At 38.9% G+C, this 115,343-nt stretch carries 94 protein-coding genes and 3 pseudogenes (1 of these 97 cut by a window edge); 53 read left to right on the top strand and 44 right to left on the bottom strand.

The features are described 5' to 3' along the window. The 3 genes from HH214_RS19110 to HH214_RS19100 all read left to right on the top strand — a co-directional run. Window positions 1–1,374 carry the 3' portion of an ABC transporter ATP-binding protein gene (locus HH214_RS19110; RefSeq protein WP_169610362.1) on the top strand. It extends 462 nt beyond the left edge of the window, so 1,374 of the gene's 1,836 nt are visible here — the last part of the coding sequence; the start codon falls outside the window, past its left edge; its stop codon occupies window positions 1,372–1,374. A 108-nt stretch (window positions 1,375–1,482) separates the two neighbouring features. Beyond that, window positions 1,483–2,874, top strand: coding sequence for an MBL fold metallo-hydrolase (locus tag HH214_RS19105; RefSeq protein WP_169610360.1), 1,392 nt, complete (start codon window positions 1,483–1,485; stop codon window positions 2,872–2,874). Window positions 2,875–2,942: 68 nt separating this feature from the next. After that, window positions 2,943–3,545, top strand: coding sequence for a hypothetical protein (locus HH214_RS19100; RefSeq protein ID WP_169610358.1), 603 nt, complete (start codon window positions 2,943–2,945; stop codon window positions 3,543–3,545). 87 nt (window positions 3,546–3,632) lie between these two features. On the opposite strand, the gene HH214_RS19095 is transcribed toward HH214_RS19100, so the two are convergent. From HH214_RS19095 to HH214_RS19065, 7 genes are all read right to left on the bottom strand, one after another. Then, window positions 3,633–4,586 (bottom strand): D-2-hydroxyacid dehydrogenase, encoded by a 954-nt coding sequence (locus HH214_RS19095; RefSeq protein ID WP_211166263.1) that lies wholly within the window; start codon window positions 4,584–4,586, stop codon window positions 3,633–3,635. Between the two features lie 126 nt (window positions 4,587–4,712). Further along, the gene (gene serC, locus HH214_RS19090; RefSeq protein WP_169610356.1) at window positions 4,713–5,780 is read right to left on the bottom strand and encodes a 3-phosphoserine/phosphohydroxythreonine transaminase; all 1,068 of its coding nucleotides are present in this window, start codon (window positions 5,778–5,780) and stop codon (window positions 4,713–4,715) included. Window positions 5,781–5,914: 134 nt separating this feature from the next. Beyond that, on the bottom strand, window positions 5,915–6,583 hold the full coding sequence (gene rpe, locus HH214_RS19085; protein WP_169610354.1) for a ribulose-phosphate 3-epimerase: 669 nt from the start codon (window positions 6,581–6,583) through the stop codon (window positions 5,915–5,917). A gap of 69 nt (window positions 6,584–6,652) precedes the next feature. Next, on the bottom strand, window positions 6,653–6,928 hold the full coding sequence (locus HH214_RS19080; RefSeq protein ID WP_169610352.1) for a hypothetical protein: 276 nt from the start codon (window positions 6,926–6,928) through the stop codon (window positions 6,653–6,655). A 162-nt stretch (window positions 6,929–7,090) separates the two neighbouring features. Then, the gene (gene pnp, locus HH214_RS19075; RefSeq protein ID WP_169610350.1) at window positions 7,091–9,244 is read right to left on the bottom strand and encodes a polyribonucleotide nucleotidyltransferase; all 2,154 of its coding nucleotides are present in this window, start codon (window positions 9,242–9,244) and stop codon (window positions 7,091–7,093) included. 123 nt (window positions 9,245–9,367) lie between these two features. Beyond that, entirely contained in the window at window positions 9,368–9,646 is a 279-nt protein-coding gene (rpsO, locus tag HH214_RS19070; protein ID WP_169610348.1) for a 30S ribosomal protein S15, read from the bottom strand. 98 nt (window positions 9,647–9,744) lie between these two features. Beyond that, a complete protein-coding gene (locus tag HH214_RS19065) occupies window positions 9,745–10,701 on the bottom strand; it encodes an adenylyltransferase/cytidyltransferase family protein (RefSeq protein WP_169610346.1) in 957 nt (318 codons plus the stop codon). 84 nt (window positions 10,702–10,785) lie between these two features. Here HH214_RS19065 and HH214_RS19060 point away from each other — a divergent pair, with 84 nt between their 5' ends. Then, window positions 10,786–11,208 carry an acyl-CoA thioesterase gene (locus HH214_RS19060; protein WP_169610344.1) on the top strand — a complete coding sequence of 141 codons (423 nt, stop codon included), beginning with the start codon at window positions 10,786–10,788 and terminating at the stop codon, window positions 11,206–11,208. A gap of 14 nt (window positions 11,209–11,222) precedes the next feature. On the opposite strand, the gene HH214_RS19055 is transcribed toward HH214_RS19060, so the two are convergent. Next, a complete protein-coding gene (locus tag HH214_RS19055) occupies window positions 11,223–12,215 on the bottom strand; it encodes a D-alanine--D-alanine ligase (RefSeq protein ID WP_169610342.1) in 993 nt (330 codons plus the stop codon). Between the two features lie 84 nt (window positions 12,216–12,299). Between HH214_RS19055 and HH214_RS19050 the strand changes: the two genes are divergently transcribed. The 3 genes from HH214_RS19050 (at window position 12,300) to HH214_RS19040 (ending at window position 15,511) form a co-directional block, all read left to right on the top strand. Then, window positions 12,300–12,635 (top strand): MerR family transcriptional regulator, encoded by a 336-nt coding sequence (locus HH214_RS19050; RefSeq protein WP_169610341.1) that lies wholly within the window; start codon window positions 12,300–12,302, stop codon window positions 12,633–12,635. An 86-nt stretch (window positions 12,636–12,721) separates the two neighbouring features. Next, window positions 12,722–14,836, top strand: a complete 2,115-nt coding sequence (locus HH214_RS19045) for a ComEC/Rec2 family competence protein (RefSeq protein WP_169610339.1) — start codon at window positions 12,722–12,724, stop codon at window positions 14,834–14,836. Between the two features lie 33 nt (window positions 14,837–14,869). After that, complete coding sequence (locus tag HH214_RS19040; protein ID WP_169610337.1) at window positions 14,870–15,511, top strand: DUF4412 domain-containing protein; 642 nt, start codon at window positions 14,870–14,872, stop codon at window positions 15,509–15,511. A gap of 80 nt (window positions 15,512–15,591) precedes the next feature. On the opposite strand, the gene HH214_RS19035 is transcribed toward HH214_RS19040, so the two are convergent. The 3 genes from HH214_RS19035 to HH214_RS19025 all read right to left on the bottom strand — a co-directional run bounded on the left by HH214_RS19035 (window position 15,592) and on the right by HH214_RS19025 (window position 17,739). Then, window positions 15,592–16,209 (bottom strand): hypothetical protein, encoded by a 618-nt coding sequence (locus HH214_RS19035; protein ID WP_169610336.1) that lies wholly within the window; start codon window positions 16,207–16,209, stop codon window positions 15,592–15,594. Window positions 16,210–16,327: 118 nt separating this feature from the next. Continuing rightward, window positions 16,328–16,765 carry an NUDIX domain-containing protein gene (locus tag HH214_RS19030; RefSeq protein ID WP_169610334.1) on the bottom strand — a complete coding sequence of 146 codons (438 nt, stop codon included), beginning with the start codon at window positions 16,763–16,765 and terminating at the stop codon, window positions 16,328–16,330. Beyond that, complete coding sequence (locus HH214_RS19025) at window positions 16,765–17,739, bottom strand: cation diffusion facilitator family transporter (RefSeq protein ID WP_169610332.1); 975 nt, start codon at window positions 17,737–17,739, stop codon at window positions 16,765–16,767. The genes HH214_RS19030 and HH214_RS19025 overlap by 1 nt, the downstream gene beginning before the upstream one ends. A 77-nt stretch (window positions 17,740–17,816) precedes the next feature. Here HH214_RS19025 and HH214_RS19020 point away from each other — a divergent pair, with 77 nt between their 5' ends. Continuing rightward, window positions 17,817–19,010: a pyridoxal phosphate-dependent aminotransferase gene (locus tag HH214_RS19020; RefSeq protein WP_211166262.1), complete on the top strand. Its 1,194-nt coding sequence runs from the start codon at window positions 17,817–17,819 to the stop codon at window positions 19,008–19,010. Window positions 19,011–19,056: 46 nt separating this feature from the next. On the opposite strand, the gene HH214_RS19015 is transcribed toward HH214_RS19020, so the two are convergent. Beyond that, window positions 19,057–19,608 carry a hypothetical protein gene (locus tag HH214_RS19015; RefSeq protein ID WP_169610330.1) on the bottom strand — a complete coding sequence of 184 codons (552 nt, stop codon included), beginning with the start codon at window positions 19,606–19,608 and terminating at the stop codon, window positions 19,057–19,059. 271 nt (window positions 19,609–19,879) lie between these two features. Next, window positions 19,880–20,470, bottom strand: coding sequence for a hypothetical protein (locus tag HH214_RS19010; protein WP_169610328.1), 591 nt, complete (start codon window positions 20,468–20,470; stop codon window positions 19,880–19,882). A gap of 496 nt (window positions 20,471–20,966) precedes the next feature. On the opposite strand from HH214_RS19010, the pseudogene HH214_RS19005 reads away from it, so the two are divergent. Then, window positions 20,967–22,493: pseudogene (locus HH214_RS19005) on the top strand (IS1182 family transposase). 149 nt (window positions 22,494–22,642) lie between these two features. Here HH214_RS19005 and HH214_RS19000 read toward each other — a convergent pair. Genes HH214_RS19000 through HH214_RS18990 form a run of 3 tightly spaced genes read right to left on the bottom strand, consistent with a single transcriptional unit; the run spans window position 22,643 to window position 28,541 of the window. Further along, window positions 22,643–25,822, bottom strand: coding sequence for an efflux RND transporter permease subunit (locus HH214_RS19000; RefSeq protein ID WP_169610327.1), 3,180 nt, complete (start codon window positions 25,820–25,822; stop codon window positions 22,643–22,645). 30 nt (window positions 25,823–25,852) lie between these two features. After that, entirely contained in the window at window positions 25,853–27,067 is a 1,215-nt protein-coding gene (locus HH214_RS18995) for an efflux RND transporter periplasmic adaptor subunit (protein WP_169610325.1), read from the bottom strand. Between the two features lie 7 nt (window positions 27,068–27,074). Beyond that, window positions 27,075–28,541: a TolC family protein gene (locus HH214_RS18990; RefSeq protein ID WP_169610323.1), complete on the bottom strand. Its 1,467-nt coding sequence runs from the start codon at window positions 28,539–28,541 to the stop codon at window positions 27,075–27,077. Between the two features lie 349 nt (window positions 28,542–28,890). On the opposite strand from HH214_RS18990, the gene spt reads away from it, so the two are divergent. The 9 genes from spt to HH214_RS18945 all read left to right on the top strand — a co-directional run bounded on the left by spt (window position 28,891) and on the right by HH214_RS18945 (window position 39,221). Next, a complete protein-coding gene (gene spt / locus HH214_RS18985) occupies window positions 28,891–30,096 on the top strand; it encodes a serine palmitoyltransferase (protein ID WP_169610321.1) in 1,206 nt (401 codons plus the stop codon). Continuing rightward, window positions 30,093–31,208 carry a hypothetical protein gene (locus HH214_RS18980; RefSeq protein ID WP_169610319.1) on the top strand — a complete coding sequence of 372 codons (1,116 nt, stop codon included), beginning with the start codon at window positions 30,093–30,095 and terminating at the stop codon, window positions 31,206–31,208. Before spt ends, HH214_RS18980 begins: the two co-directional genes overlap by 4 nt. Before the next feature lie 66 nt (window positions 31,209–31,274). Continuing rightward, entirely contained in the window at window positions 31,275–32,597 is a 1,323-nt protein-coding gene (locus HH214_RS18975; protein ID WP_169610317.1) for an inositol-3-phosphate synthase, read from the top strand. A 307-nt stretch (window positions 32,598–32,904) separates the two neighbouring features. Further along, entirely contained in the window at window positions 32,905–35,460 is a 2,556-nt protein-coding gene (locus tag HH214_RS18970; RefSeq protein ID WP_169610315.1) for a DUF5686 and carboxypeptidase-like regulatory domain-containing protein, read from the top strand. A gap of 43 nt (window positions 35,461–35,503) precedes the next feature. Beyond that, a complete protein-coding gene (locus tag HH214_RS18965) occupies window positions 35,504–36,217 on the top strand; it encodes a CDP-alcohol phosphatidyltransferase family protein (protein ID WP_169610313.1) in 714 nt (237 codons plus the stop codon). 14 nt (window positions 36,218–36,231) lie between these two features. Beyond that, on the top strand, window positions 36,232–36,834 hold the full coding sequence (locus HH214_RS18960) for a DUF4833 domain-containing protein (RefSeq protein ID WP_169610311.1): 603 nt from the start codon (window positions 36,232–36,234) through the stop codon (window positions 36,832–36,834). Between the two features lie 183 nt (window positions 36,835–37,017). Beyond that, the gene (locus HH214_RS18955) at window positions 37,018–37,470 is read left to right on the top strand and encodes a sterol desaturase family protein (protein WP_248282146.1); all 453 of its coding nucleotides are present in this window, start codon (window positions 37,018–37,020) and stop codon (window positions 37,468–37,470) included. Continuing rightward, window positions 37,467–38,402, top strand: a complete 936-nt coding sequence (locus tag HH214_RS18950; RefSeq protein WP_169610307.1) for a phosphatase PAP2 family protein — start codon at window positions 37,467–37,469, stop codon at window positions 38,400–38,402. Before HH214_RS18955 ends, HH214_RS18950 begins: the two co-directional genes overlap by 4 nt. Before the next feature lie 90 nt (window positions 38,403–38,492). After that, window positions 38,493–39,221, top strand: a complete 729-nt coding sequence (locus HH214_RS18945; RefSeq protein ID WP_169610305.1) for a hypothetical protein — start codon at window positions 38,493–38,495, stop codon at window positions 39,219–39,221. 61 nt (window positions 39,222–39,282) lie between these two features. Here HH214_RS18945 and HH214_RS18940 read toward each other — a convergent pair whose 3' ends face one another. Continuing rightward, on the bottom strand, window positions 39,283–40,488 hold the full coding sequence (locus HH214_RS18940) for a metallophosphoesterase (protein WP_248282145.1): 1,206 nt from the start codon (window positions 40,486–40,488) through the stop codon (window positions 39,283–39,285). Window positions 40,489–40,672: 184 nt separating this feature from the next. Between HH214_RS18940 and HH214_RS18935 the strand changes: the two genes are divergently transcribed. The 5 genes from HH214_RS18935 (at window position 40,673) to HH214_RS18915 (ending at window position 45,931) form a co-directional block, all read left to right on the top strand. Further along, window positions 40,673–41,317, top strand: coding sequence for an HAD family hydrolase (locus HH214_RS18935; RefSeq protein WP_169610301.1), 645 nt, complete (start codon window positions 40,673–40,675; stop codon window positions 41,315–41,317). 487 nt (window positions 41,318–41,804) lie between these two features. Beyond that, complete coding sequence (mnmE, locus tag HH214_RS18930) at window positions 41,805–43,178, top strand: tRNA uridine-5-carboxymethylaminomethyl(34) synthesis GTPase MnmE (protein WP_169610299.1); 1,374 nt, start codon at window positions 41,805–41,807, stop codon at window positions 43,176–43,178. A 697-nt stretch (window positions 43,179–43,875) separates the two neighbouring features. Continuing rightward, window positions 43,876–44,532: a hypothetical protein gene (locus HH214_RS18925; protein ID WP_169610298.1), complete on the top strand. Its 657-nt coding sequence runs from the start codon at window positions 43,876–43,878 to the stop codon at window positions 44,530–44,532. Window positions 44,533–44,560: 28 nt separating this feature from the next. Further along, window positions 44,561–44,818, top strand: coding sequence for a hypothetical protein (locus HH214_RS18920; RefSeq protein ID WP_169610296.1), 258 nt, complete (start codon window positions 44,561–44,563; stop codon window positions 44,816–44,818). A 273-nt stretch (window positions 44,819–45,091) separates the two neighbouring features. Then, entirely contained in the window at window positions 45,092–45,931 is an 840-nt protein-coding gene (locus tag HH214_RS18915) for a bacteriorhodopsin (RefSeq protein WP_169610294.1), read from the top strand. Here HH214_RS18915 and HH214_RS18910 read toward each other — a convergent pair. Both HH214_RS18910 and HH214_RS18905 read right to left on the bottom strand, forming a co-directional pair. Beyond that, on the bottom strand, window positions 45,928–46,890 hold the full coding sequence (locus HH214_RS18910) for a Brp/Blh family beta-carotene 15,15'-dioxygenase (RefSeq protein ID WP_169610292.1): 963 nt from the start codon (window positions 46,888–46,890) through the stop codon (window positions 45,928–45,930). The two genes, HH214_RS18915 and HH214_RS18910, sit on opposite strands and share 4 nt — an antisense overlap. After that, entirely contained in the window at window positions 46,877–48,025 is a 1,149-nt protein-coding gene (locus tag HH214_RS18905) for a lycopene cyclase family protein (protein WP_169610290.1), read from the bottom strand. Before HH214_RS18905 ends, HH214_RS18910 begins: the two co-directional genes overlap by 14 nt. A gap of 187 nt (window positions 48,026–48,212) precedes the next feature. Here HH214_RS18905 and HH214_RS18900 point away from each other — a divergent pair, with 187 nt between their 5' ends. The 8 genes from HH214_RS18900 to HH214_RS18865 all read left to right on the top strand — a co-directional run bounded on the left by HH214_RS18900 (window position 48,213) and on the right by HH214_RS18865 (window position 56,831). Further along, window positions 48,213–48,422 (top strand): hypothetical protein, encoded by a 210-nt coding sequence (locus HH214_RS18900; protein ID WP_211166261.1) that lies wholly within the window; start codon window positions 48,213–48,215, stop codon window positions 48,420–48,422. Between the two features lie 650 nt (window positions 48,423–49,072). Then, a complete protein-coding gene (locus tag HH214_RS18895; protein ID WP_169610286.1) occupies window positions 49,073–49,942 on the top strand; it encodes a polysaccharide deacetylase family protein in 870 nt (289 codons plus the stop codon). Window positions 49,943–50,523: 581 nt separating this feature from the next. Then, window positions 50,524–51,066 carry a hypothetical protein gene (locus tag HH214_RS18890; RefSeq protein ID WP_169610284.1) on the top strand — a complete coding sequence of 181 codons (543 nt, stop codon included), beginning with the start codon at window positions 50,524–50,526 and terminating at the stop codon, window positions 51,064–51,066. A 385-nt stretch (window positions 51,067–51,451) separates the two neighbouring features. Then, the gene (locus HH214_RS18885) at window positions 51,452–51,928 is read left to right on the top strand and encodes a hypothetical protein (RefSeq protein ID WP_169610282.1); all 477 of its coding nucleotides are present in this window, start codon (window positions 51,452–51,454) and stop codon (window positions 51,926–51,928) included. Between the two features lie 136 nt (window positions 51,929–52,064). Continuing rightward, entirely contained in the window at window positions 52,065–52,715 is a 651-nt protein-coding gene (locus HH214_RS18880; RefSeq protein ID WP_169610280.1) for a hypothetical protein, read from the top strand. A 170-nt stretch (window positions 52,716–52,885) separates the two neighbouring features. Beyond that, window positions 52,886–53,671 carry a M48 family metallopeptidase gene (locus tag HH214_RS18875; protein ID WP_169610278.1) on the top strand — a complete coding sequence of 262 codons (786 nt, stop codon included), beginning with the start codon at window positions 52,886–52,888 and terminating at the stop codon, window positions 53,669–53,671. A 626-nt stretch (window positions 53,672–54,297) separates the two neighbouring features. Further along, window positions 54,298–54,723 (top strand): hypothetical protein, encoded by a 426-nt coding sequence (locus HH214_RS18870; protein WP_169610276.1) that lies wholly within the window; start codon window positions 54,298–54,300, stop codon window positions 54,721–54,723. A 224-nt stretch (window positions 54,724–54,947) separates the two neighbouring features. Continuing rightward, the gene (locus HH214_RS18865) at window positions 54,948–56,831 is read left to right on the top strand and encodes a DUF4153 domain-containing protein (RefSeq protein ID WP_169610274.1); all 1,884 of its coding nucleotides are present in this window, start codon (window positions 54,948–54,950) and stop codon (window positions 56,829–56,831) included. Between the two features lie 633 nt (window positions 56,832–57,464). On the opposite strand, the gene HH214_RS18860 is transcribed toward HH214_RS18865, so the two are convergent. From HH214_RS18860 to HH214_RS18825, 8 genes are all read right to left on the bottom strand, one after another. Beyond that, entirely contained in the window at window positions 57,465–58,424 is a 960-nt protein-coding gene (locus HH214_RS18860) for an ADP-ribosylglycohydrolase family protein (RefSeq protein ID WP_169610272.1), read from the bottom strand. 24 nt (window positions 58,425–58,448) lie between these two features. Then, window positions 58,449–59,906, bottom strand: a complete 1,458-nt coding sequence (locus tag HH214_RS18855; protein ID WP_169610270.1) for a nicotinate phosphoribosyltransferase — start codon at window positions 59,904–59,906, stop codon at window positions 58,449–58,451. Between the two features lie 26 nt (window positions 59,907–59,932). Next, window positions 59,933–60,772 (bottom strand): ribose-phosphate diphosphokinase, encoded by an 840-nt coding sequence (gene prs / locus HH214_RS18850; RefSeq protein ID WP_169610268.1) that lies wholly within the window; start codon window positions 60,770–60,772, stop codon window positions 59,933–59,935. Window positions 60,773–60,879: 107 nt separating this feature from the next. Then, on the bottom strand, window positions 60,880–61,581 hold the full coding sequence (locus HH214_RS18845) for an NUDIX hydrolase (RefSeq protein ID WP_169610266.1): 702 nt from the start codon (window positions 61,579–61,581) through the stop codon (window positions 60,880–60,882). Between the two features lie 245 nt (window positions 61,582–61,826). Beyond that, window positions 61,827–64,208 (bottom strand): penicillin-binding protein 1C, encoded by a 2,382-nt coding sequence (gene pbpC, locus HH214_RS18840; RefSeq protein ID WP_169610264.1) that lies wholly within the window; start codon window positions 64,206–64,208, stop codon window positions 61,827–61,829. Next, window positions 64,208–69,799 (bottom strand): alpha-2-macroglobulin, encoded by a 5,592-nt coding sequence (locus tag HH214_RS18835; RefSeq protein ID WP_169610262.1) that lies wholly within the window; start codon window positions 69,797–69,799, stop codon window positions 64,208–64,210. The genes pbpC and HH214_RS18835 overlap by 1 nt, the downstream gene beginning before the upstream one ends. A 1,392-nt stretch (window positions 69,800–71,191) precedes the next feature. Beyond that, the gene (locus HH214_RS18830; RefSeq protein ID WP_169610261.1) at window positions 71,192–71,938 is read right to left on the bottom strand and encodes an SDR family NAD(P)-dependent oxidoreductase; all 747 of its coding nucleotides are present in this window, start codon (window positions 71,936–71,938) and stop codon (window positions 71,192–71,194) included. Between the two features lie 22 nt (window positions 71,939–71,960). After that, complete coding sequence (locus HH214_RS18825) at window positions 71,961–72,707, bottom strand: SDR family NAD(P)-dependent oxidoreductase (RefSeq protein WP_315853176.1); 747 nt, start codon at window positions 72,705–72,707, stop codon at window positions 71,961–71,963. A gap of 128 nt (window positions 72,708–72,835) precedes the next feature. On the opposite strand from HH214_RS18825, the gene HH214_RS18820 reads away from it, so the two are divergent. Then, complete coding sequence (locus HH214_RS18820) at window positions 72,836–73,198, top strand: winged helix-turn-helix transcriptional regulator (protein WP_169610257.1); 363 nt, start codon at window positions 72,836–72,838, stop codon at window positions 73,196–73,198. Window positions 73,199–73,782: 584 nt separating this feature from the next. Here the strand turns inward: HH214_RS18820 and HH214_RS18815 are convergent. Next, on the bottom strand, window positions 73,783–73,947 hold the full coding sequence (locus tag HH214_RS18815) for a hypothetical protein (protein WP_169610255.1): 165 nt from the start codon (window positions 73,945–73,947) through the stop codon (window positions 73,783–73,785). Then, a complete protein-coding gene (locus HH214_RS18810; protein WP_169610253.1) occupies window positions 73,944–74,585 on the bottom strand; it encodes a hypothetical protein in 642 nt (213 codons plus the stop codon). The genes HH214_RS18815 and HH214_RS18810 overlap by 4 nt, the downstream gene beginning before the upstream one ends. 409 nt (window positions 74,586–74,994) lie before the next feature. Here HH214_RS18810 and HH214_RS18805 point away from each other — a divergent pair, with 409 nt between their 5' ends. Next, window positions 74,995–75,426, top strand: coding sequence for a hypothetical protein (locus tag HH214_RS18805; RefSeq protein ID WP_169610251.1), 432 nt, complete (start codon window positions 74,995–74,997; stop codon window positions 75,424–75,426). Window positions 75,427–75,591: 165 nt separating this feature from the next. Here HH214_RS18805 and HH214_RS22000 read toward each other — a convergent pair whose 3' ends face one another. Both HH214_RS22000 and HH214_RS22360 read right to left on the bottom strand, forming a co-directional pair. Next, on the bottom strand, window positions 75,592–75,762 hold the full coding sequence (locus HH214_RS22000) for a nitroreductase family protein (RefSeq protein WP_211166260.1): 171 nt from the start codon (window positions 75,760–75,762) through the stop codon (window positions 75,592–75,594). A 176-nt stretch (window positions 75,763–75,938) separates the two neighbouring features. Next, window positions 75,939–76,100 carry a nitroreductase family protein gene (locus HH214_RS22360; protein ID WP_211166259.1) on the bottom strand — a complete coding sequence of 54 codons (162 nt, stop codon included), beginning with the start codon at window positions 76,098–76,100 and terminating at the stop codon, window positions 75,939–75,941. Window positions 76,101–76,376: 276 nt separating this feature from the next. Between HH214_RS22360 and HH214_RS18795 the strand changes: the two genes are divergently transcribed. Further along, window positions 76,377–76,625 (top strand): winged helix-turn-helix transcriptional regulator, encoded by a 249-nt coding sequence (locus tag HH214_RS18795; protein ID WP_248282144.1) that lies wholly within the window; start codon window positions 76,377–76,379, stop codon window positions 76,623–76,625. Between the two features lie 408 nt (window positions 76,626–77,033). On the opposite strand, the gene HH214_RS18790 is transcribed toward HH214_RS18795, so the two are convergent. Together HH214_RS18790 and HH214_RS18785 are read right to left on the bottom strand one after the other, a co-directional pair. Continuing rightward, a complete protein-coding gene (locus tag HH214_RS18790) occupies window positions 77,034–79,313 on the bottom strand; it encodes a FlgD immunoglobulin-like domain containing protein (protein ID WP_211166258.1) in 2,280 nt (759 codons plus the stop codon). 163 nt (window positions 79,314–79,476) lie between these two features. Continuing rightward, window positions 79,477–80,043, bottom strand: coding sequence for a CAP domain-containing protein (locus HH214_RS18785; RefSeq protein WP_169610247.1), 567 nt, complete (start codon window positions 80,041–80,043; stop codon window positions 79,477–79,479). 155 nt (window positions 80,044–80,198) lie between these two features. Here HH214_RS18785 and HH214_RS18780 point away from each other — a divergent pair, with 155 nt between their 5' ends. From HH214_RS18780 to HH214_RS18760, 5 genes are all read left to right on the top strand, one after another. Then, a complete protein-coding gene (locus tag HH214_RS18780; RefSeq protein WP_169610245.1) occupies window positions 80,199–80,501 on the top strand; it encodes a hypothetical protein in 303 nt (100 codons plus the stop codon). A 63-nt stretch (window positions 80,502–80,564) separates the two neighbouring features. Beyond that, window positions 80,565–80,930, top strand: a complete 366-nt coding sequence (locus tag HH214_RS18775; protein ID WP_169610243.1) for a helix-turn-helix domain-containing protein — start codon at window positions 80,565–80,567, stop codon at window positions 80,928–80,930. 61 nt (window positions 80,931–80,991) lie between these two features. Then, a complete protein-coding gene (locus HH214_RS18770; protein ID WP_169610241.1) occupies window positions 80,992–82,047 on the top strand; it encodes a nucleoid-associated protein in 1,056 nt (351 codons plus the stop codon). A gap of 49 nt (window positions 82,048–82,096) precedes the next feature. Next, window positions 82,097–82,948: an alpha/beta fold hydrolase gene (locus HH214_RS18765; protein ID WP_169610239.1), complete on the top strand. Its 852-nt coding sequence runs from the start codon at window positions 82,097–82,099 to the stop codon at window positions 82,946–82,948. Between the two features lie 163 nt (window positions 82,949–83,111). Then, complete coding sequence (locus HH214_RS18760) at window positions 83,112–84,665, top strand: carbohydrate-binding domain-containing protein (RefSeq protein WP_169610238.1); 1,554 nt, start codon at window positions 83,112–83,114, stop codon at window positions 84,663–84,665. Window positions 84,666–84,815: 150 nt separating this feature from the next. On the opposite strand, the gene HH214_RS18755 is transcribed toward HH214_RS18760, so the two are convergent. The 3 genes from HH214_RS18755 to proS form a co-directional block, all read right to left on the bottom strand. Next, complete coding sequence (locus tag HH214_RS18755; protein ID WP_169610235.1) at window positions 84,816–85,592, bottom strand: TIGR02757 family protein; 777 nt, start codon at window positions 85,590–85,592, stop codon at window positions 84,816–84,818. A gap of 77 nt (window positions 85,593–85,669) precedes the next feature. Further along, entirely contained in the window at window positions 85,670–86,809 is a 1,140-nt protein-coding gene (locus HH214_RS18750; protein ID WP_169610233.1) for a cystathionine gamma-synthase, read from the bottom strand. Between the two features lie 76 nt (window positions 86,810–86,885). Further along, a complete protein-coding gene (proS, locus tag HH214_RS18745) occupies window positions 86,886–88,358 on the bottom strand; it encodes a proline--tRNA ligase (RefSeq protein WP_169610231.1) in 1,473 nt (490 codons plus the stop codon). A gap of 103 nt (window positions 88,359–88,461) precedes the next feature. Here proS and HH214_RS18740 point away from each other — a divergent pair, with 103 nt between their 5' ends. After that, window positions 88,462–89,352 carry a hypothetical protein gene (locus HH214_RS18740; protein ID WP_169610229.1) on the top strand — a complete coding sequence of 297 codons (891 nt, stop codon included), beginning with the start codon at window positions 88,462–88,464 and terminating at the stop codon, window positions 89,350–89,352. 32 nt (window positions 89,353–89,384) lie between these two features. Then, a complete protein-coding gene (locus HH214_RS18735) occupies window positions 89,385–90,899 on the top strand; it encodes an OmpP1/FadL family transporter (protein ID WP_169610227.1) in 1,515 nt (504 codons plus the stop codon). Window positions 90,900–90,983: 84 nt separating this feature from the next. Here HH214_RS18735 and HH214_RS18730 read toward each other — a convergent pair whose 3' ends face one another. Continuing rightward, window positions 90,984–91,463, bottom strand: coding sequence for a Dps family protein (locus HH214_RS18730; protein ID WP_169610226.1), 480 nt, complete (start codon window positions 91,461–91,463; stop codon window positions 90,984–90,986). Window positions 91,464–91,569: 106 nt separating this feature from the next. Between HH214_RS18730 and HH214_RS18725 the strand changes: the two genes are divergently transcribed. From HH214_RS18725 to HH214_RS18710, 4 genes are all read left to right on the top strand, one after another. Beyond that, a complete protein-coding gene (locus HH214_RS18725; protein WP_169610224.1) occupies window positions 91,570–92,328 on the top strand; it encodes a DUF4905 domain-containing protein in 759 nt (252 codons plus the stop codon). Between the two features lie 17 nt (window positions 92,329–92,345). Continuing rightward, complete coding sequence (locus HH214_RS18720) at window positions 92,346–93,272, top strand: LysM peptidoglycan-binding domain-containing protein (RefSeq protein ID WP_169610222.1); 927 nt, start codon at window positions 92,346–92,348, stop codon at window positions 93,270–93,272. After that, on the top strand, window positions 93,265–93,900 hold the full coding sequence (locus tag HH214_RS18715) for a uridine kinase family protein (RefSeq protein WP_169610220.1): 636 nt from the start codon (window positions 93,265–93,267) through the stop codon (window positions 93,898–93,900). Before HH214_RS18720 ends, HH214_RS18715 begins: the two co-directional genes overlap by 8 nt. A 190-nt stretch (window positions 93,901–94,090) precedes the next feature. Next, the gene (locus HH214_RS18710; protein WP_169610218.1) at window positions 94,091–94,726 is read left to right on the top strand and encodes a hypothetical protein; all 636 of its coding nucleotides are present in this window, start codon (window positions 94,091–94,093) and stop codon (window positions 94,724–94,726) included. Between the two features lie 150 nt (window positions 94,727–94,876). On the opposite strand, the gene HH214_RS18705 is transcribed toward HH214_RS18710, so the two are convergent. Next, complete coding sequence (locus tag HH214_RS18705) at window positions 94,877–95,962, bottom strand: SGNH/GDSL hydrolase family protein (protein WP_169610216.1); 1,086 nt, start codon at window positions 95,960–95,962, stop codon at window positions 94,877–94,879. 65 nt (window positions 95,963–96,027) lie between these two features. On the opposite strand from HH214_RS18705, the gene HH214_RS18700 reads away from it, so the two are divergent. Further along, window positions 96,028–96,189 (top strand): hypothetical protein, encoded by a 162-nt coding sequence (locus tag HH214_RS18700; RefSeq protein WP_169610214.1) that lies wholly within the window; start codon window positions 96,028–96,030, stop codon window positions 96,187–96,189. A gap of 93 nt (window positions 96,190–96,282) precedes the next feature. On the opposite strand, the gene HH214_RS18695 is transcribed toward HH214_RS18700, so the two are convergent. Both HH214_RS18695 and HH214_RS18690 read right to left on the bottom strand, forming a co-directional pair. Continuing rightward, a complete protein-coding gene (locus HH214_RS18695) occupies window positions 96,283–98,646 on the bottom strand; it encodes an endonuclease MutS2 (protein WP_169610212.1) in 2,364 nt (787 codons plus the stop codon). Next, complete coding sequence (locus tag HH214_RS18690) at window positions 98,627–98,998, bottom strand: DUF4296 domain-containing protein (protein ID WP_169610210.1); 372 nt, start codon at window positions 98,996–98,998, stop codon at window positions 98,627–98,629. The genes HH214_RS18695 and HH214_RS18690 overlap by 20 nt, the downstream gene beginning before the upstream one ends. A gap of 45 nt (window positions 98,999–99,043) precedes the next feature. Here HH214_RS18690 and HH214_RS18685 point away from each other — a divergent pair, with 45 nt between their 5' ends. The 5 genes from HH214_RS18685 to HH214_RS18665 all read left to right on the top strand — a co-directional run bounded on the left by HH214_RS18685 (window position 99,044) and on the right by HH214_RS18665 (window position 105,184). Next, window positions 99,044–99,733 (top strand): YggS family pyridoxal phosphate-dependent enzyme, encoded by a 690-nt coding sequence (locus HH214_RS18685; protein WP_169610208.1) that lies wholly within the window; start codon window positions 99,044–99,046, stop codon window positions 99,731–99,733. Window positions 99,734–99,736: 3 nt separating this feature from the next. After that, complete coding sequence (locus tag HH214_RS18680) at window positions 99,737–100,207, top strand: GNAT family N-acetyltransferase (protein WP_169610206.1); 471 nt, start codon at window positions 99,737–99,739, stop codon at window positions 100,205–100,207. A gap of 2 nt (window positions 100,208–100,209) precedes the next feature. Next, complete coding sequence (locus HH214_RS18675; protein ID WP_169610204.1) at window positions 100,210–101,010, top strand: RsiV family protein; 801 nt, start codon at window positions 100,210–100,212, stop codon at window positions 101,008–101,010. Then, window positions 101,010–102,272, top strand: coding sequence for an aspartate kinase (locus tag HH214_RS18670; RefSeq protein ID WP_169610202.1), 1,263 nt, complete (start codon window positions 101,010–101,012; stop codon window positions 102,270–102,272). The genes HH214_RS18675 and HH214_RS18670 overlap by 1 nt, the downstream gene beginning before the upstream one ends. A 182-nt stretch (window positions 102,273–102,454) precedes the next feature. Further along, window positions 102,455–105,184 carry a carboxypeptidase-like regulatory domain-containing protein gene (locus HH214_RS18665; protein ID WP_169610200.1) on the top strand — a complete coding sequence of 910 codons (2,730 nt, stop codon included), beginning with the start codon at window positions 102,455–102,457 and terminating at the stop codon, window positions 105,182–105,184. Window positions 105,185–105,258: 74 nt separating this feature from the next. On the opposite strand, the pseudogene HH214_RS18660 reads toward HH214_RS18665, so the two are convergent. From HH214_RS18660 to HH214_RS18650, 3 genes and pseudogenes are all read right to left on the bottom strand, one after another. Next, window positions 105,259–106,038 (bottom strand): annotated as a pseudogene (locus HH214_RS18660) (IS3 family transposase); the annotation flags it as partial. A gap of 257 nt (window positions 106,039–106,295) precedes the next feature. After that, window positions 106,296–106,484: pseudogene (locus HH214_RS22375) on the bottom strand (IS3 family transposase); the annotation flags it as partial. Window positions 106,485–106,611: 127 nt separating this feature from the next. Next, window positions 106,612–107,184 (bottom strand): DUF6252 family protein, encoded by a 573-nt coding sequence (locus HH214_RS18650; protein WP_169610198.1) that lies wholly within the window; start codon window positions 107,182–107,184, stop codon window positions 106,612–106,614. Between the two features lie 322 nt (window positions 107,185–107,506). Here HH214_RS18650 and HH214_RS18645 point away from each other — a divergent pair, with 322 nt between their 5' ends. After that, complete coding sequence (locus HH214_RS18645; protein ID WP_169610196.1) at window positions 107,507–110,518, top strand: glycosyltransferase family 117 protein; 3,012 nt, start codon at window positions 107,507–107,509, stop codon at window positions 110,516–110,518. A gap of 91 nt (window positions 110,519–110,609) precedes the next feature. After that, window positions 110,610–113,543, top strand: coding sequence for a M16 family metallopeptidase (locus HH214_RS18640; RefSeq protein ID WP_169610194.1), 2,934 nt, complete (start codon window positions 110,610–110,612; stop codon window positions 113,541–113,543). 169 nt (window positions 113,544–113,712) lie between these two features. Here the strand turns inward: HH214_RS18640 and HH214_RS18635 are convergent, their stop codons facing one another. Then, window positions 113,713–115,239, bottom strand: a complete 1,527-nt coding sequence (locus HH214_RS18635; RefSeq protein ID WP_169610192.1) for an IS1182 family transposase — start codon at window positions 115,237–115,239, stop codon at window positions 113,713–113,715. Window positions 115,240–115,343 lie beyond the last annotated feature (104 nt).

The raw sequence follows: 115,343 nt of genomic DNA, 5'->3' as shown, positions 1-115,343 counted from the left end.
ATACAGGATACACTAACTACTACCATTGCAGAAGCTATTAGGCAATTGATTATTTTGGTAGGTGGCATTATTCTTTTAACCATTGTATCCATCAAGCTTACTTTTGCACTGTTAGTAGTTTTACCTTTTTTAATAGCTGTTGCTATGTTTTTTGGTAAATTTATACGAAACCTATCACGCCAGGCACAAGATAAATTAGCTGAATCTAACACCATAGTTGAAGAAACTCTACAAGGTATTGCTAACGTGAAGGCTTTTGTAAGCGAGGCTTTCGAAGCAAACCGTTACGATCGCAACTTACGTGAAGTGGTTAACCTGGCTGTACGTGGTTCTAAATACCGGGGTATGTTTGGAGCATTCATAGTGTTCTGCTTGTTTGGTGTTATTTTTTGCGAGATATGGTATGGCTCTTATCTGGTATCTATTCACGATCACGGTTTTACTTTTGGTAAGCTAACCACGTTTATTGTATATGCAGCATTCATTAGTGCGGCAATGGGGAGTTTACCTGACTTATATGCCAACATTCAAAAAGCTGTAGGCTCCAGCGAACGTGTGTTGGAAATCCTGAATGAGCAAGGTGAACCTATTTCAATAACTGAAACAGATAACAATATTAAACAAACTTTAAAAGGCAATTTATCTTTCCGTCACATCAACTTCCATTATCCTTCTCGCCCCGAGATAGAAGTATTAAAAGATGTAACCTTAGAAGCTAAAGCCGGCCAGAAAGTTGCTATTGTTGGGCCTAGCGGATCCGGTAAATCTACTATGGCCTCGCTCATTTTGCAATTTTATCATCCACAAAGCGGCACTATGTTGTTTGATGGCGCTCCTGTAAGCGACTATGCATTAACAGACATACGTAACCAGGTAGCTATTGTACCGCAAGATGTACTATTGTTTGGCGGCAGCATATTTGAAAACATTGCTTACGGTAAACGTAATGCCAGCCGGGAAGAAGTAATACAAGCAGCTAAACGTGCCAATGCCCATCAGTTTATTACCGGTTTTCCGGAAGGGTATGATACGATTGTAGGCGAACGTGGTGTTAAATTATCAGGTGGGCAGCGACAACGTATCGCTATTGCAAGAGCCTTATTGAAAAATCCGGCTATATTAATACTTGATGAAGCTACCTCATCATTAGATTCTGAATCTGAACGTTTAGTACAGGAAGCCTTGGAAGAATTAATGAAAGGGCGTACATCTATCATTATTGCGCACCGCCTATCCACTATACGCGAGGCAGACCAAATTGTGGTACTGGAAAAAGGTCGCATTATTGAAAGCGGCACCCATGAGGAACTAATTTCTCATGAGCAAGGTTTGTACCGCTACTTAAGTCAGCTACAATTTGATGCTACTGCATAGCAGCTGCTTCATGGATTATTAAGCACTTGATGACAACAAATTCTTTTAAAACCTTGTTGTCATCAATTGTTAAAGATAATCTGTGAGATAAAAACCAAAAGGAGATAAATGAAATTAACCATACACGGGGCAGCCCGTCAGGTAACCGGCAGTATGCACCTGCTGGAAGTAAACCAATATAAAATATTAATTGATTGCGGACTTGATTACGAAAAAGACCGTAACATACAAGCTAACGAGCAATTTCCTTTTAATCCGGCTGAAATTGATGTGGTTATCTTAACGCATGCACACATTGATCATTCAGGCAACTTACCCACTTTGTTACGCATGGGCTTTGAGGGACAAATACTATGTACCTCACCTACTGCTAAGCTTACTGAACTGCTCTTGCTTGATTCCGTAAGTATTTTCATGCACAAAACGCAGAAAAGTCGCAAACGCGGTCGTGGTAAATCACATAATACCCAACAACCACTCTACTTGCAAAAGCACGTGATGGATACTGTAGAACGTTTTGTAACCATCAGCTTTAACAAACCCTTCCGTCTTAACGGTGATGTGGAGCTAACTTTTATTCCAGTTGGCCACTTATTAGGTGCAGCAGCAGCTGTAGTGAAAGTAAATGATAATGGCGTTGAAAAAACTATTGCTTTTACAGGTGATATAGGTCGTAAGAATTACCCGGTACTTAATGATCCTGAATCACTACCTAAAGTTGATTATTTAGTTACCGAATCAACCTACGGCGGCCGTTATCACTCCAAAGAGAAAACTGTTGAACAAGTGCTGATTGAAACAGTTGATAAGGTTTGCATTAAAGAACCTGGTAGGTTAATTATACCAGCTTTCAGTATTGGGCGCACACAGGCATTAGTTTACTCGCTAAATAAAATATTTAGCAGTGGTTTACTTCCGCCTGTTAAGGTATTTGTAGATAGTCCATTAGCAGCAATTTCAACTGATGTGTTTCGAAAGCACCATGAACTGCTAAATGCTGATGCTCAAGAGTTTTATAAATCACAAGGTGACGAATTTGATTTTGAAAACCTTACTTATGTGGAAAGCTTGAAAGACAGTCGACAGATATCAAATTACTTTGAACCTTGTATTATAATCTCTTCGGCCGGTATGCTGGAGGGTGGCCGCATACAAGATCACTTGTTTTATAACATTCAAAACTATTATTGTACTATACTTTTTATCGGCTATTGTGCCAAAGGCACGTTAGGTCATCGATTGTTACGCGGCGATCCCATTGTACACATTAAAGATCGAGAATTAGCTGTATATGCAACCATTAAGCAAACAGATTTATTCAGTGCACATGGCGATCATGATGATTTAGTTAATACTGTTAAACAGCAAAAAGCTGATGAACTAAAACAAGTATTTCTAGTTCATGGTGAGTACAATAGTATGGAAGCTTTGTCAGTAGCATTGCAACAGGATAATTATCAGGTAACTATTCCTGAAAAAGGAAAAAGCTATACTTTGTAAATCAATAATTTTGGTTGTATATTCGTTTGCTTTTAGCGCAATAAAGCTTAACCTTATACAATATATTCATGAAGTTACTCTCGCATAAGTACAGTTTCTCTGCTATCATTCTAATTGCCAGTAGCACCCTAATTTTTCAATCATGTGGGAAATCAGCTGATCCTGATCCAGTAATTGTTAAATCAGGCAGTGTCACAAAAAGCAACGTTGTTGTACCCTTAAATACAGGTGCAAATAGTAATGGAGGTAATAGTCAAGTACCCGTTGGCTCTTCTGGTACTATTGTTTTTACATTAAATAGCAAAACCTATACTTTAGTTAATAACAATTCCACCTACCTTGTAGGTGCAGCTTATGTTGAAGCTGATGGTGGGTTAGGGATATCTAAATCAACTACGTTACTCGCCGCCGGAATGGGCAATACTGATATTGCATTTTCACTTTCAACGGATGGCGTTAAAGCTGGCACATTTAGTATAACACAAATCTCTATCATTTTAGCCGATGGTACCTCTTATTCCATGGCAAGTAATTCTGTAAATAAGATTAATTTTACAACCTACGTTAACGGTACTGATAAAGTAACCACTCAAGGAACCTTTGATGGAGTTATGGTTAATGATGCTGATAACAAAACTACACTGAAAATAAGTGGGTCATTTAACTTATAAATAGAAGCATAATGCTAACAGAAAAGCCCTAATTACTTGAGGTAATTAGGGCTTTTCTGTTTTTGAATAATATTTTTTAATGCGAGTTTATTTCTGCTTAAAGTAGTTAATGATGAGTGTAGCTAACTCAACGCCAATACGTTCTTGTGCCTCATTGGTAGAAGCACCAATGTGCGGTGTTAATGAAACTTTAGGATGTTGCAACAAATCAGTGCGTGGTGTAGGTTCATTATCAAACACATCTAAACCAGCAAAACTCAGTTTGCCTGAATTCAATACTTCTAATAAAGCATCTTCATCAACAGTGCCTCCACGAGAACAGTTTACCAAAGCTGCTCCTTTTTTCATCTGATTAAACTCACCAGCACCAATAACTGGCTTCTCACTAAAAGGCACATGCAGTGATATAAAATCGCTCTGGCCAATCAGCTCTTCTTTAGTAACGTAAATTACCGGAACTTTAGCAGTAACACCACCTCCTAATACAACTTCCAGCTCGGTAGTTGATGGATAAGGGTCATAAGCCAATACCTCCATACCCGTACCAAAAGCTATTTTGGCTACTTCACGGCCAATACGTCCGAAGCCTAAAATACCTAGAGTTTTACCCCGGAGCTCAATACCTTTAGCATATGATTTTTTCAAATCATTAAACTTAGTATTGCCTTCAATCGGCATTTTACGGTTACTATCTTGCAAAAAGCGAACACCTGTAAATAGATGAGCAAATACTAGCTCAGCCACCGAAGCAGATGAGGATGCAGGAGTGTTGTAAACAGCTACTCCCTTTTCCATGGCGTATTCAACATCAATATTATCAACTCCTACACCACCGCGACCTATCAATTTTAAATTTGGACATGCATCTATCAATGCTTTACGCACTTTAGTAGCACTACGCACTGTAATAGCATCGTAGTTTTGTAGTTTCTCAGAAAGTTGATCTTGCGGAATATTAATAGTATCAACAGATATACCGGCAGCTTCCAACATCTGTTTACCTACCGGATCAATGCCATCATTGGCTAGTAACTTTATCATATTGTGGATAGTGAGTAGTTGAATAGTGAGTAGTTGAGTGATACAGGTTTAAACACGAGTAGATGAGGCTTCTTTTATAAAGTGAATCACCTTAACTAATCACCCATCATTCAACTACGCACTTAATTATTTATTCTTTTCAGCAAACTCCTGCATGGCATCAATGAGCACATGAACGCTGGTAATAGGCAGCGCGTTGTAAATAGAAGCACGGAAACCTCCAACACTGCGGTGGCCTTTAATGCCCACTATTCCTTTATCATCACACAACTTTAGAAATGGCTTTTCATGTTCAGGATTATTCATAACAAAGCACACGTTCATTTTAGAACGATCTTCAATTGCACTTACTCCTTTAAACAATGAATTACGGTCAATCTCTCTGTATAAAGCTGCTGCTTTTGCATTGTTTTCCTTTTCAATAGCCTCTACTCCACCTTTTGCCTTTAACCAATTTAGGGTTAACATAGATACATATACAGCAAAAACAGGTGGTGTATTGTACATGGAGCCACCTTCAATTTGCGTTTGATAATTGAACATAGCTGGTATCTTCCGGTTTACTTTTCCTAATATGTCATCCTTAATAATAACCAGCGTTACCCCAGCCGGACCCATATTTTTTTGAGCACCAGCATAGATTAAACTAAAATCTGCCACATTAAATTTACGGCTGAAAATATCTGATGACATGTCAGCAACCATAGGTACAGGTGAAGGTTTAAACTCCTGCATCTGTGTTCCGTAAATGGTATTGTTAGAAGTAATATGAAAGTAAGCCGCATCGGCAGGCACTTCATAATCTTTCGGAATGTACGTAAAGTTGCTTTCTTTAGAAGAGCCTATAGTTTGCACTTCGCCAAAGTACTTGGCTTCTTTAGAAGCTTTATTAGCCCATACACCAGTTTCTAAATAGGCTGCTTTACCATTTTCAGGTAACAGGTTATACGGAACCATTGCAAATTGCTGACTGGCGCCACCTTGCAAAAACAACACAGAATAACCTTCTGGAACCTGTAATAATTCTTTTACCAGCTTTATAGCTTCACTTAATACAGATTCAAACTCAGCTGAACGGTGTGAAATTTCTAATATTGACAAACCAATACCATTAAAATCTATCACGCCCTGTGAAGCTTGCTTTATTACTTCATGGGGAAGAATACCGGGGCCGGCACCAAAATTATGTTTCATAGTTTGCAAATACATTCAATTGTATCAACAGCATGGTTTGCTATTGATTGCTTCGAAGTTAACCATTTAAGCTTTACCTATATCAGATATTTACATATTTTAACAGAATACCGTAAAAGCTTGAAAGTAAATAATTAAACAAATTTCAGATCACTCGCCACTTTTAAATCAATTATGGTTTGCGATGGATTGGACGCTGCAAACACAGCATTACCAGCTACTAATACATTGGCACCTGCGGCTACCAAGCTGTTTGCATTATGCTGATTGACTCCACCATCTATTTCTATATACAAGTTTGGATTGTACTGGTCGCTTAATGCTTTCACCTGCTTTATTTTTTTGTAGCTATTATCAATAAAACGTTGTCCTCCAAAGCCAGGATTAACTGACATAATGAGCACTAAATCTAAATCAGTAATAATATCTTCCAGTAAGCTTACAGGGGTATGTGGATTGAGAGCTACGCCAGCTTGACATCCAAGTTCTTTTATGGCTTGTATAGTACGGTGTAAGTGAGTACAAGCTTCAAGGTGTACAGTAATTAAAGTTGCTCCAGCCGTCTGAAAAGCTTTTAAATATCGGTCTGGATCGGTAATCATCAAATGTACGTCTAGCGGCTTGGTAGCATATTTTCGTACTACTTCAAGTACCGGAAAGCCAAATGAAATATTCGGAACAAATACACCATCCATCACATCTACATGTATCCAGTCGGCCTGACTACAATTTAACATTTCAATATCACGCTGAAGATTACCAAAATCAGCCGCTAAAATGGAAGGTGCAATTAAATGCTTCATGTGCCAAATATAGGTAGATTAGCAAAAAAGCAAACAGTAAAGATTTTAGGGGAAATAAAACAACAAGAATTAGTCGCAATTCAGCAACAAGTCATAGTACTTACGCATCAATACAGTGTCATAGTTTACCAATGACTGATAAGCTTCAGATACAAGTTCTTGAAGTATTGATGCACCTAACTGGCCAGCGCCGTTAGGAATGGATTCATAATATTGTATAATTTCTTTAACCCTTATAATTTCATAAAGCAACAGCTGAATCAAATCAGTCTGCGGATTACCGGACGTACCTGGCAAGTTGTTACTTAAAAAATCTAAAGGATCGTTATTGGTAGTAGATGTCATTTTCAATAGGATCGGACTTCAGATGTTTTAGCGATTACTTATATAGACATATTTTCCAATTTAAATTAACAACTTAGGGGTTTTGCAAAGAAACAAAAACAAATAAAAAAACCATATACCCTTTTGATAAAATCTTGGAGTATATGGTTTAAAGCAGCAAACTTATGCTTGAGGTTCTTCTTTATTAGGCTGCTCTGGTTTTGGCGGCTTAGGCAACAATGCTTTTCTGGAAAGCTTCAGTTTACCTTGCTTGTCAATATCCAACAGTTTAACGCGAACAATCTCGCCTACTTGGAACACGTTGTCCATAGTTTCTAAACGACGATGGTCAATTTCTGAAATATGAAGCAAGCCATCTTTGCCTGGCATAATTTCTACAAAGGCACCGAAAGGCATAATAGAGCGTACTTTACCCTCATAAATTTCGCCAACTTCAGGCTTGGCAGCAATAGCACGAATACGATTAACTGCGCTATCAATAGCTTCCTTGTTATCTGCAAAAATTTGAACGATACCTTGGTTATCTTTCTCTTCAATATTGATAGTAGCTCCTGTTTCACGTTGCATTTCCTGAATGATTTTACCACCAGGGCCAATTACTGCACCTATAAACTCTTTATCAATTTTTAAGGTAACAATGCGTGGTGCAAATGGCTTATAATCAGCACGAGGCTCGCTGATTGTTTTGCTCATTTCATTCAAAATGTGCAAACGACCTTCTTTAGCCTGAGCTAATGCTTTAGCTACTACTTCGTATGATAAACCATTAATTTTTAAGTCCATCTGACAAGCCACAATACCGTTAATGGTACCAGTTACTTTAAAGTCCATATCGCCTAAGTGGTCTTCATCACCCAGAATGTCAGATAAGATTGCGTATTTACCGGTCTTCTCATCAGTGATTAAGCCCATTGCTATACCTGATACCGGTGCTTTCAATTTAACCCCTGCATCCATCAATGCTAATGTGCCAGCACAAACTGTAGCCATTGATGAAGACCCATTAGATTCCAGAATATCCGAAACTACCCGAATGGTATATGGATTTTCATCATCGGGTGGCAACACCTGCTTTAACGAACGCATAGCTAAGTTACCATGCCCTACTTCACGACGGCCCGGACCACGATTAGGTCGAACTTCACCAGTTGAGAAGCCAGGGAAGTTGTAGTGCAGGATAAATTTGCTATAGCCATTTAAAAATGCACCATCAATCATTTGCTCATCATCTTTACCGCCTAGCGTTACGCTGGTTAATGATTGTGTTTCACCACGTGTAAATACTGATGAGCCATGTGCTGCAGGTAAGTAGTCTACCTCGCTCCAGATTGGACGTATTTGTGTAGTAGTACGGCCATCTAAACGTTTGCCTTCATCTAAAATCAAGTTACGCACAGCATCATATTCCACTTCGTGAAAGTATTTTTTAGCCAAGCTTAATGTTACATCATCAATTTCGCCTAAAGTAGCAACGAAGGTGTCACGTACTTCACGCAGTTTAGCATGACGCTCGTGTTTTGAAGAACCTGAGCCGGCCACTTCATACACTTTGCTATAAGTAGCATCATACACCTGTTTACGCAACTCTTCATTGCTATGCTCATGTGAGTATGTACGCTTTACAGTTTTACCTACTGCTTCGGTTAATTCTTTTTGTACACGGCAATGATCTTTGATAGCTGCATGAGCAAACTTCAAAGCTTCTACCATTTCCTCTTCTTGAATTTCGTTAGCTTCACCTTCCACCATGTTGATGTCGTTTTCAGAACCCGCTACGATAAACTCTAAAGTAGCACGTTCTAACTCACTCAGACTAGGATTAATTACCAGCTGACCATCAATCTTCGCTACACGAACTTCAGAGATAGGGCCATTAAAAGGGATGTCAGAAACAGACAAAGCTGCTGAGGCAGCCAAACCTGCTAATGCATCAGGCATGATATTCTTATCAGCCGAAATTAAAGAAATCATTACCTGAGTATCGGCATGATAATCTTCTGGAAATAATGGACGTAAAGCACGGTCAACCAAACGTGAAATTAAAATTTCATAGTCGGATAAGCGGGCCTCACGGCGCAGGAAACCACCTGGAATACGGCCAGTAGCCGCATATTTTTCTTGATAGTCAACTGAAAGCGGCAGAAAGTCTATACCTTCTTTAGCTTCGGGTGCTGATACGACAGTTGCGAGCAGCATGGTATTACCCATTTTTACTACTACAGAGCCATCAGCTTGTTTGGCCAGTTTTCCGGTTTCGATCTCAATGGTGCGGCCATCACCTAAATCGATTACCTTTTTAATTGCATTGTAACTCATTGTGTTTAATGTATGATGCGCTTTTCATCTTTTAGAGCGCACCTGTTTTATTGTGTATTTTTATACGTTGCAAAAATAAAAAAGCCATCCCACAGGACAGCTTTTTTTAAAAACGGGAAAGCATTATTTAATGATATCACGCAGCTCAAGAGCTTTAATGATAGCACGATATCTGCTAATGTCTTTTTTGTACAGATAAGCCAATAATGCACGACGTTTACCTACTAATTTTTGCAGAGATAACTGTGTTGCAAAATCTTTTTTGTTGTTTTTCAAATGCCCAGTTAAATGTGCAATACGGGTAGTGAATAAAGCAACTTGGCCTTCAGCCGAACCTGTGTTGGTAGCGATGCCACCGTGTTTGGCAAAAATATCAGATTTTGCCTCTTTACTTAAATACATTACTTGAATAATATTAAAGCGTGAATAAATTGATTAATTAACGCACAAAGATAACGAATAATATCTATTTAAGCAACGTAGAAAATACATAGATTATGTTATAATAGTAAGTATTTATCTGCTTGCCCATAGGCATCTAATTGCCTAATACCTGTGCTTGAAATATGCTCGAACTCACGATCACAGAATATAGATATGATATTAAGTTCGGTGTTGGTTAAATCTTGCAAATACCGGTACTGATTTAACTCAAATTGCAAATCCGTACCATTTCTTAATCCTCTGATAATAGTTACGGAGTACCCTAACTGTTTAACAAAGTCAGTTAGCAAGGTGCTATAGGTTTCCATTTGTCGATAATTCAACAATGCTGGTAAATTATAAGATGCTTTTGCTTTTTCCGGATTGATCCCTCTGGCAATAATTACTTTATCAAAAATGCGTTCTGCTTTTTGCAAAATATTTAGATGCCCTTTATGGAACGGATTGAAACTTCCGGGATAAACTGCAATGCTAGGCTTCCGATTTCTCACATATTCAATTAAGAAATCCAATGCTGGATTATCTACTTGAAGGCGTAATTTCTCTAAAATTTCTATACGCTTGGCCTGATAAAGTTTGTAATCTACAAATTGAAATTCTTTAAATATTTGACACTCATACTCTAACAACTTAGCAAAAGGCTGACGCAAAATATTCAAATCCATTTCACAGAAGATAGTTGAAAGTTTAGATGAGGACTGATGTGTTTTAGTATCCAATATAATTTGTACAACGTCAGCTTTCAAGCTTGCAGAACCTGAAAATGTGTTGATAAAATATTGAGCCGAGTCCTCCTCATTAGTTGATGACTGTGGATCATATATGATATCATGATACACAGTTGCTAGTAGTAACGCATCATTCCCGGACAAACCTTTTTCAAGTATTTGTGTAAAAATATCATCCAAATGGGTAAGCGTATGATAATAACGATGCGGTTCTTTGTAAAAGTCGTAAACCTCATCGGGTACACCTAAGTTATTTAATCTTGTTTTTAAATCAACAATGGTCATGTAGCTTAGCAAATTGATAAACTTGAATGCAATATATAATGTTTAAACAATATATCTACATTTCATCTTACCTATATTTACTTAATGAATACGCTAAACACCTATAGTAGCTTTGAAACTGAACACCGTGTACGCCCAGATGACATTGACATGTTTAATCATGTACACAGTAGCAAATACATGGACTATGTAATGGCCGCTCGTTACGAACAGATGGACCGTAACTATGGTATGGCTATGGAAAAGTTTATGGAGCGTGGTTTTGGCTGGGTTGTACGTGCCGTTCAGCTAAACTACAAGCGCCCGCTACTTATGGGCGATTACTTTTTCGTTAAAACCGGCATTGCACAAATTGATGAAAGAGGCTGCCGAGTTAATTTTACCATCACTAATAAAGCTACCCAAAAGGTATGCTGCGATGGTTGGTTCGACTATGCCATAATTGACATGCAAACCGGCCGCGGCACCAAAATTCCAGAAGATGTTATTACCCATTACCAAATTTAAAAGCTAGTATTAACTTAAAAGTTCGTAGCGCAACCCTCAACTAAATCGCCATAAAATTGCTGTAAGTTCATACCCGCAGCACGTACCTGTTGCGGGATTAAACTATTAGCTGACTGGCCTGGTGTGGTATTAATCTCTATAAAGTAAAAGTTGTTGGTTTCCTGCTGCACTATAAAATCAACACGTGACATACCTCGGCAATTTAAACGTAGATATACCTCGCTGATAATATCAGCACTAACACGGTTCTGCTCTTCGGTTAAGCTGGCTGGTGTAATTTCTTGCGTGACACCAGCTGTATATTTAGCTTCATAATCAAAAAAATCTTTAGTCGTAATGATCTCTGTAGCTGGCAAAACCTTAACCTGCCCATTTAGACGAACTATCCCCCTACTAAATTCACGACCTTTAATAAACTCTTCTATCAAAATCTGATCATCTTCATGAAAGGCTTTTTCTAAAGCTGCTGGTAATTCTGCAATGTTATGCACTTTGCTCATACCCACACTACTACCACCATTATTGGGTTTCACAAATAACGGAAACCGAAGCACCGAAGCTATGGTGCTTACATCATGAATATCTTTACGATATAGCTGCATAGACTTTGCCGTATGCAGGTTTTTGATGCCTTGAACCAAGGCTTTGGTATAAGCCTTATTCATGGTAATAGCCGATGTAGTAGCATCACAGGTGTTATAAGGTATTCCTAACATATCCAGGTAGCCTTGTAATTTGCCGTCTTCGCCCGGTGTACCATGTACCGTAATAAAAGCTGCATCAAACTTGATTTTCTCTCCGTTTAAGTTTAAACTAAAATCATTTTTATTCAACTCAATATGCTCACCTCCGGCTTGGTAAAACCAGCTATCGCGATTAATTAGAATCGTATAAACATTATATTTAGCAGTGTCTAGGTTGGCAGCTATGTTTTTAGCGCTGTTGATAGATACTTCATATTCCCCGGTGTACCCACCGGCTAGCAAGGCAATGTTTTTTCTGGTCATACCCGTCAAATATAAATATTTTGTAATCGCCAAAATCATAACACCAAAATTTAGCGAATTGCACAATAACTTTTAGCTTTGCATATGGCTTATAAAGAGCGAGAAATTAATAAAATGTATTATAGCATGGGTGAAGTAACAGCCATGTTTGATGTGAATCATTCTTTAATACGGTACTACGAAAAAGAGTTTGATATACTACAGCCCAAAAAGAACAAAAAGGGCAACCGCTACTTTACTCCAGAAGACGTAGAAAACTTAAAGCTCATTTTACATTTGATACGTGATAAAGGCTACACTATACAGGGTGCTAAAGACCATCTTAAAAGTAATTTGACCGAAAGTAAGGGCCAACAAAATGTTATAACTGCATTAGAGAACCTTAAAAAGTTTTTGTTGGAAGTTCGGGATGAACTTTAATTGAACCGCATTCGTATAGCAGCAGATGTTGTATATTCAACCCTGCTTATACTTGAAACCTAAACTGTTTAACATCTTGTTTACTTATGGCCGGTATTCATAAAAGTGAAATACCGGCAGTGCTGCTGTTGCTACCTTTTATATTAGGTATAGCTATCGGTTGTTACTTTGTAAATACAAATTATACATATAGCCTAAGTATCGGTTTAGCTTTAACATCATCAGGTTTCATTCTGCTAAACTTTCTTTATCGGCAATTTAAAATTTATCAATATAGCTGGTTAGGTAGTTTATTATTGACAACAACACTCCTGCTATCAGGTTGGTTGGCAACTAGTTTACATAGTGACCTAAACAATAAGCAACATTTTTCAAAGCAACGAGCAGATTTTTTAATCATAAAGGTAACAGACGAACCCAAACAAAATGGACGTTTCTTCCGATGTGTAACTAAAGTTGAACAATCTATTTATCACCGTGAGGCTGTAGTAGCATCCGGTAATTTACTGCTAACCTTGGTAGCTGATAGTAACAGCCATCCTTTGGCTTATGGTGATGAGCTGCTAATACCTGCAAAGTTTAACCTAGTTGCACCGCCCTACAATCCAGCTGAATTTAACTACAAGCAATATTTAGTACATCAGAATATTTATCATCAATGCTTTTTAAGTGCAGGACAAGTAGCTAAACTTCGTACGCAGGCAGGTAATCCTATTGTTGCTTATGCTTTAGAAACTAGGCAGCAAATGGTGATGCAACTGAAAAGATATTTGCATAACCCGCAAGCTATAGCTGTAGCCTCTACCCTGCTACTAGGTTATAAAGCTGACCTAGATCCTGACATTTTAAAAGCTTATGCTAAAACCGGGACTATTCATGTGTTGTCAGTATCGGGTGCTCACGTAGCCGTACTTTTCCTGTTAATTAGCTTTTTGTTACGCCCGTTAAACCGCTTTAAACACGCACGACTTTTTAGAACTACAACAGCTGTTTCGTTAATCTGGGGCTATGCACTGCTTACGGGCTTCTCACCTGCTGTATGCCGGGCTGCGCTCATGATTAGTTTATTAATTATTGGTAAAACCTTTAGAAGGCAAGCACATGGGTTGAATATACTGGCAGTTTCGGCCTTTATTTTATTGCTGTACAATCCATTTCTGTTTATGGATGTAGGATTTCAGCTTTCTTATTTAGCAGTAGTAGGCTTGATTATTTTTCAACCGATTATCAATCAGCAGTTTAACTTTAAAAACACCTGGCTGCGTAAACTTTGGTATTGGTGCTCCGCTTCATTGGCAGCACAACTGATTACCTTTCCGCTTAGCACTTTATACTTTCATCAGTTTCCAATCTACTTTCTTATTAGTAACCTGTTTATCATTCTTCCCTCCGAGTTAATCATGACAGTAGGTATTGCTTTTTTAATTACTTCATTGATTCCCGCCTTAGCTCCGGTTACTGGTACACTAGGCTACTTACTTGAACATTTTATTTTATGGATGAACCAAGGGCTTAGTTTTATTGAGGCTATGCCTTATTCCAGCTTGGATAAAGTATGGCTTACAACTACTGAATTTTTATTATTGTGTATAGTTGTAGGACTTATCACTTTATTCTTATCCCGCAAGTATGCTTGGCAACTCACTGTTGCATTAACTAGTTTGTTGTTACTAAGTATTAGTATAAGCTTTAAAGCATACCATGCTACTCAACATAACAGTTTGGTATTTTTTAACACGAAAAAACATACAGCCATATTACTTAACTTTGGGCATCAAGGGGTTGTAGTAACTGACTTAAACCAACAAGACAAGAACTTCATGTATAGCATACAACCTTGTCTGGACAGTTTACAAATAGAAAAAGCAAACTTGATTCAACTCCACCAAAATCTGCAAACTACCTTCTTGAAGAAGCATGAGCATTATCTTCAATTTCAGAATAAAAGTTTGCTCATTTTTGATAAACATTTATCGCAAATACAATTACCTCAGCAACTATGCGTTGATTATCTATTATTTACTGATAACCCTCACGCTGATTTGAGTTTTATTTGTAAAAATTACACATTCAAACAATTGATTATTGATGCAAATAACTCAGCACAGCGCACGCTGAAATTAATGCATGATGCTGATAGCCTGCATATAAAAAAAGTAAGTTTAAAGCGTAACAATGCGCTGGTTATTGTATCTAATTAGAAAGTTAATAACTTTAACGCCAAACTAAACACCATGAATTTTAAATTTTTATCTGTTGCCTTGGGTATGGCCTTATCTGCAACTGCAATAAGCGCCAGTGCACAAAAGAAATATACTGAAGGTATGGCAACTTTTGAAGCTAATGCTAACGGACAGCCTCTTGAACTTAAAACCTACTTTAAAGGCGATTCAACATCAACTTCATTGCAACAAGGCCCAGCATCTATCAAATATATTGCTTATAAAGATTCTTACCTTGCTGTGTTAGTAGATGTTTCTGCATTTGGAATTAAAAAAGCTGGAGTAGCTACGCCTTCAGAATTAGAAGATTTTTATGCAGCATTGCCTACTTTAACCTTCACACCTACAACTGAAACTAAGCAGATTAACGGATTCAATTGCAAAAAAGTAATTGCTAAAGATGCTAAGAATAATGCCAGCTATGATGTATGGGTAACAAATGATTTTGAAGCTCCTGTAGGTTTAAGCAGTAATATCTATGCAAAAGTGGGTGGTTTTCCTGTACAGTTCACCGTATTTCAACAAGGTAAAAAACTTGTGAATACTTTGAAAACCATTACTGAAACTAAAACTCCAGCAGGAACATTCAATATTCCGGCAGGCTTTGACCGCATTACCTTAACAGAACTTAGTGCTTTAAGCGGCGGCAAATAATTGCTTCTTATATTTGATAAAAAGCCTTTTACATCTATTGTTGTAAAAGGCTTTTTTATTGTTAATGTAGCAAGTATTTATTAGGCTGCTACATTTACCTCGGTACTTACATGGTTTACCCATTCTTCAAACAGGCGGGCTTCAATAGCTACAGCTTTGTCAGCATGTACCTGCCAATCGGCCGAGAAATGCTGTAACTGATTAATCATTTCTTCCAAGTGCCCTTCTTCTTCTAAAATGATAGATTTTACATTCACCTTACTGCCTGCAGCCGATAAAACATCTTGGTAAACTGGATATAGTTCATCCGCCCTCACCTCAATAGCATAGGTAACTAATAAATATGCAGCAAAGCGTAACTCTTTACCACTCAAATCCAGTTTATCTTTCAAATAACGACAAACATTGATATCTAACTGATTCAAATAACGTTTGCTCTGCGATGCAGCTAATAAAAAATCAGGAGCATAGGTTGGACACGCTACAGTTTCCAGCTTATCAATCTGTTTTTTCAGATAAAAAGCATGACGATGTTCTTCAGCAGCATGCTTTAATATAATGTAAGTTACCGTAGTTGGGTCTTCGCTGGCAGATATTTTGCGAGCACCTGTATTTTCCATTAACGACAAGGTATTAAGCCAACGAGCATGTAATACGTCATCCGCAACAATGGTAGTAAAAAGGTTAGTAAGTTGCATAGCTATAAGTTTTCTAAAGCTTATTTATTAAAGCGGTAAATATATTTCAGTTGTTGGTAGATAATGCAATTTGGCGGTAAAATAAGAAAGTGTTGTTTGGCAACTGCCATTAGCAGCATCATTTGTTTGCTAAAAGTTTAGCTACATGCTGATCGATTGGGAAGGTCAAGTCATCAGCTTGTAGTTCAGCAAGCTTTTTCCAACGAAAAGCCTGCAACACCTCACCACTACCATCAAAGTCAAATTGCTTTATCTTAAAAGTAAGATTCAACGGTGAAATATTCTTTACCCAGTAATAAATACTAATAATTTGTGAATTATTAAAAGCAGATTTCAAAAAGAAGTCGGTAGTGTAAAAATGGCTAATTACTTCAATGCTGGCATTACATTCTTCCATAAACTCGCGCTTTAATCCATCTATAAGTCCTTCTCCATGCTCCAACCCTCCCCCTGGAAATTTGGTAAATTGCATACCATATTCCTGCTCATCGCTTAACAGTATCTCTCGCCGATCGTTTACCAGCAATCCATAGACCCGCACGTTGAATAAAGCCATTATTCGTAATGTTTTTTGTTTCGTGTAACGTTTTCCATTGTCCACTCAATATCTTCCCGCTTAGCTTCTGAACGTATAGGGCAATTGGGCATACTACAATAATGGCAGCATTGCGGTATACAAGGATCGGCATGAATAAACATCTCAGTGTGGATGCCAGCCTTTTCATTAATCAACTGATCAACCAGCTTTACTTCTTCATGAACTCTATTCAGATCAAAATAGTTCGGTAATGTCAAATGGCAGTCCAGGTGCAACTCATGGCCGTACTTTTGTGCACGCAGGTTATGAATATCAATCCATTCAGCTTTATGCTGCTCATTTAAAACTTTTACAATATCGTTAACAATGGTAAAATCTGCTTCATCCATTAACCCGGCTACAGATTGGCGGATAAGCTTATAACCACTAAAAACGATGTATACACCCACGGCAATAGATAGAACACTATCCAGCCAGGCAACCTTAGTAAAATAAATCAGAATCAAGCCTGCAACCAGGCCACCACTGGTTACCATATCAGTCAACAAGTGCCTGCCATCAGCTTCTAAGGTTATTGATTTTAGCGTTTTCCCTTTACGAATCATGTAAAAGCCCATAATACCGTTAATAGCGCCTGTTACACCAATAATTAATGCACCTATTAATAGATCATGAATTTCGTTAGGATAAAATAAACTATAGATTGATTTAAAAAGGATGCTTATCCCGGCAATAGAAATTAGTGCACCTTCAATGAAAGCAGAGAAAAACTCAACTTTACCGTGCCCATAAGGGTGGTTCTCGTCACGGGGACGAGAAGCTAAATAAATGCTAAAAAATGCAAAAGCACTTGCTACTACGTTCACCACACTTTCGGCAGCATCTGTAAGTACAAAGTTAGAACTTGTAATAAAGTAAGCGCTAAACTTAGCTAGCATCAGCACTATACTAAGTGCCAAGGCTACAATAATGATATTTCTTTTTTCCTGCAAAGCCTAATTTGAGTGTGCAAATTTAGTAATAAGCTGTTTAAATACGCCTAAAGTAATTTTCTATATTTGCCTTCATCATGAGCATACTAAGCGACAGAATCAACAATTTGTCTGAATCACAGACTATTAAAATGGCCAAAATGGGCCGTGAATTAGCAGCTAAAGGCGTAGATGTTATCAGCTTAAGCTTTGGCGAACCTGATTTTCATACTCCAGAACATATTAAAGAGGCGGCTAAAAAAGCCATGGATGACAATTTTACTTATTACACCCCGGTTGCCGGTTATCCGGATTTGCGCAAGGCTGTGGTGGAGAAGTTGAAAAACGAGAATAATCTGGATTATGATTTTAACGATATAGTGGTATCTACCGGTGCCAAACAAGCTATTGCCAATGCCGTATTATGCTTGGTTAATCCAGGTGAAGAAGTCATTATCCCTACTCCTTACTGGGTATCCTACTCAGAAGTGGTAAAACTAGCAGAAGGCAAAAGCGTGTTTATTGACACCATGGTTGAACAGGAATTCAAAATTACGCCTGAACAACTTGAAGCTGCTATAACTCCTAAAACTAAGTTATTCATGTTTTCATCACCATCTAACCCAACCGGTAGCGTATATAACAAAGCGGAGCTGGAAAGCTTAGCTAAGGTGTTTGAAAAATATCCACAAGTTTATATTCTGTCCGATGAAATATATGAACATATTAACTATGTTGATCGTCATGAATCTATTGCCCAATTTGATAGCATTAAAGATCGTGTAGTCATTATTAATGGTTTTTCTAAAGCCTATGCCATGACTGGCTGGCGCATTGGTTATACCGCATCAGCTAAAGAGCTGGCTGTGGCTTTTGACAAAATGCAGGGACAAATTACATCGGGCACCTGCTCAATTACCCAACGTGCAGGCGTAGCTGCTTACAATGGTGGTTTGGAGAGCGTGTTGCAAATGCGTGATTCTTTCAAAAAACGTCGTGATTTGGTTTATAGCTTACTTCAGGAAATTGATGGTTTAAAAGTAAACTTGCCTGATGGAGCCTTTTACTTCTTCCCTGATGTAACATCCTTTTTCGGCAAAAGCTTCAACGGCAAACCCATAAACGATGCTGATGCCCTAAGCTTATACTTATTGGAAGAAGCCCATGTAGCTGTAGTGGGTGGAAGTTCGTTCGGCGATCCAAAATCTATTCGCATCTCTTACGCTGCTGCCGAAGACAAATTGGTAGAGGCTGTAAAACGCATAAAAAAAGCATTAGCTCAATTACAATAAACTGAGCTAATGCTTTTCTTTCCAATAAATTCAAAAACTGTACTGATTAGAAGTTAAAGATGTAAGCTAGTCGTAAAGCTACCACGCTTACATAGTTGTTCTGATTGTTAATGTTTTCATATCTAAAAGAAGCGTCAATATGGTTGCTCTCGTAACCTATAGATGGTGCTATAACCTTTACAAAGTGTGTTTGTGTTCGGGGTACAATAGATGGATCTATGTACCCTACACCCACTTCACCTCCTAAATACCATTCTGGTAAAAAGTAAGCTTTACCACCAAATTTCACGGGTATAAATTTAATATCTTCTTTAGTAAGGCTTCTTGGCCCCTTATCATGCGTAATATTGTAAAAGCCTGAAGTAAGTGTTAAACCTAAGTTTTGGGTTAAATCATACTGAAAACGCAAGGTACCACCTACACCGGCTTTGTAGTAATTTTTGCCTGGATTTATATTGTACATGCCTTCTGCTCCTACACTAATGTGTAGACTACTTTCACTATAACGCTCATTACTAGCAAAAATTTGGGCGTTAGCTGTTTTTTGAAAGCCAAGAAAAACAACAAGCAATAAAAAGTTGAATAGAATTTTCTTCATGCACATTTATAATAAGGATGATCAAACTATGCTTAATTATTAAGTTGTATGCTAAAAACGGCAATACACACTTACATCATTCTAAGTAAAAAGCCAATCTTAATTGCAATAGGTTATCTAACACATATTAGAAATACCATTAAGCAAGCTATGTTAGCTGTTATACTATTTTTATTAAGCAAAAGTTACATATCATACTATATCGCACATGGCATTAAACAAAAAGAGCCCTGTTAAACAGGGCTCTTTTTACATAAAGTAGATTATACTTTTACAATTTGAAACCATACGCTAAACGTAGGGCAACCATACCGTAATTGTTGTTATTGCCTGAGAAGTTCTCATAACGAACACCTAAATCAACATTGGTCCATGAGTAACCTACACCTGGAGCTAAAATTAACTTAGTAGCTTTTTCGTTGTAGTCACCTGTTTGACCTTTGTACGCATCTTTAGTTTCGAATCCGGCACCTATTTCGCCAGCAACATAGAAACCGCTGCCTACATAAGCTTTAATACCAGCTTTTACAGGCACCATACCAAAGTCGACAGCTTTGTTGGTAACTCTAGTAACATTGGTTCCATTAACGTAAGTAGCTGTATTCTCTTTACCAAAATAGTTATAGTAACCTGAAGTTAATGTCAATGCTACGTTATTGTTGATACCGTATTGAATACGAGCTGTACCGCCTAAACCAACATTAGAAATATTGTGTAAATTACCGGTTGGTAACATACCTTCAACGCCAATACCAAATCTCCATGCATTAGCTGGTGTACCTGACTGAGCATTTGCTTTGCTTGCAAATAAACCCATAACTGCGAATGAAGCAAGTGCTATAAGCTTAGATAATTTTTTCATAGTCGTTTTTTAATGTGTGTTAAATATTAAGTTGTTTACAAGCACCCATGAACAAATACTTTGCCATTATTACCTTCTGTTATGCTTTATAATTATTGTTGCTTATAGCTGTATCTACTTCATTAACTACATTATTAACATTACTGTTTTCACAACTATATTGAATATCAGCCTAATTTATATATTAAGAACTTACAAAATGCAGATTTGTAAACTTAATGTAAAACCAATATTAGAAAACTTCTAATTATTTTTGGCATACATAAGCTTTCATGAATGTAGCTAAATTTGGTACTAAGTGTCATAAATTGTATTACATCTTAATTATCGAACCATGAACTGTGCCGCTAAAATATATAGTATTCTTAACTTTATGTAGATGTAGTTTAATACAGTCTAGAACTGTAATATACCACTATTTGCCTTATAATAAAAGAGGCTGTCTCATAAGGGACAGTCTCTTGTTGTTTTAAGGAGATTTTTGTATCTTAAAGGCATGGGAGGCAAGATAGTCTTTAAGGAATATGATCCAGACCAGTTAACGTTTTTACCGTACAAACTGGAGGAACTGGTACCGACAGGTCATCCGGTCCGTATCGTTAAACAGGTCGTGGACGCGGTAGATGTCAAACCGATCAACCGGAAGTACAAAGGCGGCGGGGCGTCAAGTTTCCATCCCCGGCTGATGCTGAAGCTGCTGGTTTACGGCTATCTGACCAATACTTATTCCTCACGCAAACTGGAAGAACAGGCCGCGCAGAACGTACACTTCATGTGGCTTTTAGGGATGAAAAAGCCCGACCACAACACCATCAACCGTTTTCGCAGCGAGAAGTTGTCAGGCGTCTTAAAGCAGATCTTCTCACAAATCGTGTTGCTGCTCGAGCAGGAAGGTATCGTATCCTTGAAAGAAGCCGTTTTTACTGATGGTACCAAGATCGAATCAGCGGCGAACAAGTACACCTTCGTATGGGGCAAAAACATCAAGGCGAATAAAGATAAGATGAAAGCCCAGCTTGATGAACTGTGGGGTTATGCGCAAAGCATTGCCGCCGAAGAACTAAAAGATACAGCGCCCTTGGAATATAGTGAGATCAACCCGGAGAAAGTAAAGGAAACCATCTCAAAGATCAATGCAGCCTTAGATGATAAAGAAGACGTAGACAAAAAAGTAAAGCAAAAGCTGAACTACGCAAAGAAGCACTGACCGGAGAGCCTGGCACGGTATGACGAGCAGGAAAAGTTATTAGCCGGCCGTAACAGCATGTCAAAGACCGACCCGGATGCCACCTTCATGCGGATGAAGGAAGACCATATGCTGAACGGACAACTTAAGCCGGCCTATAACCTGCAGATATCCACCCAGGAGCAATTCATCCTTAATTATACCCTGCATCAAACCTCAACCGATTACCAAACCTTGTCTTCCCATATTGAACAATACCAAGCCTTATATAAAGACCTGCCCAAAGCCATTGTTGCCGACGCCGGCTACGGATCGGATGAGAACTACGGTGTGTTAGCGCGAAAAGGCATTGAGGCTTACATCAAATACAATACGTTCGATAAGGAACAAAAGGACGGTATCAAAGCGTTCAGTAACGACAGCCTGCATTATAACGAAGCGGAGAATTACCTTGTTTGTCCGATAGGTCAATGGATGGCGCATATCGGTAACGGTCAGCGAGTCACTTCATCTGGTTTTGTACAACTGATCAGCCGTTACCGTGCCCAGAACTGTGAAGGTTGCCCGATGCGTGGTGTTTGCCATACTACACAGGGTAACCGGGTCGTTGAGATCAACCACAGCCTAAGACAACATAAACAGGCAGCCAAAGAACGGTTGAATACAGAACAGGGTATCAACCTCAGGAAACGAAGGCCGGCCGATGTGGAACCGGTATTCGCCCAATTAAAGCATAACCATGGCTTCAGACGATTCCTGCTGAAAGGGATGTCCAAGGCCGAGGTCGAAATCGGCTTATTATCCATCGCACATAACCTAAGAAAATGGAAAACCTGAAAACAAGCTTTTTATAGACTTTTAGAACCTGTTAGAATCAATCCCCGGTTCTTAAACGGCTGCTGACATCTTTCACTCAACCTTCCAACCAAAAATCATAACTAAATAAAAAACCGCCTCATATTTGACTTATGAGACGGCCTCTTTTATTATCCTTCAGGCACCTCATGTGCCTTGGGTTTATTTTTCAACTCTTCGAGCTTTTCTTTGCCGTATGCCACACGACTAATAACATAAAATAGAACAGGTACTATAAATATAGCTAACGATGTTGCTGCCAACATACCACCAAACACTGTCCAACCTATAGTTTGCCGAGCATTAGCGCCTGCTCCTGAAGCAAATACTAACGGTAATACACCCAGTATAAAGGCTAGCGATGTCATTATGATTGGCCGCAAACGCAAGCGTACAGCTTCCAGTACTGCATCTTCTAAGTCATACCCACCACCATCTAAACGTTCTTTGGCAAATTCCACAATCAGGATAGCGTTTTTGGCCGATAGACCAATCAGGGTAATTAAACCTATTTGTGCATACACGTTATTATCCAGTTTAGGCAAAAATGTTAAAAACAAAATTGCACCGAATGCACCTAGTGGTACCGCCAGTAGTACTGAAAATGGCACTGACCAGCTTTCGTATAATGCAGCCAGGAACAAGAAAACAAAGCCAATTGATAAGGCAAAGATGTATATGGTTTTTGATCCTGATAATAATTCCTCACGGCTTAGGCCTGAAAACTCGTAACCATAACCAGCTGGTAAACTCTTTGCAGCTACTTCCTGCAAAGCCTTTAGTGCATCACCACTACTATAGCCAGGGGCTGAGTTACCATCAATTTCGGCAGAACGGAAAAGATTATAATGCGATATGAGCGGAGCATTCTCAATAATCTGGTATGAGGTTAAGGTACTTAGCGGAACCATACTACCTGCCTGATTACGCACATAGTATTGCCCAAGGTTTTGTATGCTCGTGCGGTAATTGGTATCGGCTTGTGCAACCACCCTGAAATTACGACCATAAATCGTAAAATCATTTACATAAGAACTACCGAGGTAGGTTTGCAAAGCATTATTGATATCCGATATCTGAACTCCTAAGCGTTTGGCCTTTTCACGGTCAACCACTAGCTTGTAGGCTGGCGTACGTGCAGTGAAAAACGAAAATGCTTTTGAAATTTCAGGGCGCTTATTTACTTCGCCAACAAAGTTTTGCAGCACACGCTCAAAGTTCTTGATATCGCCACCAGCTTGTTTTTCCTCTAAAATAAATGAGAAGCCTGCCGTGTTACCCAAACCCGGAATAGCAGGTGGTGGAATAACTACAACGTTCGCTTCTTTAAACCGAGCAAGCCGCTGCTGCAAAGTAGCTACAACAGAAAATAACTGCTGACTTTTATCTGATCGCTCATCCCAAGGTTTTAATTGCACAAATATGGTAGCACTGTTTGATTTACTTGCAAACGTTACAGCATTTAACCCACCTAAAGCAGCGTAATGGCCAATAGCAGGAATACTATCCAGCACATGCATCATCTGATTCAAGACACTAACTGTTCTTTGTGTAGCTGAAGCTTCGGGCAAATCATAAGTAATGTAAATACGACCTTCATCTTCAGTTGGAATAAAACCTGATGGTTTATTTTTAAATAGTAATATGGTACCTATAATGAAACACACCAGGATCACAATAACCAACTTAGCATGCTTGATACTTCGGTCAACTCCATTTCTGTATTTGCCTGTTACCCGGCCAAACCAGTTATTGAATGCCGCAAAAAAGCGATCCAGAATATTGTTAGACTTTTTAGATTCATCATGCGGCTTCAGCAATAGTGTACATAGCGCAGGTGTAAGTGAAAGTGCAACAAAGGCTGATATTAACACCGAAATAGCAATGGTGATAGCAAACTGCTGATACAAGCGCCCTACTATACCTGGTACAAAACCCACCGGCACAAACACCGCAGCCAAAATTAAAGCTATAGCAATTACTGGTGCCGATATGTCGCGCATAGCATGCTCTGTAGCATCACGTGGCGACATTTTTTCTTCGTCCATATAATGCTGTACAGCCTCCACCACCACAATTGCATCATCCACCACAATACCAATAGCTAACACGAAACCAAATAAAGTAAGTGTATTAATTGTAAAGCCTAACGGTATAAAGAATATGAAGGCACCTATAATAGATACCGGAATAGCTAGTACGGGTATAAGGGTAGCTCGCCAGCTTTGCAGAAACAAAAACACTACAACTACTACCAGACCTAAAGCTTCCAGTAAGGTTTCGATTACTTCATGTACCGATACCTTTACTACAGTAACCGACTCAAATGGTACTACGTAATTTACATCAGCTGGAAAGCTTTTCTTTAACTGCTCCATAGTGGCATATACACCATTTGCAGTTTCCAAAGCGTTACTGTTTGGTGCCTGGTAAACCAACAGATAAGATGCACGCTTACCATCCACAAAAGAATTACCCGTATAGTTAAATTTTCCTAGCTCTATCCGAGCTACATCGCGAAGGTGCACTATAGCTCCGTTATTTGGCTGAGTTCGTACAATGATATTACCAAACTCTTCTGGCTTAATCAAACGTCCTTGTGTAAGTACAGTGTACTCAAATGTTTGTCCGTTTACTTGTGGCGGTGCACCTACGGTACCAGCAGCTACCTGTACGTTTTGCTCCTGCAAGGCACCAGTTACATCAGCAGCCGTCATGCCAAATGAAGCTAATTTGTCTGGCTTCAACCATATACGCATACTAAAATCATCAGCCCGCGTAAAAACGTCACCCACACCTTTGGATCGTAACAAGGCATCACGCACAAAAATGTTGGTATAATTATCTAAAAACGTTACTGCATGCGATCCTTTTGGGGAGTAAATAGCCACCAGCATTAATATACTAGGATTACGTTTACGTACAGTTAAGCCTAAACGCTGCACTTCTTGCGGCAAAGTAGGTTGAGCTATACTCACCCGATTCTGTACATCCAACGCTGCAATGTCAATATTGGTCCCCACCTCAAAGTTCACAGTCATGCTCATCTGCCCGTTACTGGTACTATTACTTTGCAGGTAAGTCATGCCGGGTGTTCCGTTTACCTGTACTTCTACAGGAGTAGTTACAGTTTGCTCAACCGTTAACGCATCAGCGCCGGTGTAGGTACCCGTAACCTGTACAGTTGGTGGTGTAATATCAGGATATTGACCTATGGGTAACGTACCAATGGCTATAATACCTACAATAACAATAACCAGGGATATAACAATGGCGGTAACCGGCCTCCTGATAAAAACGTCTGCAATCATTACTTCGTTGAATTTATATCTGTTTGCCTGTTACTTGCTTTGTTGCTGGTTTTGATTAGGTTTTTCAGCCGACTGACTACTACCCGATGATTGCTGTACATTATCCTGACGGCCTTGCTTGCCACCAGCGCTTTGCTGTGCGGCAGGTGGTGGACCGAGCGTGATACGTCCGCCTTCACGTAAACGCTGGAAACCATCAGTAATAACTTTTTCCCCTGCATTCAATCCACTCATCACCACAACTTTATCATTAATACGTGGGCCTAGCTTGACTTTTATTTGATGAGCGATAGTGTCTTGCGCAACAAACACGAAAAACTCTCCCATCTGTTCAGACACAGCTTTGTATGGTATTTGTATCCTACTACCCGATTCATTGTTCAGCACGTTTAAAACACCGCTCATACCATCCTTTAAACTATCTCGCGGATTAGAGAATTCTACTCGCACTTTAATAGTACCTGTTTGGTTGTTCACGCCACGGTCAATAGCAAATATTTTTCCTCTTTGCTTATACATAATTCCGTCGCTGAGTTGCAAACGAAAGGTAGAATCAGTACTATGTCGTTGTAATTTATAATATCGGTTAATGTCCTGTTCGTTCACCACAATATCTACCCCCATTGGGTTTTCACTGGAAATAGTATTTAGCAGTGTAGAGCCAATTGAAACTTCCGCGCCTAATTTTACCTGCGATATACCAATACGGCCAGTAAATGGCGCTTTTATCACTGAATAAGACAAATCTGTTAGTGCAGATGTAACACCCGCACGAGCTACATCAACCTGACTGCGGGCAGTAGCCAATGCAGCTACAGACTGATCATAAGTTTGTCGCGCCACAGCATCTTGCCTTAACAAAAAGGTATAACGATCGGCATCTTTCTGGGCTTTAACCAGATTAGCTTGGGCACTAGATAAATTAGCCCGGGCCTGCTGGTAAGCTGCCTCATACTTCCGACGGTCAATTTCGTATAAAAGTTTACCCTTAGGCACTACCTCTCCCTCTTTGAAGAATATACCTGTAATAAACCCGGCAACTTGTGCCCGCAGCTCTACACTATTTAATGCCACTACGGTAGCCTGATATTGGTTATAGTATATAGCGCTGGCTGCTTCTGCAGTTGCAACACTTACCGATGTTGGTGGTGGAGCAGCCGAAGCATTTTTATCTTGGTGTTTACATGCTGTCCAGGTCAGCGCCAATAAAGGTGCAGCCCAAAAAGTATATTTCAATTTTATCATGTTAAATTTATCTAACTGGTAAAGTACCTAAAGCTCTTTGCAAATCAATTTTACTAGACAGCAGTTGAAAAAGCGCATTATAATAGTTCAGCTCAGAAGTTCGCAAATCAGCCTGAGCATTTAATACATCCAGGTAAGCTTTGATACCTTCCCGATACTGCAGGCTAATTACATTATACACATCTTTAGCTAAAGCCACGTTTTGCTTCAATAATTGATAATCCGAATAGTTCGACTTGTAATTGGCCAAAGCCTGTACATATTCAGTATTGATCTGATTGCGGGCATTAACAATATCTAAATCGGCACGTTCAACCTGTAAGCGCGCTTTACTTAAATTTTGCAAGCGCTTAGTTCCTTGAAAAATTGGCAAACTCAAACTCAAGCCTGCCAATGAAGTTGGATAGGCATTATTGTAAAGACTCGTAAAACGATCATTAAAATAAATAAGGTTGTAAGTACCAAATGCCGACAATGAAGGCAAAAAACCATATTTATAGTAGCTAACGTTAAGATTTTGTAATGACTTCTGTGTTTGCAGCAAACGAAATTCAATACGATTATTCACTTCCAAACGCTGGTTTGTATCAATTACAGCTTCTTTCTCAAATTTGGTCGAATCATAAGTTAAAGTTAAACGTTGGTAAGGTGTAAAACCCATTACTTGTTTAAGGTAAGCCGTACGACTGTTTACTGCTTCCAGCGTTTGTTTGCGTGATGCTAATGAATTATTTAAAGCAATTGTAGCTTGTTTATAATCTGTTTTATCGGCTACTCCAGCCTGATAACGAGTATAAGCATCCTTTAAACTCCGTTGCAAACGAGCGATGTCTTCATTCAATATATTTAACTGCTTTTGTGATAGTAGTACATCAAAAAAGGCTTTGCTAACATCCGTTACTACATTGATTTGAGCACTGTATGAATTCTGACGGTAATATTCTCTTGAATACTTTGATGCCCTGGATGCCAATAATACATCATTATTATAGATGACCTGTGTAGCTTGAAGAGCAACACTTGATACATTTCGTGCTGCAGCAATCACTGATTGTTGTTGTGAGTTTGTTGTATTACCTGTAGTACCATTAGTTCCAGTGCCAGTGCCAGTACCTGTATTGTTATTGGTAGTACCACCGTTATTGCCCGTATTAGTTCCTCCACTAGTACTGGTTGTGCTACCCGTAGTACCCACTCCTGTAGATGAAATAGTGGCCGCACGTTGAAAATACCGCTGGTAGCTGTCAGCAGTAGAAAGCTGAGGCAACCAGGCCGACAAGCTAATACGTATATCACGTTCATTAATGCTTTCGTCAATTAAAGCCTGTTTTACGGCTGGCTGGTTACGCAATGCGAAATCAACGCATTGCTGTAAAGTAAGTAATTCGGAAACCGTGTCTCGACGAGTTTGAGCTAACAAACCCAATGGAAACATTACTATAATAGAAATATAATGAAAGTATTTTTTTTTCATAAGCACTTACATGCGTTTGCAAAGAACGCAAATAGCCAATATTAGTTTTGTAAATTGATGATGGAAAAAGTGCAAGAATTTGTAAAATTTCTTATACACATCCTTGTCAATAAGTATAATATAAAGGAGCGAATTAAACTGACACCTGTTTTTACATTCAAACTTGTAGATTGTTTATGAAATTTCATATTTTAAATTGAGATGATACTACATATACAAATAATTTAATTAATTTGCCGGATAGATACATATTAAACCTGAATACCGGTATTTAAAAAATTTACATACTAAATATAAGTTATTTGGTTTTAGATGGTATTTTTACAAAAATTTTAAGCAGAGTTAATACATGGGTAAAAAACTACATGATAAGATTGCTCAGTTTACAGCAGCTGATGAGGCCAGAAAAAACGGAGTATATCCTTATTTCAGGCCAATAGAATCAGGGCAGGATACTGAAGTTATAATTGATGGCAAACGTGTACTGATGTTTGGTTCCAACTCTTATTTAGGTTTAACAAGCCATCCTAAAATTAAAGAAGCGTCAAAAAAAGCTATTGATAAATATGGTACTGGTTGTGCAGGTTCTCGGTTTTTAAATGGTACGCTGGATATCCATGTGGAACTGGAAAATCGTTTAGCTGCGTATGTAGGTAAAGAAGCTGCTGTATTATTCAGCACAGGTTTTCAGGTTAATCTGGGTGTACTATCTGCTATTACCGGACGTAATGATTATTTAATATTAGATGAGTACGATCACGCATCAATTATTGATGGTAGCCGTTTATCATTTTCTCGCGTAATCAAATTTGCACATAATGATATGAATGACCTTCAGCGCAAGCTAAGCTTGTTACCTGAAGAAGCTGTAAAATTGATTGCGGTTGATGGTATTTTCAGTATGGAAGGCGATATTGCCAAATTACCTGAAATAGTAAACCTTGCCGATCAGTATGGTGCCAATATCATGGTAGATGATGCACACAGTTTTGGTGTAATTGGTAAAAAAGGAGCTGGTACTGCCTCACATTTTGGTTTAACTGATGATGTTGACCTGATTATGGGTACTTTCAGTAAATCATTAGCTTCCTTAGGTGGATTTATTGCAGCTGATTATGCTACAATCGATTATCTAAAACACCATGCCCGTTCGCTTATATTTAGCGCCAGTATGCCTCCAGCTACGGTAGCCAGTGTTATTGCAGCTTTAGATATTATTGAGGCTGAACCTGAACGTATTGATCGCTTATGGGATAATACTAATTACGCTACCAAGTTAATGCAGGAAGAAGGCTTCAATATTGGTCCATCTGAAAGCCCTATATTACCAATTTATATTCGTGATAATGAGAAAACCTTCTTGGTTACCAAATACCTGCAAGAGGCCGGAATATTTGTTAACCCTGTAGTTTCTCCTGCAGTTCCATCAGATTCTACTCTAATTCGCTTCTCGTTAATGGCTACCCATACCTTTAGCCAAATTGAAGAAGCTGTTGAGAAGATGGCAATGGTATTTAAGAAAGTGGGTGTTGACGCCGTTAAAGAAAAAATATGACACAAATAGTTGCGGTAAGTTCTAAAAAAGAACTTGCCGCCTTTATAGATTTTCCACATGATTTGTATAAAAACGATCCAAATTATGTGCCCGAGTTATTTATCGCCCAACGCGATTTATTAACCACTCACCCCTTTTTTGAGCATTCATCACTTCAATGCTTTTTGGCTTATAACGATAATAAAATTGCAGGTCGTATTGCAGCCATTTTAAACAACAATCATAACAAATACAATGAAGCCAATGATGGCTTTTTTGGTTTTTTTGACTGTATAAATGATGCTGATGTAGCTAAACTACTTTTTGAAACTGCTACCCAATGGCTTAAGCAGAAAGGCTTAACCAACATGATTGGGCCAATGAACTTCTCAACAAACGAAACCACAGGTTTGTTGATTGAAGGTTTTGATTCGCCACCAGTGGTAATGATGACCTATAATGCCTCTTACTATCCTGCTCTACTTGAAAAAGCAGGTTTACACAAAAAGGTTGATTTAATAGCCTGGCGCTTTGGTGCAGAAGGCTATGATGACCGGTCAATGAAATTGTTGGATAAGCTACAAGAGCGCTTAAAACGCAATAACATTGTTATCCGCAAAATCAACATGAAGAATTACAAGCAGGAAGCAGATAAAATTGCTGAAGTTTATAATTCGGCTTGGGAAAAGAACACCTTGTTTGTACCCATGACCAAAGCCGAATTTGACTACCTAGCCAAAGATTTAAAAATGTTGGTAGATCCTGATTTTTGTATTATAGCAGAACAAGAAGGCAAAGTTGTAGGTGTAGGTTTAGCTGTTCCCGACCTGAACCAAGTGCTTATAAAAATTAAAAAAGGTCGCTTACTGCCAACTGGCATTTTCAAGTTACTGCTAGGTAAAAGCAAAATTCAAGGCATACGCATCATGATATTGGGCGTAGTAGAAGGTTATCGAAAAATGGGTATTGAAGCCTGCCTATACGGAACTATTATTAAAGAATACCGTCGCAAAGGACTTAAATATGCCGAAGCCTCTTGGACGCTTGAAAATAACGATTTAATCAACAATGCTATTCAAGCGATTAATGGTGAGCCTTACAAGAAGTACAGGATTTACGAAAAATCAATATAAGGTTTTCAGCATTAACTAACCCTAATGCCAAAGCCTGAATGTTTTAAATAACCGATAAATAGTAAAATGGAAAACAATGTTAAACCTGCCAACGGCAAACTAGGCATACTGATTCCTGGCTTAGGAGCAGTAGCTACTACCTTAATTGCTGGTGTTGAAGCAGTAAATAAGGGCCTTTCTCAACCTATAGGTGCACTTACCCAAATGGGCAACATACGTTTAGGCAAAAGAACAGAAAACCGTTATCCTAAAATTAAAGATTTCGTGCCTCTGGCTAACCTGAATGATGTAGTATTTGGCGGTTGGGACGTATATGCCGATAATGTTTATGATGCGGCCATGAAAGCCAAAGTTTTGGAGCCAGGCTTGTTAAACTCGGTTAAAGCTGAATTGGAAGCTATTGTTCCCATGACTGCAGCATTCGATAAAAGCTATGCTAAAAATTTAGATGGTACAAACGTAAAAGAAGGTACCCGTTATGAAATGGCACAAGCTTTAATGCAAGACATCGAAACTTTTCAGGAAGAAAAAAATTGCGATCGTATTGTTGTTTTGTGGTGTGGTTCAACAGAGGTTTACTTTGAAGAATCAGACATTCACCAAAGCATTGAAATATTTGAGCAGGCTTTACAGGATGATGACAAGCGTATTTCGCCAAGCATGTTGTATGCTTATGCCGCATTAAAATTAGGCATTCCATACGTAAATGGTGCACCTAACCTGACTATTGATATTCCAGCGTTAGTAGAGTTGGCCAAACAAACTGAAACTCCTATAGCTGGTAAAGATTTCAAAACTGGACAAACCCTGATGAAAACTATCTTGGCTCCTGGCTTAGCAGCACGTGCTTTAGGTGTAAAAGGTTGGTTTTCAACTAACATTTTGGGTAACCGTGATGGCTTAGTACTGGATGATCCGGATAACTTTAAAACCAAAGAGGTTTCAAAACTAAGTGTGTTAGAAGACATTTTTCAACCAGAAGAAAATCCTGAACTGTATGGTGACTTATACCATAAAGTTCGTATTAACTACTATCCACCACATGGTGATAACAAAGAAAGCTGGGACAATATTGATATTTTCGGCTGGTTAGGTTACCAAATGCAAATCAAAGTTAACTTCCTGTGCCGCGACTCTATATTAGCAGCACCCGTAGCATTAGATTTAGCTTTATTTGTTGACTTAGCTAAACGTGCTGGCATGAGCGGCATTCAAGAATGGTTGTCATTCTACCTGAAATCGCCACAAACTGCCCCAGGCTTACGTCCAGAACATGATATTTTCAAACAGTTGATGAAACTGCAAAATACATTACGCCATATGATGGGCGAAGATTTAATAACTCATTTGGGCCTTGATTATTATCAAGATTTAGTTGAACTGCTGTAAAGTATACATCAACATAAAAAAAGGCTGCTATTATTCATAGCAGCCTTTTTTTATGAAATACATCACAAAAATTAATCAATCATTTGATTGATTTTTACGATGTAACAACACTATCTACAATACTATTCCTTATTTTTGGCAAGTAATTCAAACATTAGTAATAAGTATTTACGTAACACATTTTTAAAATTCTTGATATTGTATTAAGATATTCTTATTCGAAGGATACTTAATCAATGCATTTAAAATTAAAACATTGCTGAAACGTTTACCCTTGTATAATTACTAATCACACTAATTAGCTTAAATGCACTTAAAAAAATATATTCCTTTCCTGCTTACGTTAATTGCTGGCGTTTTTTCAATTTCTATCACTTTAGGGCAAACTACTGTAGTTAGGGGAACTGTAGTAGATGCTGCCAATAAACAGCCTTTATCCTATGTAACCATAAGTTTTCCCGGCAGTACCATTGGCGTAAGTACTAATGATGCGGGGAAATTTGTTATTAGGTCTGAAAAGCCTTATAACCAAGTACAAGCTTCCTTTGTAGGTTATAAAGCAGTTACACTACCAATTACACCTGGTAAGGAACAAGATATCAATATTCGTTTAGTTGCAGATAGTAAGCAATTGAAAGATGTAGTGGTACGCTCTGGTAAAAAGCCTAGGTACACTAATCGTGATAATCCGGCAGTAGCGCTAATTAGAAAGGTAATTGAGAACAAAGAAAAAAACCGTCCGGAAAGTTATAATTATGTAGAATATAAAGAGTATGATCGAATGACATTCTCTTTTATTAATGTTTCTCCTACATTATCAGATAAAAAGTTCTTTCGTAAATATAAATTTTTACTAGACAATCGCGATACTACTACCCTACCTGGTAAAAACCTGCTCCCCATTTACATTGATGAAAAACTATCACAATATTACTACCGGAAGAACCCTGAAAAAAGCAGAACTATTGTATTGGGGCAGAAAGGTGTAAACTTTGGCGGCATGGTTGATAATGAAGGTATAACTGTTTATTTCAAACATTTATACCAGAATGTAGATATTTATGCTAATAGTGCCGTACTAGTAACTAACGAATTTTTAAGTCCAATATCAGACAATGCGCCTAACCTATATAAATTTTTTATAACCGATACTGTAGTAGTAAATAATACTAAGCTGATTGAACTAAGTTTTACCCCTCGTAACACCAACGACATTCTTTTTGAAGGTGAAATTTACATAACGTTAGATGGTAACTACGCCGTACAAAAAGCTAACCTTACTATTAACCGGAAAATTAATCTGAACTGGGTTAAAGAGATGCACATTAATCTGGATTTCGAAAAAAATCCGGATGGGCGTTACCACCTGAGTAGAAGTAATACTTTGGCCGATTTTGGGGTACGTAAATCAGGTAAAGGCGGCATGTTCGGGCAACGTACAATTACATATAAAAACTATTTGGTTAATCAAGCCAAACCTGATACTACATACACGGGTCTGGAGGGAATAGTCTCTGATGATGTAAAACATCGGAGTGAGCAGTTTTGGGAACAAAACCGATTGGATACCTTAAACAATGTGCAAGCCAAGGTATATACCAACGTTGATAGTTTGCACAAGATGCCTTCTTATCGCCGTACGGTAGATATAGCTACGTTGTTGGTAGCTGGTTATAAATCATTTGGCAAATTTGAAATTGGTCCAGCTAATACCTTTTACAGCTTTAACCCGGTTGAAGGTTTTAAGTTGCGCTTAGGTGGCCGTACCACGCCTGAGCTCAGTAAGCGCTACTATCTGGAAACTTATGGTGCATATGGCTTTAAGGATGAGAAATGGAAATTTTTTCTGGCAGGTACTTACTCCTTTAATGCAAAATCAATTTATAGGTTCCCTCAAAATTATATTAGAGCAAGTTTCCAAAGAGATACTCAGATCCCTGGTTTAAACTTGCAATTCGTTCAGGAAGATAATTTTCTTCTTTCTTTCAAGCGTGGAACAAACGATAAATATTTATACAATGATAATTATCGAATTGACTATGTACGTGAGTTTGAGAACCATTTTTCCTATTCACTAGGCTTCCGTAAGTGGACGCAAACACCAGCAGGCTCATTATATTTTATCAATCAAGTAAATGGGGTTAATCACCAAATTAATAACTTGACTACTACACAAGCACATGTGCAATTACGCTATGCACCACACGAAGAGTTTTATCAAGGTAAAATATACAGAACGCAATTTTTAAATAAATATCCAATATTTACTTTCGACTACACAGCAGGAATAAAAGGATTGTTAGGTAGTGAATACAACTATCATAATTTAAATCTAGATATTTACAAGCATGCCTATTTAGGTCGATTTGGCTATGCAGACGTTTACCTAGATGCAGGACGCATTATTGGTCAGGTACCGTACCCTTTGTTAACTATTCCGCGTGCCAATCAAACATATGCTTATGATTTGCTTTCTTATAATTTAATGAACTTTCTGGAGTTCGCCAATGATCACTACGAAAGCATCAACATCGACCAGCATTTTAATGGTTACTTCTTTAATCGCATTCCATTATTTAAAAGATTGAAATGGCGTGAAACAGCATCTGTAAAAGCTTTGTGGGGCGGCTTGAGAAGTGAAAATGATCCTAACATCCATCCAGAATTATACCAGTTCCCTAAAGAGTTGGATGGTACCCCAATTACCTACTCGTTAGGTAACAAACCTTATGTAGAAGGCAGTGTAGGTATTGAAAATATCTTTAAAGTGTTAAGGGTTGACTTGGTACATCGCTTCAACTACCTTGATCATGCACATGTTGCAGAATGGGGAATCCGGACACGCGTACAATTTATATTTTAACTATTTTTGCGTACATAAATCAACTGCACATCTTTTTTTGAATATGGCACAACAAACATCGTTGCGTACTAACTTACAATTAGGTATATATAAAATTATTGATCCTTTTGTTAAGGTTTTGATCAGGATAGGTTTAACACCTAATGCGGTTACTTTAATTGGCTTTATATTAAATATTGGTGTTGCATTTGTTTTTATTTTCGGCGCTGAACAAAAAAAGCGTAATGATTTATCATCGGTAGCATGGGCAGGAGGCCTGCTTTTATTTGCAGGTTTGTTTGATATGTTGGATGGACAAGTAGCTCGCTTGGGAAACATGAAATCAGTTTTTGGCGCTTTGTTTGATTCCGTTTTAGACCGCTACAGCGAACTAATTATGTTTTTTGGCATTTGCTATTACCTGGTTTATAACCATTACTTTTTAAGCTCAATTTTTGCATTTATAGCACTTATTGGTTCTATGATGGTAAGTTATGTACGTGCTCGTGCAGAAGGCTTAGGTATAGAATGCAAAGGTGGCTTAATGCAACGCCCAGAACGTGTAGTAACTATTGGCTTATTCGCTATATTATGTGGGGTAACTGCCAGCTATGTTGGCGGAAATTACAAACTGTATGTGCCAGGTATTCCATTTCACATTTTTGAGCCGATGTCGGTATTTACAATACCTATAGCTGTTTTAGCCGTGTTAACCAACATAACAGCTTTTAACCGATTAATGGATGCCAAAAAGAATATTCAGCAGGCTGAAAAATAATATTTGTAAACGTAATGATTAAAAAAAGAGCAATATTATCCGGAATTTGTCTGCTGGCAGTGAGTATACTTACTACAGCAAAGCCTTTATCCAACCTACCTACTTTTTCTACTCCTGCTGATACTGTGAAGAACCTGTTTCAGCTACCGGGTAACCCCTATCCAGCTTTACCGGTTAGTGTAAATCGCTTATTTTATGTACAACGTACGCCTAATGCGAACACCATTGTTTATGAATTGAACATGAGCAGTAATGGCCAGCCCAATGAGGATGAACCGATACACGCGTATTGGATACGTTATCATGAACAAGGGCAAAAAGCTGATTTGAGCTATATACAACGAAAGTTTGCCTATGGCCTTAATACCAAATCTTTGGGTAATGGTAAATATGATATCCGTTTTGTGTCATATAAAAAATATCCCCTTACCTTAATGAAAGGTACAGACGGTAAATATCATATCTTCGCAACGATTTCTCAAAGGCTATTGATTCTGAATCGTGTTTTTGTTAAAATTGAAGGAGGATCGTTCTGGGTTCCTAAAGTTTTATTTGTAGAATTAAGAGGGACAGACCAATCTACCGGAAAAGAATATATTGAGCGTTTCAAACCCTGATTAGTGATGAAGAACTTTGTATCTAATTCTAGTGAATCCGTAAGGATGTTTAAGAGTGACTTGTTAGAAAAATTATCTAAGGTTCACTTCACTGTACCCCTATATGTTTATGTGCCTGTTATTAGCTACTTGCTTTATTTAGCAGTTGCAAAAAGTACACTTACAATTCTTGGCGTTGTAGGTATGTTTATAGCAGGATTAATGTTTTGGACATTGGCAGAATACGTGCTGCACCGATACGTTTTCCATTTTGTACCTAAAGCTGATTGGGCTTTACGTTTACACTTCATTTTTCATGGTGTACACCATGATTACCCAAGCGATGCCAAGCGATTAGTGATGCCACCATCAGCCAGCATCCCAATGGCTTTAATTTTGTATTTTTTGTTTAATGCTGCATTACCGGCCACTTACATTTATCCTTTTTTTGCGGGATTCTTGTTAGGTTATCTGGTGTACGATATGACACATTATGCCATTCATCACTTTAACTTTAAAGGTGGTTTATGGAAAGCCATTAAACAACATCATATGTTGCATCATTATCAAGACCCACAGAAAGGATATGGTGTTAGCTCCCCTTTCTGGGACAAAATATTCCAATCAGACTTTGTTAAAAAAGTAAAAGTGAAATGAGTTCGGGGGTTAGTAAAAGTACTTCCCTAACTTTAACAGCTGCGCTAAGTGCCCTTGGCGCAGCTTTAGCCTATTTAATTATCTCTTATTTTTTAGTTGGATTTAAGTCAGATCAGTTGGTGTTGGCAGGTATATTCTGCTGCGCTTTCTTTGCTTCAACTATTACTCGTAAATTCATTTTAGGCTTTTCCATCTTCATTGTGTATTGGATCATATTCGATTACATGAAGGCTTTTCCTAATTACAATTACAATCCGGTTCATATTGCTGGCCTGTATAATCTGGAAAAACATTGGTTTGGTTTACATATTGGTGGCAAGATATTAACACCTAATGAGTACTGGAGCATTTACGGTTTTACCTTTTTAGATATTATTACTGGTATATTTTATTTATGCTGGATACCTGTTCCGTTAGCTTTTGCGTCTTACATGTTTTTTGTAAACCGTGATCAATTTTTGCGTTTTTCACTCACTTTCGTATTCGTTAATCTGCTGGGCTTTATTGTTTATTATGCATATCCCGCAGCCCCGCCTTGGTATGTACAATATCATGGCTTTCACTTCATTAAACTAACTGCAGGTAATACAGCTGGCTTAGCCCGATTTGACCGACATCTCCATGCGGGTATATTTAAATCCATCTATGCAAAGGGCTCTAACGTATTTGCGGCTATGCCTTCATTACATTCCAGCTACCCGGTTATTGTACTTTACTACGGATTGAAAAACCGTTTAGGCTGGATTAACCTATTCTTTGCTACAGTAATGATAGGCATTTGGTTCTCGGCAGTTTACAATAGCCATCATTATTTACTCGATGTAATAGCTGGTGTTATTTGTGCTATTACAGGCATTGTACTATTTAATTACATGTGCAAAAGTTCAGTTATAAAGCAATCTTTATATCGGTACGAAGCGCTAATTAGATAATTTTCATTCAAAATTTACAAGCCTCTTCCTCTCTTATTGTAAACAGGCATACTATTTGTATTTATTAAAATACATTTTTAAATGTTTACTATGAAAAGATTATTTGTACTCTCAATCATACTATTAAGCTTTACCAGTCGCATTTTTGCAAATGGATTAGATAGCTTGAAACAGCAGTTGCAAATTACCACTATTGATTCTGCAAAGGCAGCTATTTATACGCGAATGGTTGATTACTATTTGGATGAAAATAATTCTCCAAACCGATATAGTAAAAGAATCAATGCAGAAAATGCGGTTAACTATTCTATGCTGGCATTGCACCTTTATTCTAAAAACGACGATACTACAGGTTTAAAAACCAGCTATACCAATCTATCCAAAGCTTATCGTATGCAACGCCTTTATGCACAAGCTAAATGGTTTATTTTGCAAGCTAATGCGTTGGCACGTCAGCAAACTAAAGTTGATGATATTATAGGTACACTGGTTCAGTTGGCTGCTATTAAGATGGATATTCATGATTATAAATTAGCTAACCGCGACTTGAAAGAAGCTTTAAGGTGGTCATTGCATTATGACAGCTTACAGGTAAATGATATTAAGAGAAGTTATACCCGCTTATATACCTATATTAGTGTACCAACAGAAGAAAATATTTTTATAGAAGGCAATAATTTACTTAAAATCAGCGGATCCGAAATGCCTATATCAAGTAAATCTACAATTAGTAAACGACGCAAAGTTGTAGTAAGCAAAAGAAAATTTTATGCTGTAAACAACAAAGAGACCTATACAAGTAACACTATTAGTTTCTAAGTACTAAAAGCATTATCATTTATCTACATAAAAAAATAGGCCTCCATTTGGATGCCTTTTTTTATGCTATTTTCCGTTTTAAAGTAATAACTGTAATTTCCGGCCATATACCTAATCGACCTGAGAAAGCTAGGAATCCGAAGCCTCTATTTACATATAAATAACGGTTGTTTTCATTAGCTAAACCAGCCCAATCTAAGTAGCGGTACTGAACCGGACTCCAACGCAAGCCTGCAGCTTCGACACCAAATTGTGCACCATGCGTATGGCCGGATAATGTTAAATGTATTTGTGTAGGATGATAACGAACCTTCTCTTCCCAATGAGTAGGATCATGCGATAACAAAACCTTAAATGAATGCGGATCAACATTGCTTAGCGCCTTGTCTAAATCTCCTATTTGTATAAAGCCTCGTCCCCAATTCTGTACACCAATTAGGACAATCTTTTCTCCTCCTTTATTTAGCTCAATATTTTCATCTAATAATAATCGGTACCCTAAAGTTTTATGATGTTCTTTTAACTTTTGCAAGTTAGCTTCTTTTTCTTGTTGGCTGTTCCATTGTATATAATCTCCATAATCATGATTACCCAAGATAGAGAACTGCCCATAAGGTGCCTTTAATGAACTAAAATGATTTAAGTAAGGTTCAATCTCCCATGCTACATTGTTTACCAGATCTCCAGTAAAAACAAATAAATCTGATTTCTGCGCTTGAGCCAGATCAACACCCTTTCGAACAGCTGCTGTGTTATCAAAGCTTCCTGAATGGATGTCGGACAACTGAGTTATTGTAAAACCATCAAATGCTTCTGGCAAATCATCAAAAAACAAAGTGTGGCGATGTACTCGATAATCATACTTACCTCGCAACATGGCATAAAAGAATGAGGTAAACGGAATAGCAGCTAGTAGAACGGCTACTTCGCTAATAAATCTTCGCCTTGATGATATAGATTGTCCATTTTGTAGTGGAGTATGTTTAATAGTGTTTAACAAGCCAATGAAAAGCCGGTAAACATCACCTAGAAACAGCACCAAAACAAATACTATTTTAGTTGCCAAAAAAGTTAGAAAAATACTGAGTACCCATTCATGAAAAGGCGTCATACCACGTGCTGTAGTGAAGCTACCTAGCCCAGCTACAAACACCATTAACACTCCTACATTTATCACCCAATACGCCCACAATACCAGTTGTTTATTACGGTTGTTTGACCAGCCAGCTAATAACGTTCTTAAACCGTGATAAACGTACCAGTCCATCAATAAACTGATAGCTGCCAGTATCAAAAAAAACTTTATAATTCCACCACGATGCATAAGTATATATCAATGTGTTAAAAGTAGCTAACACTACAGCCTTCCATTTTGTTGCAAGGCTGTCAGTTTATAAAGCCAGAGTAGGTACTCCGCTTTAATGTTTATTTTTGCAGCTTAATTAATAACCATGCAAGCAAACCTAAAAAATAAATTTGATAGCATTATATTCGACTTAGATGGAACCTTGTGGGATTCGACCATCACCGTAGCTGAGGCTTGGCAAAAGGCTAAGGAAGAATTAGGCTATGTAAAAGATGATGTTACTCCAGCCGTAGTAAGCTCCATTGCCGGTATGGCCTACGATGCAATATTTGAAAAATTAACTCCTTACCTGAGCAACGAAAAACGTAATGAATTCAAAAACTTATCGGCTCGGTATGAACTGGAAATGTTAAGTACTAAAGGTGGAGCATTATACCCTGATTTGGAAGAGACTTTAAAATATCTAGGTAACAAATATAAATTGTTTGTAGTAAGTAATTGCCAGAACGGTTACATTGAATCTTTTCTGAAACAACATAACTTTGAACACGTGTTTGCAGGTCACCAATGTTATGGAACCAAAAGTCAACCTAAATTTCAGAATATCCTAGATGTGATTGCCGATTATAGCTTATACGCTCCAGTTTATATTGGCGATACTCAGGGCGATTATGACTCCAGCACTAAAGCGGGAGTTCCTATGATTTTTGCTGCGTATGGCTTTGGCAAAGTAACAGGTGAACCTATTACAACAATAAAACAGTTTAAAGACTTACAGGAAATTTTATGATTGCTTAGTCATTTACCGGCAGTATCAGTTTGAGTACTGTCGGTATTCAAACCAGTTTTATTCATACTGTTATTTGGCGACTGTTTAGGATCAATCTCCATACCCCTATTCTGAAAATTATTAATCTTATTTTGCTTATTTTTATGTTGCTTTTTAGCAGGCGAGTTACAAGCAACACAAAGCAAAAAACTGGATATTAGGAAAAAATAAAGTGCTTTCATTATGTTAAGCATGAATGTTTCTGATCAGTTTATCTTAAACTACATACCTTTCTTCAGGATGTAAATTTGTTCTCGTCTGAACATCTATTATGCCATAAAGTAGCTCCTAAGCATTTATAACAATTAAGTTACGCCTATAAATTTATCTATTTTTATAAGCTATTTCATATTAGCATTGTATGACACTTATATATGCTGATATTTTTACAGCTACAAAACATAATGGTTAACTTATTTGCAGACTTTTGCAGCCTTGTACTTATTTAATGAATTATCAAACTCAAGATACTATTGTTGCACTGGCTACGCCGAATGGAAGTGGTGCTATAGCTGTTATTCGTTTATCTGGCCCCGAAGCAATTACTATTGCTCAAAGTGTTTTTAAAGGAAAGAATTTAATTAAACAGCCTTCACATACTATTCACTTCGGAACTATACATGATAGTGATTTAGCCTTAGACGAAGTATTGATATCATTATTTATTGCACCTCGTTCCTATACCCGTGAAAACGTTGTGGAGATTTCTTGTCATGGCTCAACTTACATTATTCAGTCTATTATAAAATTGCTGATTAAGCAAGGTGCCCGTGCAGCTAAGCCAGGTGAATTTACGCTTAGAGCATTTTTGAACGGTCAGCTTGATCTTTCGCAAGCTGAAGCCGTAGCCGACTTGATTGCGTCTGATTCCAAAGCTTCACAACAAGCTGCTTTGCAGCAATTACGAGGTGGCTTCAGTACCGAATTGCAAACTTTACGTGAGCAATTGGTACAATTTGCATCATTGATTGAACTAGAGCTTGATTTTTCGGAAGAAGACGTAGAGTTTGCTAATCGTAGCCAGTTAAGGCAACTTATACATGATATCACCCAATTAATTGGCCGCCTCATCCAATCGTTTGATTTAGGAAATGCTATTAAGCTAGGCATTAGTACTGTAATTGCCGGCAGACCTAATGCTGGTAAGTCCACCTTACTAAATGCGTTATTGAATGAAGAAAGAGCCATTGTTAGCCATATTGCCGGCACCACTCGAGATACTATTGAGGAAACTTTAAACATAAATGGCATCAATTTCCGATTAATAGATACTGCCGGTATTCGTGAAGCTACAGACGCGATTGAACAAATTGGAGTGCAGAAGACAATGGAAAAAATAAGCCAGTCTGCTTTGCTATTATATGTATATGACGTGCAAACACTTTCTGTAAAAGATGTTGAGCATGACATTGTCAGTTTACATAAACCCGGTTTGCCGGTATTGGTGATAGCCAATAAAATTGATTTGCAAAACACAACACAGCAGGCCCCCAACCTACCCGAAGGCACAACCTACGTTGCCGTGTCAGCTAAAGGGAAAACGCATATCGAAGAGCTTAAACAGCTAATTTATCAGCATAGCGTACAAGGCCGGTTGAATGGTAATGAGACTTTAATTACTAATGTACGTCACTTAGAAGCTTTGCAAAAAACGGAACAAGCGTTGATTAAAGCCCTACAAGGTATTGATACTGCAGTAAGTTCCGACTTTCTGGCTATTGATATTAAACAAGCCTTGCATTACCTAGGTGAGATTACCGGTGTAGTTACCACTGATGATCTGTTGGATAATATTTTTTCTAAGTTCTGTATCGGAAAGTAAACCGCGTTTACCTTTTATATACAAACATCTGTATATAAAAGGTAAAGGCGGTTTTATCTACTTTTAGCTGCCTTCTATATACAAGTATTACCCGTTTTTCCTTTATTTGAAAGCTTACCTATGGTTTTACGAAACGTTTAAAAAACGTCATTTTTCTCCCCAAATTTTTTTAGATATTTTTTCGTTTTATATTTTCAGCTATTAAATGGTTTTACAAACCAGGATTAATAGCATGAAAGTGTCAATAATTATCCGCACCTCTCCTTTTAAAATGATTGCTCTAGATTGTATCTGAATTATTACCTAAATGCAAAGACAAATGTGAGACACTTGATTGTTGGATTTACAACAACAGGCTTCACAAGGAGTAAACCAACAGTCGTTAAACAGAACCTTTTTTCAAGCTGATGCAAGGTTGTATGGCTTTCATTGGTACCATATACTTCTACATTGGATAATTTACTCAATTCTTTTTCCTTTTCTATCCGAAATTAGACCATTAGCGTTGCTGAACATAACAGCCAAATAAACAGGATAAGCTTTTTGCACATTATGGACCGTAAAACAAGGTAAGTTGGTAAGAGAACCGATTATAAAAAATAAGTAAGATGTATAATCAAGCAGCAGTAGCTTCTTAGCCAGGAATATGCACCCTAATGGATGAAACTAAGCTGCTTATGCAACTGTTATATACCCTATGGCAGCTAATCCTATTTATACGATTTTTAGAGAAGACACCAGCACCCGAACTCTGCAAATCTTCCGGGGTTATGATAAAATTGAAGAACAGTTGTACTATACCTTTGATTTTGATAACCAGCAAACCGTAATTACCCAGTATAATGGGCGCTGGATAGACAATGCCGGAAAAGATCACCAGCAAGCCGGCCAGCTGGGTAGTTTACTTGAACAACTAGAAGAAACGGTGGGTGACCGCAAAACATGGACATTCATTGATTTGTCTGAATTAACAAAGACATTTGAGGAAACAACACTATTAATTTTTGATGGCCAACGGGGAGCAGAAGGCATTGATCACCAGGTGCAGTTTCCAATCGGTGATTCCACAATCAGTTTTAACCTACAAAGCTTGATTAGTGCCGATAACCAGGTGCTCCGGCAGCTTTCCGGTAGCCGGCTGCATCAGCTCATCGCCACTTACAAACTGTATCTGGAACGACCCGGCCGGTTGCTCACCTACTTACGCACACCCCGGCTTGAAAAATCTACACCTTGCTACTTCGGCTATGTGCAGGCTTTAAACGGCAATCAATATATTGCAGGTGTAACATTTGACCAGCCAGAATCAAATCATTATTTGTCGCACCTGATGGCGCTGATTGAATTAAGTTAATTTTATACCACTATCTCTTTCACCTATCTTGAAACACACCGCTCTGCAAGCTATCCGGTCAGCTGAAAAGCTGTTGATCGAAAAAAAGATTAAATATGCCCTTATCAATCCACCACACTTTGAAAAAGGATTGCAGGGCCAGAGCACCATTGGGCCGACTGACGTTTGGGTTTTATCTTACATTTATGTATGTTTTCAGGATGAAATTTCGTTCATCTACCTTAATGATACTGATTTAAGTTTGAACCATATCCTGACCAAGCATGGGACCATTCGAAATGTCTAGCTGGCGAGTTGTTATACTGTAAACTTTTATTAGTAAAAACCAAAAAACGGTCGTTTAGTAGCTTAAAATCAGCATTCTCTTTTTAACTAAGCTCTGCTTCTACTACTCTTTCACATTAAAATGGACCAATAATAACAGATCATGAGCCTGTGATACACACGGCAAGGAAACTTGAAAGTCATTAAATGTTTTAAAAGAAAAACATTTATAAGTGGTTATACTTTATTGAAAAACACTTAACTAATAGTATTAAAATTTAACCAATATAAATATATGGAATTCTCTGACTCATTTCTTCCCACTGCCAACAGTGTTGGTATGTCATCTATGGTGACGTACTTTTTCCTCATTTTTGCGGCTTATGCCTTTTTAGGAAACGTCATTTTTTGCTGGCTGGGCAAGTCCAGCGTAGCACCCGAGCATCGTACTTCCCGGTATTTTACGGCTATTATTGCGGCGGTAGCAGGTATATCTTACATGCTGATTGCGCACTTTTATCACGAAATGTTGAGAGAACTGGCTCACACGACCGACCCCATTAAAAGGGATGAACTGCTGAGAACTTCATACAACGCCATTGGTCAGCTGCGATACATCGACTGGTCTATTACTACTCCCCTGTTATTACTAAAAGCCGTAAGTATGCTGAAAATACAACCCAACCAAGCTAAAAACAGTATTTTTTGGCTATTATTTGCCGATTTGTTTATGGTATTTACCGGTTACATTGGCGAGCAGCAATTAACTGCCAACGGCCACATTATGGTTGGTGACAAGTTGATTTGGGGTGCTATATCTACCCTAGGCTATATCATTATCCCGGTAATATTATGGAACCTGTGGAAACGTTTCAAAGATACTGTACAACCAGAGGAACGTACCGCTTACAAATGGCTTGCCTTATCTACCGTTACTACATGGGGCGTGTATCCTATAGGTTATATCTTGACCACCATTAATGGTTTTAACCTGAACTACATCCATATTTCGTTTAGCATTTTTGACGTAATCAATAAAGTAGGTGCTGGTGCAGTAGTATACCTGGCTGCCAAAAAGATACTGGAGAAGCGTGTAGCCGAAGATGCTACCATGAACACACACATGGTAGACTAACCAGGTACCGAACTGTTTAACTTATGCATCACTTCCATATGTGGAAGTGTAATGAGCGACAAAAACACAAACAGTAGCGGCAAAGGATCAAACAAAGGCGCATAGCGCCTAAACGAATAACCGGCCGCTACAAGGCCGGTAATAGCTATTAGGCTGAAGGGTAAAGCCTTCAGCCACAGAATCAGCAAGGGTTTATTATGGGTGGTATTGCCGTCGGTAATAAACCCTTTGATATTAAACAAGGTAATGAGCGAGTGCCAGCCGGCAAAATACAAGGCAAAAGCAGGCAACAAAGGCAACGCATATCCGCATAGCAATACCACCACCAACTGCAACCTCAGCCAGTAACAATAACGGTTGCCCTGCCTTATAAATGCGGTAACTATCGAAGCCACCAAGATAACCATGCTCGATGCTGGTATAAGCCAAGAGGAGTTTGAAGCAATGGCAGTCCAGTGACTATAAATTAAGCCATTTCGGGTAACCATGTGTAGCAGTATAGGACTTACTTCGAACTGGTGGGGAAGTAAAATCCAGACCAATACCGATATGCCATACAGCAACCGGAGCAATGCAGTAAGCACTGGGGTTTGCGGCATTAGGCTGATGTCTGTTTCTCCAAAGTGCCAGCAGGATATCAGAAGGAAGAAGGAAAGGCTCAACTGCGGAAATACATACCACGCCAGCGCATACAGCAGCATAATGGCCACATACCTGCCCAAAAATAACATCAGCCGAAAGCGGCCTTGCTGCCGCCTGGACTGTTCCTGCTGCACCAAATGATCAAGCGCACCATGCGGTATACCGGTTAACAGCAGACTTACCATTAAAAAAACCAGCTGCATAGGCAAAGGAATACACCCGTCGATGAGTTGCCAAACCGTCAGCAAAATACCTGCTACCACCGTAAAGCAGACGAGCTTTACATTTTGCAGCGTATATGGGTTACTTTGTGCCACTACGGTTAAATATATGCTTTACAGCCTGCTTTAGAAAAGGCCTCCAGGGTAAATGCAAAAATATACCCACTTCCTGCGCCAGTGTGGTTTGTTCATTTAAAAACCTAAGCACCTGCGGCATAGTGGCATGCCTAAACAACCGGGTAAAAATATCACGAACTATGTATGGCTTCGCTATAATTATATTGAGCAGCAATTGATCGTAAAACCGAAACCTACCACGCGTTGCAGGCCATTGGTAAGGCAGCTTTTCACCAAAGTGCTTTGCCAGTAAAATGCTGTCACGGGTAATGCGGTTAAAGGTGTAACCTGTGCTGGCTTTCACCATACCGGCTGCCTGCCCTATCAACACCTCGCCCGCTGCCCCGTACCGACTAAACGAATGCCTGCTCATGGGAATACACCCTACTTCGGTAGCAGTTACTTTAAATTTGATGTACGGAAAGGCCTGATGCAGATAGGCCGTAATCAGTCTGTCGTAAGTTTCTTCGTCTTCCCTACGCTCCGAAAAAAAGGTTGCTTCCACCAATGCCTTGTTCCCTGAAAAAGGAAGCACGTACACAAAATGCACTTTATTGTACAATTGTACTGTATAGTCCATTAAAATGGCTGTATCGGTATCTAAAACATCCTGCTCGGCTTCTATATACCAACCTTTAAAATGCTGCCATAGCTCAGGCTTTGGGCTTTCTTTAGGTGCCAAACTACTATAGCAGGTTTGCCCCCACCACTGCATCTCCTGTGCTTTAATTAAGTAACCACCTCCTAATTTTGTAACATGGTTAACCCGGGCCCGCATTACCGTAATGTTGCTATGCTGGGGAATAAACTGATGATTGAAATAGTCAAAAAACACACTTCCCGGAATGTAATGATAGGCATATGGTTGTATAGGCTGACAGGTTGAAAAGCTCGCGGCACTGAAAGTAAGCTGATGCCATGTTTTAGTAACCAAATGCTGTAACGGGTGTCCAGATGCCGACCAAAAGCACCATGACTGCTGCTTTTCGGCACCATCATCAATCAGCAATACTTTATAATCGGGCCAGTTTTCAAGCAGCGAAAGCTGCTGCAGCAGTTGCAAGCCGGCACAACCAGCCCCGATAATAACAATATCAAATTTTTGAAGCACCATAAAAATTCACGCAGTTCCGTTAAAAATGTGAGAGTGAGTAAATTTGTTTTCATGCAACCAGTTATACTTTGTAAGTATTAGTTAAATTTATCACCTTTTTATCTTTGCAAGTGGCACATTCCAATAGTGATTTATTTATAATAATAAAGAACTTCATACCCTTTTTAGAAGCTCACTTCAGTCATTGGTGATAAAAATAGATGTGGCGAGATTTACTACTTTAATATTTAGTGAAACTTACCTGAACTTGGTACACAAAATTCGTGATGAGATATTAAGTAAAGAGTTTTTCGAAGCTTTTTCCAGGCAGCGAGGGCGATTTATCCAAAAAATCATTGTGCTTAACGCCTTTATGGATGTGATTGCGACAAAAGGCATTGTTTTCCAACCAGTATGAAACCTATACTGACACAACCGTCATGAAGACGCTTTAAATGACGAAACCAATGTCGCTTACATCATCAATACCATTATCAACGACACTAAGCGCATCCTCCTGGAACAGGCGGTTAAAGAAAGCCAGAATCGGGAGCAGTTGTTGATCTAGGAATTAGCTGCCCGTAATGAGGAATTAACAACTACCAATTTGGAACAAGGCATGCATATCAGTCAAAATGATCTACCCAAGCTATCCGATCATTACTACCGTACGAAGAATACCTAGGTCCAGCATATTGCCAGCTTTGGTATCGGCCTTTATCTATGTTGCGAAATTATTAAACGGCATGGAGGCAGTATATGGGCAGAAAGTGAATTATTTAGTAAATTCCTTGGTGTACCGAAAAACTCGTAAAAACAAGGCTTTGGTCTACTTAAGCCACTGATTGCATTAAAGAAAACTTTCGAAGTTAATTTCGTGCACTCCTTGTCATATATTCAGTGTAGAAGTGTGCAAAAAGAGAGATTTTTATAAAATAGACCTTCTTTTTTTAACTAATAAAGTAGCTTTACCTCCAAGATCTCATTGATTAGTGCCGAGATCATCTTCGCATGTCACCTGACTAAATTATATTTACGATGTGCAATACCCATACCTGATCAACCAGCATGACAAACAACCTAGCAAAGTATTTACTGCCTATAATAACACTATTCTATTTGGCATCTTGCCAGCCAACAGGTCATCAAAACGCACCTAATCACCAAGATAGTTATACAACAACACGTAGCACAACAATAACGCTTGTACAAACATCAGATGCGGAAACCATTGTGACGCGTAAGGAAGTGCCTGTGCTGTGTTATCATCAAATCCGCAATTGGACTGCCCGTGATTCTAAAAGTGCCAAGGACGATATCTGCCCGGTAGATCGCTTTAAGTCCCAAATCAAAATGCTGGCTGATAGCGGCTATCATTCTATCTTGCCTAATCAGCTCTTTGCATATCTGACTACAGGTGCACCTTTACCGGCTAACCCCATCATGATCACTCTTGATGATACAGATCTAGACCAGTTCACCATAGGACGAGCTGAACTTCAGAAATATAATTTTAAAGCCCTGTACTTTATCATGACCGTTTCACTGGGTCACCGTCATTATATGACCAAGGCGCAAGTCAAACAACTGTCTGAAGAAGGCAACGTAATTGGCAGCCATACCTGGGATCATAAAATGGTAATCCGATATAAACATGATGTTAACCCGAAACTGGATGACTGGACAGTACAGGTGGATGGCCCAACCAATACCTTGGAGCAGTTAACTGGTAAGAAGGTTGAATACTTTGCTTATCCTTATGGGTTATGGAACACATCCATACTGCCGGAACTAAAAAAGCACCACTTCAAAGCAGCTTTTCAATTGGCAGAAAAGCGTGATTCTAAGGAGCCGCTTTTTACTATTCGCAGAATCATTGGAAGCGGTTACTGGTCGGCTAGCAACCTGAACCATGCCATCAAAAAAAGCTTTAAATAATGGCACTAATGACAATAGGAGTTTTTCAATGAGAACTCACATCAATAACACCTCTCATTTTGATTTTACAAATGTTGCTATAAATGTTGATAAAGGATTGAAGACACTTCCAAAGTAGCAAACTAACACAACAGTATGCAAGTTATTAACCCGCTGTTTAAGTAAATGTTAACTATTTCAGCCGTAGCTCAAACTGGAGTCAACATATATTCAATAGCATTGACGTCCGAGAAACGTATTTTATTGAAAAAGGACGGTGAACTTGTATTGATTCACAACATTCACTTTTACCACTTAGTACTGAGATCTGCGTTGGGGGGCCTGTGGATCGGTTTCGCATCTTACATGTGGTGGTTCGGGCTTATGGTCTTTGCCGAGCTCATAAGTATAGACTGGCTGGTTTCCTGTCGCGGCTCAACATATCAACATGTTCCAACCCGGTTCTTACACTTATATAGATTTAATCTCTGCATTACTGCAACAGGGTGATAAACTTTGTAGATGTTGCAAAATAATACAGCGCAATAAAACCGGTAGCTTTGTAACCTGTTTCCTATAAAACAGTTAACCTTTTCTCGAACATGACGATAAAGCGTTTAATCCAGACCCGCTGGGAAATTACACCTGAACAAGTTACAGTTTATCCGTATGGTGCTATCTATATTATGTGTGTAATTACTAGCATAGTGTGCATAGTGTGGGTGCTATTAGTAGTTAACGCATTTAATGATACTTCTACAAACGTTATATCTGTTTTGTGGCCGATAACAGTGCTCTACCTGTTAATGATTATCTTCTTTGGGCTATTTGGCCGCACCACCATTATATTTAATAGAAATAACCGGGTAATGTATAAACTCCTTTTTGGCTTTTGGCGAACCACAACATTGCCTTTTGACGAGATTTCCGGCATTATCCTTATGCGGAGCGCCAGGGGTACGTTCCGGTACAATGTTGTTCCAAAAAATTCCAAATGGTGGAATACCAGTACTGTTATTTCATCAGCGGTAATGAATGAAAACAGTGCACATGCTTTAGATTTTCAGGAGCATGTATTAGCTGCCCTTGATAAGTACTTGCATCTAAAATCAAAGCACAGTTCGTTAAGCTACAGGAAGAAGTAAGTCAGCAGCACTATCAAAATAATTAATCCGACAACTGACAAAATCACAATTAATACAATATCAAAAAACTTCCGCAAACCGGAGGATGTTTTGGGGCTCAATATCAGCTTAGGAAAGAACCTGTCTTTAAGCAAGCTCAAAGCAAAAAGTAGCGGAACGCCGATTAGCAACCACAAATACCAATAAAACCAACTCTCTGCATAAGCACCGCGGGCAAGCTAGCGCTTTACCGCCATGTCTGTTTTCTTCTGCTGCACGCCCCATAAGAGGCAGATTAAATAATCTGGTCTTTTTCATAAGAACAAATTCAAATTCGTCAACATCACAGTTAACCAACAAGTTAGCTCCTTGTTGGTTAACTGTGAGACAATTATTGTTTTATTACATGTATCAAGTCTACAAAATAGATACAGCAAAGCTACCTGCTGCTGCTTTTCGAACCATTAAAATGGCTGTCAAGTTGATGGTTATTGTTTATGTATTGTTTACGGTGTATATAACCTTAAGACTCAAGTTTGACTGGACATATGTGTTTACAGGAGCTGCTGTATGCATCCCGGCTTACGGATTGGCTTTACTGTTAGGGTATATGCTACTTAAGCAAAGGTACCGCCATTATCGAATTGTATTGGATGATGAGGGTGTAGCGTTCTATATGCCACCTAACGACAAAAAAATTCAGTGGGAGAACTTGTTAATAACAAATAAGACGGATGGTACAATAGCACTTCGCGATAGAAGCAAATCTGCAATTGCACGCTGGCTGACAGGTGAAGGAAACATAGAGATTATCCCGGAGCTTGAGCGCTTTAGCGAACTAAAACAGACTATTGAAAATTGTACTTCCAAACTCAATGCATAATGTAGAGTTTGATCATATTTTTTGTTGCGTAAGTCTCTTGAAAGCATGAATGCACTATTAGGATATGCAATAAAGTGTTTAGTAAAAATACTTTATTGCATTTTTGATAATCATGAATTGTTTACTTGATTAATAGATGAGAGAATTTATAGTAACAGGTGGCGGTGAGATTGGAAATGCGCATGGTACGTATCCTTTCGCCAGACTGACGATTACTCCATTTAAGGTACAATTAACCATATCTTTAGTAGGCACCGTTATATTTCGGCCTTCTGATACTGTGTCAATCGACTTACATGACTCTTTCCTAGGTATCCGGAAAGGTATTAAGATCAGACATAAAGTAAGTGGATATAGTGATCATATTATTTTCAGGCCAGTTGGTAATGCAAATTCTTTAATCCAGCATATTAGAGACACCGGATTTTTGCTTAACTGCGAACCTATGCCTGAAACTATCGAACAGGAAATTGCCAGTTTACAATCTTCAGGAAGCTTTCCGATTAAAACCAGTGCGGTGGTTGGCATCGTCGTTAGCTGGAATGTGTTGTGTATTCCGGCTATCATCCATGATGCAGGTAAACATTCATTTTTCAATCTCCCGGGCGCTATGTTTCTTCCCTTGGGTCTCTTATTTCTGATTTGCCTTTGCCTGTTTTTTGTCCCACTCGTCCGCAGAACGGTATTGAAAAAGCACCACCATTTTTGTGAAATCAAAACCGGAATAATCTTTATATCGTGCATCATATGCTTTCTGTTAGCTCTTTTGACTTTGCTGACAGCCTGAACCTTTGTTGCTGTGATTTAACGTTGTCAATAACAGTTTCGTAAACAACAAGACCGGAGAAAAACTACCCCGCTTTTAGTTGCTTGATCCCCCTAGTGTGTAATCTCCTGTCATAAACATATTTATTGAATTGCTGTTACCTTGCATAAACAACCGTAATATTAGCCCTTATGAAATCATTATTATCACAAACCTTTCTGGCCTTGAGCCTCTCATTAACCATTAGTTCGGTTTCCGCACAATTTAAAATTAACACCAAAACTATTAGCGCCGGTGAAAAGGGGTTCAAAGCCGCCACCTTTTCTGACGCTGATGCCGCCAAATTAGCCTCTGAAGCGGTAACCTGGATGGATGCACATAATCCAGTAGCCAGCCCAACTGACCCGTATACGGTGCGGCTGAACAAGATCTTTGCCAAGCATCAGCACCAAGACGGTCTGAACCTCAATTACAAGGTTTACAAAGTAAAAGATATTAATGCCTTTGCCTGCGCCGATGGCAGCGTTCGGGTATTCTCTGCTTTAATGGATATGATGACAGACGAAGAACTGCTGGGCGTTATCGGTCATGAGATTGGCCACGTGGCTCACAAAGATAGCCGGGATGCGGTAAGGGCGGTTTATAAAAGAGAGGCGCTGACTGATGCGGCATCTTCACAATCAAGCGTTGTAAATACATTGTCTGAAAGCCAGTTAGGTACGTTTGCAGGGGCCTTGCTGGACAGCCGTTATAGCCGTAAGCAGGAAAGTGAAGCTGATGATTACTCTTATGATTTTCTGAAAAGTAATAGCTACAAAGTAACAGCTTTAGCCAGCGCCTTTAACAAACTGGCAGCCCTAGAAACATCGTCAGGTACTACGCAAAGTAAATCTCAGAAAATGCTGAGCTCACATCCAGGTAGCGCAGATCGTGCCGCTAAGGTGATAGCGAAAGCTAAGAAGGATGGATTAGCTTAAGAACAAAATTATTACTTACAGTGAAAACTGCATAGTTGTAACTTTTTATAAATCGAATTATCCTTTATATTAATTTTAGAAGCTTTCAGTTTCAAATGTCAAGCGAATTTTGCGCAAGACATTTGAAACTGTTTAAAAATGATTGTTAATCACCTTGTAGTGCAGGGCAATCATTACTCAACTCATTAACCTATTAGCTTCCAACAATTTGGTAAAAACTTCACAGTCGCAGTCTAAATAGTCTTCTTCTCACCCCGTAAGATGTTATTAGCAGTGTGGTTCATTGCAAGTATCTCAATCATGCTTTACGCAATGATAAGCGCATGCTAGTTCATGCCCTTATATTCAATTAAGATGAGTGTAATTAAGCTAAAAGAATTGATCAAATAAGTGATCCACCTTTTCATCATTAGGCAGCTGTTTGGTCTTTTTTGGGTCTGATAAAATATTGTCACCAATCGTGTTGCCTGGTTTACAATACCTTTGCGGTAGTTATGGAACTAGACATAAATAGCTGAAAAGTTTGATATGAACATATTCGCTATGTAGTTGCAGCAAAAGTATCTATTGACTTAAACAAGTAAAATAATCCCACGTTTATAATAGGCATCTGCCAAACCTTATTTATGAAGTTTACCCCATTTCTTGCCTTGTTGCTGGTCTTCAAGTTGTTTGCAACCGCTCAAACAGTTCCCGTGAGGGTCGGTCAGCATGCTTTCACCATTCAATATATTACTTTCGATAACAAGAATAAACCCGGAACGGTTCTGATACGATCGTTGGGAAGAGATGAATACAGCATTGAAGGAGAGCAAAGGGACAAGCTTAAAAATGATTATGTTACGATCAAAGGAACTTTTCTAGCTAGAGGACGTGAACTCAAGTTCAATGGTAAAATTGTATCTAAAATTTCTTATGTCAATAACGGGCAGCCTTGCGAAAGTACAGGGTTGGTCATTTTTAAGGCTTCAGGTAAACGCAAATACTGGCGTTTGCAACAGATGCTCAATTGTGATGGTATTTCTACAGATTATATAGACATCTTCTTTTAAAAACATTTTTTAACAATTATACACTTATACTTATTTATAACTTTTAATATAAGTGACACCAGTATTATCTTACTACCAACCGTATAACCAAACAGACCCATCAGCGTTATGCCATAGTGCTGAGCTTAACCTACGGACCTATCTGATACAGACAGCAAATTGTTTCACCTTACCTAAACACTCCGTTATAATCAATGCCATTACAGTTACCATCCATAAATCATATGTTTCGCCATGTTGCAAATACTATCAGGCGTTTCCCTTTTGAGCTTGTTTTTGCATTAGTCGGAACCTACGCGGCTGTTGCTCTCTTATCAGATTATATTTATGGCTATATCAGCAATGAATGGTATACACGTATTTTAATGATGGCAGCTATTGGTTTGCCGTCAAGCTTATCAGCCTCTCTATTTGTTACGGATAAGGGATTGTCTATTGGCAGACAACTTCTGCTCAAATGCCTGACTGCGGCAATAGCCATGTTCTTTTTATTCGTTTTTCATCCCGACGAATATCCTCAGCACATAGTTCATTTTGCATTGCTGTTGGTAGCTATGCATTTGCTGGTGTCGTTCGCGGCTTTCACCAGCTCTGGTGACACTATTGCATTTTGGCAATTTAACAAAACACTGTTTATTCGTTTGCTTACTGGGTTGTTGTACAGTTTAGTTCTGGCAATAGGTTTAAGTGCAGCATTTGGGATGATAAACAGTATATTCGGAATACATCTGGATTGGCGCTATCTGCAGTATACCTGGACTATTATTTTCGGTGTTTTTAATACTTTTTTCTTCCTGGCCGGCATCCCGGAAAATATTAGCCGCCATAAAACACTGACTGATTATCCAAAAGGTCTGAAATTTTTCAGTCAGTACATTCTCATACCGTTAGCCACGGTTTACTTAGTAATATTGCTGGTTTATGAATTGAAAATTCTGATAGAATGGGAATTACCAAAAGGAATGGTATCTGGGTTGATACTTGGTTACGCCGGGCTTGGGTTGTTAGCGTTACTGTTAGTTTACCCCATCCGCGAGCAGGAAGGTAACAGTTGGATAAAGTTATACAGCAAATATTTTTATCTATTCCTGGTTCCTTTAGTTGCTTTGTTGGTGTTGGCTGTTACCAAGCGAATTAGCACTTATGGTATTACCCAGTACCGTTATTTCCTAATAGTGCTAGCTGTCTGGCTGCTATTTTTGATTGTCTACTTTCTGTCTTATAAAAAGACTACGATTAAGGCGATACCCATTTCATTATTCGTAATTATTATGCTTATTATTTACGGTCCGCAAAGCGCTACTACCGTTAGTCTTAACTCGCAAATATCTGTGTTGTCAGATCTGTTCAAGAAAGAGAATCTGATACGGCAAAGTAAGCTGATGCCTGTTAAGGAGGAAAAGGTCAAGCCTTATGCAGCTGTGCGTATGGGCAGTACACTTAGTTATATCCTGAAGCATTATGATTTTCAAGCACTGCAGCCATTATTGAGCGTTGATTTGCAAAGGCAGGAAAATTTGCTGAAACAGCGTTGGGAAAAAGACAATAATCATGTGCCAGACGAATATGGCTTTAACTTGTATAAAAAGAACTGGATAGAGAACTATTTGAACTTAGATGGATATGAATACCGGGAGCATTATAGTGAAGATCAAATAGAGAATGAACTCAACGCCAATTATTACGTTCGCACTAAGGAAAAAGTATCATCTTTAACAGGTTATGATTATATGCTGGTTAAAGACATTTATACAGATACGGTAAGTGTTGATACGGTAGCCAGTTACGCAGTACGGCAACGGGATAGCTTTGACTATAACGACGCTATGATACTGGATATAGGGCCAACCAAATTCACGTTTTCGGTTAAAGATCTGGCTAAACAAATTGTGCAGCAAGGCGATAAGCTAAGTACTTATAAAGATACCAGCGCAGCACGGGGTTTGGACAAATGGTACTTGCTGCCAAAGCAAAACCTTCAGCTAACCCAGCAAAAAGCAGGCATTAAAGTAACTGTTCAAGTAAAGGAAATTAGCTTTGACTTCACGAAGAAGGATGGCGTCAGAGTCAATTCCGTAAGTGCATTTTACTTCATCAAATTTGAATAAATAAGTTTGCCAACTCAAGGTAATTTAAATACCCATAATCTGATAAAATTCCTGAATAAAACGTTCTATACTTTTGCTGCGGTAACGTGAGCCCATGGTGAGCTTGCGCTCAGGATAAGTTTAGTATTACATTTGGAACGTCTGCAATAGCTTTGTGTTGCCAAGAAATTTACACTAATGGCGTTGTTATTGAACCATAATTGAGCTAAGCGCCTTGAAAGGGTCCGACAAAGGTTACTTTATTGCAATTTTGGGTATTAATATATAAAATAGGATGTTCATGTTTTTGCTGTTCTGATACTAATGTGCATTGCACCGATACTACATATTACTTGTTGTATTTTTCGCTTAAGAGCCGCACACCTATATTTATTGCTGCCATCACCTTAATTTATATAGTCCTGTGAATCCTGTGTCCTATATTGGCCAGCTATCGGATATCATTAGTCTACCTTCGGATATAAAATGTGCTATTGGTTCTGTAGGTTTTGCGATGTTAGGTATGATTACCATTGCCGTTATACCCGTATCCACTATTGTATTTTATATCTTCATTTATTACCGACAGAAAAAAGTGACAGCTTAACATAAGAGTGAGGGTTCCCGCATAACTTATTACTCTTGTCATTGTGCCTAAAACGCTCCACCAGAATGTATTTTATTGAAGAGTCTTAGAGCCAGTTCTTCAATATCGTCTCTTCTTGCTAATGTCAGCAGCCACTTCTGCGGTATACCATCAAGTCCATAGAGCAATCCGGCTAAGCCACCGGTAACTGCGGCTGTTGTATCGGTGTCTTCGCCCAGGTTTACAGCTTTTAAAGTAGCTTCAGCATAAGTGTTGGTAGTAAGCAAACACCAAATGCTGGCCTCTAACGTATGCACCACATAACCGCTACTGTATATTTGACCTTCGCCGATCATATTTATCCGGTCTACCAGCAGGCGGATGAAAATTGCAATTTCACTTTCAGGTATAAATAGCTTTATAAGCGTATCTGGAAAAGTTTTCTGCAAGCTTAAGTAAACTTCCATCTTTTGCTTACCCTGCAATATCTGTAAGGCAAACTCTAAATAATAGAAACAAGCAATAACCGTACGTATGTGCCTGTGCGTTACCGACGAGACCTTTTTAATAATCTCGAACCTTTCGGCAACTGGCTTATCTTTTATATTCACCAGTAAAGGCAGAATACGCATAAGCGAACCGTTGCCGTTTGCATTCTCACCCTCATCGCCGGCTAATTCAGGGGCTACTCCCCGCACCAGCCTATCAATTGCACGTTGTGTGGTAATTCCTATATCAAAGACTTCATGAGTAGCCGTCCAGTAACTATGGTTGCGCCAGTTAATGAAGTTTTGGGCTATCTGTTTTAAGTCAAACCCTGATACTATACCTTCGGCTAAACAGAATGTGAGGGATGCATCATCTGAAAACGTACCGGCGGGTTGATGGTGCGAGCCGTATCCAGTCATGTTGGTAACCGGATATTGCTTCAAATACGCTCTGCTCTTAAATTCTACAGGCACACCTAATGCATCGCCTACTGCTACGCCGAGTAATAAACTTTTACACGTATTTAAAAAAAATTCCATCCCAGTTGCTGTTATCAGTGCTCGTTAAACGCTCACTTTGTTGTTAACTTCTGCTTCTTGCTCCTTTAACCATTGGCGGATGTTGGCCAAATTAGTTTCGCTAACTATTTTGCCGTTTTTGAAAACAGTTTTAAGCAGAGAGTTGGCTTCTTGTTCGGGAGTGCAACGGTCTAGTGTTTGATAACCTTGCTCGTTTTTTACCAAAGCCAGCAATCCTTTGTGCGATTTCTTTTTGTGGTCGGTAATGGGGTCTTTCTCTATTTCGCGTGGTTCGCCGTTTACTTCAACGTAGGTAGCTTTAATGGCAAAGCCCAATGTATCGCGACTGTGGTTACGCAAAATGCCACCAACGCCAATCACCAAATTGCTGGCTGCATATCCCATTTTTTGCAGTCGTTCCAGAATGCGGATGTATCGTTCCATGTACATGCCGTCGCCATAAATCAAGCCCACTTTAGGGTTGAGCACTTTGTAACCTTTGGTATTTACGGATGACCCAAACTTTTCATCCAGCAAACGAATGGCACCTTTCCACTCATTGCTGCCGGTTTCGGCATCCGGATCACCGCAAATGATACTTTCAGGGTTACCGCTATCTGGACGGAACACCACCTTGCCTTCACGCTGTAAAATGGAAGGTTTAAGGCGCTCAGCAAAGTCGGTGAGCACTTTATATACATCAAACGTATCTGAAACTATAGAAACAATCCCGGCTGGATACAGATCTATCATGTGTTGAAAAGCTTCGATCTCATCTTCCCTACCGAAAGAACACATAACACTGTGCTCGCTGGCAGGTACCGAAAGCATGATGGACTCGCCGTTTACATCAGCGTTATAAAACTCAATGGCACAAGGCAATGCAGGTACATTATCGCTACCTAAAAAGGATAACAAATGTGCAACGCCGCTAATAGCTGCACCTTCTTCAGATGAATCGCCCCGGTAACCAAAATCATGTACCTGGAAGTCTTTCAAAGCTTGCAAGGCATCGTCGTCGGTAGCTTCAAAAAAGCGATTTACCACTTTTCGGTATTGGTAGCTGCAAGTAGCTACAGTAATGGTATACCACAGCTTAAGCAGCAAGCTTTCTATAAAACCAACTACCCAAAAGAAATCAGGGTGTGTATTGGTTATAGTCATCAGCACGTTTTTAACCGGCATAATTGTACCTTCTTTTACCGCTTTTATTTCAATAGGCAGGTAACCCAGCTGGCACAACTCTCTTATTTTGGCTTCAATCTCGGGTGAATTGCTGCCTAAAATGAGCCTACGATAGTTTAAAAATTCTTCGCCCATTTCGGGTGTAATGGGTTGAATTAAATACCTTTTTATATAGTACTGCAGGCCGAACAACACAGTTTCAGGAAAGACTTTTTCGCTACGTGCGGTGAGATAAGAATATACTTTGTTACAGCCAGGAGCATATTGCTCCACATGGCCCATTTTATATACGTCGGTTTGCAAAAGAATATTTTTCATGATGTAAGGATTGAATAGCTTTATCATTAAAGTTGTACTAATTCGGCTAAAGGTATGCGGGTGATAAGTGGAGAGGCCTCATTACGAATAGAATCAGTCGTGTAAATATGATCCAGCCACTCGGCCAGTTCAATTTCGCCGTGCGAAAAGATGCCGTGGGAAACAATCAGGCTTACCTTGCCGGCATTGCGCTGCTTCAACTCTTTGGCAACGCCAATAAATGTTGCGCCGCCATCACAGATGTCATCAATCACAAAACAATCTTTACCACCTAAATCGTGTTGATCAACGGTGATCTGTTTGATTTTACCATTGCTTACATCACGCACTTTGTTGCACAGCACAATATCATTGGTATAGCCAACAGCCTGAGACACTTTATAGATTTTCTTTAACGCGCCTGCATCCGGTGATACCAGCAGGGCGTCATGATGGCTTTGCAGAACTTTATCAACTAAGGTAGTATTAGTAATCAGTTGCACATTATCCAACAGTGCAAGTGATACCTCTGAGTGTACATCATATATATATACTTTTTCAAAAGCACAGCTGTTAAGCAAATTGCACATAACTTTGATAGATAGCGGCTCGCCAGCTACCATCACCCTATCCTGCCGGGCATAAGGCAAGTAGGGTATAAAAGCATTAATATGCTTGGTGCCACTCCTGCGCAAGGCATCAACGGCTAGCAGCAGTTTCATTACATCATCCGAATTGTTGAGACGGGTAGTGATCAACACATCTTCGGCAACTTCTTTTAATTTAATATGAACCTCGCCGCCACTGAATATAAAACTATGGCTTTCCAATTCGCCTTTTTCAACAATAATTGGCTTGAATCCGGTAGATAGATTTAATGTTTTCATAAACATTTGCGTTATATTGACACAAATATACTGTGTTGTAAATATAACATCCAATTTATTTTGTGTTTTTATGACACAAAATAAATTTGGCTTTATTTTACAGCTATTTAGATCAGCTTATCCAGATCAAAACCTTTGATTTTAAGCTGCTGATATTTCTCTTTATCAAACGAGTACAGCTTTCCAGGCCGGCCTGCGGCAAGTGCCGGAGCTTTTTCATTGAGCTCAACCACCAAGCCCAGTGACATCACTTTACGTTTAAAATTCCGCCGGTCAATCTCGCGTCCTAATAACTTCATGTATAATTGCTCCAAGTCGGAAAACAAAAATTTACGGTTGAGTAGTTCGAACCCAATAGGCTCATAAGTTATTTTCGCCCGCAGGCGCTCAATAGCTTTATGCAAAATTTCGGCATGATCAAAAGCCAATTGCGGTAATTCATAAATATTGAACCACTGAGCTTCAGCCGCATCTGTAGCCGCAAATAAGCTGAAATCCGTCGACTTTACCAGCCCGAAGTAAGCTACAGAAATAATTCGTGCACGCGGATCGCGGTCGGGCTTACCGAAGGTAAAAAGCTGTTCCAGGTAGTTAATAGATATACCCGCTTCTTCTTTTAACTCACGTTCTGCTGCTTCCTCCAAAGTTTCTTCATCATGAACGAAGCCGCCGGGCAATGCCCACTGGAGCGTGTACGGTTCTATTTTACGCTTAATCAGCAATACAGAAATGCCTTGTTCCTGATTGTATCCAAATACAATGGCATCAACGGTTACTTTAATATGCTGGCTAATATTCTGAGTACTCATACAGCAAATGTAACTTGCGCAATGTTAATCTGCTTATTTATGAAGCTTTCATATTGCTTTTGTTCGCAATTTTTTACCGGCTGGCTATCACAAATATGCTCAACATCAACATCATTATGGTTTAAATAACTTACTGTATTGCTTAACTCAAGCACTACGGTTAAATACCAATACACAATATCCAGTAGGCCAGCAGCAGTACTTGCCAGCACGAACTATAAGCGGATCAGGTTGTACTGTCTAAATCACTTTTCTTTATCCAGCACAGTGAACATGATCTTCAAAGTACTTCCCGCCTCATCTACTAATGTTAAAACATGAGTTCCAGGCAATGGATTAATAGCTATTTGATGAAATTTAGCCGTCTCCCCTATATATTGATTATCAAGATGCCAAAAAATCTTAACCCCATATTGTACGTGTGCTGCATTACAAATAATGCGCCCGCGTGTCCCATCAACCTCAAGCGGAACATAAATTTTAGCTCCACTTTTTGGGTAAATAAGTTCCATTGGGCTACCTGTATCATCCCCGCATCCTTTTCTAAAAGGAGGTAAACTTTGATATTGATAATTACGGCTCTTGTAATAATACTCTATAGCGGGAGGAAGCACAAACCAGCTTTGGTTAACTATTTCATCAGGAGGCACACAGTTACTATTTACTTGCCATTTCCTGCTCCTGTCCAGATGAACTAGCTGATGGTACGGACAAACCGAAGATTTTAATCCAGCTACAGGCACCCACATATCATCAGTATCGTTACAATACAAGCCTGCCCGATAACCGCTTTGATGGCAAACCTTAATTTTTACCATTTCGCTTACAGGTTTTTCAAACCAGTCTCTTGAAACAGGCAGCAGCCTGAATATTTCAAATAGTACAGGTGCTGCTGTATTAATCCCTGTTAAACCCGGCCGGCCTTCACCTGTGGTATTGCCTACCCATATGCCAACCACATATTTGGGTGTAATACCTATTGCCCAACCATCACGAAACCCAAAACTGGTGCCGGTTTTCCATGCTATGCGTTGCGTAGATTCAAATTGTTGCCAGAGCATCTCCTCTCCAGGTCTCATCACCTCCTCCATGGCCTCCAACGTGTAAAAGATAGACCCGGCATCAAGTAAACCTGTCTTTTCCAATTGTGGTTTAGGATGCTTAACAGGACTATAAACTGGTGAATGATAATCATCAGGATCATATTTTCCATTATACTTGTTATAATGGCTAAGCACCCTGGCCATGTCTGCATATGTACCGGTCAGTTCCCATAATGTATTCTCGCCACCTCCTAAAATCAGGGATAGTCCATAAAAATCTGATGGCTGCTTTAGGGTAGTAACACCAGCTTTTTTTAAAAAATCATAGAATCGTTCATATTTATATTTCTGTAACATTTTTACAGCCGGAACATTCAGTGAACGTGCCAGCGCCTTTGATGCAGGTACAGCTCCATCATAACCCAGGTCAAAATTCTCAGGCTGATAACCGGCTATTTGGGTTGGTATATCGGGCACCAAACTATGCGGAAGAATCAAACCATCATGCAGCATGGATGCGTAAAGTAAAGGTTTGAGCGTACTACCTGGGCTACGTGGCGCACTAATCACATCTACACTACTTTCAAGTTGCGGATCTTCGGGATGGTATATATTACCCGCATAAGCAAGCGCATTACCGGTTTCTACATCTAAAACAATAGCGGCTATATTGTTAATATGATTGGCCTTAAGTACGGTGTGGTGCCGTTCTAAAATCTGTGTAACCTGTTTCTGCAAAGCTATCTTAATCGTACTGTTAATACGGGTATCTGCCGATACATTTTCAACAGAATTTGAAATAATATGACCCAACAGATGCGGAGCATACTCAGGCAAAGGAACCGGCCTATCCGGCATGGGTTCAAGCTTGGATAACATAGCTGTATTACTATCTATAATGCTATTCTTATAAAGCTTATCCAGCAGGCGGTTACGCTTAAGTAAAAGTATATTTCTGTTTTTGCCTGGATGTACCAGTGAAGGTGTATTGGGGAGTACTGCAAGTGCAGCCATCTCTCCCCAGGAAAGCTTATCCGGACTGCGTCCGAAATAACGCCATGAAGCGGCATCGAGGCCAACCACATTACTGCCAAAAGGGGCATTACTGGCGTACAACGCCATAATTTCATCTTTACCATAAGTAATTTCAAGACGTAAGGCCATCACCATTTCTACCAACTTATACCAGAAATTACGGGGGTGATGGGTAGCCAACCGGATTACCTGCATGGTAATCGTACTTCCACCGCTGGTTACGTGCCGTGAATTAAGATTTTGCCTGATAGCACGGCCAAATGCCAAAAAGTCTATTCCTATATGATGCTCAAACCGCTTATCTTCAAAAGCGATGATACATTGCTTAAATTTAGCAGGAACAATGGAATCATAAGGAAAACGCCATTGCCCATCTTTAGCTATAGAAGCGCCAAGCAAATTACCATCACTATCATTCAATACGTATGATGTTGGATTATGGAATAGCTTTGCAGGCAGGCAGAACCAAAAAATTATAAAAAATGCTAACAGAACCATGCCACCTAACCGGAAGGTTCTGTTATACCATAATTTTTTCAATATCTGCATTACTTAATCACTTCAACCCACCGGCCTTTTTGCAATGCATTTATGGATGATTTGTACATGGCTTCACAATACGTCCCGGGCAGGTAATATTTACCCGCGTAAGCCGCAGTCAGTATTACGTAATATGTTACGGCTTTGTCTTCCTCCAAACTAAAGTAGGTGTAAACTCTATCGTCCCGTATGTCCCGGTAATCTGACGGGGATGATTTAAATACTTCATCATTGTTCAGCATTCGTGTATTTAATATCTCCCAGCCTGAAGGGGATATTTGGGAAAGCGCCAGGTTACGATAATTTTCATTACCAACAGGATTTTTAATAGTTACCTGGGCCACAAAATCAGTTCCTTGTTTTAGTGCAGAAACATCAATAGGCTGTCCTTTCATGCTAATGTAATTTACCTGCATTTGCAATACATCCGGGTTGTTGCCCTTTTCCGGCTCCTGCCCTGGTGCAGGAATGCCTTGCTGTACTAACCGCACATATAAAGTATTCTTACCATTGTTCCTGATAACAACTTTACCACCATCTGAGGAAACAGGCGCTTGCCAGATATAGGATGAAGAATTTAAGTTACCCTTTACTTTTGCAGCCTGATAGCTAAACTGCAATTTATATGGCGAATTATTTTTTCCGCAGTATTCTGCAATAGCCAGCAAAGAATAAGCAGTTGTTTGCGTACTGTACCATCGGTCTTCAGATAAATGTGCGGCTACAGATCTCATTACTACTGATGCTTGCTGACGACGACCAAGCAGGTTAAGCGTTTCCAGTATCATGGCCTCATCACGTTCATCAGACCCATAGGTATAGTCAAGTTGTTCGTAAGGTTTAATGGTAGTTGGCAAACGGTTAACCATTTGAGATGCAATTTCCGGTTGTCCTGCCAATTGGTAAGCCGCAGCCAAACGCCATTTAGCTGCTACACTGATATACTTAAACTCTTTTAAACGATTCATGGCACCAAGTTCGGGTACGCCAGCCAGGGCAAGCAGGTATAAACGATAAGACTGTATCAGGTCTGCACCATAAAAGCTGTGTGGATCTGGCGCCCAGTTCAATGCTTTCTGGCGTTGAAATTTCTTCCAGTTATCTAAAAAGCTTACCGGCAAACTATAACCGTTTGCCTGTGCTAATAAAATAAAATGACCGGCATAGTTAGTACCCCATTCGTTAGGCTCTCCGCCATCGGGCCAATAGCTAATGCCGCCACCAGGTACCTGAAAACCACTCAACCTGCTTATAGTTGCTTTGATATTGCGTTCAGTTTCTGCTTTTTGCTTAGCTGATAAGTCAACAAGCTGGTTTAAATACAATTGTGGGAAGCCCGAAGAAGTAACTTGCTCAACACAACCGTACGGGTATTCCAGAAGATAACTCAGGCGTTTGCTCAAATTAATAGGCGGAATAGCCGCTACTTCCAAAGTAGCTTTGTTGGTACCCGGCATGCCCACCGGAGTATAGCCTGTATTCCAGGCCTCACCGGCTCTCAGTTCTTTAACTATAGTGCGTGCAATAGGCGGATTAGGATTTCTCACATTCAATTCCACATCCTGTACCGCTATTTCATTTCCGCTTTTAGCTATAATTCTAACTTTACCTACACCAGCAAAATTTTTAACATTCAGGTCAAAGGTCGCTAATTGATCTCCTGGTTTGTTAAAGGTTACCACTTGGGTGTTATTGCCCGGTGTACCGTTAAGTACATTAGATTGTACTTGTACAGTTACCTTTTTAATGTTGTTTTCAAGAGCGAACACCGTTACCGGCAACTGGAATTTTTCTGAAGGTCCCAATACTCTTGGCAGCGTTGCAAGTATCATCAATGGCTTTTTTACCGCCACCGCTTTTTCTGCAAAGCCGTAACTTCCGTTATGCCCGGCTACTATCATCGTTCTTACCGAGCCGATATACTGTGGCAACACAAAGCGTTTGGTTTGTTTTTCTCCTTTATTTAAATGAAAAGGGCCCAAAAACCTTACTACTGGTTTAAACCGGTTTACTGTAGCATTTTTATTATTACCCACAAACTGGTCGCCGCCAATGCTTAAAATTCTTTCTAAACCACCACCATACGCACCAATTACATAATCAAACAAATCCCAAGTTTTTACCCCCAGTGCTTCACGCGCATAAAAAGCATCATGCGGATCGGGCGTTTTAAAATTGGTAAGATCCAGAATACCTTCGTCAACAATTGCAATAGTATAGGTCATCTCCTTACCACTAGCTTCAGACACGGTAACTGATGATGAAGTTTCGGGCCTGATTTTATCCGGCATACTAATTACTGGTTTTAGTACCGTAGCCGGATTATCTACAGTTAACGGTATAGCTCCGTACATACGGATAGGTAAATCATTAACAGTTTGGTTATGATGTTGCAGAAGCGTAACATTTACAAAAACACTTGGAGCCATTTCCTCATCCACTTTAAAATGATATTGGGATTGGCCTTTCCGTGTATCTATCCAAACGGATTTGATAATCTTACTGCCGCTTTCAAAACTTATTAACGCTCGCCCATTATTACTTGTCGGGATAGTTAATGTGCCTTCTTCGCCAACTTTATAACTTTTTTTATCAGAGGTAAACGAAAGCATAGCTGCTTCAGTAGGATTATCCTGCTGCAACCGTTCTGCCCAGTTAGGCCAATCTATATAAATGATTTTACCAGCAGAATGCCCTGTTTGAGGATCGGTTACTTTAATCAGGTATCTGCCCCAATCTGCCTGGGGTATATTTAATATCCATTTACCCCGGCCATTTACGGTAGTTACAGTTTGGGTTTTTATAAGCTTGTTGTATTGGTTTTGAGTAAAATTACTAAGCTCATCACCTGTTTTATCCCACCACCAGCGCCATTGAATTTTATAAAGCTCAAGATTAACGTTTCGGTTACCGCTAACTAAAGCACCTTTGGTGTTTACATCGGCAATGTCTATTACATGGTTAGTACCCGTAGTTAACATGCCGCTTAACTGGCTGCCTTCAGGTGTTTTAATGCCTACATATCCGGAATAAACGTTGTAAGGTAAAGTAACCTGATTAATGCTAAAGTTTCCACCTGGTTCAAAAACCTTTACCAGAAAATTAGCTTTTAATTGGCCTGGCACCTGCTTTTCCAAATTAATATCAGCATGTATAAGTGAGGTACCGTTTTCATCTAACTTGCCATCAAATATATTTTGTGTTTGTGTAGCGAAAGAAAGTGTCGGGTCATCAAATACGTAACCATCAAACCCTTTAAAACTGGTAGTTTGTGGAGAAAGGAATGCATCAACCTTAGCTTTCAGATTTTGCGCAATGCCTCCAAACAACCATTTAGCAGATAAAGTACCATTGGTACTACCTTTTGTTAGTTCGGTTTGGTTGTTAAAAGATAAACTAAGTTTCAGCCGATTAGGCATTATGGTTTCTACCTTAATGCTTTTCTCGAATACTGCTCCACCTACTTTAATTTTTGCATTCCATGTTCCTGTAGGTGAACTTGTTGTAGTGGAAGTATGAAAACTGTAAAACCCATCAACAGACGAGGTACGAATCATTTTCTTATACAATTGCCCTTGTGGGTTATAAAACTCAAACTCAACCGGATGATCTGGCGGGAGCGTTTTAAGTTTATCTTCTAAAATAAACGATACAAAAATTGAATCTCCGGGTCGCCATACCCCGCGTTCACCATAAATAAATCCTTTTAAACCATTCTGTACCTGTTCACCTCCCACATCAAATCTAGACAAGGGTAACGCGCTGCCATCATCCAACTTTAAATATCCCCGTTCATCACCCTTGCTGGCTATAAGCAAATATGGTTTTCTTTTAAGTGTTAATTTGGCAAATCCATCTCCATCTGAAGTACCTTTCCATAATACTTGCTTTTGATAGTCCAGCAATTGTAAATCAACGCCCGACATGGGCTGTGCGTCAATGATGTTGGTAACAGCGATCATCATGCTATTATCATTGCCACGTTTGGTTATTAACCCTATGTTCGAAGCGATAATGTTTCGGGTAGCCCAACGGTCTTTGGTGTAATACGAATCTGAACATACATCATCTTTTTCATCCCAATTATAACCTTCGGGATAATAGCTATCATAACGCTGCCAGAACTCATCATCCTCATCTATGGTGTTAGAGCTATTTCTATATCCTTCATCGTCATAGTCACTAGCTTCAGTGTCTTTATTACTGTTCTCAGCTGTTGCTTTTGTGCTGCAGTTATACAAAGAATATGACCGTCTGAAACCTATAACTACTCGGTAGATGGCTCCCGGCTCTGTTCGCATCAGATGGTCAATATCCAGCATAAAGCGGTTCTTTTTATTAAGGTTAAGCCCCTTATCCCGATCAAGGCGAATGGTAGTTTTCACTACAGGTTTAGCGACTTGCCTTAATTGCTCCTGCCCGTTAAAATCATTATTCTGAAAATACTGCGGAACATTATTTTCATAAATCTTGATAATAGTAACATCGACTGCGTTAAGGTTAACCGCCTCGAAAGGCATCATTAAACGACCTGAATCAGGTAAAATCACGCCCTTACCAGGAATGGTAACTGAGGGAAGCCTGTTTTCAAAAAATACATTTGAGCTGTAGGTCCGGCTAATTTTCTTATTAACAATATCTTCGATGCCCTCATCAGTAAAAGCTGTATAATTACCTTGTAAACGTTCCGGCCCATATACCTTAACCATACTTCCTTCGATGGTATAGGCCAGATCACTGATGCCATTTACACCAATCAAGCCTCTTAATTCCTGACCTACTTTTATCGGGTTAGAAAATTGATAAAGCACATACTGATCTTGATCTTGCACCGCCCGAACATTAAGCAACTTAAAATCGCCAATAGCCGGTACATTCACTGTTTCGGTACCATTCTCATCCATATTTGCAGAACTACCCTCATACTTAACAATTAACTCTGAAGCCTTACCGGTTGACCTCAGGAGATTGTTGATCACGAATTGGTGAGTTTTACTAAGCCTATCATGATGCCAAGTTACATTTACTGCCGAAGGGTACGAGGTTGTGATCATTTTTTCAACCTTTGCTTCATCTTCAACGTCAGCAGTTTGAATAACACCGCTAAACTTCATTTTATCTAAAGAAGTACTGGTTGCAGTCTGAAGTCCATTATAGTCAATGGTGAAATCGGGTTTGATGGTTTGGAAGTCGAAAGTGAAATGATTCAGTTCATCATTCACTTTAACAACAGAACCCAAATCAAAATCAACATCATATTTCTTGTTAGGCTCAAGCTCCTTTTCAGGTCTGAACTCTACTGTCTGTGCATCTACCCAATAAGCTTTCCCTTTAACAGAAGGTGAAAAATCGAAAACATCATTTTTTAACTCTTCATTTTGTCCGTGCGTAATCTGCACCTCGTCAGAAAGCTTTATTCGAATGGTACTCGTTCTGGAAATAACGCCCGCAGTATAGGATTGAATATATTTATTAAACTCATACTGCGACTCTTTTTTTTTATGTTTAAAAACCAAAAAAACTATCAGAAATAGAGCACTGACAGTAGCTAGGATAATAATTATCTTGCTTCGGCTAAAATTAGCAGAGATACGTGACATAAGTGAGGTGATAGATTAAAGCAACTAAATTTATAAAAATTAGTGTAAAACAATCAAGTATAATCCAAAGGATGCATTTGATGGTAACTAATTAACTCATATTAGCTTTTAACTTTTCGTTTTAAGCCCGGTTAGCATGCATTTGCGAATCTTTACCAATTTTCCAACCACCACAAAAACGAAGAGGCTTTGTCCTTTCCCACTAAAGTTTTCTCATCTAGTGATAGCCAGCAATAACTGCCAATGAGGCCTGTAGAAGGCAGTGTTAGATCAAATACGGCCACTTTTGTAGTAGATTTATGTACTTTTCCCAATTGATACATGAAAGAATTAAAGCGACCGATGGTAATGAAATAGAAAGTGTCGTGATACTCATACTTTCGCCAATTTGACTGTTACTTTTTATAAATTAAAATAACAATTTCGTTAATGTATACTGTTGTTTTCTGGGCTTCTGGTATTGTACCAATAGAGTTGTAAAGTTGCTCCATTTGACTGGAGAGACTTTTTCAAAAAAATTTAATTTGATTAAAATAAAGAAGTGAATGTATGATTAAATCTCTTAAAAAGGATGGCTGTGTAGTTATATAATACTAAAGGTTCAGTAAAGGAGGCAGCTGAGAAATTGCGCATTGATTCTGGCCGGATTGATAAGCAGAAAAACCAATATAAAGGTAATAGAACTAGCAGTCAGTTAATCACTGCTCTAAACGATGAGTAAAAAGAGATTAAAAGACTGCAAAAAGAATTGTAATTGATTGGCCTACATAAATATTCCAGTTTTATAATTCATACATTAATGTTCTATTTATAAAGAAAGTTATACAATGTCAAATCTCTTTTTTTCGTTCCAAAAAACGACCGTTTTTTGATGAACCACTTAGTATAAAAAATTTCTTGTGAGTTTGTGAAATTCGCTTTTAGTTGACTAACGATTGAAAGAGGTCGTTTGTCTAACCATAGACGTTGCGAAATACAAGATTAACAGTCTGTCAGATGACACCCCCCTATTTCGTTTGATATAAAATACCATCTATCGGGCAAACACCACATGAGGATTTATGAATTTTGTAAAAGCCTTGAACATACGGCGTATTACGCACAAATGACCTACATAGATCCTATTTGTTTTTATGGCGCTTTAATCAATGTTGAGGCTTTTTTCCAAAGAGGAGGTTAAAAAAACGCTAAACAGCATGCTCAAAAGATCATTACCATCTTAAAAAACCTTGAACTTACACTAGAACCGATTCTTGCCAAATGACTTGTTCATAAAGCTCATTGCTGTTCAATCAAAGTAGCATTGGAAACCATCATGCGTAAGGATTCCTTTCATAAAGTTAAGTAGCAAAAAGTGCTGCTTTTGGACAGCACTTTTCCAAATAAAGATTCTTACAATAATCCGCCGGCTACCGTAATTCTTTCACCCGTTACCCACGACGCGTCATCAGAGGCAAGGAAAACAGCCACTTTTGCTATATCTATCGGTAAACCAATACGGCCTAAAGGTGTCTGATCAAGAAAGTATTTCTCCATGGCGCTTCCAGGCCGGCCATCAGCAGTTGAGCCTTCAGATTCGGTCATTCCAGGAGCTATTGTATTAACCCTTATATTTTTGGGTCCTAACTCTTTAGATAATGTCTTTGCTAAACTGTCGACTCCCGCTTTAACAGCACAATAAATCAACGTGCCCGGAATGGGATTCAAGCTAATCGTAGAACTTAAATTGATAATGCTTCCGCCTTTATCTCCAAATCGAGCTACTGCCCGTTGTGCGCAGAAAATATGAGCCATAAGCCCCGTTGTAATTTGTAACTGGAAAATTTCTTCGCTAACGGCATCCAACATTTCATATCTCCATACACTTGCATTATTGACTAAAATGTCCAGCCTGCCATAAGCCTTATCTGTTTCTTCAAACAGTTTTTTAATATCTGTTATTTTTGAAATGTCCGCTTGTATAGCGATAGCAGTGCCTCCATTCTTGGTAATTTCTTCAACTACTCTATCCGCATAATCTTTGCTAGTTGAATAATTAACTACCACTTTAGCACCTTCCCTGGCATATTCTTTTGCAATCCCCGCTCCAATCCCTTTAGACGATCCGGTAATGACCGCCACTTTGTCTTTTAATTTCATATTATTTGATTGACTATTAAGATTATAATTGACCACCTGCAACCTGTATTCTTTCACCAGTTATCCAGCCGGCATCATCTGAAGCTAAAAACACGGCAACTTTCGCAATATCCTCCGGCTGTCCTATCCGTCCCATTGGGACTTGTGCAACCAATTGAGCTTCCCATTCACCTCCCATAAAGCCTTGTTCATGAGTTCCCTCCGTTTCTGTAATACCTGGGGAGATCGTGTTAACCCTTATACCTTTTGCCCCCAACTCTTTTGCAAGAACCTTCGTAATATTGTCGACAGCCGCTTTTGTTGCAGCATACACTAATGTGCCCGGCAAAGGATTTATACTTACAGTAGAACTGATATTGATGATAGCGCCTCCATTTGCGTTCATCACCTCAGCCGCTTTTTTTGCACAAAGTATTGTGCCCACCAGATTAGTATTGATATTGGCCTGAAGCATTTCTAATGTAATGGCTTCTAACATAACCACATCGTAAATACCGGCATTGTTAACGAGAATATCCACCCTTTCAAAAGCTTTGATTGCCTCAGAAAAGAGCCTTTCGACAGCATCAGGTTTTGATATGTCGGCTTGAACAGCTATTGCTTTTCCACCATGATCGATAATGTAATCAACCACCTTTTGTGCTCTAATCTGGTCTTTTGCATAGTTAACGACTACTTTAGCACCTGCCAAACCATAGGCCTTGGCAATGCCTGCGCCGATTCCTTTTGACGCGCCAGTCACTATGGCTACTTTATTTTCCAATTTCATGATCATTGCTGTACGATTATTTGCTGTAAAACTATATTGTACATACTTTTGGAAAAAGTACCTACTTTTTGGTAGTCTACCTACCTAAAAGTAGGTATGTTGATTATCAAGGTAGTATAGATTTAAAAATGGCGAAAATGACAAAAGAATGTTCCAACTCTCCGACCTGCTCGGTAGACTGGGCATTTAGAAGGATTGGCGGGAAGTATAAAGGCAGGATTTTATGGTGTTTAAATGAATATACTGTCATCCGATTTGGAGAATTGGGAAGGGTTTTAGCGGACGTAACAACTAAAATGCTGACGCAAACACTGAGAGAACTGGAAAAAGATGATCTTATCAACAGGAAGGTATATCACCAGGTGCCGCCAATGGTAGAGTATTCTTTAACAGAAACGGGTAAAGAGCTGATACCTTTTATCAAGTATCTTAAAAATTGGGGTGATAAAAAAATTTCAACTCAAAGACAACAAAGAAATGTTTTGCAATGATTTTGGCAAAGTGATCAAAATAGATATGACAACACCATTTTTGTTATTGGCATACCTCATTTGACTTGTTCTCTGATCCGGCTTAATGACTGGCGGGTGATACCAAGAAAAGTGAGTACTAAGGTTTACCGAAATTCGTAATACAACATCGACTTGCTATTGTAGGAATATTCTGTATTTCTTTTCCGCTTTCTGTCTGGGGGTATACAACTCATGAGCCTTCTTGGAGAGTGCTACAAGCTGATTTTCTAATCTAGTATCCGCTATTTCAGTATCTCCAAATCAGCAATAGTAACATTATACTTTTAATGAACTATTAGATTGAACAGTAGCGCTTGTACCATTGTATATAGCATTTTTTCACGAAAGCACAGTTAATTCGATAAACAAGACTTCATTGAAGACTATTCTTAAAAAAGGTACGTGACTGTTGCACAAGTAGTCATTAAGCCTGAATAGTTCCAATATTAATTCACTACGAAATCTTTCTAGTTAAGAAAGCTGTTTAACAACAGGTATCTAAAAAGATAACTAATGAGTGCTATGAGGTTCTGACAAGCTTTTAACAGTGCTGCCGAGGCTTTTCAGCCTCCTCTTTTGAGGTAGTTTTTGAGATTGTAGGCGATGGCCGCCATGAGCATGACCTTGTGAGCACCGGCTTTACCATCTTTAGGCGCAGCCCAGTAGTTCTTCAAGAGCCTGCCATCCGCGGTTTTATCAAAGCCTTTAAAGAGTAAAGGTTTATTCATCGGGCAGGTATTAGTATTCCTACTCTATCAACATACTCTCCAATATAATAAATAGGACATCCTTTATCGATGCCACTTCTATATAATCCTATCCCTTTACTTACGTCGTTGTTGACCATTTCTTGAATACCTTTTGCTTTCCATATTAATTCACATATAGCAATATATTGTGAGTTATCTGCATTGACGGTTACACCTTTTTTTGTTCCACCCTTGTTGCCGTAAGGAAATAGCATTGCTTTGGGAGCTTGTAAATTTTGATTGAAAAAATCTTTTTCAAAAATGTTTTCTGAGTAGGAGATAAAGTTAGTATAATTATTAACTGGTATGTTATTCCAAGAAAGTTGGATAGTTCTGCCGAGTCTTAAAGGCAGGTCTGGACGGAAGGCTGCGTATTCCTCCTCAGATAACGGTAGCGAATCTATTTTCTCAGATCCTTTCATAAACATATTACTTGACATACGACAAAAGAAAACTTTCTTTTTAAGGTTTCTAGATAGTGCCCAAGTATTTGGAGGAGAAAGCAAATAATCATAAAATACTTCTTTATCATCAAATCCAATTATTCGAAATGGCCTTGGATCCCATTTTGATTTATAAATCGCTCCTATCTCTAAAATATATGCTGCTGTTTTCAAAATTGTAGCTCTTGATTTAGGAGCGTAAAATAGTAAAAACTAGTGTGCTCGCTTTTATGCCCATTTAAAAGCTTTAAAGTTAAATTAGTTGTGCAACAGCCACGTTCCTTTTTTGATAAAGCAATAAGTGCATTGTAGTAATCAAAAGTAAAATTTTTTGCATGTGCAGGCGACTAATAGTAGTATGGAGCGTTACGTTAATTTGAATAGAATTTTCCGTTGGCAAACGACTTCACTGAATGGCCCAGTAATACGTTATAATATTTTAAGCCTTATTATGGACTCAACTTTGCTCTGCACACCTTTCTTCTTGTCTAATCGCGATCTTTCAGGAAGGAATTATTGTTTGTACTTTTATAAAAAAAGTGACCTTCAATGATAGGCCACTTCTCTTTAAAGGTTTTTTGTAATGAAGAAAAAAATCCTACTCGCTTTCGCAAGTATATATTCAAGTGTCAGCACATATGCGCAGCAGACTTCGATTGTTTTAAATGCGGCAATTGAAAAACCCCATGAAAGCAAATATTTAACCGCGCGTAAAACTTTGAAAAATGCGGGATGGATATCCTTAGAAACGGGAATTCCGTTGTTTTGCCTTGGTTTTGCTTATGCAATCGGTAGTATAGACAATCATAATAAGACAGGTGCAAAAACAGCCAGATGGATGGTGCCAAGTGGAGCCGCACTTACCTTAACAAGCATTCCGTGCTTTGTTTTATCACACCATTATAAAAGGAAGGCAGCTACCTTATCTTTAAACAACCAACCTGTTTTTATTCCGTTGAAGAACGGATTTTCTTCAAGCATGCAACCAGCGCTTTGCTTAAGATTTCCACTTTAAGGATACAAGAAATCTCATAAACCTTTGTTTTTTGATAATATAGCGGCAATAGGCACTGGTTTGGGCCTGATGCAAAACATGGATGAAAGCGCATAAGCCCCACGGCCGCTAATGGATCGACTACGTGGCTAAGAAATACGTTTGACCGTTAAATTTTATAACGAGTTAATTTATTTTACTTGAAAATTTGTTGATTGGTAAACGAAATTTTAACATTGAAGCGAGATAATCGTTAGAAGTATCCCTATAGCCCAAAGAAATATTCACCGAAGCATGAAGTCCCTCTTCTGACAAACTTAAAACGTCATCAAATATTTTCGGATCAAACTTTTCCATAGGAGTTGCATCTACTTTGAGCTCTGTAGCCGCAATCTAGGCTGTTCCTCATCCGATATAAGCTTGTTTGTCCGACCAAATAGCATTTTGTTCCGGTGTTTGTGTGGATAAAAAACTTGTCAACATATCTCTGAGTCCGTTAAGTGCTCCGTTTTCAAGATTTCGCTGCTTTTCCATCATCGCGATATAGCCTGTTGTGTATTGAATGATCCCACAGCTAATCTTTGTCTTACCTCCGGGTTAGTAATTACAAATAAACGGTAAGGTTGTATTCCACAATAAGAAGCACTGAGGTTGATGGCTTCGATAATTTGGTCTATTTTATCTTCACTGACCAACTCATCTGAGTGTTTCTTGACGGCATATCACCGGTGTAAATTCCTGATTAATTCCATTTTTTTTAATTAAATATACAGGTCAAAGCTATCACTTTGATGTATATACCTGTAACTAGGTGACAGATAGTTACAGTGACAAACGGGTAACCAAGTGAATGATATGAAACAAGACTTCGATCTGAAAAAGGACTGTAACCACAAAATATTGGCAATCAGCGATACCATGGAAATCTTAAATGGAAAATGTCCATCATTGCGTGTCTGTGTTATCGGCCAATGCGCTACTCTGAATTATTGAAAGAAGTTAAGGGTATTTCCGGTAAGGTGCTCAGCCGCGAGCTGAAGGATTTGGAAACGAATGAACTTGTTGAGCGGAATGTGTTAAATACTGCACCTGTTACCGTAAGATATTGTATAACCGATTATGGGAAATCGCTTAAACAGCTTACCACTACAATAACAGATTGGGGGTTATTGGGGGTTATCTATAGGCAACGCATCATTTCCAGGATGAAAACAGGATAAAGAACAATTTGACTATATTGATAAACTTTATAAGGGAGTGATTTATATTAATATTAAGGCGTCACTAATTACTTTTTTCATGACAAACAATACAAAATACATACTTCTCTTCTTACTCTGCTAATACTTATTTAGTGGGGTTAAAAGACCATCAAATTTTTACTATTCAAAATATAATTGACTTTAAACCATAAGTCAATTATATCTTGAAACAAAACTACCACCTCCACAAAACGTTATCAATAACATTTACTTTTTGTATCTGCAAATTAACGGCTTTATTTAACAACAAAGCTTGATACATTATTGATATTTAAATATAAAAATGCAATAATTGGCGCTTGCCTCTTTGTTGCTAATACATCAATAAGCACTGATCGACTTTTTCAATCATTTAATCAATAATGGTTAGTAATTTTGTGTAGTTGTATTTAACTGCACTGGAATAGTTTGCTCAGTAATTGTGTTCAGATTAGTTATTTTCCAACGGTGAACACCACTATGATGGTTTTCATCATTGTGGTATAAGTATAAATTACCTACATTATCCTTAACCACACTAGCAGCATAAGCATTACCAGCCATCCCGTAAGGTGAAATTGGACCATTCGGACTAGGACCAATCGCACCAAATTGCCCAACAAACAATCCATCATCATAAACATGGTTCCATTTATTCACTTGGCTGTTTTTCCAGAACTCACCATGATAGCCCCAAAAGATGTTTCTTCCTATAGCTAAGCTGGTGCTACCGGCATATCTTACCTTATTGCCACTATCAAATTTGCCATCAGTTGGAAAATTTCCTGAATAATTTTCAGATGTACTTAATGCCGTACGCCACAACCATTGGTTATTACCAGCTTTTACACCACCTAAATGCCACCCGTCATTACCGTTTTTACTACGTGCTGCATTAAAAGCAAGTATTATACCCGATGATGTTATTTCTGCTACATGCAAATTGATAGGACTAGGTTGATATATTGGATCAAGAGTTGTACGGATGGCTACAGAGGCTAAAAGTTGCGATTTACTCCAAATAGGATTTCCTACATTATCAAAACCTTCAAGCAAATACTTATACCAGTTTAAAGGTTGTCCGGGTTTAGTTACACCAACTTGCGTAATTGATCCATCAGCATTTAACTGGCAAATGCCTGAGGGTAGTGCAACATCTGTAATGCGCATATTACCTTGAACAGGTAACTCAACTACTTGAGAGTTATGTTTAGAACTATTATACAACAAGCCATAAGTACGATGATTGCGTAAGGTGACTACGGGTATTAAGCGGCGGTTATGATCGTTAAGGTTTGCTGGAACCACATAACCCCAATTCTTCACCAGCGTCCAAGAACCGTTATCCGGTTTAAGGTGCTTTAAATAATCAATTTTAAATTCGAGATAATCGGAAAATAGCCGGGTTGGATTATTAAGACCAACCGAACAACTATAAGAAGTACCTAAGTACATGATGCGATTTATATACTGCCGAGTTGCCGAATAGTGCTGTAAACGAGAGTTACCAGGATCTTCTATCCAGAATGATCCATCAGGTTCGAAGGCAATGGTGGTACCTAGTACACCACGCATATCGCTGAAGTAAAACTTACTATTGGTTACATCTGGGCTTTGCGCATATCCTCCCTCCTCACCCATAATCCACTTCACAGCACCTGACAGATTGTTGTATGCTTTAATCTGCTGACTAATACCAGCATCTGCCACCAGCAAAGTTTTATTGTCTGGTGCTACTGCTATTGCAAGTGGCTGAATCAAATTATTGATTATTACATGGAGTAATGATAAACTACCGTCTGGTTTAATGCTAAATTTCTCTGCAACATCTTTCCCTTCCTTATTATAAATTAGCCACAAGTTATCCTGCTGGTCAACACACATGGCCTTAGGACTAGAAACAAACACGTTCTTAATAAATGAACCCGTTGATTTATTAAGTATATGCACTTCATTAATATCTTGATGTGCTATAAAAAGGAAATTACCCCGTTTTTGAACAGCTAATCCAGAAATCTTAGTATGTACTGTATCTAAAGAACTATTGAATTTATTACCATGTTTGGTAATCATAATAGTGCCATGATCAAACAGAGTTTCTTTATCATCCACTACGTTAGTGGCGTACACCATCCATCTTCTGTTATTGAATGAATCTTCACCAGCCCAGTAAACACGAACACCGTCGGTAGCTAACAGCCGTGTTGATATACCTTTTTGTGAAATAACTTCTCGGCTTTGTGGCTTATCCGTATAAAATTTAAAGTTGCTTTCACCTTGTTCATTAAAGCCTGTAGTGTAATAAGCTTTGTTTCCTACTATAGCAACACCTAAAATTCTTTCGTGGGCATGATGCACCGTAGGACCAGTAAAACTTGCAGATGTGTTACCAATAACTCCTTCCCACGTGTATTTAACGTTATTTGATAGCACTTTAACCTGATAATTACCAGCAGGCATTGGTCTTCCTTCATCATCAGTGCCATCCCATGTTGCTTTGTGCGTTCCAGTCGCATAAGTAACTCCGCTCCACAGTGTTTTAAGTAATCGTCCTTCTGTATCAAAAATGCCTGCACTAGTAGCCGCAGTTTGTTTTATTTTAAATGTAAAAGTACACGATGAATATAATGGTTTTCCTTCCTGAGCTGATACAACAGAAAATAACAAAGCACTTATACCTAAAACAAGAGCTATGATTATATACCGGTATTTTTTCATCTGGAAGTACTAGCCTGTATGTAAATTATTACTATGCTCAGGAACAAGAAAGGGAAAGATAAGTGCATACCTTATCTTTCCCTTCCAAACCTTAACTTATTTTTCAATCTTCTTAGTGATTTTCACTAGCGTGTTTAACTACTATTTTGGCGCCACTTCTTATCATCTGCTGTTCGGATGGCGAAAACCCTATGCGGCCGCCAAAATCTTCTACCCAGTAAGTATTATATTCTGAAATGCCGATTTCTTTGAATGCTGCATTCATCAAGTTTTTACAATGTCCTGGGCTTTTAAACCAGCCATCGTTCACTTCTTCAATACTTTCCTGACCGAAAGCTATATTTTCACCTATAGTATAAGCTTTCAGCCCTTCAAACTTGTATCCGGCAGCGCCTATACGGTCGCCCATAGTACGCCCATCCTGACTGGTATGGCTAAAGTAGTGCAGCCTATCCATGTCTCGTGCATGGCGACTGGCTGATACCTCCAGATTATCGTTCCAAACCAAAGGAGGTGCCGGTGGCATATAAGTACCCCCACAATTACATCCTTGTTGCCGTACAATATTAATACGGTTCAGAAATGCCTGTCTGAACTGCACACTGCTTTTCCACATTTGTGCATGGGCTATACCACTTCCGCCTAACAACACAATGCCAATTATTAGCTTTTTCTTCATAAATCAGGAGCTGCAATTACTTTGTTTGTTCGACTGATTTACGATTACAATGTTTAATTTGTTATAAACTTTTTATTATAGATTAGAACGTTATGTAACTTAATATAAAAATCAGCGTATAGATGTTCAAACATATATATTCAACATCTACCCGCATGATTATATACTTTTCTGCCGGCTTAATAGCCATTGTATTTATTATCTGCTACCTGAACAAACAGGAACAAAACGTTACGCAAATACTTAAGCAGAACAAAAACGTAGTACCCTTATATAAATTAAGAGCTTCCCGGCAAAAAGCTGAAGTTATCAGTAACAAAACTACTGCACAGCAAGCCTCTAGTAGACAAGTAAGTATAAAAAGCTCGTTGAACAATTTGAATAAAGCAATTTCCAAAAAAGGAACAGCATCAGACGATTATCTTAGCAAACTTGATCGCCTAAGCCGTCAAATATAATCCAGCACCGGGTTGTTCTTTTTTGCAAAGAATATTTATCATTGCAAAAACAAATAAGTACCTATGTCTGACGATGCATTAATCAGGCGACTGAAGATTATTGTAAAAGAACACGGCGGACAATTGGCGCTGGCTAAAGCCATTGAAGTTGACCAGGGCTTTATCAGTAAAGTCATCAATAAAAAGCAGGAAATTAGCTATTATCTAATTCGTAAACTTTGCTTTCAGCTCAAGTATTCGCCTGAATGGTTGATACTGGGTAGCGGCGAACGCAAGATTAACAAAGCCGACTCTCCCAAATTGATTACTGAAATACAGATGCTCCGTACAGAGGTTGACATTTTGCATGCGCGCATGCGTGCTTTTGAAATGCAGTTAGAAGGACTTAGAGTTCAAGAACAGACAGATCGCACTCAACAAGCCGGATAAATAAACTACCAACACATAAGTACGTACTGCATTTTTTTTGCTTACTTGCCTCCTCAAAACTATGGTTACTTTTTTTGAGGCTTCACTTGATACCATTTCTGTTCACCACGTGGGCAACCCGTTACAGGATGAACGCTATGCTTTGTCTGACGCACCACTGGCGTTAAAGGATGAAATTATTCCCCGGTTGCTGATGCAATATTTCTTATCACCGTTTGAGAAAACGAACGAGGTATATCACTTAATGCATCCTGGTGACGATTTACATTTGAACGAGATTTATCATTATTGTACTGAAATATTTGGTGATAACAGCAAGTTCCATCAAATGTCGGAACAAATAGCTAAACACTTATACAGCGTATCAAGTCATCCTAAAATTAAGGCAGGCGAAATATATGTAGCTTACTTCAACAGTGTACAACTGGAGGGTGAATTATTAGACGCTATAGGCATCTTTAAATCAGAAACTAAAGAAACCTTTTTGAAAGTTTACCCACAAGATAACGGCTTTAATGTAGATTATGAAGAAAATGCTATTAATATCAATAAACTGGATAAAGGTTGCTTGATTTTTAATACACAAGCTGAAGAAGGCTACAAAGTAACCGCCATTGATCAAACCAACCGTAACCAAGAGGCCGTGTATTGGAAAGATGAATTTCTGAAACTTAAAATCAGGAACGACAATTTCAACCAAACCAACAACACACTAAGCATTTACAAAAACTTCGTTACTGAAAAGCTGGATGACGAGTTTGAGATGAGCAAAGCCGATAAGATTGATTTACTGAATCGCTCCATGAAGTATTTTAAGGAGAAAGATACTTTTGAATTGGATGAGTTTACCGGCGAAGTATTAGGTAACGATCAGGCTATTGAATCTTTCAAGAACTACAAAAATCAGTACGAACAGGAATTTGAAACTAAAATACCTGACACCTTTGAGATATCAGATAATGCTGTAAAAAAGCAGGCTCGTGTTTACAAAAGTGTTTTAAAGCTGGATCGAAACTTTCACATTTACATTCATGGCGATAAAGAGCTAATTGAAAAAGGTTTTGATGAAGAAAAGCACATGAACTATTATAAAGTATATTTTAAAGAAGAAGAGTAAATATATAGTTTAAACAATTGAACCTGTATACGCTTTAATAAGTAAAGGTATGATTATGCAGGAGCGATTGGATGATGTAAATGGCATAAGGTTGCACACTTTACAGGAAGGCGAGGGTAATACTGAAACCATTATTTTTTTACACGGCTTTCCAGAGTTCAGCTATGCCTGGCATAAGCAACTCCCCTTTTTTGCGACACAGGGCTTTCACGCATTAGCTCCAGATCAACGCGGCTATAACCTCACCAGTAAGCCTAAAGGTGTTAAGGCCTATATGCTAGAAAATGCGGTAGAAGATTTAGCAGCTTTCATTAAGAAAATCACTTCTGAAAAAATCACTTTGGTTGGGCATGATTGGGGCGGTGGTGTAGCTTGGATATTCGCCTTTAAATATCCTGAGCTATTAAAAAAGCTGGTGATTCTGAACATGCCACATCCGCAGGTTCAATCTCAGAACTTCAAAACTAGCCCTAAGCAAATGCTAAAAAGCTGGTATGTTGGCTTTTTCCAGCTTCGTATAATACCAGAAGTGGTATGCCGAGCATATAATTTCAAATTTTTGGAATGGACCTTCTTGAAAAGTTCTAATGCAGGTACATTCAGCCAGCATGATTTACAGCAGTACAAACAAGCTTGGCGACAGCCTCGTGCGCTCACTAACATGCTTAACTGGTATCGCGCATTTAAATACATACCTACACAAAACTATGGCAAAATAAATGTGCCCACATTGATTATCTGGGGTAAAAAAGATATTTATTTAAGTGCAGAAATGGCACAACAAAGCGTTAACTGGTGCACAAATGGGAAAATGGTTATGCTTGATGATGCTACTCATTGGCTGCACCATGAAAAAACAGCTGAAGTGAATAAATTGATTTTAGATTTTGTGCAAGATTGACTTTTATAGATACTGTAACATACAACCCCGATTTTTTATTTTCCTTTTTATATAAAAATTATCAATCGATACTATTGTCTAACTCATCGATACAAATTTATTACGAGCGGTAAACGTCGGTATTTTTATAGTTTGAAGAAATTCATCTATCAAATACTAAATTATGAGCCGAATGACTTACCCTTTTATCTCAAAGAGATTACCCCAAGTAGTCAGATATAACCTAATTATAGCTGCCCTAGCTTTAGCTTTTACAGGTTGCAAAAAGAACAGCTCATCTGACAGTTCTGATACTGGAACCACCGTTAGCATTGATAGTAGCGCTATTACCAGCGGTACTGTTGAAGGCTCAACAGAAATTGGCTATAATGCAGATGACTTGGTTGAAAACTCTACTTTCTCTAATGTAGTTACTATCAACTTTGGGTCAACCATTACTATCTCCAATCCGCTGTCAGCCAGCGGAGTAAACATTACGCAAAGCAACGGTGATGTGACTATTACTTCAACCACCAGTAATGCTGTAGAATATCAGTTATCCGGCACTACAACCAATGGATCGGTAAAAGTTTATAGCGATAAAAAATTCAAGCTTACATTAAATGGTGTAAACATTACAAATAATGATGGCCCAGCCATTAACATACAATCTTCTAAACGGTCTTTCATTGTGGTAGCAGATAATACAACTAACACATTAACTGATGGTTCTACTTATGCCACCTCCACCGAAGATATGAAGGGAACTTTATTCAGCGAAGGACAAATAATTTTTACTGGTAATGGTAGTTTAACTGTAAAAGGCAATAACAAACACGGTATTGCCAGTGATGACTATGTACGCATTCGTAGCGGAAGTATCACTGTTTCGGGTGCTGCTAAAGATGGCATACACACCAACGATGCTTTTATTGCTGATGGCGGAACACTAACAGTTTCTGCTCAAAGTGATGGCATTGAAGCTGAAGAAGGCCATATTATTATTAATGGTGGTACATTAGTATTGAATACTGCTGATGATGGTATCACAGCATCTTACACCGGAACAGATGCGACCATAACGCCTTATGTAAACATTAACGGTGGCAGCATAACTATTAAAACTACCGGTGGCGAAGGTATAGAAAGTAAAAGTGTACTCACCATAAACAAGGGCACTATTAATACCAATACTGTTGATGACGGATTGAATGCCAGAACTGCGCTATATATTAACGGCGGTAGTATTTACTGCTACAGTAGCGGCAATGATGCGATGGATTCTAATGGAACATTCACTATTACTGGTGGCAAAGTTATAGCTGCTGGTGCCAAAGCCCCGGAAGCTGGTATTGACTGTGATGCACGTACACTTAAAATTACTGGCGGTATAGTAGTAGGCATAGGTGGTGCTACCAGCGGCCCAAGCGCTACTGCATCTACCGTGCATTCTGTAGTTATGGGTAGTGGTACAGCTAATCAGATTATTCATATTGAATCATCTAGCGGTACAGAAGCATTAACTTTTTTAGCACCAGAATCATATAGTACTTTATTATTTGCCAGCGCTAAACTAAAAGGAAGCACCACTTACAATGTTTATACAAGTGGTAGTGCTACAGGTACAAACTTCAATGGCTTATACTTGAGTGGTTCTTATGTTAAAGGTACTAAGTCTACCTCATTTACTACCAGCAGCATGGTTACGCAAATTGGCGGCAGCATTAGTAGAAACTAAATATGTAAGTACAAAAGAAAAGGTGCTTATGTACATAAGCACCTTTTCTTTTGTACTTGATTTGCAATAATATGGGTTATTTACTAACCAGCAAATACCTTACAGCTCATCATAATTGTTACTGTCTACCAATTATTGTTTAACTACTTGCTACAACTTAAAGTTAAATTTTTCCTCCACACCTAACCCAAACAGGGCGAAATCATATTTTACCGGATCATTAGGGTCAAACTCCCGCAACTGTTCAGTAAGTTCAACAGCGGTTTGCCAATCGGTTTGTTTACGGGTAATTAATTTTAATTTGCGAGCAACTCTATCTACATGCAAATCACAGGGACAAATTAAATCCGCTGGGCGGATGCGATTCCACAAACCAAAATCTACTCCACAAACATCTTGACGCACCATCCAGCGCAGAAACATATTTAGGCGCTTACAGGTTGATTTTTGTGCAGGCGATGATACATGTTTTTTGGTACGATGGGGATAATCGGGTAAAGAAAAGAAATAAGAACGAAAGTGATTAAGTACAGCTTCGGCACTAAAATCTCCAGATAACGGCAAGAATGCATCCTCTAAACTCTCGTGCTTTTCATAATGCTGCCGGAAAAAAGATATGAAATATAATGTATCTACATCATTAAATGTACGATGTTTGAAATACAGTAACTTTTTCAAATCTGGCTCCTGATGGTTTATAATGAAATCGTAAGGTGCACCATCCATTAAAGCAATCAATTCACGGCACTTGCTGATAATAGTTTTGCGCTGCCCCCAAGCCAATATAGCTGCCCAAAAGCCAATAATTTCTATATCCTGTTTGCGTGTAAAACTATGAGGTATACAAACAGGATCGTCCTGAATAAATTCAGGACGATTGTACTGTGCTACTTTAGCATCTAAAAAGGCCTTAACGTCGGTAACCATGTAGGATAATCAAGAACCAAGAAAGCTTATGATTTTTCAATAATATATAATTTCAACTTAGCTCTTAATTCTTAGTTCTAGCTTAATGCGTTCTTCAAATCTTCCAACAAATCTTCAATATCCTCTACCCCTACACTGATGCGCAATAGGTTATCTACCACGCCAGCTTTCTCGCGGGTTTCTTTAGGTATAGAAGCGTGCGTCATGGTAGCTGGATGATTAATGAGCGACTCTACTCCACCTAATGATTCTGCCAAAGTAAACACTTTAAAGTTTGAGGCTATGCGGAAAGTTTCCTGCAAGTCGGCATCTTTTAATACAATGGAGATCATACCACCAAAATCGCGCATTTGCTTTTTAGCAATGTGATGGTTTGGATGATCAGTAAAGCCAGGCCAGAAGATACGCTCTACTTTAGGATGCTGTTTTAAAAACTCGGCAACTTGGCGGCCGTTTTCACAATGTGCTTTCATGCGTAAGTGTAACGTTTTGATACCGCGTAACACCAAAAAGCTATCCATTGGTCCGGGTGTAGCACCGCACGAATTATAAATGAACCATAAGCGTTTATAAAGCTCCTCATCGTTCATCATCAATGCACCCATTACTACATCTGAATGACCACCAATGTATTTGGTTACGGAATGCATCACTAAATCGGCACCTAAATCAATTGGGTTTTGCAAATAAGGTGAAGCAAAAGTATTATCTACCACCAGCATCAGGTTTTTAACTTTGCTGATAGCTGCAATTGCCTCAATATCCACCACCTGCATAGTTGGATTGGTTGGTGTTTCAATCCAAACCATTTTGGTGTTCTCGTTTACATACTCATTGATAATCTCAGGCTCGTGCAAGTTCAAGAAATGGAACTTGATGCCGTAGTTAGCAAATATTTTAGTAAAAATGCGGTACGAACCACCATACAAATCATTACCAGTAATCACTTCATCACCAGGTTTTAACAACTTCATTACAGCATCGGTAGCACCCATACCGCTTGAAAAAGCCAGACCAAACTTAGCATTTTCCAAAGCGGCTAAACAGTCCTCTAATGCCTTACGGGTTGGGTTAGTACCACGTGAATACTCATAACCTTGATTATCACCCGGCGCTTTTTGCCAGTAGGTTGATGTTTGATATATTGGCGTCATTACTGCGCCAGTAGTTGGATCGGGCTCCTGCCCTGCATGTATAGCTTTGGTTGCGAATTTCATAACTTTATAGTTGCAAGTTTTCAAGTACAAATTGCAGATCGAGTGAGCAGCTTTTATCACCACACACCACCCGCAACTAGTAAGCTCTGGCAAATAATACCCTTTGTGTTGATGGTTTGCCAGTTAAGATACATTTGCCTTCTTCTTGTTTATTATTTAATGGAATACAACGAATAGTGGCTTTAGTTTCTTCTTTTATACGTTGCTCCGTTTCAGCAGTACCATCCCAGTGTGCCGATAAAAAACCTGGTTTTTCATCCAACAGGCGTTTAAAGGTTTCATAATCGTCAACCTCAGTGGTGTTTTCAGCACGGAAGTTTAAGGCTTTCTGATAGATACTTTGCTGTATTTCTTCCAGTAAGTTTTCGATATGCTCAGCCAAACCTTCCTGCTTAACCGTTTCTTTCGTTTTATTGTCACGGCGGGCTAACTCAACCGTACCGTTCTGCATATCGCGGCTACCAATAGCTACACGTAGCGGCACGCCTTTTAGTTCATACTCAGCAAATTTAAAACCTGGACGTTGTGTATCACGATTATCAAACTTTATAGATATGTCCTTAGCTTTAAGTTCAGCAGTTAAGCTTTTTACATAGGCAGATATTTTTTCAAGCTCTTCATCGTGCTTATAAATTGGTACTACTACTACTTGTATTGGAGCCAATTTAGGAGGTAATACTAAACCGGCGTCATCAGAATGCGACATGATTAAAGCACCCATCAAACGGGTTGATACGCCCCATGAAGTTGCCCACACATAATCCAGTTTGCCCTCTTTGCTTGTAAACTTCACATCGAAAGCTTTGGCAAAGTTCTGCCCTAAAAAGTGTGAAGTTCCCGCTTGTAATGCTTTTCCATCTTGCATTAAAGCTTCAATGCAGTACGTATCCAAAGCTCCTGCAAAACGCTCATTAGGTGTTTTACGCCCTCTTACTACCGGAACAGCCAACCAGTTTTCAACAAAGTCGGCATATACATTTAGCATTTGCTCGGTTTCAGCTATTGCTTCTTCAGCTGTAGCATGTGCCGTATGGCCTTCTTGCCACAAAAACTCGCTAGTACGTAAAAACAATCGGGTGCGCATTTCCCAACGTACCACATTAGCCCATTGGTTTACCAAAATTGGTAAATCCCGGTAAGATTGTATCCAGCCTTTATACGTGTTCCAAATGATGGTTTCAGAAGTTGGCCGAACAATAAGCTCTTCTTCTAATTTTGCCTCCTCATCTACAATAATATTACCCTCACCATCGTTTTTTAAACGGTAATGCGTTACTACCGCACATTCTTTAGCAAACCCTTCTACGTGACTGGCTTCTTTTGAGAAGAATGACTTGGGAATGAACAGTGGAAAATAGGCATTGCTGTGCCCGGTTTCTTTAAACATTTTGTCCAGTACGGCCTGCATTTTTTCCCAGATAGAGTATCCATATGGTTTAATAATCATACAGCCCCTAACCGGAGAATATTCGGCCAGATCAGCTTTTATTACCAGATCATTATACCATTGTGAGTAATCTTCTTCTTTACTAATTATTCCCTTGCTCATAGTGTATATTTGGAACAGATTTTGACTATTGAAATGTGTATTATTGCTGCCAAATTTATAAATTTAAATGCTATTTAAACTTCAACTTTTAACTTCCTGAAAAATGAAAAGGAACTTTATACAAACTATTATTCTGTGTGGTGCGCTGGCATTTGCGTCCTGTTCCACCACCAACAAAATGGCATCGGCACACCGCAATGTGGACGATGATGTGTATTATAGTAATGCTCAAGCAGGTGATCAGCCTGAATACCGCCAGCCGATTAGTGACGATGAACGTTATACTACTTACAGTGGAGATGATGACGACTACTATTACTACGATAGTTATGAATCGCGCATAAATCGTTTTGAATATGCATCTCCGTTCAGCAGCTATTATGATGGTTACTACTATGGCTACACACCATATGGCTATAGCAGTGGCTACGATAATGGATTTTATAATGGTTACTACAACAGCTACAGTCCATATTATGCAGGATTTGGTTACGGGTATCCTTATGCTGGCGTTGGGTTTGGCTTTGGTTACCCATATGGCTTCGGATTTGGTTTAGGTTTTGGCTATCCATATTATGGTTATGGTTACTCCCCTTATTCAGCTTGGGGTATAGGTTATGGTGGCGGATATCCTTATTGGGGTGTTTACTCAGCTTCCAGATCTTATGCTAATAATGGCCGACCTGCAAGAGTTAGCTATACGCCAAATGGTAATTCAATTTCCGTTGGCCGCATTGGTCGTAATGGAGCTAGTGGCGTAATGTTTTCGCCTAACCGTCCATCGCGTGTATATGGAGGTGCTAATACTATCAGCCCAGGCAGAGCTGCAGCTAGCCGCTTCAATAATGGCACTTCTTATAACCCCGGAAACAGAACCATAAACACCATCTCTCGTCCGGTTGAAAGACCAGCCTTTAACCCTTCATCAAGCAGCTTTGGTGGTGGTGGCAGAAGTGGTGGTGGCACTGGCGGTGGTAGACCAGGCAGACCATAAACAAATACCTATTACATTATTTAATCTTTTGTATGAAATTTAAATATTTATTATTAGTGGGTGCTGCTACAGCACTCACCAGCAATAGTTTCGCGCAAACGCTATCACAAGTTTTTGCTAACGATGCTATCAAATACTCAGGCGGCCAGTATGGTTCAAGTGCTCGTATTAAAGGGGTCGGCAATGCCTCACAAGCAGTAGGTGGCGATGTATCTTCTATCAGTACCAACCCTGCCGGTGTCGGCTTTTTTACCCGATCTGAAATCAGCATTACACCTGAATTAAATTTTGCTAATTCGAAGTCGGTATTCTTCAATCAAAATGGCAGCGCCAATAATAGCAGCGGTAATTTAAACAATGCAGCGGCAGTTTTTTATTCCAGACTTAATACTGCCCGTGGCGCTGATAAAAACAAAGGCTGGCTAAGCTTAAACTTTGGTGTAGCTTATAACCGTACCAATAACTTCTACCAAAATGTTTATTATACCGGGCAAAATCCAAGCAGCTCTATAACTAATTATTATGCTTCATTAGCTACGCTTAACCCTTACAATACAGCAAGCAACAAAGGAGAACTTCCACAAGGCAGCTTAGAAGGCCTTGCTTATAGTCAGTATCTGATTGATCCGGTTGGATTGAGTAAAGATGGTACCTATTATGTTTATGATTCAAATGTGGCTACAGGTGTTAATCAAACAAAATTAACTAGTTCAAGAGGGGGCGAATCAGAAGTTGATTTAGCTTTGGGTGGCAATTATAGCAATAAATTTTACTTAGGTGCAAGCCTAGGGCTAGCTACACTACGTTATGATAACACCAGCACATTTATTGAAAGTGGCAACGAGTTATATAACTTTAAAACCCCTTATACATCAAATTTTATTACCGATCAATCTACCACAGGTACTGGTATTAATTTAAAAGCCGGTTTTATTTATAAACCTGATGATGTAGTGCGTATAGGTGCAACTATCAGTTCACCTACCTGGTATTCAATCAGAGATAATACTTATGAAGGTATATCTACCCGGTACACTACCCAAAGCTTTCCTGAAGACGGTACCACCTATGGAACTGATTACAATTTAAGAACACCTTGGAAAGTAAGCGGCGGTTTAGCTTTCTTCATTAAACAATTTGGCTTTATTAGCGGTGATGTTGATTACGTAGATTATAAATCAACACGTTTAAGTGGCTATGATAGCAGCAATGATGATAACGATTATATTCGTCAGAACTTTAAAGGTGCTGTTAATGCTCGTGTAGGTGCAGAAGCTCGTGTGGTTGATAACTTCTTTCTTCGTGGAGGTTACGGCATTCAAGGTACCCCTCGTAAAGATGTTCAAGGTGACGTTAAAACAGCTAGCGGAGGTATAGGTTACCGTTTTGGCAAATACTATGTTGATGCTACTTATATGCATATCACTCAAAATGCATATAACTCAACCTATGCTGTTGATTTTGGTTCAGGCAATATCGATCAGCCTACAGCAAGTTTGAAAAACAACTACAACAATATTTATCTAACAGTAGGTGTACGCTTTTAATTGGATAATCCAATTACAGTATAAACAAAGAACGCCGGCTAAAATTAGCCGGCGTTCTTTGTTTATACTGTAATCGATACAAAATTAATCCTGGTTGATGAATGAACGCAGCATCCAGGTGTTTTTCTCTTTGTACTGCATAAAGCCATTTACCATGTCATTGGTACCATCATCACCAGCATCTGCACTGGCAATTAGAATTTCACGTTCTAACTCAATCAGTGAAGCCATGTCATCAACCAATGCTTTTACTAAATAATCATCAGTTTGGCCAATGGTATCTATTTCTTTAATTTTTGAAATAGCTATATAATCAGCATAGCGGCTATATGGCGGTTTACCTAAAGTTAAAATACGTTCAGCTAAATCATCAATAGTTTGTACAGCATTGGTATACATTTCTTCAAACTTAACATGTAGCGTGAAAAAGTTATGTCCTTTGATGTTCCAGTGACAACCTCTGATTTTTTGATAATGAATATGGTAGTTAGCCAGTAATTCGTTTAATAAATCAACTACTGGGCGTACATCTTTTTCGTTTAAGCTTATTTCTTTAGCGTCCATAATATGTCTATATTTTTATTTACTCTTTGAACATGATTGCCCTTTAAGTGTTTGAAAAAAGCTATATTTTGACATAAGGATTCATTAGAAAAACCTATTTTTAATCATGCCATTATTGCAGTTAGTGATTGCTGAACATTTTGACGGCCAAGTTTGGCGAATGGAAATAGACCCTATAAACCATATACTATTTGCTGAAATACGCATGATTGCCGATCGAAATGTAAACTTTGCTGCTATTAATCTAAACAATGGTGAAACTTACTTCAAGAACTACACCGTTGATGAACGCTGGCTTACTGGTATTGAAGCTGCATTTGACGGTGTTTTGCTATTACATTTCTATCAAACCGAAAATGGACCTACTCACAAGGGTTTAGCAGCTATTGAGGCTTCTACCGGAAATTTATTATGGAGTAATTTCAACCTCAGCTTTGATCACCTAAGTATTAATGGTCCTGTTTTATTTGACAGCCGGTTACATCCCCCTAAATATAATCTGGCTGACATTAAAAATGGCACTCAGATACGCACTTACCAGCCCTCTATTGATACCGAACTTGTGCAACCTTTACTGCTGCCACAAATAATTACTATACCTAATAATCTGCCACCGCTACCTGCCGAACCTTATGGAAACAATGTGCATTATTTGGAATACAATAATCTCAGAATTGTATCTTTGCACGCGCTTCGGGCAGGTACACTCGTACAATATTTGTACATCATTAGTGGTAATAAGCTAATTTTTGAAGATATATTGAATACTAATATACAAAAGTTGCAACCCGAGGCGTTTGTTATGTACCAAAATAAACTGGTCTATATAAAAGATCGATCAGAAATTAAGGTATTGAATTTATAAACTGTATAGGTTTAAGCATGAACGTAAAGATTTTATTGCTAACAACAACACTTTCATCGTTATCGTTGTCATTATTTGCACGCACCCTATCCGATTCGGTTGGCGTTGAAAATCAAAATGGCAGAAAAGTAATTTTACATAAGCTGGATCCAAAAGATAATTATTACTCTATTGGCCGCCGTTATAATGTAACACCATCGGCTATCATCCAGTACAACAATAATGCATCATTAAGAGTAAGCAACATTATCAAAGTACCTACCGAACAGGCTTTTGTTACTTCATCAATGCCATTAAATAATGGTCAGCAAAGCCCGTATGCACAGCAAAATACAACACCAACTAGCAGCATTAGTGATGTTACGCAGTATCGGGTATCAGCCGGAGAAACGTTATATGCCATTGCCCGGCGCTTTAACATACGGGTTGAAGATATTGTTAGTTTAAACAATCTAAAATCAAACAGCTTAACACCAGGGCAAATTCTGCAAATCAAAGCAGCGGCTACACCTGCTACACAGCCTGTAGTGTTATCACATCCTTTAGCACTGTCACCACCAGCATCATCAAAACACGATAGTACAGCTATCACTGACAATTTATCAAGCAGAGATAGCGCCACTGTTGAACGCCGTTTACCAGCTAACCGCTACGGGCTAAGTGAGAAAAATGAAAAAGGAGTGGCTACCTGGATGGATGATGAAGGTATGGACCCTAACAAAAAGCTGGTTCTGCACCGTACAGCTCCGGTAGGTACTGTCATAAAAATCACCAACCCCATGACGAACCGTACTACTTATGCCAAAGTAGTAGGCAGCTTCACCGAAAATGAAATGACTAAAGACGTGATTGTTGTAATGACGAAAAGCACAGCCGAATCGCTTGGTGCATTAGACAAACGCTTTCATGTAACCTTAAGCTACGGAACACCAGCTAATGAATAAGCCCTATCTGATTGGAATTGCCGGCGGAAGTGGGTCAGGCAAAACTTTCTTTTTAAAATGTTTTCTGGAGCATTTCACTGCTGATGAAGTATGCTTGGTATCACAGGATGATTACTACATTCCTGTAGGACATACCATGACTGCTGAAGAAAATAAGCTATACAATTTTGATTTGCCTTCAACTATTGACCACAAGCATTTTGAAGAAGACATTCATCAATTGATGAATCAACAAGTTATTTACAAAAAAGAATATACGTTTAACAACTCTAACGCAACACCTAAAGTACTTGAAATAAAACCTGCTCCTATTATTATTGTAGAGGGTTTGTTTATACTGCATTTTAAAACAATAGCTGAGTTGTTAGATATGACTATCTTTATTGATGCAGATGAAAATGTAGCTCTTACTAGGCGCCTCAAACGTGACTTAAATGAGCGAGGCTATTCTAATGATGACGTCACTTACAAGTGGATTAATCATGTGGTGCCCTCCTATAAAGAATACCTGTTGCCTTATCGTGAAAGTTGCGATAAAGTAGTTATTAACAACACAAACATAGCTGAAGATATTATTAAAATAACTGATGATATTTCAGCCGAGTTACGAGAAAAGGTATTAGCCTGATAAAAACTCTAGTTTATACAGGCTTGTTCTTCTTAGCGGCAAGCCTGTATAACTCAGTTTCCCTCCTTTTCTGCCAGAGTATATTTTCTTTCTTATTCTATTCTACCTATTTATTATTACGCTGTAAAACGTGCTTAGCTAGTTAAAACAATTTTTTGCTTTTAACCTTTATCATAATATATCAAATTGAATGATTATGGTACCCTATGATGATGAACCAACCAAAGATTATCCGCACCATACCGAACAAACCGATAATGCTCCGGCAGGGGGTTATGAGGTAAAGGACGATGATGATAATCTGGAAGAAAAAGACTTAAAGCGCAGCTATATATTTGGCGACAGCCATGACGTTAACCCAAACCAGCCTGGTTATGAGAGTGAAGGTATGGGTGGACAAGCTTTTAACAAAAATAATGTAACTCGTTCGGGCGATGATTTAGCTAATCCATCACGTACCGCAGGTTACAGTAACGATTATTTCAAACGCACAGAGCCTTTGGAAGAACATCCTGAAGATAATAATTTCAAACCAACTAACCAAGAAGGAGCACCAGATATGAACGAAGGAAAAGAAGAAGTGCCTGGATACCGCGAGGCACCAGATCAACAAAAAGTAGGTGGCGTTGACCCTAACGAAGGTGGCGACCAAAGTTCAAATTCTACCGGCGGTCAGCAGTACCAAGAAGGCACAGCCGATAACGATGGCGACCGCCAAAAAGTAGGACAAGATGATTCAGATACTCCAGGTACCGCTTATTACAAACCTGAAGATGACAACGGCACGCCAGATTATGGCAGCAATAGTCCTGACGACAATAAGTAACAAAAAACAGCAGTTACTAAAAAAAGAAAAGATGATTGGTCATGACCAATCATCTTTTCTTTTTTATCCCTATTATATTTCTATTGAAACTATAATGATTTTCAAGTTATAAACTTAATAACTCTATAACAAAAGAGCTAAATTCTTTATCTACCATTTTATATTCTGGTCGATAAACTTAATCAACATATCAGACATGGCTTGTTGCTCTTTCACGTTCGGATGACCAGGTGTATTTTTGTAAGGGAAAAACACCGTAAAAATTTGATTGTCATGTAAGCCTGCAACGGCTTGCTGAATATATCCAGGCCATGGTGCACCAGCTCGGGTAGCATCCATGTTGCCCAAAGCACATATAATTTGTGCATGCGGATAAGTAGCACGAATAGTTTGTACAAACTTCTGATAGGCTTGGATAATAGTTTCAGCTGCTGGCTTTGCTGTTCCAAATCGTGCTTTAAACTGTTCATGATTCGGCATGTTGATTAACCATGAATCATTCTGAAACAGGTTGATTACTACTACATCAGGCGTATATTTGCTAAAATCCCAACGGCTTTGCGAGTCATTGGCATCTAGTCGGTTATACATCTCAGGCATGATGAGCGGGAACCAGCTAATCATTACACCAATACCGCTTTTAGCTGTACAATAATATTCAGCATCGTAGTGGCGGGCTGTAATAGCTGCATAGCTACTATAATTATCCTCAAACTCGCCAGTACCTCTATCTTTTCCTGTACTATCAATAACTGCATAACCGCAAGTGATGGAATTACCAAAAAATTCAATTTTCCGTTTTTTAGTAAACGGTGCGGGTAATATCACAGCATTGGTATCTAACTGAAAGCCATAAAACCAAGTTTTTCCCATGGCCCATTCCGTACGTTTAAATAACTCCAATTTATGCCGGCCCTCGGGTAAACCAGTAACTAATGTATATAGCTGTTTAGTAGTGCTCGGGTGTATTCTGTTGACTACTCTACCATCAACAATAACGTTATAATAGTTGGTGGTCCCTTCATCACGTAGCCAAGCTTCCACCTTCGAACTGTTAAAATCAATAACTACACTGGTGCCCGACCAAGCTAATTGTACAGAACTATCTGGCTGCATCATGATACGCCCCATATAGTGGATATGGCTGGTATCTGTGCTTTTTACCACCTTGTTTTGCGCCTTACTAGCACTTAAACTAATGACAATTGAAAGAACCGAGTAAAACAATTTCCGCATAGTGAACTTTTTTAAGTTATTGTTTTATTTAGAATAATTATAAACTACCTTTACGCCGTAAAGTGATGAGTAACGAAATAGATAACAAACCAACCGAATTTAGTTTGCAGCTTGAGCAAATGTTTGCTAAAGAGTTTACTTTTCAGCTAGACTGCGATTATAAAAAATGCTGCAAAAAATATAAAAAAGGCAAACGCTGTAAAAGCTGCCCTAAGGATGATAGATAGTAGGTATTATTTAAAAATTTAAGGCACCTATTATCAGCAGTAGCTTTGCTTTTAATAGATGCCTGTACAATTATAATTTAGTTTCCCTATAATTTATCTAAAGTAAACGTAAGTAATACCATCGCCTCCCCTATCCTGATGCTCGTCTTCCATACGGCTTACCTGATCGTACTTCTTGAAGTAATTTCTTATGAGCTTGCGCAAAATACCATCGCCTTTGCCATGAATAATTTTCAAGTTGCCGAAGCCCATCATAATAGCTCGATCCATCAGGCGTTCAATAGCTTGTAAAGCATCTTCTCCCCGCATTCCACGTACATCAATCTCTGGGTTAAAACCGGCCATATCATTAGTAGTAGAACTAAAGCTGCGGCGAATATCTTTAGGTACATCTTTACGAGATATTTTTTGCACACGCTTGCGCTTAGCTACTGTACGTAAGTCGCCAATAGCGATAATTACATTGTCTTTAGCTATCTCAATCACCTGTCCTGTTGTGTCTGAATCGGTTAACTTCACCCAATCACCAGCTTTTAATTCTTCATCATTAGCAGCAGGCTTTGGTACAGGTTCTGCCTTAACAGTATTTCTCTGCAACTCCCGGTTTAATTTTTCACGCAGATTACGGGTTTTTTCTTTATCTGCCTGGTTGCTTTTGATTTCGGCAATGGTATTTTCAACTAGTTTATTAGCATTGGTAATAATTTCTTTAGCTTGTTGTTTAGCTTCGCGTATTAATGCTTTTTGATTTTCTTCTAAATAACTTTTTAATTTCTCGTTTTCAGCTAACAGGTTATTTACTCGGCGTTGTTGGGTATCTAGCTTTACTTTATTATCGTAAATCTCTTTTTTCTCCCGCTCTAAATCCACTAGCAGAGTGTCCACCTTTTTCTGACCGCTACTAATCTTATTTTTTGCCAGATTAAGTACATTTTGAGGCAATCCTATTTTTTGCGCTATTTCGAAAGCGTATGAACTACCTGGTTTACCAATATCCAACTGATATAAAGGTTTCATTTGCACATTATCAAACAACATGGAAGCATTTTCTATCCCCTCAGTATTACTTGAGAATATTTTCAGGTTAGAATAATGCGTGGTCACCATGCCCTTAACTTTCTTCTGATTTAAGGCCTCTAAAACCGCTTCAGCAATAGGGCCACCGAACTGTGGGTCGGTACCCGTACCGAATTCGTCAATTAATATTAAGGTTTTACCACTAGCATTTTCTACAAAATGCTTCATTTTGGATAAATGTGCACTATAAGTACTTAAATCGCTTTCGATGGATTGGTCATCACCAATATCCACAAACATCTGTTTAAATACCCCTACTGTACTGTTAGCATCGGCTGGTATCAATAAACCTGCCTGCACCATCATTTGCAGCAAGCCTACAGTTTTCATACAAACTGACTTACCACCTGCGTTTGGCCCTGATACCGTAATGATGCGTACACCTTCATCAATCTGCATATTCAATGGCACTACAATTTTCTGCTCTTTTTTAAAGCTTAAAAACAGTAATGGATGCCGGGCATTAATCAATCGAATCTTGGCTTCACTAACCACACCTGGCATCTCGGCCTCAATATCAATGGCAAATAAGGCTTTTGCACGCACAAAATCTAACTTGGTTAATAAGCCATGGTACGATAACAGCAAGGGTACATAAGGACGCAGTTCGTCAGTTAACTGCGTTAATATTTTAATAATTTCACGACGGCGTTCAAATTCCAGATCACGAATACGATTATTCAAACTAAACACCTCCTCCGGTTCCATGTAGACCGTTTGGCCGGTAGCCGATTCATCGTGAATAAAGCCTTTTAGCTTACGTTTATTTTCAGCCAGTAATGGGATACATAAACGGCCATCACGTACCGTTAATGTACCATCGGCCGTCCAGCCGTTGCCAGTTGCACTTTTAAATATCTGATCAATTTTACGACGTGCGTCCTGCTCTGCTTTGGCAATACCTGAAGTAATTTCCAATAAATCCCTTGATGCATTGGGCCGTATTTTACCTTTGTTATCTATTATCTGATCAATTTTTTTCAAAATAGCTTTTTCTATGGGCAAATGCTCAAACAAAGCCTCCAAGTTAGGGTACTGACCTTCGCGCTCATTAAAATAGCCGATTACGGCAAATACGGTACTTAACGATGCCTGTATCTGGAAAAACTCTTCTTCAGACAAAAACGCACCTTCAATGCGAGCTTTATTAGCCAGTGTTTTGATATCAAAAAAATGATTGATTGGTAACGCAGCATCATTCTGTAAAATACTTTTGAACTCGCTGGCCTGACTCAGAAACTTACGTATCTGCTCATAGTTGTTCATTACCTGAATTTTATCAACCATCTGCTGGCCCATACTGCTCAGGCAATGTGCTTTTATTAGTTCCTTTACCTCGGTAAACCCTAATTTTTCTGTACTATTTTCGGGGTAAAGCATTTTGTTGTTTAGAAATAGATTTTGTCAATGAATCGTTTTTACTTTGAATGTTCTTAATCACCTTCTCGTAAATATCACTTAACTGGTCGGGTTTACGGGAGTAGTATATAAAACTTCTTCTAAACTGCGCGCTGTCGGTATGATGCTGCTTAAAAGCCATTATATACTGCCCCATACCATATTTATACAAGGTGTCGGGCGCTTGTGGCTTAACCAGCATCTGCCCATCAATTAAGTGTACTTCGATTAATACATCGGTCATTTGCTCAGGTGTTAATATACCTGGTGGTGTTTTACTGCTGCACGAGAAAAAAACCAATACTAAAAAAAACAAGATTTTATATATACGCATTCTGTAATTTAGCGGCGATTAATTATTTGCAAAATTACGCATTAAATGAGTATTACTGATAACATTACCCGTTTGAAAAACGAAATGGATACTATTAAGGTAACCCTGGTTGCCGTATCCAAAACCAAGCCGGTGAATGAACTGGAAGAAGCCTATAATGCCGGGCAGCGTATTTTTGGTGAGAACCAGGTACAGGAACTTGTAGAAAAGCATGAACAGTTACCTAAAGATATTCAGTGGCACCTTATAGGCCACCTGCAAAGCAACAAGGTTAAATACATTGCCCCTTTCATCAACCTAATTCACTCGGTTGATAGTTTGAAGTTGTTGCAGGAAATTAACAAACATGCCGAAAAAAACAATCGGGTGATTGATTGTCTTTTGCAGATATACATTGCTGATGAAGAAACCAAATTCGGTTTGGGTTTTGATGAGGCTATTGAGTTGCTGCGCTCGGAAGAGTTTACGGCATTAAAGCATATACGTATTTGTGGTTTAATGGGCATAGCCACCAATACTGACAATGAGAAGCAGATTAAAGAAGAGTTTTATGAATTACATACTTTCTTTAACGGCATTAAACAAAGCTTTTTCCGCAGAGAAGATTTTTTTGAAATTTTATCGATGGGTATGTCAGCCGATTACAAAATAGCTATTGAACAAGGCAGTAATATGGTACGCTTGGGCAGTACTATATTCGGTGAGCGCGTAATTAAACATTGGAAAAATAACTAATTTATGCAGCCACATTTAAGAGTAGCTAAAAAAGAAGACTGTCCACGCTTAATGGACTTGATTCATGAACTAGCTTTATATGAGCGTGCCCCTCAGGAAGTAACCGTAACGCTGCCTGAATTTGAAGATGCCGGTTTTGGCCAAAACCCGGTTTGGAAAGCATTTGTAGTAGAAGTAGATAACCTAATAGTAGGCTTTGCCTTATATTACATTCGTTACTCTACCTGGAAAGGCTGTCGGTTATATTTGGAAGATTTAATTGTAACCGAAAATATGCGTGGTCAAGGCATTGGCAAAATGCTATTCAACCGCCTGATACAGGAAGCACAGGAACTTGGGTTTAATGGTATGGTATGGCAAGTATTGGATTGGAATGAACCTGCCATAAACTTTTACCATAAATACGAAGCTGGATTAGAAGCTGGCTGGCTTAATGCCTCATTATCCAAACAACAGATTTTAGATTACCAATAATCATGACAATTAAACATTTGCTATTTATACTGCCGGCTATTGGTATGTCGGCTTGCATTCAAAATCATGCACCTGATGTAAAAGCAGCTATTACTACTGATACTTTAACATATACTTACAAGTCGGTAAAGCAAAAAGCTGATGACTGCGGCAGTAAACCGGATAAAAAATGTACAATAGCCTATTTTCAATATCCAGCTTTTGATAAAGCCGGCAATCTGAATGATTCTGTTGTTACGCGATTAGCTTTACTGCTGGATAACAAACGTGGTGTAGCTGGCATTCAGCAACTAACATGGGCTTTCATGAATGATTATAAAGCTTTCAAACAAAAAAATCCGTCATCTAACATAACGTTTGAAATGACAGGAAAAGCCAGCGTTATTCGACAGGATTCCAGCTTTACGTCTGTAGCATTAACTGGTTATTTGTTTAACGGCGGTGCACATGGTACCAGTACGACGCACTACATCAACTGGAATACTAAATCAGGTAAAAAAGTCACCTTAAATGATATTTTAAAACCAGATTATCAGACCGAGCTTACCAAGGTTGCCGATAAGATATTCAGGAAAGAAGAAAACCTGTACCCTACAGCATCTTTAAGCCAAGATTACTTTTTTAAAAATGGCCAGTTCAGCTTGAATGATAATTACCTGATTACACCAGTAGGTATTGATTTTCTATACAACCCAACCGAGATAAAACCATTTGCCGCAGGTACTACTACTATCACCATACCTTACGGACAAATTAAAACACTGCTTAAGCCCAATACTATCACAGCACAATACTTAAAATAATGCAGGTTTTTAAATTTGGCGGTGCATCAGTTAAAGATGCTGCCGGGGTAAGTAATTTAGCCCATATTGTAAAGCAATTTGCACATGAGCAGCTGATAGTTGTGGTATCAGCTATGGGTAAAACCACAAATGGTTTGGAAAAGCTGGCTAAAGCTTACTTCTATCAAACTGACAACATACAAGAACTATATGAGGAAATTAAGCAGTACCATTTTTCCATCATGCATGAGCTGTTTGATAGCTCATCACCTGTTTTTGATGAGATTGCCAATACATTTGTAGAAATTGATTGGATGTTGGAAGATGAGCCCCAGGATAGTTTTGATTTCATTTATGATCAACTGGTATCTATCGGCGAATTGCTATCTACCCGTATTGTAAATGCCTATTTACAGCAAGCTGGAATTGCCAGTCAATGGCTGGATATTCGAGGATACATACACACCGACAATTCTTACCGAGAAGGTGTTGTAGATTGGGATAAAACCTGCCAAGTTATACAAAAAGACATACCCGCCCTACTTCAAAAAGGTTTGGTAGTTACTCAGGGCTTTTTAGGCGGTACTTCCGAAAACTTTACAACCACATTAGGTCGTGAAGGTTCAGATTATACGGCATCTATTATAGCATCTTGCCTGCAAGCCGAATCGGTAACTACCTGGAAAGATGTATCGGGCGTATTAAATGCCGACCCTAAGCTTTTTGCTGATACGATTAAGTTTGATTCCCTATCGTATAATGAAGCTATGGAGATGACTTACTATGGTGCAACAGTGATTCACCCGAAAACGATAAAACCTTTACAAAATACCGGCATTCCATTATTGGTAAAGCCCTTTAATAATCCTGATGCTCCTGGAACCATAATTTCTGAAGTGTCTGTTCAGCAATACGACAAACCCATTATTATTGTTAAGCGAAATCAAGTATTACTATCCATAGCTGCAAAAGATCACTCCTTTATATCTGAAAATCACCTTAGTTTTGTTTATAACCTGTTTGCTAAAAATCAGGTTAAGATTAATGTATTACAAACGTCTGCACTCAGCTTATCAGTCTGCTTTGATTATCAGGATATGCGTTTTGAACCTCTACTGCAACAATTAACTACCAGCTTTAAAGTTAAATATAATCAGCACTTAACTTTATTAACTTTGCGCCACTATCAGCCTAACACTATACACGAGCTTACCAGCGGCAAAACAGTACTGCTTGAACAACTTAGCCGTAACACAGCTCAATTAGTTATGATTGAAATGTAAGCTAATGCCGCAATCAGCATAAATCAGCAGTTGCGTACATAATATTTGGAGTGATATTGTAGTTATACTATCATTAATAGCATAGCTCATTTGTAAAAATCTGTTAAATATTCCTGCTTTTACAATGGGCTATGCCTGCAATCACTTAAATTTAGCCGCATACATTTATTCCTGATTGATTGATGAAAATTTGTACCTTCTTGTCTGCCTTAGGGCTAATCATTACTACTGGTTCATTAACAGCCCATGCACAAACCGATAGTGTTGATTTAAATACTATAATTGATAAATCTCAAAAATATTTAGATGAACGCCCTGATGAAAAGGTTTACCTGCATTTTGATAAGCCTTATTATGCCGTAGGTGATAGTATTTGGTTTAAGGCTTACGTTACTACCCAGTTGCATATGCCATCGGCCATCAGCAAGATATTATATGTTGATATTATAAGCGGTACAGACTCGCTGGTGCAATCGTTGAAGATGCAAGTACGAAATGGTATGGCATGGGGTACCATTCCACTGTTCGAAAAAAGCTACCGAGAAGGTAATTACCGGATACGTGCTTATACAAAGTGGATGACTAACAATGAACCCGCTTATTTTTTTAACAAAACCATCAGTATTGGCGATGCTATTAACAATAGTGTAGTTACTCATGTTAACTATCCAAATAAGCCGGGTTCCAACAAGTTTGATGCTCGAATAAAATACCAAAATCAGGAAGGTGCTCCTTATGGCAATCGCAAAGTTACCTGGACGGTTGAGAACGATAATGGAGAACTAGCTAAAGGCAAAGGCACTACTAATGCTAATGGCTACATCAATGTTAATATTGCAGAGGTAAAAAATGCAAATGAACTAAGGGCAGCACGATTGATAACCGTAGTTGATTTAGGTAATCGTAAACAATCTACTCAGAGCTTTTCGCTAAAAACAGCCTTAGGCAATGATGATTTACAATTTTTTCCGGAGGGCGGCGATTTAGTAACTGGCGTTCGTTCTAAAGTTGGGTTAAAAGCTATTAGCCCTAATGGTATGAGCATTGATGTCAAAGGTACCGTAACAGATAATGAGGATAAAGTGGTAGCTAACTTTACCTCACAGCATTTGGGTATGGGAACTTTCTATATACTACCCGAAGCTAACAAGACTTACAAAGCCAATGTAACTTTTGCAGACGGTACAAGCAGCACTATTGATTTGCCAAAAGCAAAAACCAGCGGCTTAGTTATGACGGTCAACAATACTGACCCGGATAATCTTAACATGCGCATTGTAGCCAATGATGAATATTTTAAAGCTAATCAGAATAAAGGGATATATATAGTAGCACAAAGTGGAGGCGTTATCTGCTACGGGGCAAAAACCATATTGAACAAACAAGCTTTTGGTGCTTCTATTCCAAAAATCAAGTTAAAAACAGGAGCTATAGTTGTAACAGCCCTATCTGCAAATGGTGATCCGCTGTGTGAGCGCTTAGCCTTCATTTGGCGTCCAGCAGACCAGTTAGATGTTAACCTAACTGCTGATAAAAAAGCGTATGCTAAGCGGCAAAAGGTTACTCTTAATTTATTATCTAAAGCACAAGGTGCACCTGCTGAAAGCAACTTTTCGGTAGCTGTAGTTAATGAAACATCTACACCTTTTGATGAGAATGGCGAAACGACCATTTTAACACAAATTCTGTTGCAGTCAAATGTAAGAGGGCACATTGAAAAGCCTAATTATTATTTCACTAACATTGATGCTACCAAATTAGATAATTTAGATGCCTTAATGCTAACACAAGGCTATCGGCATTTCACTTATAAGGGAATTATAACAGGCAAGTTCCCGCCGCTTTACGCCTTACCAGAACAAGGAATTGAATTATCGGGTACATTACGTACGTTAACCGGCTTACCAGTAAAAGGTGGCAATGTTAGGTTAAGTATTGATGACAGGAACTATTCTGTTAATGCCATTACCAATTCTGACGGAACATTCAAGTTTTCAAATTTGATTTTCAGCGATTCCTCTAAAGTTACTGTTAGCGCCCGTAATAATGTACAGGCTAAAAACCTAATGATTATGATGGACAATAATGATTATCTACCGAAGTTGGATGCAAACATTAACACAGCTGATGAAATACTCAATATCGACAGTACATTAACCACTTACCTTCAAAACAGCAAAAAACTGTATGACAATACTCATATGCTGAAAGAAGTTGTAATTAAAAGTACTACTATCAAAAAAACGGTTACGCATGCCGACTACCCTGCTCTTTCAGCTTTAAATCCAATTGCCGACCATGTTATATCTCCTGAGCAACTAGGTGCCTGCAATAACTTTTTAAACTGTTTGCAAACAGCGGCTTTGGGGGTAACTTTTGTTGACAATAATTTTTATGTAACCCGCGATTATAACCAAGGTAATAAAACGCCTATGCAGGTATTTGTAAAAGGTATGGCCGTTGATGTAAATTATCTAAATTCGTTGAACGGTGCAGAAGTGGAATCGGTAGAGGTTTTTCTGAAAGATGATTTAGGTACTGTAAACCGTACTTATAATACCAATGGTGTGTTGGTAGTTAACATGAAACCTATACCTAAAGGAACACCTGTTAAGTTAAGTGACCTGGAAACCTTATTCCCGCCAAAACATACGATAACACTATCACCAAAAGGATACGATGCTGTTAAGGTGTTTTATCTGCCTCGGTATGATATTACGAAAAGCGCAATGCCGGGTAATGATTTACGGACAACTGTGTTTTGGAGCCCTAACGTAACCACCAGTAAAACAGGTACAGCTACACTGGAATACTTTAACGGTGATGGTAAAGGTACCTACCGGGCCGTGGTTGAAGGCATTGATAAGGATGGAAATATCGGCCGAACAGTGTACCGGTATCAGGTTAACTAAGATTGTAAATAGAATTAATAATTGTCTCTCTGAATCGTCCTGAAATAGGTTGACAGATTTTACGATAGTCCCAGTTACGAGAGTAGCTGGGATTTTTGTTTATAAACACTTTGCGGTGTTTTCATTATCAAAGATAAGTGTGGCCTTCGATTATTGTATAGATCAATGGCCTTTTCAGTCAATAATTTTGCATGTAGTTTTGATCTCATAACATTACCAAGGCCAAACTCTTCTTTCAAGGTCCTGTTCATTCGTTCCGCTAATGCATTTTCATAAGGGTCACCATTCTCTGTCATACTCATTTTTATTTCGTGCTGATCAGCTATACTTACATATTCTGCGCTGCAATATTGCAGGCCCCGGTCTGAATGATGAATCAACGGATATTGTTTATTTTGTCTGTTCTTAACAGCCATCTGAAAAGCCTGCTTCATTTGGGCTGCTTCCATATTGTCAGCTATAGCATAGCCCATTATCTTCCTGCTGTAGGCATCGGTAACCATATTCAGGTAACAGTTCCCCTCGTCAGTTTTAAGATAGGTGATATCACTTACCCAAACTTCGTCAGGTCGTCCGGCAACAATGCCTTTGATCAGGTTAGGGTATTTTCTTAACCAATGCTTTGACATCGTTGTCTGTACATACCGACGCTTGGGCAGAATAAGCATACTGTGCTTTCGCAGCAATGCAAACAGTTTGTCCCGACCGAACTTGATCTGCTGTGCCTGTAGACTATCTCTGATCTGGTGGTGAAGCTTTCTGCCGCCTAAGCGGGATAAGACCTTGCGCTCTTTATCGACAAGTTGTTTTACCTGTAATTCATGCGCTGCTCTGTGTGCCTGCTCTTTACAGTGTTTATAGAAATACTGTCGGCTGTATCCTAAAACTTTAGCTACTGATCCAACGGTTCGCCGTTCTTGCTTTGAGCCTGTTCTGTAGCTTCTGACAACAGGCTCAAATACTTTTTTCTGATATCTGTATGCAACTGACTATCGGCTATATCGATCGCCCGGTTCAGTATTTCTTTCTCTTGCTCCAGGCGCTTTAGCTTCTTCTCCAGTTCCCTGATCTTTTTACTGGGCGTATCTCTTTTCATGGTTTCCGATTCTTTCCAATCTAATCTACCATGTTTTCGCAACCAAACCAAAACGGTACTTCTTCCTTGGATGCCATAACGCAGTTGGGCCTGTTTGTAAGTAAGCTCGCCTTTTTCTACCGCATCTACGATCTCCAGTTTAAAAGCTAAACTGTAATCTTTTTGAGTCTTCCTTTGATAACTCTTAACTTCTTGTTCTTGCATTTGTTAACACTTATTGTGTCAACTTATTTCAGAACCTTACAGAGTATTTATAATCAAGAGGCCCCGCTAGAATAACTAGCAGGGCTTTTTGTTTATTTTGGTATTAATATATTACGACAGTAACTTGTTAGTTAGTAGTATAAGTATAAGGTAAAATGCTTAAACTTCCTGAGCTAATTAAATGAACTTCTGTAGAAACGATTTGTCCATTTGCATCGTAAGTTACAGTGGTTGCATTAAAATTGAAAGTTCCGGTAATAGTTTTGTTTGTTGTATCTATAGAGGTAATAGAAACAGTACCTGCACTCGGCTGAGCTGTTCCAACCAGAACAAAACCGTAAGTACCATTAGCTAACTTTTGCTGAGTGTAGTATGACATAGCTACGTTATTTGTTGAACCAACCTTGTAAGTACCCAACGGAAAACTATTGTCGTTAGTTGCACTACTTAATGCAACCGAAAAAATAACCTGTTTCTGGCTTTTAGTTCCTGTAAACACCAAAGTTTTGGTTTTAGTTGATGAGTTGTAAGTTATAGTAGTTTTTAGCGTATCTGGCGCCCACAAAGTACCATCTATATAAGCTTGTGTAACTCCAGGTGCATCTGTAGTGGTGGTAGTTATACTACTGCTATCCTTTTTACAACTTTGTATCACAACCGCCAGCGAAATAAATAACAGGAATAATAGAGTTTTTTTCATACATGAAATTTGCGTCTAAATTAGAAATCATTATACAGAAGCATGCATTATTTTACACATTTTAACATTTCAGCTATAAACTTCAGTAATGAGTTGAATACTTGAGTTAACCAATATGTATTTGCATATCCGCAATTGCCATACTGATAACGGAAATAAGCCTATAATATTGAGCTATGGTCTGAATCGAAATCTAAAACTTTCACCATATGGTTAGTTCTTGTCCATAATGTTAAAAGATGTTAAGCTATATGGCACTGAGTAAAATAAAATTGAACTTGCTGATTAATAATCATATGGTTAAACTTTTACTTACCACGCCATGCACTATCACAAAATCAACAACCTATTAGGATGGTTCTGCTTTGCTATTGCAGCCATCACCTACATTTTAACACTGGAACCCTCTGTAAGCTTTTGGGATTGCGGTGAGTTCATATCTTGTGCTTACCGCTTACAGGTGTCACACCAGCCAGGCTATCCACTATTCGCCATGATTGGGAAAGCTTTTTCCTTACTATCTATGAGCAACAAGGCTAAAGTACCTTATTTTACCAACATGAGTTCGGCATTAGCCAGCGCCGCTACTGTTATGTTCCTGTTTTGGACTATTACGGCTCTAGCAAAAAAGTTGTTGGTTAAAAAAGACGAAAGCATTAGCCAAGGTCAACTTTGTTTGATTATGGGTGCAGGTATAGTGGGTGCTTTAGCCTTCAGCTTTACCGATACTTTCTGGTTTTCGGCCGTGGAAACTATTGTATTTGCCTGGGCTGCATTATGCGTAGCAGTAGTAGTATGGGCGATGTTAAAGTGGGATGCACATGCTGACGAACCTGGAGCCGACCGATACTTAGTGCTGATTGCTTATGTAATGGGACTTTCCATCGGCATTCATTTGCTTAACTTACTTACTATTCCTGCACTTACATTCATTTACTACTTTCGTCGTTCAAAAAAAATCAGCACTAAAAACACCTTGATTGCTTTAAGCTGTGGTATTACTTTGCTGGCCTTGGTGCAGTTCGGTATTATTCAGTACACCGTAAAACTGGCAGCTTATTTTGACTTGTTTTTCGTAAACACCTTACACCTAAATTTTGGCAGCGGTGTTCTGGTGTTCTTGTTGCTATTAGTTGGAGCATTGGTTACCGGCATCGTTTATAGCATTCGCAAGAATAAACCCGTCCTTAACCTAGCTTTAGTTTGTATTACTTTCATTTACTTGGGTTATAGTTCATTCGCTATGATCCCCATCAGGGCTCACGCCGGCACCAATTTGAACAACTACCATCCAGACAATGCATTTGTATTGCAGCGTTACCTGAACCGTGTACAATACATTGCCCCACCTTTACTGTATGGGCCGTACTTTGATGCTCAGACTATGGATCAAAAAGATGGTGCTCCTATTTATCGTAAAGGTAAAAATACGTATGAAATTGTAGGTAAAGAACAAAAATTGATTTACGACCATAATACCATTTTGCCACGTATTTACAGTAATGACGGACAGGATCCGCTTTTTTATAAACAGTGGTTGCAACTAGCGGATGGGCAAACACCAACGTTTAAAGACAACCTGAGTTTTCTGTTTAGCTGGCAAATTTATCAAATGTATTTCCGGTACTTTCTATGGAACTTTGTGGGCCGTTATAATGATTCGGACGGTCAAACCAGTACAACTAACCTTAATGGCAACTGGACTTCCGGCTGGTTCGATAGCAGCAAACATCTGCCTAAATCAGTTATTCAAAATAATACATATACCCCATTATATGCTTTACCGTTACTGATTGGCTTATTGGGTGCAGTTTACCATTTCAGACAGAATAAAAAGGATGCTTCGGTAATTGCCTTGTTGTACTTCTTTATGGGTATAGCTATTGTGCTGTACGTAAACCAACCTTCGGTACAACCTCGCGAACGCGATTACTCCTATATAGGTTCGTTTTATGCTTTTGCTATATGGATTGGTTTAGGTGTTTTAGCAATAGCCCAATTAATACAGAAAAAATTAAAAAGCCACTATGCAGCCTTAGCTGCTACCGTAATTTGTGTATTGGCAGCACCTGTATTGATGGCTAACCAAGAGTGGAAGAATCATGATCGCTCTACTAAGTTAACGCCGCATGATATGGCTTACAATTACTTGAACTCGTGCGAACAGAATGCCATTTTGTTTACCTATGGTGATAATGATACTTATCCACTGTGGTACATTCAGGAAGTAGAAGGCGTACGTCCTGATGTACGCTTAGTAAACTTGAGCTTATTTAGCGCTGATTGGAACATCCGCCAAATGAAACATTCGGCTAATCAAGCTGCGGCGTTACCTATTACCATGAATGATGACTTGTTTAAAGAAGGTGTACGTGACTACTTAACTTATCAGGACGCTAAGCTGCCAGACTCAGTAGAACTGAAAGATATCTTTGACTTTCTAATTTCAGATAATAACGCCGCTAAGCTGGAATACAGCGATGGTACGCACATGAATTATCTGCCTACCAAACACTTCAAATTAACAGTAAACGCAAACGAAGTGATTAAAAACGGGGCGCTACCTTCTAGATTAAAAAACCATATTGTACCCGTTATGGAATGGCAGTATCCATCTAACGCCATCACTAAAGATCAATTAGCTTTGATGGATATCCTGGTACATAACCATTGGAAAAGACCTATATACTTTACCAACTCTGCTCCCGATGCCAGCATTTTAGGTCTTCGCTCTTACTTATATAACGAAGGCTTTGCTTACCACTTGCTGCCTATTAAAGCAGATACCACACAAGCGGAAACAGATCAAACAAACACCTTGGTGATGTATCAAAACATCATGAACAAGTTTAAATGGGGAAACATGAAACAAGCCCGCTATCTGGATGAGCAATCAACGCACTTATTTTATCCTTTTATCATCAGCACATTTGCAAACTTAAGTCAGAACTTGTTACAGGAAGGCCATACTGATTTGGCTCGAAAAACATTGTCTCGCTATAATCAAGTAATGCCCGACTTGTATCCTTACATTGATGTAGCAGCACGTAAAGTATATATGGCTGATACAGCCTGCCACTTGCAGGATTTTAAATTAGCCAATCAAATGCTAACTAGTGTTGATGGATACCTTAAAGACCAATTAGACTACAATTATCATCAACTACAAAATCATGCCGACACCATGAATATGCGTGATGTACAAATAGGCCTTTCTCTGTTGAATGATATGGCTTCGCTAGCCAGTAACTACCATCAATTAACTGTAGGCAACCAGTTGAAAGAGCATCTGGAAGATTATAAAAGCAAATTTGCTATATTGTTCAAACAGTAATTGGTGTAAACTAATTGATTACTTTTTTGAACTAAGTTTTTAATTGACAAATACAGGCAATTATTTATATTTAGACATTAAACCATTCAGTATGAAACTTAAACCTTTGATCTTCGCATTATGGGTAATGGTAGCTGGTGAAACAGCTTCGGCGCAAACGCAGTATGCTTGGAAACAGGCTACAGCTAATGGCTACACGTACAAATACGTAACCAGCGACCCTACTCACGCCCGATTTTACACGCTCAATAATGGCTTAACTGTTATTCTGAGTGCTACACCAAAACAACCACGCATTCAGGCCTATATTGCTGTAAAAGCTGGTAGCAAAACCGATCCGGCCAATCATACCGGCTTGGCTCACTACTTGGAGCACATGATGTTTAAGGGAACTAATAAATATGGTTCACTTGATTGGGCTAAGGAAAAGCCATTGCTCGACAAAATTGATAACTTGTATGAGCAGTACAACTCCACTACTGATGAGGTTAAACGTAAAGAAATTTACAAACAGATCGACCAAACATCGGGTGAGGCTGCCAAGTTTGCTATTGCCAACGAGTATGATAAAATGATGGCAGGTATGGGCGCACAGGGCAGTAATGCTTTCACTTCGTTCGAGCAGACTGTTTATACGGAAGATATTCCGAGCGCATCCGTTGATAAGTTCCTGACCTTACAAGCCGAGCGTTTCCGTCAGCCAATATTTCGTATATTCCATACAGAGCTAGAGGCTGTGTACGAGGAAAAGAACCGAACGCTTGACAGTGACCCGAATAAAGTTTCGGAAGCCATGTTCGCAGCACTGTTTCCCAATAACAATTATGGTCGTCAAACTACCATTGGTACCGTTGAACATTTAAAAAACCCATCGTTAAAGGCTATACGCAATTATTATTACAGCTATTACGTACCTAACAACATGGGGATAATTATGTCTGGCGATTTTAACCCAGATGTAATGATCAAGAAAATTGATCAACACTTTGTATCCATGGTTCGCAAGCCAGTTCCGGCTTATACATTTGCGCCCGAGAAGCCAATCAGCAGTCCGATTCAAAAAGATGTGTATGGCCCTAATCCTGAAAATTTAACCATAGCTTATCGCTTTCCGGGAGCTAATACACGCGATGCACAGTTATTGAATCTAGTAGGTGCTATCCTAACCAATGGCAAAGCCGGGCTTTTTGATCTGGATTTGATTAAAAAACAAAAGTTGCTAAGTGCCAGAGCATCTGCTTATACTTTAAAAGATTACAGTGCATTGGTATTACAGGGTAACCCGGTAAAAGGTCAGACCCTAGATGAAGTAAGAAGTTTAATGCTAACTGAAATCGATAAGTTGAAAAAAGGTGATTTTTCAGATGATCTGATTGCCTCTATCGCTAATAACAACAAAAAGAACATTATTTTACAAAGCGAGAACTATGGTGCACGTGCAGGTAACCTAATGGATGCTTTTACTTCAGGTGTTGACTGGCGCACCTCAGTAGCTGAAGTGGATGAACTATCAAAAATCACTAAGCCGCAAATTGTTGCTTTTGCCAATAAATACTTGAATGATAACGACTATGTAGTTGTGTACAAACACCAGGGTGAAGATAAAAACATAGTGAAGGTTGATAAACCAACCATTACTCCTGTTGCCGTAAACCGTGAAGCACAATCTGATTTCCTGAAATCCATTAATGATATGCCGAGCAATCCGGTACAACCAGTGTGGCTGGATTATGCTCGCGATATTCAGCATGCCAAAGCCGGTCAGGTAGATGTATTAGCTGTTCAGAACAAAGACAACAGCATATTCAGACTATACTACCGCTATGATATGGGTAGCTGGAATAGCAAACTGCTGCCCATTGCTGCACAATACTTACAATTTTTAGGTACTAATAAAATGAGTGCCGAAGATTTTAGTAAAGCATTTTACAAATTGGCTGCATCATACAACATAACAACCGGTACAGATATTACTACAGTAAGTATTAACGGCTTACAAGAAAATTTTAATCAAGCACTTTCTTTGTACGAGGATTTAATTGCTAATTGTAAGCCTGATGAAGAAGCGCTACAAGGCTTAAAAGTCCGTTTGAAGAAAACACGCGAAAATGCAAAGCTGAATAAGGCTGCTATTATGGCTGGTTTAATGAGCTATGCTCAATATGGAGCACAAAATCCATTTAACAATACACTAACCAACGAAGAACTGGATAACCTGAAAGCCGACGATCTGGTTGCCCTTTTACACAGTTTATCTGCTTATAAACATACTATATTGTATTATGGTCCACAAAATGCTAATGCAGCAGCTTCAACATTAGCTGTATTGCACCGCATGCCAAATACTTTTGTAGCTTATCCGCAGGCTAAACAGTTTACCCGTGTAAACCCCGACAAAACTCGTGTACTATTTGCCAATTATGACATGGTACAAGCTGAAATAAACTGGGTTCGTAACGAATCGCCTTATGATGCTGCTAAAACACCAACCATCGAATTATATAACAATTACTTTGGTGGCGGCATGAGTGGTATTGTATTTCAAACTATACGTGAATCAAAAGCTTTGGCATACTCTACTTACGCTTACTATGTATCCCCGTCTAAAAAGGAAGATCCAAATTACTTTGTAGCTTATGTAGGCACTCAAGCTGATAAATTCAACGATGCAATTAAAGGCATGAATGAACTGCTTACCGATATGCCTGAATCTGAAAAAATTGTAACTGTGGCTCGTCAAAATATTCGTAAATCATTAGAAACGGACCGGATTATGCAAGATGACATATTATTCAACTATCTGGCTGCTCAGCGCCATGGTTTAGATTATGATGCACGCAAAACCACCTACGCTGCCATTGATAAATTGAATTATGCTGATATCAAAGCTTTTCACGAAAGTGAGATTAAGAATAAACCTTTTACTTACTGCGTAGTAGCTTCAGACAAGCGTGTAAGTGATGATGTTTTGAAGAAATACGGTGAATTAATCAAGCTGGATCTAACTCAGCTATTTGGTTATTAAACCACCTAAATTCTACATAAACAAAGAGGCCGTCTCATAAGTCAAATATGAGGCGGTTTTTTATTTAGTTATGATTTTTGGTTGGAAGGTTGAGTGAAAGATGTCAGCAGCCGTTTAAGAACCGGGGATTGATTCTAACAGGTTCTAAAAGTCTATAAAAAGCTTGTTTTCAGGTTTTCCATTTTCTTAGGTTATGTGCGATGGATAATAAGCCGATTTCGACCTCGGCCTTGGACATCCCTTTCAGCAGGAATCGTCTGAAGCCATGGTTATGCTTTAATTGGGCGAATACCGGTTCCACATCGGCCGGCCTTCGTTTCCTGAGGTTGATACCCTGTTCTGTATTCAACCGTTCTTTGGCTGCCTGTTTATGTTGTCTTAGGCTGTGGTTGATCTCAACGACCCGGTTACCCTGTGTAGTATGGCAAACACCACGCATCGGGCAACCTTCACAGTTCTGGGCACGGTAACGGCTGATCAGTTGTACAAAACCAGATGAAGTGACTCGCTGACCGTTACCGATATGCGCCATCCATTGACCTATCGGACAAACAAGGTAATTCTCCGCTTCGTTATAATGCAGGCTGTCGTTACTGAACGCTTTGATACCGTCCTTTTGTTCCTTATCGAACGTATTGTATTTGATGTAAGCCTCAATGCCTTTTCGCGCTAACACACCGTAGTTCTCATCCGATCCGTAGCCGGTGTCGGCAACAATGGCTTTGGGCAGGTCTTTATATAAGGCTTGGTATTGTTCAATATGGGAAGACAAGGTTTGGTAATCGGTTGAGGTTTGATGCAGGGTATAATTAAGGATGAATTGCTCCTGGGTGGATATCTGCAGGTTATAGGCCGGCTTAAGTTGTCCGTTCAGCATATGGTCTTCCTTCATCCGCATGAAGGTGGCATCCGGGTCGGTCTTTGACATGCTGTTACGGCCGGCTAATAACTTTTCCTGCTCGTCATACCGTGCCAGGCTCTCCGGCCAGTGCTTCTTTGCGTAGTTCAGCTTTTGCTTTACTTTTTTGTCTACGTCTTCTTTATCATCTAAGGCTGCATTGATCTTTGAGATGGTTTCCTTTACTTTCTCCGGGTTGATCTCACTATATTCCAAGGGCGCTGTATCTTTTAGTTCTTCGGCGGCAATGCTTTGCGCATAACCCCACAGTTCATCAAGCTGGGCTTTCATCTTATCTTTATTCGCCTTGATGTTTTTGCCCCATACGAAGGTGTACTTGTTCGCCGCTGATTCGATCTTGGTACCATCAGTAAAAACGGCTTCTTTCAAGGATACGATACCTTCCTGCTCGAGCAGCAACACGATTTGTGAGAAGATCTGCTTTAAGACGCCTGACAACTTCTCGCTGCGAAAACGGTTGATGGTGTTGTGGTCGGGCTTTTTCATCCCTAAAAGCCACATGAAGTGTACGTTCTGCGCGGCCTGTTCTTCCAGTTTGCGTGAGGAATAAGTATTGGTCAGATAGCCGTAAACCAGCAGCTTCAGCATCAGCCGGGGATGGAAACTTGACGCCCCGCTGCCTTTGTACTTCCGGTTGATCGGTTTGACATCTACCGTGTCCACGACCTGTTTAACGATACGGACCGGATGACCTGTCGGTACCAGTTCCTCCAGTTTGTACGGTAAAAACGTTAACTGGTCTGGATCATATTCCTTAAAGACTATCTTGCCTCCCATGTCTTTAAGATACAAAAATCTCCTTAAAACAATAAGAGGCTGCCCTTTTCAGACAGCCTCTTTTTTATGAAGTAAATATCCGTACATCCAGCACTATCGGGCTT

This window comes from Mucilaginibacter robiniae (genome assembly GCF_012849215.1).
GTDB lineage: Bacteria > Bacteroidota > Bacteroidia > Sphingobacteriales > Sphingobacteriaceae > Mucilaginibacter > Mucilaginibacter robiniae.
This window is presented reverse-complemented; position numbering and strand designations above follow the sequence as displayed.

Coding starts and splice junctions, on each gene's coding strand:
- HH214_RS19105 (WP_169610360.1), top strand. CDS start 1,483: ATGAAATTAACCATACACGGGGCAGCCCGTCAGGTAACCGGCAGTATG.
- HH214_RS19100 (WP_169610358.1), top strand. CDS start 2,943: ATGAAGTTACTCTCGCATAAGTACAGTTTCTCTGCTATCATTCTAATT.
- HH214_RS19095 (WP_211166263.1), bottom strand. CDS start 4,586: ATGATAAAGTTACTAGCCAATGATGGCATTGATCCGGTAGGTAAACAG.
- serC (WP_169610356.1), bottom strand. CDS start 5,780: ATGAAACATAATTTTGGTGCCGGCCCCGGTATTCTTCCCCATGAAGTA.
- rpe (WP_169610354.1), bottom strand. CDS start 6,583: ATGAAGCATTTAATTGCACCTTCCATTTTAGCGGCTGATTTTGGTAAT.
- HH214_RS19080 (WP_169610352.1), bottom strand. CDS start 6,928: ATGACATCTACTACCAATAACGATCCTTTAGATTTTTTAAGTAACAAC.
- pnp (WP_169610350.1), bottom strand. CDS start 9,244: ATGAGTTACAATGCAATTAAAAAGGTAATCGATTTAGGTGATGGCCGC.
- rpsO (WP_169610348.1), bottom strand. CDS start 9,646: ATGTATTTAAGTAAAGAGGCAAAATCTGATATTTTTGCCAAACACGGT.
- HH214_RS19065 (WP_169610346.1), bottom strand. CDS start 10,701: ATGACCATTGTTGATTTAAAAACAAGATTAAATAACTTAGGTGTACCC.
- HH214_RS19060 (WP_169610344.1), top strand. CDS start 10,786: ATGAATACGCTAAACACCTATAGTAGCTTTGAAACTGAACACCGTGTA.
- HH214_RS19055 (WP_169610342.1), bottom strand. CDS start 12,215: ATGACCAGAAAAAACATTGCCTTGCTAGCCGGTGGGTACACCGGGGAA.
- HH214_RS19050 (WP_169610341.1), top strand. CDS start 12,300: ATGGCTTATAAAGAGCGAGAAATTAATAAAATGTATTATAGCATGGGT.
- HH214_RS19045 (WP_169610339.1), top strand. CDS start 12,722: ATGGCCGGTATTCATAAAAGTGAAATACCGGCAGTGCTGCTGTTGCTA.
- HH214_RS19040 (WP_169610337.1), top strand. CDS start 14,870: ATGAATTTTAAATTTTTATCTGTTGCCTTGGGTATGGCCTTATCTGCA.
- HH214_RS19035 (WP_169610336.1), bottom strand. CDS start 16,209: ATGCAACTTACTAACCTTTTTACTACCATTGTTGCGGATGACGTATTA.
- HH214_RS19030 (WP_169610334.1), bottom strand. CDS start 16,765: ATGGCTTTATTCAACGTGCGGGTCTATGGATTGCTGGTAAACGATCGG.
- HH214_RS19020 (WP_211166262.1), top strand. CDS start 17,817: ATGAGCATACTAAGCGACAGAATCAACAATTTGTCTGAATCACAGACT.
- HH214_RS19015 (WP_169610330.1), bottom strand. CDS start 19,608: ATGAAGAAAATTCTATTCAACTTTTTATTGCTTGTTGTTTTTCTTGGC.
- HH214_RS19010 (WP_169610328.1), bottom strand. CDS start 20,470: ATGAAAAAATTATCTAAGCTTATAGCACTTGCTTCATTCGCAGTTATG.
- HH214_RS19000 (WP_169610327.1), bottom strand. CDS start 25,822: ATGATTGCAGACGTTTTTATCAGGAGGCCGGTTACCGCCATTGTTATA.
- HH214_RS18995 (WP_169610325.1), bottom strand. CDS start 27,067: ATGATAAAATTGAAATATACTTTTTGGGCTGCACCTTTATTGGCGCTG.
- HH214_RS18990 (WP_169610323.1), bottom strand. CDS start 28,541: ATGAAAAAAAAATACTTTCATTATATTTCTATTATAGTAATGTTTCCA.
- spt (WP_169610321.1), top strand. CDS start 28,891: ATGGGTAAAAAACTACATGATAAGATTGCTCAGTTTACAGCAGCTGAT.
- HH214_RS18980 (WP_169610319.1), top strand. CDS start 30,093: ATGACACAAATAGTTGCGGTAAGTTCTAAAAAAGAACTTGCCGCCTTT.
- HH214_RS18975 (WP_169610317.1), top strand. CDS start 31,275: ATGGAAAACAATGTTAAACCTGCCAACGGCAAACTAGGCATACTGATT.
- HH214_RS18970 (WP_169610315.1), top strand. CDS start 32,905: ATGCACTTAAAAAAATATATTCCTTTCCTGCTTACGTTAATTGCTGGC.
- HH214_RS18965 (WP_169610313.1), top strand. CDS start 35,504: ATGGCACAACAAACATCGTTGCGTACTAACTTACAATTAGGTATATAT.
- HH214_RS18960 (WP_169610311.1), top strand. CDS start 36,232: ATGATTAAAAAAAGAGCAATATTATCCGGAATTTGTCTGCTGGCAGTG.
- HH214_RS18955 (WP_248282146.1), top strand. CDS start 37,018: ATGTTTATAGCAGGATTAATGTTTTGGACATTGGCAGAATACGTGCTG.
- HH214_RS18950 (WP_169610307.1), top strand. CDS start 37,467: ATGAGTTCGGGGGTTAGTAAAAGTACTTCCCTAACTTTAACAGCTGCG.
- HH214_RS18945 (WP_169610305.1), top strand. CDS start 38,493: ATGAAAAGATTATTTGTACTCTCAATCATACTATTAAGCTTTACCAGT.
- HH214_RS18940 (WP_248282145.1), bottom strand. CDS start 40,488: ATGGACTGGTACGTTTATCACGGTTTAAGAACGTTATTAGCTGGCTGG.
- HH214_RS18935 (WP_169610301.1), top strand. CDS start 40,673: ATGCAAGCAAACCTAAAAAATAAATTTGATAGCATTATATTCGACTTA.
- mnmE (WP_169610299.1), top strand. CDS start 41,805: ATGAATTATCAAACTCAAGATACTATTGTTGCACTGGCTACGCCGAAT.
- HH214_RS18925 (WP_169610298.1), top strand. CDS start 43,876: ATGGCAGCTAATCCTATTTATACGATTTTTAGAGAAGACACCAGCACC.
- HH214_RS18915 (WP_169610294.1), top strand. CDS start 45,092: ATGGAATTCTCTGACTCATTTCTTCCCACTGCCAACAGTGTTGGTATG.
- HH214_RS18905 (WP_169610290.1), bottom strand. CDS start 48,025: ATGGTGCTTCAAAAATTTGATATTGTTATTATCGGGGCTGGTTGTGCC.
- HH214_RS18895 (WP_169610286.1), top strand. CDS start 49,073: ATGACAAACAACCTAGCAAAGTATTTACTGCCTATAATAACACTATTC.
- HH214_RS18890 (WP_169610284.1), top strand. CDS start 50,524: ATGACGATAAAGCGTTTAATCCAGACCCGCTGGGAAATTACACCTGAA.
- HH214_RS18885 (WP_169610282.1), top strand. CDS start 51,452: ATGTATCAAGTCTACAAAATAGATACAGCAAAGCTACCTGCTGCTGCT.
- HH214_RS18880 (WP_169610280.1), top strand. CDS start 52,065: ATGAGAGAATTTATAGTAACAGGTGGCGGTGAGATTGGAAATGCGCAT.
- HH214_RS18875 (WP_169610278.1), top strand. CDS start 52,886: ATGAAATCATTATTATCACAAACCTTTCTGGCCTTGAGCCTCTCATTA.
- HH214_RS18870 (WP_169610276.1), top strand. CDS start 54,298: ATGAAGTTTACCCCATTTCTTGCCTTGTTGCTGGTCTTCAAGTTGTTT.
- HH214_RS18865 (WP_169610274.1), top strand. CDS start 54,948: ATGTTTCGCCATGTTGCAAATACTATCAGGCGTTTCCCTTTTGAGCTT.
- HH214_RS18860 (WP_169610272.1), bottom strand. CDS start 58,424: ATGGAATTTTTTTTAAATACGTGTAAAAGTTTATTACTCGGCGTAGCA.
- HH214_RS18855 (WP_169610270.1), bottom strand. CDS start 59,906: ATGAAAAATATTCTTTTGCAAACCGACGTATATAAAATGGGCCATGTG.
- prs (WP_169610268.1), bottom strand. CDS start 60,772: ATGAAAACATTAAATCTATCTACCGGATTCAAGCCAATTATTGTTGAA.
- HH214_RS18845 (WP_169610266.1), bottom strand. CDS start 61,581: ATGAGTACTCAGAATATTAGCCAGCATATTAAAGTAACCGTTGATGCC.
- pbpC (WP_169610264.1), bottom strand. CDS start 64,208: ATGCAGATATTGAAAAAATTATGGTATAACAGAACCTTCCGGTTAGGT.
- HH214_RS18835 (WP_169610262.1), bottom strand. CDS start 69,799: ATGTCACGTATCTCTGCTAATTTTAGCCGAAGCAAGATAATTATTATC.
- HH214_RS18830 (WP_169610261.1), bottom strand. CDS start 71,938: ATGAAATTAAAAGACAAAGTGGCGGTCATTACCGGATCGTCTAAAGGG.
- HH214_RS18825 (WP_315853176.1), bottom strand. CDS start 72,707: ATGAAATTGGAAAATAAAGTAGCCATAGTGACTGGCGCGTCAAAAGGA.
- HH214_RS18820 (WP_169610257.1), top strand. CDS start 72,836: ATGGCGAAAATGACAAAAGAATGTTCCAACTCTCCGACCTGCTCGGTA.
- HH214_RS18815 (WP_169610255.1), bottom strand. CDS start 73,947: ATGAATAAACCTTTACTCTTTAAAGGCTTTGATAAAACCGCGGATGGC.
- HH214_RS18805 (WP_169610251.1), top strand. CDS start 74,995: ATGAAGAAAAAAATCCTACTCGCTTTCGCAAGTATATATTCAAGTGTC.
- HH214_RS22000 (WP_211166260.1), bottom strand. CDS start 75,762: ATGGAAAAGTTTGATCCGAAAATATTTGATGACGTTTTAAGTTTGTCA.
- HH214_RS18795 (WP_248282144.1), top strand. CDS start 76,377: ATGCGCTACTCTGAATTATTGAAAGAAGTTAAGGGTATTTCCGGTAAG.
- HH214_RS18785 (WP_169610247.1), bottom strand. CDS start 80,043: ATGAAGAAAAAGCTAATAATTGGCATTGTGTTGTTAGGCGGAAGTGGT.
- HH214_RS18780 (WP_169610245.1), top strand. CDS start 80,199: ATGATTATATACTTTTCTGCCGGCTTAATAGCCATTGTATTTATTATC.
- HH214_RS18775 (WP_169610243.1), top strand. CDS start 80,565: ATGTCTGACGATGCATTAATCAGGCGACTGAAGATTATTGTAAAAGAA.
- HH214_RS18770 (WP_169610241.1), top strand. CDS start 80,992: ATGGTTACTTTTTTTGAGGCTTCACTTGATACCATTTCTGTTCACCAC.
- HH214_RS18765 (WP_169610239.1), top strand. CDS start 82,097: ATGATTATGCAGGAGCGATTGGATGATGTAAATGGCATAAGGTTGCAC.
- HH214_RS18760 (WP_169610238.1), top strand. CDS start 83,112: ATGAGCCGAATGACTTACCCTTTTATCTCAAAGAGATTACCCCAAGTA.
- HH214_RS18755 (WP_169610235.1), bottom strand. CDS start 85,592: ATGGTTACCGACGTTAAGGCCTTTTTAGATGCTAAAGTAGCACAGTAC.
- HH214_RS18750 (WP_169610233.1), bottom strand. CDS start 86,809: ATGAAATTCGCAACCAAAGCTATACATGCAGGGCAGGAGCCCGATCCA.
- proS (WP_169610231.1), bottom strand. CDS start 88,358: ATGAGCAAGGGAATAATTAGTAAAGAAGAAGATTACTCACAATGGTAT.
- HH214_RS18740 (WP_169610229.1), top strand. CDS start 88,462: ATGAAAAGGAACTTTATACAAACTATTATTCTGTGTGGTGCGCTGGCA.
- HH214_RS18735 (WP_169610227.1), top strand. CDS start 89,385: ATGAAATTTAAATATTTATTATTAGTGGGTGCTGCTACAGCACTCACC.
- HH214_RS18730 (WP_169610226.1), bottom strand. CDS start 91,463: ATGGACGCTAAAGAAATAAGCTTAAACGAAAAAGATGTACGCCCAGTA.
- HH214_RS18725 (WP_169610224.1), top strand. CDS start 91,570: ATGCCATTATTGCAGTTAGTGATTGCTGAACATTTTGACGGCCAAGTT.
- HH214_RS18720 (WP_169610222.1), top strand. CDS start 92,346: ATGAACGTAAAGATTTTATTGCTAACAACAACACTTTCATCGTTATCG.
- HH214_RS18715 (WP_169610220.1), top strand. CDS start 93,265: ATGAATAAGCCCTATCTGATTGGAATTGCCGGCGGAAGTGGGTCAGGC.
- HH214_RS18710 (WP_169610218.1), top strand. CDS start 94,091: ATGATTATGGTACCCTATGATGATGAACCAACCAAAGATTATCCGCAC.
- HH214_RS18705 (WP_169610216.1), bottom strand. CDS start 95,962: ATGCGGAAATTGTTTTACTCGGTTCTTTCAATTGTCATTAGTTTAAGT.
- HH214_RS18700 (WP_169610214.1), top strand. CDS start 96,028: ATGAGTAACGAAATAGATAACAAACCAACCGAATTTAGTTTGCAGCTT.
- HH214_RS18695 (WP_169610212.1), bottom strand. CDS start 98,646: ATGCTTTACCCCGAAAATAGTACAGAAAAATTAGGGTTTACCGAGGTA.
- HH214_RS18690 (WP_169610210.1), bottom strand. CDS start 98,998: ATGCGTATATATAAAATCTTGTTTTTTTTAGTATTGGTTTTTTTCTCG.
- HH214_RS18685 (WP_169610208.1), top strand. CDS start 99,044: ATGAGTATTACTGATAACATTACCCGTTTGAAAAACGAAATGGATACT.
- HH214_RS18680 (WP_169610206.1), top strand. CDS start 99,737: ATGCAGCCACATTTAAGAGTAGCTAAAAAAGAAGACTGTCCACGCTTA.
- HH214_RS18675 (WP_169610204.1), top strand. CDS start 100,210: ATGACAATTAAACATTTGCTATTTATACTGCCGGCTATTGGTATGTCG.
- HH214_RS18670 (WP_169610202.1), top strand. CDS start 101,010: ATGCAGGTTTTTAAATTTGGCGGTGCATCAGTTAAAGATGCTGCCGGG.
- HH214_RS18665 (WP_169610200.1), top strand. CDS start 102,455: ATGAAAATTTGTACCTTCTTGTCTGCCTTAGGGCTAATCATTACTACT.
- HH214_RS18650 (WP_169610198.1), bottom strand. CDS start 107,184: ATGAAAAAAACTCTATTATTCCTGTTATTTATTTCGCTGGCGGTTGTG.
- HH214_RS18645 (WP_169610196.1), top strand. CDS start 107,507: ATGCACTATCACAAAATCAACAACCTATTAGGATGGTTCTGCTTTGCT.
- HH214_RS18640 (WP_169610194.1), top strand. CDS start 110,610: ATGAAACTTAAACCTTTGATCTTCGCATTATGGGTAATGGTAGCTGGT.
- HH214_RS18635 (WP_169610192.1), bottom strand. CDS start 115,239: ATGGGAGGCAAGATAGTCTTTAAGGAATATGATCCAGACCAGTTAACG.